Here is a 113,370-nt window from a genome sequence, read left to right on the forward strand (position 1 = left end):
CTCTCCTCCATATCGCTTCGTTCCTGCGAGCTACAGGTCGCGCTCAAATTGAAGTAGCTCTTCACGAGGATGATCGTGATGACCCGAATAAGGCTCGAACTCATCCATGAAGGCCGTTATGCAGCCGAAGTCGCTGTCGCGCGCGGCGAGGAAGGCGCGTGGGCGCCTTACCTTTCGCCGGACGACGTGCGCAAGCTCGAGGCGGTGCGGTCGGCACTGCGACGCGGCGACCTCGCCGAGGCGGCAAAGTATGGCCGCATTTTCAAACTCAAGCCGATCTCGACCTGATCAGCGACGAGCCGACACCTCGATCACCGCTTCTTCCCGTGCGATCGCGGCGAGGATCGCCGGCAGCGCGCCAGTAATCAAGTCAAGCAGCTCGCGATTGCTTGCATTCCCCGATCTAATCCAGACCACCGTGGGCCCACTGTCGGTAGCAGCACGTAGCATCAGAAAGTCCCGGTCTTTGGTCACCAGGGCCGCCGACTTGGCAATTGCCGCTCGCCAAATCTGATGATCGGTCGCGGAAAGTAAGCCGATATCTGCCACGTGAACGGCGTCGAAACCGGCACGCCTGAACGCCTCCGCCAGCGCCGGCGGAAGTTGCGCATCGATCATGAAGCGCGGGCTCATTCCGCCGCGATGATAGGGTGATCCGCCTGCTTTGCTGCGAAGGCCAGCACCGCGTCGATATCCGCGTCTTCCAGATACGGATAGTCGTGCAGGATGTCGTCGCGCGACGCTCCCGACGAGAGCTGCGCCAATACGTCGGAGACGCTGATCCGCATGCCGCGAATGCAGGGGCGGCCGTGGAGCACATTCGGATCGATCGTGATGCGTGCGAGCAGGTCTGACATCGGTGATCTCCTCGTAAATTCTAGCATTTACGATGCCCATTGTCAGCCAGCGGAGCCCGGTTGCGCGAGGCGCAAGCCGGGGCGGGCTGATCATGGAGCCCCGCATTCCGCTTCGCTTCATGCGGGCTACGGCGCATCGCCCCCCCACCCGAATGTGTCTCGCCCTCCCGCCCCCGCCCGTCTAAACTCGACGCATGTCCCGCCTCACCGCCCTCACCCTCGCCGCCGCCCTCGCTTTGCTCCCCGCCGCCGCCTCGGCCGCTTCGACCAAGAAGCATGCCAAGCGCTCCCACGGCTACGGCTTCCTGCCCGGCTATGTGCAGCCGCCGAACAACGCCGTGCCGCTGTTCAAGCAGAAACTCACGCGCGAGCAGCGGGCGATGCTGCGGCCGAAGCGGCCGTGGTACATCGATCCGACGCCGGATTATTATCGCTGGAACGGCCCCTGGAGCGGCGAGTGGCGTTATCCCGGCCGCGCCGGCTTCTATCGCGGCCGTTACAACGGCGGCAGCTTCGGGCCGTGCTGGACGCAGACGCCGATCGGGCCGATCTGGAATTGCGGGAAGTAGGGTCAGCTCACCGCCGAACGGCGGATGACGCGCGTCGGGCTGGTCCGCTCTACAAATGTCCCAACAGCCTGCCCCCTCACTCGTTCAGCACCGTATCGACAAACTGCGCCGGGTCGGCGCAGAATTCCCGAAGCACCCGGAAGTGGTCGGTCAGTTCGAGCGCCACCGGCTCAAGGCCGTATTTCGACAGACGCAGCAGCCGCGCGTGTGGATAGGCCATCAGCATCGGCGAATGCGTCGCCATGATCACCTGGCAATTGCCCGCCTGATCCATCCGCCGTAGCAGCTTGAGGAACTCGATCTGCCGCGACGGCGACAGCGCGGATTCCGGCTCGTCGAAGATGAAGATACCCTGGCGCTGACAGCGTTCCTCGAAGAACCTCAGGAAGCCCTCGCCGTGCGAATGCGACAGGAAGTCCGGCGGAATCCCATCGCTTTCGTAGGCGGCGAGATCGAGATAGCGCGCGACCGAAAAGAAGCTCTCGGCGCGGAAGAACCAGCCGGTGGTGATTTTCGGCAGCCAGCTCGCACGCAGCGCTTTCGCGAGCTGTCCACCCATCTTCTCCAGCGCCTGCGAGTGGTCGACCGGCCTGTAGCCCTTGCCGCCGCCGGCTTCGTCGTAGCCGGCCAGCGCCGCGATGCCTTCGAGCAAAGTCGATTTGCCGGTGCCGTTCTCGCCGACGATGATGGTAATCGCGGCGTCGAAGCCGAGCTCGAAGCCGTCCCGCAGGAACGGCAAGCAGAACGGATAGGCCTCGGGATCGGAGACGCGGGCGTCGTCGAGCCAGACTCGCCGGAGATAAGGCGCGGGCAGGTTGATCGGGCGAAACCGTTTCGCCATGGCGGGCTCCTCGATTGCGGCCATGCAGCTCGGCGCTTCGATGTCGGAGACTAGGCGAATCCGTGGAAGGAGTCCTATCTCCGAAGTAGTGAACGCCACGCTCGCAAGATCGACGACGGCGCATCTGTCCCTTACCCATTGCATCCCCCGCCCGTCCCGGGCCAATAATCGGCCATGACGCTGCACGACTTTCGACTCGCCGTTCGGCGGCTCTACGACGGCGCGACGCCGCGCGGGGTGGCGTTTCGCTACGGCCTGTTGGCGTTCGACGTCGTCACCCTCCTGTTCATCGTCGGCACTTCGTTCCTGCCGCGAACGCAAATCGTCGAGAGCTTCGACCTGGCGTTCGGCGTCTTGATCATGATCGACTTTGCCGCGCGGCTCTACGCCAGCCGGCGGCCGATGCGGGAGTTCGGTCGGCTGGCGACCTGGACCGACCTGGTGGCGATCGTCTCGTTCCTGGCGCCGCTGCCCGGCGAGGGCGCGGGCTTCCTGCGCATCCTGCGCACGCTGCGCGCATTCCAGGATTACCAGATGCTGACCCGGCTGCGCAGCGACAGCAGCTTCTTCCGGCGCCACGAGGAAGTCGTCATCGCCGTGGCGCGACTGGCGGTGTTCATCTTCGTGATGACGGCAATCGTCTACGAGACCCAGCGCTTCCGCAATCCGCAGATCGCCAACTATGCCGACGCGCTGTACTTCACCGTCACCGCTCTGACCACCACCGGATTCGGCGACATCACGTTGCCCGGCACGCTCGGGCGGATGATCAGCGTCGTGATCATGATCTTCGGCGTCACGCTGTTCTTCAATCTGGCGCGGGCGCTGATCAACCCGAGCAAGGTGCGCTTTCCCTGCCCGGTCTGCGGGCTGCAGCGCCACGATGCCGATGCGGTGCATTGCAAGGCGTGCGGGACCGTGCTGAATATCCCGGACGAGGGGCACCACTGAGCCCGCTGCCGCGCCGCTCGCTGCCGACAGGATCCGCCATGCTCACCCGCCGCCTTACCCTCGCCCTCCTCGCCGCCGCTCCCGCTCTGCCCGGAGCCGCGCTCGCGCAGGCGCCGGCCAAGCCGAACGCGGCCGACCCCGCCGCGCTGCTGACCCGGCTGTACAAGGCGGCCGCCAAGGACAATGCCGGCAGCGCCTTCGTCAACAATGCCAAAGAGCGCGCGAAGTATCTGTCGACGTCGTTCGCGGCATTATGGAGCAAAGCCGAGGCCAAGGTGCCGGACGGCGAGATCGGGCCGATCGATTTCGATCCGGTCAGCAATTCGCAGGATCCGGATATCAAGTCGTTCGTGATCAAGACCGAGAGCCAGGACGATGCCCGCGCTACGCTGGCGGTCGCGCTGATCGGCAGCCAGCGGCGCAAGGTCGCAGCCGACAGCGTGATCCGCTACAATCTGGTGCGCGACGGCACCTCGTGGCGGATCGACGACATCCGCGGCAGCGCTGAAGGCCAGCCGTGGTCGGTGCGGCAGATGCTCGAGACGTCACTTCAGAACTAATCAACGCTGCCGCAACAATGATCGTGGTGCGGAGACGCACCGCCTGCTCCCGCGCGCCTCCGGGATTCACCGGGTTGCGCGCAGCGCTCCGGTGTGGCCTTACCCTCGGCACGATCCATCGCCGACGGCAGCAGCCGCGACAAAGCTGCGCTGCCATGCCACGCACCCTTGACTTCCCCGGGCGCGGCATCACTTGACAGCCAACGGCGCGTCCGGCTTCGGCCGGTGCGCCGAACATTGAGATGAGGAGACGTCATGAGCGAGACCACGACCGAAGCCGATGTGCGCGACAACAAGGCGCTGAACCGCTTCGAACTCGACGCCCATGGCGAGATCGCGTTCGCCAATTATCGCCGCGCCGGCGGCCGCATCGTCATCACTCACACCGACACCCCGCCGCCGCTGCGCGGGCGCGGCATCGCCTCGCGCCTGGTTCGCGGTGCGCTGGATCTGATCCGCGCCGAGGGTGCGAAGGTCAGCGCCGGCTGCGGCTTCGTCGCCGATTATCTCGACGCTCACCCGGAATACGCCGACCTCACCGCCTGAGGTCTCGGCCGGGCCGCGCGCGGTCCGGCGATTGCCCGCCGCAGCTCGCTGTGGCATCGGTTCCCTTGCGCGCGGCACGCGGGTCCATCCTGTGATCTCCTGCGGCCGCGCTCCGCAGGAGCCGTGCCAATGACCGTTTCGCCGCCGCCGGGGTTTCAACCGTTCGCCGTTCAGGACGGCTATATCGGCACCAATGGGCCGTATTACTGGCGTCAGAACGCCGACGGTCAGCCGGAATTTGGCTTCCTCAGCGACGAGCGCCACGGCAATCCCAACGGCGTGCTGCACGGCGGCGCGCTGCTCGGCTTCCTCGATACCATTCTGGGATTTTCGGTGGTGCTGGCGGGCCAGCGGCGCTGCGCCACGGTGTCGCTCGACAGCCGCTTCATCGCCACCATCGAGCCCGGCGGCTGGATCACCGGCCGCACCACGATGAAAAAGCTGTCGCGCAGCCTCGCCTTCATCGACGCCGAAGCCCTCGCCGGCGACAAGCTGCTGGTCACCACCAGCGCGGTGTTCAGGATCTTTGAATCCTAACGCATCCCGATGCGGCCCTGCCGGGCCGCAAAGAAGCGGCACGGCAGACCCTCCAAGATGCGGCGCGGGATCAGTGCGTGATATCGGCCGGCAGCTTGCCGCCGTTGGCGACCAGCTTCGCCATCACCTGCTTGTGCAGCCAGATGTTCATCGACGCGGAGTCGTTCATGTCGCCGCTGTAGCCGAGCTCCTTGGCGAGCTCCTTGCGGGCCGACAGGCTGGAGTCGATATCGAGCGCCTTCATCAGATCGACGATCGAGGTGCGCCACTCCAGCTTCTCGCCTTTGGCCTTCACCGCCTTGTCGAGGATCGGCGCGACGTCGACCGAGGGCGCTGCCGTCGGCTGCGGTGCGGTCGGTGCCGGCGTGGTGCCCGCCGCAGCGGTCGTCGCCGGTGGCGGTGCCCCGGCGCTGCCGGATGACGCAGCCGCGCTGTCACCGAAAATCGCGCTCATGATCTTGCCGAAAATGCTCATGGTGATCTCCCCCTGGTTGCGATGCCGTGCATCGTCCGCGTCAACAGCCTGAAGGCCGATTGGGTTCCAGCAGCGGATCACCAGCGTCGGCCGGCCGATCAGCCCGCAACGCAACATCGGAATCTCACCAAAGCTTGAGCAACGCCTGACGGCTAGCAGCGTTAGGATACCACTACAGGTCGCGGCAAGTACGGGTCACAAGACCAGTTCGTTCGTTGCTCTCGCGTCTGGCTCCTTCTGATCGTTCGTGTCCGCGCAAGAAGCGCCCGGCCCGCCGTTTCGGCGCAACGGCCGGTGATGATCAACGTCGAACACGGGAGGACGATACGCATGGCCACGACCTATTCATCCGCTCCGTCCGCGATCGCTGCGGACGACGCAGTCCCCGCCGTCCATCACATCGGCCTCGCCGATCTCGGCACCGCGCTCAGGCAAGGCTGGGACGATTTCAAAGCGGTGCCGAGCCACGCCGTGATGCTGGTGCTGATCTATCCGGTGCTCGGTCTGGTGCTGGCGCGTGTGGTGCAAGGCTACGCGGTGCTGCCGTTGCTGTTTCCGCTCGCCGCGGGCTTCGCTCTGCTCGGCCCATTTGCGGCGCTGGGGCTGTATGAGCTGAGCCGGCGCCGCGAGCTTGGCGAAACAGCCTCCGCCTCAGATGCCCTAGAGGTGCTACGGTCGCCGTCGCTCGGGGCGATGCTCGGCTTCGGCGCCATCCTGCTGGCGCTGTTTCTGGTCTGGCTCGCGGCCGCGCAGGCGATCTACGTTTCGCTGTTCGGCTATGCCCCGGCCGCCGCGATCCCGGACTTCGTCCACCGGGTGCTGACCACGCCGGAGGGCTGGGGACTGATCCTGATCGGCTGCGGCGTCGGCTTCCTGTTCGCGCTGGCGGCGCTGTGTCTCAGCGTGGTGGCATTCCCGATGATGCTGGACCGGCACGCCGGCATCGGCGACGCGATGGCAACCTCACTGCGGGTGGCTGCGGCTAATCCCTTGCCGGTCGCCGCGTGGGGCATGATCGTGGCGGTGCTGCTGGTGGCCGGCTCAGTTCCGGCCTTCCTCGGGCTTGCGGTGGTGATTCCGCTGCTCGGGCACGCCACCTGGCATCTGTACCGAAAGGTGGTCGAGCCCAATCCGAATCCGCCGTACGTGCCGCCGACTCGCCCGCTGAAACGATCGGCCGCGGATTTTCCCGCCAACCTGCTGCAGTGGAAGCGCAACCGAAGCTGAATCGGCCTTCGGCAAGCGCTCAACCTTGGCCGCCGGTCACTCGCAGAGGCCGGCGGCCAATTGTGCATTGCGGCAGATCAAATTCCTCAATTCGCCATGAATGGTTGTTCACGTCCTCCGTATATATGCGTAGAATGCATGGGAACGGGCCGAATTGTTCGAACGTCTTAACCCGGAGGGAGGAGCCTTTCGGAATTACAATTCCTCTGTGGCCGAAGAACCTAAGAAGTGACGCCTCATATCAGGCTGATAATGCACTATATTTCAGCTCGTAGCGCCCCGAACCCGCTCTGATTCGGTGTTACGCATTAAGCTGCGAGCAGATCGCAGGACCTCGACCTGCCCGGAAGGGTTAATCATTCCTTCCCGATGGTATGCATCCACTGCTTAGCTGCGGTGCAACATTTTCGCTGCTGGATTCCCGACTCCTCGCCTATATTGCTTTCAACGCTTCGGTTCTTCCGAAGAACTGAATCGTCGACAAGGAGACCATCCCATGCTGCTTTCGCTCATTCGCGCGATCCGCGCGTTCCGGGACTACCAGCGCAATGTCGCTGAGCTGTCCCAGCTCAGCGATCGCGAACTGGCCGACATCGGACTTGACCGTTCGGACATCCCGCGCGTCGCTTCGGGTCACTACAACGGCTGACCCACTTCTGTTTCTGCCCCTACGGCCAACGCCCGCCTTCTGGCGGGCGTTGTCGTTTGGGGAAGCACTCTTGGCGGTGTCGCCGCGCCTGAAACGATTTGATCCGCGGCTGAAACACGCTAGCTGTAGCCGATGACCAGCAGCCCCGACTCGTCCTCCCCCGTCGTTCATGTCATCGGCGCCGGCCTCGCCGGCTCGGAAGCGGCCTGGCAGATCGCCCGCGCCGGTGTGCGCGTCGTGCTGCATGAAATGCGGCCGAACCGCACCACCGAAGCCCACAAGACCGATGGTCTTGCCGAGCTGGTGTGCTCCAATTCGTTCCGCTCCGACGACGCCGCCAACAACGCGGTCGGGCTGCTGCACGCTGAGATGCGCAAGCTCGGCTCGCTGATCATGCAGGCGGCCGACGCCAACCAGGTGCCGGCGGGCGGCGCGCTCGCGGTGGACCGCGACGGCTTCTCGGCAGCGGTCAGCAGAGCGCTGGCCGAGCATCCACTGATCGAGATCCGCCGCGAAGAGATCGACGGCCTGCCGCCGCAGGACTGGGCCAACGTCATCGTCGCGACCGGCCCGCTCACCTCCGCGCCGCTCGCCGAGGCGATCCGCGGCCTCACCGACGAGAGTGCGCTGGCGTTCTTCGACGCCATCGCCCCGATCGTGCACCGCGACTCGATCGATATGTCGGTCGCCTGGTTCCAGTCGCGCTACGATAAGGTCGGCCCCGGCGGCACCGGCGCCGACTATCTGAATTGCCCGATGACCCGCGAGCAGTACGACGCCTTCGTCGACGCGCTGATCGAGGGCGAGAAGGTCGACTTCAAGGATTGGGAAAAGGACACGCCGTATTTCGACGGCTGCCTGCCGATCGAGGTGATGGCCGAGCGCGGCCGCGAGACGCTGCGGCATGGTCCGATGAAGCCGGTCGGCCTCACCAATCCGCACAACCCGACGGTGAAGTCCTACGCCATCGTCCAGCTCCGCCAGGATAACAAGCTGGGCACGCTGTACAACATGGTCGGCTTCCAGACCAAGTTGAAGCACGGCGCGCAACTGCGTGTTTTCCGCACTATTCCTGGGCTGGAAAACGCTGAGTTCGCAAGGCTTGGCGGGCTACATCGCAACACGTTTCTGAACTCGCCGAAGCTGCTTGATGAAAGCCTCAGGCTACGGGCGGCGCCGCGGCTGCGGTTCGCCGGGCAGATGACCGGCTGCGAGGGGTATGTCGAATCCGCCAGCGTCGGTCTGTTCGCCGGACTGGCCGCCGCGGCCGATGTGCTCGGCACGCCGCTGTCGCCTCCGCCGCCGACCACGGCGCTCGGCTCCCTGCTCGGCCACATCACCGGCGGTCATATCGAAACCATCGATGCCGGACCGCGCTCGTTCCAGCCGATGAACATCAATTTCGGCCTGTTCCCGCCACTCGCCCCCCCCCCAACCAAGGGCCCCGACGGCAAGCGGCTACGTGGTCCGGAAAAGTCGGTCGCGCGCAAGCAGGCGCTGTCCGCCCGCGCGCTCGCCGATATGGATAGCTGGATCTCCGCGCATCTGAAGCTGGCGACGGCGGCGTAGCCGTTCGTCGCGCGTCGCTGTCTGAAGGCGCAGAAGCCTACTTCCGTCATTGCGAGCGAAGCGAAGCAATCCACAAAGCTGCGCACCCGCCGCTTGATTGCTTCGCCGCTTCGCTGCTCGCAAGGACGCGGCAGAGCTGCGTTACGTACGAAACGCTTTGCTCCGGCTCGCCCGCCACAGCGTCCACAATGTCGCGAGTCGCGAGCGTTCGAACGGTGTGAACGGATCACGCCCGCTCGCCGCGAGCCCGTCGAGATCGCGCCGCGCGAGCGCGAGCGGTAGGAATGCCGGGCGGACCATTGCCGGCAGTTCCGTCATTTCCTGCCGCGCCTGATCGAGATGCTTACGCGCTTCGGCGATCACCTCCGCGACGGCCGCCAGCAGCGACTCGGTCGACTGGCCGCTGAACACCTGCTCCAGTTCGCAGCCGTGCCGCTGCAGCACGTCGTGCGGCAGGTACAGCTGACGACGCGCCGAATCGTAAGGCAGCCGGGCCAGAATGCGCGCCACTCCGACCGCGACACCGGCGTGCCGCGCCACGTGATCGATCGCATCCGACGCCTGACCGATACCCTGCCCGAGCACCTGCGCGCCGAGCGATATCAGCGCGCCCTCGGTTTCGGCCAGATGCGGCTCGAGCACCGTCCAGTCCGGCATCGGGTCGTTGTAGAGGTCGAAGATGTGCGCCTCGATCAGCCGGGGCAACGGCGCGACCGGCAGCGCGTGCCGCTCGATGCAGCGCAGCAGTTCGGCGGCCACCGGATTGCCGCCGGCATCGCCGTGCGAACTGCCTGCAAGCAGATCGCTCCACCATTGCAGCCGGATCTCGCCGGGCAGCGGCTGGCTGACCTGACCGCGGACCCGGACAATTTCGGCATTGAACGCAGCGAGCGCCAACAGCGGCCGGCGTTTCTCCGGCGCGACGAACAAGGCCGCTGCATAGCGGTCGAAATCGGCCTCGCGCACCAATGCCGCGCAGAACGCCGCATCGCTGTCGCCAGAACCGCTCATGGTACAGCGATCAACGCCGCCGCCACCCGACGCCGCTCGCCGATCATGATGTTATAGGTGCGGATCGCAGGCCCCGTCTGCATGGTGTCGAGTACGACGTTGACGCTGCGCAGCGCCTCGCGCAACTGCCGCGGTGCGATCCAGACATCGGGGCCGGTGCCGACGATCAACGTGTCGATCGCATTGGCGTTGTCGAACACGCGCTGCAGGCTGTAGCGGTCGATCTGCTCCGGCCTGGTGACGTCCCAGCCCCACACCGCGTCGGGCAGGAACAGCAGCGATCCCTGGTGCGACATGTCGGCAAAGTAGAACCCGCCATTGCCATAGGCGTCGATCGCGGCGGTGCGCGGAAAGTGCGGAATGTCGGAGCGTTGCGCCAATATAGCGTCCCGGGTCGAGAGTTCGCGAGAAATCACGGCATCAGGTCGGACTGCGCGGTCGGCCGACGACCGCGCAACGCACATGGTCCCGCTTCCGCGGGCTTTAACGCTTCTTCGGCTTGCCGGCCTTGGCCGGCTTTGCCGCGGGCGCCGGAGCGGCCGGCGCAGCGTCGACGAACTGAGCTGGGACTTCGTCGGCCGCGGGCGCCACGACCGGCTCGGGCTTGGCCGGCTTTTCGGACGGATCGTCGAGCCGGTGGGTACCGACGCCGAGATAGATCAGGATCGGCGCCGCGATGAAGATCGAGGTGTAGGTGCCGACCAGCACCACGCCGAACATCATCACCGCGGTGAACGAGTGGATCGCGTGGCCGCCGAACAACAGCAGCGCGAGCAGCGCCAGCGTCACGGTGACGTGGGTGATGATCGAGCGCGACAGCGTCGAGTTGATCGACTCGTTGAGCAGCTGCGGCATCGGCATCTTCTTGTAGCGCCGCAGCATCTCGCGGATACGGTCGTAGATCACGACGGTGTCGTTGAGCGAGTAGCCGAGAATGGTCAGCAGCGCCGCGATCGAGGTCAGGTCGAAATCGACCTGCGTGATCGACATGAAGCCGATCGTCAGCACGATGTCGTGGACGTTGGCGATCATCGCGCCGAGCGCGAACTGCCATTCGAATCGGAACCAGAGATAGACCAGGATGCCGAGGATCGCGAGCATCAGGCCGAGCATGCCGAACGCCAGCAGCTCGCTGGAGACACGCGGTCCGACCACTTCGACGCGGCGGTAGTCGACCGAGTCGCCCAGCGCGGCGCGCACCTTCTGCACCGCCGCTTGCTGCGCCTGATCGCCGCCGGGCTGTTCGGCGACGCGGATCAGCACCTCGGCCGGACCGCCAAACTGCTGGAGCTGCACATCGCCAAGACCGAGCTTGCTCAACGTCGAGCGCATCTCGGCGATGTCGGCGTTGCCGGAATGGGCGCGGACTTCGAGCAGCGTGCCGCCCTTGAAGTCGATGCCGAAATTCAGGCCGTGGGTGAAGAACAGCGTGATCGCGGCGATCGACAGGATCGCCGAGATCGGGAAGCTGATCCGGCGGAACCGGGTGAAGTCGAAATGGGTGTTGTCGGGGACGATCCGCAGCGACGGCAGCCATCCGAAGATGCTGACGACCGTCAGCACCACGATCAGAACGCCCAGCCCGATCAATATCCAGTGTGTCACGTGAGGCTCTCTCGGGTTCGGGACGTCAGATCGGAACGTGGTGCGGCCGCTTCCAGCGCACCCAGGAGGCGACGATCAACCGGGTCAGGGTGAAGGCGGTGAACACCGTGGTGAGAATGCCAATGCCGAGCGTCACCGCAAAACCGCGCACCGGACCGGTGCCGATGTAGAACAGCACCGCGGCGGCGATGAAGGTGGTGATGTTACTGTCGAGAATCGTCGACAGCGCGCGCTTGAATCCGGCGTCGATCGCCGAGATCGCATTGCGTCCGGAGCGCAGCTCCTCGCGGATGCGTTCGTAGATCAGCACGTTGGAGTCGACCGCGATGCCTACGGTGAGCACGATGCCGGCGATACCGGGCAGCGTCAGCGTGGCGTTGAGCAGCGACAGGATGCCGAAGATCATCGCGACGTTGACCGCCACCGCGATGTTGGCGAACACGCCGAACAGCCGGTAGGTCAGCAACATGAACACGATCACCAGGATCGAGCCGACATAAGCTGCAAGCTCGCCCTTCTCGATCGAGTCCTGACCGAGGCCGGGACCGACGGTGCGTTCTTCGATGATGGTCAGCGGCGCCGGCAGCGCGCCGGCGCGCAGCAGAATCGCCAGATCGTTGGCGCCCTGCACCGTGAAGCTGCCGGAGATCTGCCCCGAACCGCCGGTGATCGGCTCGCGGATCACCGGAGCCGAGATCACCTCGTTGTCGAGCACGATCGCGAACGGTAGGCCGACGTTCTCGGTGGTGGCACGGGCGAACTTGCGGGCGCCGTTGGTATTGAAGCGGAACGAGACGATCGGCTCGCCGCTGCGCTGGTCGAAACCGGGCTGCGCGTCGGTGAGGTCGGCGCCGGACACCAGGACCTGCTTCTTGATCACGTAAGGCTGCTTCGGCGACGACGCGCTCATCAGCAGTTCGGAATCCGCCGGCACGTTGCCCGCCATCGCCTGATCGCCGGACACCGAAGTGTCGACCATGCGGAAGTCGAGCTTGGCGGTCTTGCCGAGCAGTTCCTTCAACCGGGTCGGATCCTGCAGCCCCGGCACCTGCACCAGGATGCGATCGGAGCCTTGACGCTGAATCAGCGGCTCGACGGTGCCGAGTTCGTTGACGCGTCGCTCGACGATCTGAATCGACTGATCGACCGACTGGCGAATGCGTTCAGCGATCGCCGCCTGCGGCACCGTCAGCCGGATCAACCCGCCGCCAGCATCGGAGACCTCGAGGCTGCGCTGGCCGTTGGAGCCGAGCAGACCACCAAGCGGCTGGGACAGCTCGCGCAGCTTGGTGAGCGCGGCCGGCACGTCGCTCTCTTTGCTGATCCGGACCTCGACCGCGTCACCCTTGGTCGACAGTCCGGTATAGGCGATGCGGGCTTCGCGCAGCACCCGGCGCGCATCGTCGCGCACCGAATCCAGCTTGTCCTTCTTCACCGAATTGGCGTCGACCTCGAGCAGGATGTGCGAGCCGCCCTGCAGGTCGAGGCCGAGCACAAGGTGACGCTGCGCCCATTTCGGCCAGGTCTTGACGGTGTGTTCGGGGAAGAAATTGGGGACGGCGCAAAGGCACACCGCCAGCGCTGTCAGGATGATCGCCAGCGCCTTCCACCGTGAGATATAAAGCATCGAGTTGTCCCGTCAGAAACCGAAACAGGCGGCGCGCCGAAGCGTCAGCTCGCCGCGCCGTCGTCCTTGGTCGGTTCGGTCTTGTCGCCTTCGGCCTTCGCCGCGGCGTCCTTGTCCTTCTTTCCCTTGGCCTTGCCGTTGGCTTCGGGGGCGTCCTTGACCGGTTCGCCCTTGGCACGGACGCCGGTGATCATCTGGCGCATCTGGCGCGCGCGAATCCCATCGGCGAGCTCGAACTCGACGGTATCGTCGTCGATCACCTTGGTGACCTTGCCGACCAGACCGCCCGAGGTGATGATGGTGTCGCCGCGGCGAATGTTCTTCACCATCTCGGCGTGCTCTTTGACCTTCTTCTGCTGCGGGCGCAGGATCAGGAAATACATGATCACGAAAATCAGCGCGAACGGCAGCAGCGACATGATCATGCTGTTGGCGTCGCCGCCGGCGGCAGCGGCCTGGGCGTAGGCGGGCGTAACGAACATTCGGATTCCCCGTGAAAGCAAACGAGCCGGCCCGGCGCGGGAAGCGACGGCCGGGGGCGTAAATTCGCGCGGACTATAACCGCCGCGGTCCCAATTGCAACGCTGCCAACCCTCTCATTTTCCCGTGTTTCCGCCGCTTGCGAGGCGCCGCCGGGAGGGTTAAGGCTGCCGCTCCAGGAAGGCCGAGAATGACCAAAAAAGCCCGCAGCCAAGCCCCCCGCGCCAAGCGCGCCGCCCCCGCCGCCAAAACCTCCCGCCCCGCCCGCGCGGCAAAACGCCCCGCCCCGCCCGCAGCCGCGCCCGCCGACGCCGCCGTGCTGGCGCGGATCGCCGTGGCGCTGGAGGCGATCGCCGGCCGGATGGCCGCCCCCGCCGCGGAGCCCGCGACTGACATCCTCGACCGCGCCGAGGCCTTCATCTGGCAGCCCGAAGGCCGGCTGGCGCCGGTCGCCAAGGTCAGCCGGGTCGAGATGGAGCTACTGCAGGGCGTCGACCGGATGCGCGACACCCTGATGCAAAACACCGAGCGCTTCGCCACCGGCCTACCCGCCAACAACGCCCTGCTCTGGGGCGCGCGCGGCATGGGCAAGTCGTCGCTGGTCAAGGCCGCGCACGCCACCGTCAACGCCCGGCCCGACGTCGGCGGGCGGCTCAAGCTGATCGAGATCCACCGTGAGGACATCGAAAGCCTGCCGGCGCTGATGACGCTGCTGCGCGCCTCGGAATACCGCTTCATCGTGTTCTGCGACGACCTGTCGTTCGACGGCAACGACGCCTCGTACAAGTCGCTCAAGGCGGTGCTCGAAGGCGGTATCGAAGGCCGGCCCGACAATGTGATTCTCTATGCCACCTCGAACCGCCGCCATCTGCTGGCGCGCGAGATGGTCGAGAACGAGCGCTCGACCGCGATCAATCCCGGCGAAGCGGTCGAAGAGAAGGTGTCTCTATCGGATCGGTTCGGGCTGTGGCTCGGGTTCCACAAATGCAGCCAGGACGAATTCCTGGCGATGGTCCGCAGCTACTGCGCGCACTATGGGATCGCGATCGATGACGACCAGCTCGAGCGCGAAGCGCTCGAATGGTCGACGACACGCGGCTCGCGCTCCGGCCGTGTCGCCTGGCAGTTCGTCCAGGATCTCGCCGGCCGGCTCGAAGTCCGGCTCGGAACCAAGTAACAGCCTTCTCTCTCCCCGTTGGACCGGACTAACTGGGAGAATTCCTGGTTCGCAACGAACATTTTTCGCCCCTAGACTGAACTTTCGATTCGGGGGCGACGACCATGCGTCAATCATTCATCGGTGCTTCCGCCTTGCTGGCGGTGTGTTGCGGCGCGGCGCAGGCTGCGGACCTGCCACGGCGCCCGACCGCGAAGCTGGCCGCATGGAACTGGACCGGCTTCTATCTCGGCGCGCATGTCGGCGCCGGGTTCGGCACCGCCAAAGTCGACAACCCGTTCGGACAATCGATCTACGGCGACGCCGTGCGCGCGCCGAAGGCGCTTGCGGGACTGCAGGCCGGCTACAACTGGCAACTGCCGGGCTCGGCTTGGGTGCTCGGCGTCGAGGCCGACGCTTCCGCGCTCGACGCCGACGGGACCGATACCTGTCTGGCCTATTCCGGCCAGTTCGTCTCGGCCAATTGCCGGATCCGCGAACACATCCTCGGCACCCTGACCGGACGGCTCGGCCACGCCTTCGGCCCGCAGGGCCGATCGCTGATGTACATCAAGGGCGGCGGCGCATTCCTGATCGGCAATCTGACCATGACGACCAATGCGTCGGACTATCTGGCTCAGCCCGGTGCCGAGCTGAACGCGACGCGCTGGGGCTGGACCGCCGGAGCCGGCATCGAGCACGCGCTGACGCCGCGCTGGTCGGTGCGCGCCGAATACGACTACGCGAATTTCGGGCGCCACGGCATGGACACGCCCGGCGGTGGATTTCTACTGACACCGTTCGACCCGACGACGCTGATCAACACGCCCGGCGCGCCGACCCAGGTGCGTCAGGACATGCACCTGATCAAGCTCGGGCTTAACTATCAATTCGGCCGCGGTGACGGCGCGTTCGATCAGGCATCGCTGCTACCAGTAAAAGCGCCGGCCGCAAATCCGTGGTCGGCGTGGCAGTTCGATGTCGGCGCACGCTACTGGTACAGCCACGGCCGCTATCAAAACGATCTGACGCTCAGCACGGTCAACGTCCTCCAGGAGCATCTGGTCTCCCGCCTCACTTACGAGAGCGAGGGACATTCCGGCGAAGTGTTCTGGCGGATCGAAAGCCCGCAGAAGCTGTTCGTCAAGGGCTTCGCCGGCGGCGGCGCCCTTGTGGCGGGCACGATGAACGACGAGGACTGGTTCCCCACCGATAAGCAAAACGCCACGGCGTATTCGAACACGGACCACAACAAGGTCACCGGCACGATCGCCTATGCGACGCTGGACGCGGGCATCGATCTGTTCGGCGACGCTTCCGGCAAGTTCGGCGTGTTAGCCGGCTACAATTTCTATCGCGACCGCAAGGATGCGTTCAACTGCCACCAGATCGCGCTTGCCGACCCCACCTCGTTCTGCGGATCGTCACAAGGCATCTCGATCAGCCAGTACGAAGACTGGCACTCGCTGCGGATCGGCGCCAACGGCACGCTGACCGTGGCGCCGAACACCAAGCTGTTGGTCGACGCCGCCTACCTGCCCTACACGCATATTGCAGCGCTCGATATCCACCACGCCCGCACCGGTGAACTCAGCAAGGACTCTCCCGCCTGGGGCACCGGCCGCGGCGTTCAGCTCGAGGCGATCCTGACTTACGACGTGACGCCGACGTTCAATATCGGCGTCGGCGGCCGCTACTGGGCGATGTGGGCGACAGACGTCGAGACCGCAGGCTTCGGCAGCCCGGTAACGACCCAGCTGCTGCCGATCCGGGTCGAGCGCTACGGCAGCTTCGTGCAGGCGTCCTACAAGTTCGGCGTTCACTGACCGGAGCTTGGCTCGGCCCGAACAGCGCAGCCGATCCGCCAGCAGCACTTGTCAAAATGCCCGGCCTTTCGGACCGGGCATTTCGTCTTCTCAGGTATCGCTTAACCCGCGTTGCTCAGGCGCCGTTGAGGAACTTCAGCGGGTCGACCGGGGTCGATCCCTTGCGGATCTCGAAGTGCAGTTGCGGTGACGACACCTCGCCGCTCTGGCCGGACTTGGCGATCACTTGGCCGCGCTTGATCGTCTCGCCGCGCTTGACCAGCAGTTCGCTGGCATGGGCATAGGCCGAGACGTAGCCGTTGGCATGACGGATCAGCACGAGGTTGCCGTAGCCCTTCAGCTCGTTGCCGGCATAGGCGACCACGCCGTCTTCGGCGGCCTTCACCGGGGTGCCTTCCGGCACTGCCAGATTGATACCATCGTTCGACTTGCCGTTGGTCTTGGCACCGTAGGCGGCAATCACGCGGCCACGGGCCGGCCAGCGGAAGCTCGGCAGCGCACCGGTCGCCTCGGCGGCCTTCACCGGCGTGGCTTCCGCCGGAGCGGCGGCAGCGGGCGTCTCGGTCGGTGCAACCATCCGCGCCTTCTGCGGCGGCTCGGCCAGCGCTGGCGCGGCGTTGGCCATCCGCACCGGCGCCGCGGCGGGAGCCGGGGCCGGGGCCGGGGCCGAAGTCTGGGTCTGCACCGGAGCGGCGGCCGCGACCTGGGCCCCCGGCACGTTGATCTTCATGCCCGGCTTCAGCTTGGTCGTGGTGGTGAGACCGTTGTAGCGCGCCAGCTCGCCGAGCGGGATGTTGTTACGGCGGGCGATGTTGATCAGCGTGTCGCCGTTGTTGACGTAGTGCACCCGCGCCGGTGCCGGCGCAGCGGTCGCGACCGGACGCGGAGCCGGCGGAGGAGAAGCCGGCGCGGCGATCGGCGCGGCCTGCGCGGTAGCGGTGTTACGGCTCGGGATCACGAGCTGCTGGCCCGGCTGCAGCCGGCGCGGCCCCTTGTAGCCGTTGGCGCGGAGGATCTCGGCGGTCGAGACGTGGTAGCGCTGCGCCAGGATCTCCAGCGTATCGCTGGTACCGACGATGATCTTGGTGCCGGCATTATGGGCCGGAGCCGGCGCCGGAGCGACAGCCGGCATTGGCCGCGCGGCGGCTACCGACCGCGGCGCCGGCACGGTGCCGGTCGGCTCAATCGGCGCACGCGGCGGCGGCTCGTAGGATGCGATCCCGCGCCCTCCGCCGGAGATGCCCCCGCCTCCGTTCGCGACCGGATAGGACGAAGGCGACGAGATCGGCGGCAGCGCCTGGGATTGATATTGCGGTTGATAGGGCTGCTGATACTGCGGCCGCGCATATTGCGGCAGTTCGCGGCGCGGCGGCTGAGCCACCGATCCGGTGGTCTCGACAGGCCCGAACGGAGCCTGTTGAAAGCGTGTCTGCATGTCGGCGCTGCACGCACTGAAACCGACGGACATCAACGCCAGCACCGCAACTTGCGGAGCGCGGCGCGAGCAAAGCAACGCGGCGACGCGGGACATGGTTACTCACTCTTACGCAATACGATTGGTAAATTGAGTAAACACTGCGCCAGTAAACAACCGTTTAACCTTGCGCAGAAACCGCTTGTTGACGCTGAGAAATCCAAAACCTCAGTGCGTTCAGAGCTCGCGCGCGATGCCGCGCAGCGCCGGCACGAACCGGACCTCGCCGAGCACCTTGCGCTCGTCTCCATTCGCGCCGCGTCGCACTCGCACGAGACTCTGCCGCGCATTTGGCGGACCGACCGGCGCGATCAGCACTCCGCCCGGATCGAGCCGCTCGAGCAGCCGTTCGGGCAGCTCCGGCACTGCGGCGGTGACCAGGATGCGATCGAAGGTGCCGGCGGTTTCCGGCAGATCGAACCCGTCGCCGAACACCACCTCGACATTCCGGCAGCCGAGGTCGGCGAGCCGGTGCCGTGCGCGATCCGCCAGCGTCTTGAACCGCTCGTAACTGAGCACGTCGGCGGCGAGCCGCGACAGCACCGCGGCGTGGTAGCCGGAGCCGGTGCCGATCTCGAGCACGCGATCGCGCGGTCGCAGTTCGAGCTGCTCGGTCATGAACGCTACCACGAACGGCTGGCTGATGGTCTGGCCGCAAGCGATCGGCAGCGCGGTGTCACGCCAGGCGCCGTCGCGATAGCTCGGATCTACGAAGCGGTCGCGCGGCACCGCCTCCATGGTCCGCAGCACCGCCTGATCGCTGATACCGCGCCGCCGCAGGCTGAGCTGGAACATCATCTTTTCGGGCGGCGGCGCCGCGGGGCTCGGCATGTCGGGTCTCGCGATCGGTCGTGCGCCGCCACTCTGGTTCGGGTTGGCGCGATTCTCAGCAGAGTGTTGGCGTGCTGACCGGAACCTTGCAAGTGCGGAGCGCCACGCAATGCGGTCCGCGGCGCTTGCATTTGCCATCGCGCCGCATATTTGCGACGGTGTTCAGCGAAGCGCCCTGAGTGCGGACCGGCGCCCGCAACAGCACCTTTTCAAGGACCCTATCCGATGACGACACCGAGTCCGACCGGCGGCTCCGTTTTCCTGGTCGAGGACGAAGCGATGATCCGCATGATGGTGGTCGACATGCTCGAAGAGCTGGGCTTCTCGGTTGCCGCCGAGACCGGTGAAATCAACGAAGCGCTGCAGCTCGCCGAAGCGACCGATTTCGACATCGCGATCCTCGACGTCAACGTCAACGGCAAGGTGATCTCGCCGGTCGCCGATTTGTTGAAGGCGCGCAATCGCCCGTTCATCTTCGCGACCGGCTACGGCACGCAAGGCGTGCCGGAAGATTATCGCGACCGTCCGGCGCTGCAGAAGCCGTTCCAGATCGAATCGCTGAAGCAGCTGCTCGACGCCACGCTCCGCCGGCCCGCGTAGTCCCGTCGGATCATCTCGAAAAGCCGTAGGATGGGTTGAGCGCCAGCGAAACCCATCGAACCCCTACGCGCCGACATGATTGATGGGTTTCGCTGGCGCTCAACCCATCCTACGCGCTCGTTTCGCGCTTATCCCAGCGTCTTGGTCAGCGCCACTGAAAACACTTCGTCGGTGCGGTCGAGCCTGAGCGGCGTGACCGAGACGAAGTTGGCGGCGAGCGCGGCCAGATCAGTGCCTTCGGCCGGCATATCTTCGATTTTGATCCGCTCGAAGCCGATCCAGTAATACGGGTTGCCGCGGCCGTCGTGGCGTTCGTCGATACGCAGGAAGCCGGGATTGCGCTTGCCCTGCCGCGTCACCACCACGCCCTTGACCTCGTCCGGCGTGCAGGCCGGGAAGTTGATGTTGACCACGGTGTTCTTCGGCACGCCCGCGGCCATCACCTTGCGGATGATCTCGGGCGCGTGCGTCCGCGCCGTCTCCCACAGCGGCGCGTTGCGGGTCTCGATGGTGAACTCCTGCGACAGCGCGAACGACGGCAGGCCAAGGATGGTGCCTTCGAGCGCGCCGGCAATGGTGCCGGAATAGACCACGTCCTCGGCGACGTTGCGACCGCGGTTGACGCCGGACAGCACCAGATCCGGCGCCTTATCCTTGAGGATGAAGCGCGAACCCATGATCACGCAGTCGGTCGGCGTGCCGCGCACCGCGAAATGCCGCGGCCCGACTTCGCGCAACCGCAACGGATCATTCAGCGACAGCGAATGCGACACCCCAGACTGGTCGAGCTCGGGCGCCACCACCCAGACGTCGTCGGAGAGCGCGCGGGCGATCTGTTCGACCGTCTTGAGGCCGGGCGCGTGAATGCCGTCGTCGTTGGTGCACAGAATCCGCATGGTTGCCGGAGCGCCTTTCGTGATCAGGAGGGCTTAGGCCGCCGTCTTATCCGCCCGCGCCGCCAGAGGCAAATACACCCGGCCGGCAGAGCAGCGCCCTCACATGCACAGGCCGAGCAGCCGCACGGTGCAATCCCGCGCGGCGGGAGGTTTCGGCAGCACCCTGCTCCAGGTGGCCGGCGGCTGCGCCGCGGTCTTGGACGTCGCGGCCAATTTCGCGGACGGCTTGCCTGGCTGCTTGGATTTCGATTTGGACTTCGGCGCTGACTTGGGCCCAGGCTTGGGCCTCTCGTCGCCGCCGGCGATCACCATCGCCCAATAGGTCCGGCCGCTGGCGCTCGATCTGACGCTGGCGACGCCGATCTTGGACGCGCCCTTCAGCAGCAGGTTGGCACGATGGCCCGGCGAGTTGATCCACTGCTTCAGCGTGTTCGGAAAATCCGGATAGCCGTAAGCGATGTTCTCGGCGGCGCGCGACGCTTTGGCCGGCGCAACCCGCGAGGTGAACGAGCCGCCGGCCTCGTGACTGAGGACGTCCTTCGACGCCATCGCCGCCGCCTGCCGCTGCGCGATCGCATTCAGCGTCGCGTCCATCACCACCTTGCCCTGGCCGTTGCTGGCGCGGAACTGCGAGATCAGGTCGGCCGGGCCGGCGGCCAAGGCTGGCATCGCAGAAACGGAAACGAAGAACGTCGCCGCAAGTATCAGCGTCATTGCGAGCGAAGCGAAGCAATCCAGCACCCGGAGCACAGGGCTGGATTGCTTCGTCGCGGAGCCTGTGCTCGGACGGCGCGGAGCGCCGATCCGGGTGCTCCTCGCAATGACGGAGAGGGTCATCAGCCTTACGCCTTCGCGATCACCTTCAGCCCGCCCATATAGGGCTGCAGCACGTCGGGGACGGCGATCGAGCCGTCTTCCTGCTGATAGTTCTCGATCACCGCGATCAGCGCGCGGCCGACGGCGGTGCCGGAGCCGTTGAGCGTGTGAACGAAACGCGGCTTGCCGTCCGGACCGCGCGAGCGCGCGTCCATGCGGCGGGCCTGGAAGTCGCCGCACACCGAGCACGAGGAGATCTCGCGATACGCACCGCCCTCGCCCTGCCCCGGCATCCAGACTTCGATGTCGTAGGTCTTCTGCGATGCAAAGCCCATGTCGCCGGTGCACAGCGTCATCACGCGGTAGTGCAGACCCAAGCGGCGCAGCACTTCCTCGGCGCAGCTCAGCATCCCCTCGTGCTCGTCCTTGGACTGCTCCGGCGTGGTGATCGACACCAGCTCGACCTTGGTGAACTGATGCTGCCGGATCATCCCCCGCGTATCGCGGCCAGCGGCGCCAGCTTCCGCGCGGAAGCACGGCGTCAGCGCAGTGAGCCGCATCGGCAGCTCTTTCTCGTCGAGAATGGATTCGCGGACGAGATTGGTGAGGGAGACTTCGGCGGTGGGGATGAGCCAGTAGCCCTCGCCTCCGCTACCAATTGCACCGGCCGCGAACTGATCATCGCGAAACTTCGGCAATTGCGCCGTACCGAACATCGCATCGTCCTTCACCAGCAACGGCGGATTCACCTCGGTGTAGCCATGGTCGCCGGTGTGGACGTCGAGGAAAAATTGCCCGATCGCGCGCTCCAGCCGGGCGAGGCCATTCTTCAGCACGGTGAAGCGCGCGCCGCTCATTCTCGCGGCGGCTTCAAAATCCATCATGCCGAGGGCTTCGCCAAGATCGTAATGCGGCTTCGGCGTGAACGTGTAGCTCGGCTTCTCACCGAAGCGATGATGTTCGACATTGCCGTGTTCGTCGGCGCCTTCCGGCACCTCAGGCAGCGGCAGGTTCGGGATTTCCGACAGCGCTGTCTTCAGCGCCTCGTCGGCCTCCTTCACGGCGGCGTCGAGCGCCGGCATCGTGGTCTTCAGCTCGGTGACTTCGGCCATCAGCGCTTCGGCGCGGGCGTTGTCCTTGGCCTTCTTGGCGTCGCCGATCTCCTTCGACGCCGCATTGCGCCGCGCCTGCGCCTGCTCGGCGGCCTGCACCGCGGCGCGGCGGGCCTCGTCGAGCGCCAGCAGACGATCCGCAATCGGATCGAGCCCCCGCCTCGTGAACGCCGCGTCGAACGCTTGCGGATTGTCGCGGATCGTTTTGATGTCGTGCATGGGAATTCGTCCTGAGGGCGGGTCGGGCTGAGCCGCTGACGTACCCTGAATGAGCGGGATTTGAAAGGCATTCGCCGCGCGCGCTCCCGAGCGGGGGATTGAAGGAGCCCGCCCCGCCCACGGCGTCATCGCCCGCGAAGGCGGGCGACCCAGTATTCCAGAGCGCCGGATTTTAACAGCACCGGTTCGCGGTACTGGATGCCCCCCAATCGCGGGGCATGACGACCGGAAACATCACGAGGCGACGAGTGCCACAACGACAAGCTCAAGCAGGATCAAACCGACACCGATGGCGACCATCACGCCAAAACTCAGCGTCAGCCGCCGAGCCTGACCGTCAAATTCCGCCTGCAAATCCGTATTGGTACGAGTTCGCTCATACCAGCTACTCCGCCGGCTTCGACGACTCTGCCTCGGCAGCCCCCGCCGCAGCCTCCGCGGCACGCTTCTTTTCGACGATCGACACAGCGATGATCGATCCCTCGTACAGCAGCAGCAGCGGGATCGCGAGCGAGGCCTGGCTGATCACGTCGGGCGGGGTCAGGACCGCGGCGATCACGAACGCGCCGACGATGAAGTAGCGGCGCTTCTCCTTGAGCTGCTTGGCGGTGAGCACGCCGATCCGCCCGAGCAGGGTCAGGATCACCGGCAATTGGAACGCCAGGCCGAACGCGAACACCAGCGACATCATCAGCGACAGATACTCGCCGACCTTGGGCAGCAACTGGATCTGCGCGGTCTCCTCGCCGCCCATCTGCTGCATGCCGAGCGAGAACCGCACCAGCATCGGCAGCACCACGAAATACACCACCAGCGAGCCGAGCACGAAGAAGCCCGGCGTGGCGATCAGATACGGCAGGAAGGCGTTCTTCTCGTGCTTATACAGGCCCGGCGCGACGAATTTGTAGATCTGGGTGGCGATGATCGGGAACGAGATGAAGCCGGCGCCGAACATCGCCAGCTTGAGCTGGGTGAGGAAATATTCGAGCAGCGCGGTGTAGATGAACTTTGAATTTTCCGGCCCGGCGACCCAGACGAACGGCCAGACCAGCACATTGTAGATCTGCTTGGCGAAGAAGAAGCAGAAGATGAACGCGATGCCGAAACCGAGCAGCGCCTTGATCAGCCGCGAGCGCAGCTCGATCAGGTGGTCCATCAACGGCGCCTTTGAGGCCTCGATATCTTCGGCACTCATGACGCTTTGGCGTCCTTGGCGAGTTCGGAATTGGCGAGTTCAGGATGAGCGAGATCCGGCGGGGCGGCGTCCGGTGTGGCGAGCGCGTGGCTCTCGGCCGCGACCGGCAGGTTCGCCGTCTCGGACACCTGGACCTCTCGAACGATCGCGAGCGGCTCCGAAATGGCCGAGTCGTGCTGGGTGGCTTCGATCAACGTCTCGGCCGTCGGCTGCACCGGGGTTGTCGCCTCGGTCGGCAGGATATCTGTCGGCGGTGCGCCGGTAGTCGGAGAGTCAGTGGTCGGAGTGTCGGTTTTTGCGGCGTCGGGGGCGGCGGGCTTGTCGAGCGCGATCGCGTCGTTGACCTCGCCCGACAGCTTGGTCAGCATGTTGTTGGTCGACAGCCCGCTGGCCGCTTCCTTGACCTCGTCGAACGACTTCTTGAGGTCGGCCATTTCGGCCTCGCGCATCGCTTCCTGGAACTGGCCCTGGAATTCGCTGGCGAGCCGTCTGGCCTTGCCCATCCACTGCCCCACCGTGCGCAGCACGCCCGGCAGTTCCTTGGGGCCGATCGCGATCAGCGCGACCACCCCGATCACCATCAGTTCACTCCACCCGATGTCGAACATGAAACGGCCGACTATGCCTTAATGCGTCCCGCGAGCTTACGATCCGCGTGCGGGCTCGCTCGCCGCCCGCGCGTTGCGCCGTACCCGGGAACGATCGGCGGCGCAACCGGCCGCCGGATCAGTCCAGCGGCGCGGTAACGCCGCGCCGGTCGAACGGCAGCGCGTTGCGCGCTCAGACCGCCTTGCTGCCGACGTCGGTGCGGTTGGTCGCGCCGGGCGTGGAGGTATGGTCGATCGACTTCACCGGCTCGGAGCTTTCGGCTGTCTTTTCATCGTCCTGCAAGCCCTTCTTGAAGGACTTGATGCCCTGGGCGACGTCGCCCATCAGGTCGGAAATCTTGCCACGACCAAACAGCAGCAGGACGACCGCGATAACGACGATCCAGTGCCAGATACTGAGTGAACCCATCCTGCATTCTCCCGAAACTCGACCGGCGCACCAGCCCTACTCACTTTGGAAGCTAGGTGAAAGAGCCGCCCGAAACAAGGATTTAAGCTGTCGCAACGGTGAGTTGATCGCCGCCGCGTCGGTTCCTTGCCAAGCTCAGCGCCGGCTCACTGATGACGATCATCCTCATCCGGCGCGTCACGACCGGACTCGTCCTCGGCGTCGTCCGATTCGGCGGTATCGATTTCCGCAGCATCGGCGTCGAGATCAGTCTCGGCCTCGCCCATCGCAGCCTCTTCGCTCTCGGCCACCGTCTCCGCGGCTAGATCCGCCTCGACCAGTTCCGCTTCCGCGGTTTCGATCTCGATGGCGACATCATCCTCCGCGGCGATCTCGTCGACCTCGGCGTCCTCCGCCTCCAGCTCGACATCACCGACCTGTCCGGCCTCGTCGTCTGCGCTGGCATCAGCCTGTTCGGTGTCGGCGAAGCCGGTCTCGGCCTCGGCCATCTCATCCGCCGTTTCGACGATGCCCGCCTCGAGGGCTGCGGTCTCGAGTTCGGCCGTCTCCGCGGTTTCAAGCTCCGCGTCACCCGTCTCGGCAACCACTCTGGCCCCGGCGGTCTCAGACGAGGAGGCCTCCTCGGCATTGCCTTCCAGATCCTCGGGGTCGGCTTGCGGCGCCAGCGCCAGATCGAGATCGCCGGGCTCCAGCGGATCTTCGTCCTCGCGCAGCTCCGGATCGTCCGACGGGGTCGGCACGCTGAAGCCGGTCGGCAGACGGGTGTCGAGCAGGCCGGTGCCCTTGAGCTCTTCGAGCCCCGGCAGGTCGGTCAGAGACTCCAGGCTGAACTGCGACAGGAACGCTTCGGTGGTGCCGAAGGTCAGCGGCCGGCCCGGCGTCTTGCGACGGCCGCGCGGCTTGATCCAGCCGGTTTCCAGCAGCACGTCGAGCGTGCCCTTCGAGGTCGCCACGCCGCGGATCTCTTCGATCTCAACGCGGGTGATCGGCTGGTGATAGGCGATGATCGCCAGCATCTCGATCGCGGCGCGCGACAGCTTACGGGTCTCGGTCGACTCGCGGGTCATCAGCCAGGCAAGATCGCCGGCGGTGCGGAACGACCATTTGTTGGCGACTCGGACAAGATTCACGCCACGACCAGCATAGTCCTCCTGCAGCTGCTTCAGCGCGACCTTGACGTCGACGCCTTCGGGCATCCGCTTGGCGAGCGCCGCCTGGTCGAGCGGTTCAGGGGACGCGAACAGCAGGGCTTCGAGCAGGCGCAGCTCCTCGGGCCGGGACTGCGGCTGCTGTTCGGCGCTGTCATCAGCGAGATGTTCGACCGGCTGTTCGAACTCCACGATGCGCTTCTCCGCCAGACTTGCCATGGCTCGGTCTCCTTCTTCCACTACCCGACCGGAGCATCCGGTAAGGCTGCCGCTTCCATCGCTGGAGACGGCGGACGCTTACGAAAATACAAAGGTGCCAGCGGCGCGGACTGGTGCAGCTCGACTTCGCCTTCGCGCACCAGTTCGAGCGCGGCGGCGAAGCTCGACGCCAGCACCGTGGCGCGCTGGGTCGGATCTGGCATGTAGCGCAGCAGGTATTCGTCGAGCCGGCTCCAGTCCTCGGCGAGCCCGACCAGCCGCTCCAGCGACGCGCGCGCCTCGCTCAGCGACCACACCGTGCGCTTGGCAAGATGCACCGTGGTGAGCACGCGCGACTGCCGCTGCGACGCGTAGGCACTGAGCAGGTCGTACAGCGTCGCTGTGAATTTTGGATGCTTGATCTCGGCGATCTCTTCGACCTGACCGCGCGGGAAGATGTCGCGATTGAGCTGGGGCCGCGTCATCAGCCGGTTCGCCGCCTCGCGGATCGCCTCGAGCTTGCGCAGCCGGTTGGCCAGCGCATTGGCCATGTCTTCGGCGCTCGGTCCTTCCTGGGCCGGCGGCTCCGGCAGCAGCAGGCGCGATTTCAGAAAGGCGAGCCACGCCGCCATCACCAGATAGTCGGCGGCGAGTTCGAGCCGGATCTTCCGCGCTTCGTCGATGAACAGCAGATACTGATCGGCGAGCGCCAGAATCGAGATCTTGTGCAGATCGACCTTCTGCTGCCGCGCCAGCGTGAGCAACAGATCGAGCGGGCCTTCATAGCCCTCGACGTCGATCACGAGCGCCTCGTCCTGCTCGACCTGTTCGACGGGCCGGCCGGTTTCGAATTGCAGAATTTCAGCGGTCATGCGCCCACCCTTGCGCGGCCGATCAAGGTTTCGAGTTCGGCCCACGCCGCGGCGCGGTCGAACGGCTGCGGGGCGCGGCGGGCGGCCAGCGCCGCCTCGGCGCGTGTCAGCGCCCTGCCCTGAAGCTCCGGCGTCTCCGCCGCCACCTGCCGCATCTCGTCCAGCTTGCCGTTGCAATGCAGGACGACGTCGCAGCCCGCCGCAACGATCGCACGGGTGCGTTCGGTGATGTTACCGGCCAGCGCGTTCATCGAAACGTCGTCGCTCATCAGCAATCCTTGGAACCCGATCGATTCGCGAATCACCCGGTCGATGATTGTCGCAGAAGTGGTCGCGGGTTGGGCGGCGTCGAGCGCGCTAAACACAACATGTGCAGTCATCGCCATCGGCAGGTCGGCCAGCGGCCGGAACGCGGCGAAGTCGGTGCGGTCCAGTTCCTCCGGCGCGGTATCGACGGTCGGCAGCCGATGATGGCTGTCGGCGGTGGCGCGGCCGTGACCGGGAATATGCTTGAGCACCGGCAGCACGCCGCCCTGCGCCAGGCCCTCGGTGACGGCGCGGGCGATCGCCGCGACCTTGTCCGGTGAGGTGCCGTAGGCCCGGTCGCCAATGACCGCATCGGCGCCGGCAACCGGCACGTCGGCGAGCGGCAAGCAGTCGACCGTAATCCCCAGCGCAGCAAGATCATCGGCGATCAGCCGGGCGCTGAGCCGCGCCGCGGTCAGCCCGGCCTCCGTATCGATATCGTAGAGCGATGAGAACACCGCGCCGGGCGGATAGGCCGGCCAATGCGGCGGCCCCAGCCGCTGCACCCGCCCGCCTTCCTGATCGATCAGTACCGGGGCGTCTGGAGAATCGACGGACGCGCGCAATTCCTCAACCAGCGCCTTGACTTGCGCCGGATTGTCGACATTGCGCTTGAATAAAATAAAGCCCCAAGGGCGAGATTCGTGGAAAAATCCGCGTTCGTCGTCGCTGAGGCTGAGCCCGGCCAGGCCGGAAATGAAGGCGCGCGGTGACATACAGCGCGCTTAGCCCGCGCGCGCCTCCAGGGTCAAGGAAACCGCCGTTAATTCCTCTGGACGAAGCACTGTCCGCCGGCACTTTTTAGGTTCCCGCAGACCTGCTGCGCCTGTTCGGCCGAAGCGAACGGGCCGACCATGGCGCGGTAGTAGACGCCCTTGCTGCCGAGATCGACCTTCTTGATCATGTGTGGTTGCGAGCCGAGCACCGAAGAGAACTTGCCCTGCAGCATCCGGTACGACGACTTGGCGTCGGCCTCGCTGCGCTGCGAGGACACCTGCACGACGTAACCGCCCGAGGTCACTGGTTCGGCGGCCGGCAGTGAAGCGACGCGCTGGGCGCGTGGCGCCGGACTCTCTCCCGCTCCGGGCGAAAGCGACAAGGGTGCGGCACCGGCCGAGGCATTGGCATCCTCGACATTGCGTGCCGGCGTCCGCGCCGGCGGCGGTGCGGTGCGGCTGGCCTGCCGCGCAGCAGCCGTGCCGCCAGCCGTCTGAGCGGACTGATCGGCCTGATCCGGCCGGATGCTGAAGGTCTTGATCCTGCGCGGCTCGTCGCCAGCCAGAGTGCCGTTGTTCGGCGGCGGTGTCAGGTTCGGCTTGGTGCCGGGCGCGACGCTGGCGACGGTCGGCGGGTTTGGATTTTGATTGAGCTGGGGCAACACCACCCGCGGACCTGAGCCCGGCATCCGCGACGGATCGGCGGCCGGCTGCTCTTCGCGCGACACCAGCGCCTCGACGCCGTTTCCGGACGCGAGACGATCCTGGATCGGCTTGCCGGCATTGTCGCTCGACGGTCCCGGAATCTTGGTCGGGGTGGTGTCGGCCTTGATCACGGGCGGCTCGCCGCTGCGCGTCGCGCCGGCGAAGGTGCGATAGGCCAGCGCCCCGCCGGTGCCGACCACGGCCAACGCCAGAATCGCCGCCACGGTGGTCATGGTATGGCGGCGCGGCTTCAGCGGCTGGCTATCGGCCATCTCGTCATAGCCGTCGCCATAACCGTACCCCGGATCCTGATAGCCGCCGATCGGCGCCGGATCTGCCGGAAGCTCACCATAGAGCGTCTCGTCGTAGCGCCCGGGTTCGAGCGACGTCTGGCCACTGGTAGCCGGAAGAGGATCGTATTGCGGCTCGTAAGCGACGCGGTCCGGCTGCACCAGATCGAGCTGACGCTGTTGTTCGACCGGAATCGGATCGAATCGCGGCTCGGGAGCCCGCGGCGCGATCGGCTCAGGATCGAACGAACGCATGTCGAGCGAGCGCGGCTCCACCGGCGACTGCATCGCCGGAGCCCGCTCGTAGCTGGTGAGATCGGCACGCCGCGGCGGAGTCGCAGCGCTGATGAAGGACGGTGGCCGGCTGAAGTCGGGCTCCGGCGGCAGGACCGGTTCGGGAGCCCGCGGCGGCTCTGGCGCGCGCGACGGCTGGCGATGCTGCATCCAGGACGGCATCGGCGGCGCCGACAACTCGTCGTCGGCGGGCGGCACAGCGCGGCTGGCACGGAAATCACCACCCCGGAAATCGGTAGCGCGGGTCTGCGGTGCGATCGGCGGCGCCGACTCGGTGCGTGCAGCAGACTGACCGAACGGGTCGGTCTGACCGATCAGACGAGCGAGCTCGGCGAGCGGATCGTTCTCCGGCTTCTGCGGATAGCGGGAGGTCGGAAGGCTGTCATCGTCTTCCGTCGGAAAAGGTCGACTCTGATATCGATCCGTCATTGTGATGTCGCGTCCCATTCGGGAAAGCAGCCAAAGGCGCCCTCGCAGACGTCACGGCCGCTTTCACAAGCCGCTCCAGATCCCCATCTGACGGCCGATCCCCTATCGCATCTCGTCCGGCGCAGTGACGCCGAGAATGGCGAGCCCCGAGGCCAAAACCGAGACGACGGCTTGGACCATCGCCAAGCGCGCTCGGGTAATCTCTGCATCATTATTGATAATGAAGCGTAAATGAGGCAAATCGCGGCCATGCGTCCAAAGCGCATGAAATTCGCTCGCGAGCTCATTGAGATAAAACGCAATTCGGTGCGGCTCGTGGGCCTGCGCAGCGGCCTCGACGATGCGCGGGTACAGCGCCAGAAGCTTCAATAGTTCGAGCTCGGCCGGATCGTTCAGTCGCTCCAGCGGCGCCTGCCGCAGCATCGCCGCCCGCTCCTGAGAATCCTCCGGCAGATCCGGAACGACCTCGCGCGCGTTGCGGAAGATCGAATGGCCGCGCGCGTGCCCGTACTGCACGTAGAACACCGGATTGTCTTTCGACTGCTCGATGACCTTGGCGAGGTCGAAATCGAGCACGGCGTCGTTCTTGCGGAACAGCATCATGAAACGGACGGCGTCGGAACCGACCTCGTCGACCACTTCACGCAACGTGACGAAGTCGCCGGCCCGCTTCGACATCTTCACCGGCTCGCCATTGCGCAGCAGCCGGACGAGCTGAACGATCTTGACGTCGAGCGCGCCCTTGCCAGCCGTCACCGCCTGGATCGCGGCCTGCATCCGCTTGATATAGCCGCCGTGATCGGCGCCCCAGACGTCGACCATGTTGGCGAAGCCGGCGTCGAACTTGACCTTGTGGTAGGCAATGTCGGATGCGAAGTAGGTGTAGGAGCCGTCCGACTTCAGCAGGGGCCGGTCGACGTCGTCGCCATAGGCGGTGGCACGGAACAGGGTCTGCTCGCGGTCCTCGTAGTCCTCGACCGGTGCGCCCTTCGGCGGCGGCAGTCGTCCCTGATACACGTCACCCTTGGCGCGCAGGAAATCGATGGTGTCGGCGACGCGGTTGCGGCCGCCCTCGATCAATGAACGCTCGGAGAAGAACACCTCATGGGTGATGGCGAGCGCAGCGAGGTCGCCCTTGATCGCCTCCATCATCATCGCAATCGCCTTGGCGCGGACGATTGGCAGCCAATCGCTCTCGGGCTTCTGGTTCAGCGCGTGGCCGTGCTCGGCGGCGAGCGCCTCCCCGACCGGGACAAGGTAGTCGCCGGGATAAAGCCCCTCCGGGATCGCGCCGATGTCTTCGCCAAGCGCCTCGCGGTAGCGCAGGAACGCCGAGCGGGCGAGCACGTCGACCTGAGCACCGGCGTCGTTGATGTAGTACTCGCGGGTGACGGCGTAGCCGGCGGTGTCGAGCAGATTGGCCAGTGCATCGCCGAACACCGCACCGCGGCAGTGGCCGACATGCATCGGCCCGGTCGGATTGGCCGAAACGTACTCGACATTGATCTTTTCGCCGCCGCCGATGGTGCTGCGGCCGTATTTCGGTCCGGCGTCGAGCACGGCGCGCAGCGCCTCCGCCCACACCGCCGGCTTCAGCGTCAGATTGATGAAACCGGGGCCAGCGATCGCCACCTGATCGATCAGCTCCTCGGCACGCAGCTTGTCGGCGATCTTCCCGGCCAGATCGCGCGGCTTGGCCTTGGCGTCCTTGGCCAGCACCATCGCGGCGTTGGTCGCCATGTCGCCGTGGGAGGCGTCCTTCGGCGGCTCGACCACGATGCGCGACAGGTCGATCCCGGCGGGCAGCGCGCCCTCTTCGATCAGCGCCGCGCACACCGCGTGCACGCGCGACAGGAGACGGGCGAAAAGATGCGTGGACATCGGGAGCTCGGCCATATCTGACAAGGGAAAATGGGAGCGACCGTTTCGGGCCGGTCCGGGCGCCGCCTAACGCAAATCTGGGGTCGAGTCAAAAAGCCGCTGATGTTCGGCGAGCGCGTAGCGGTCGGTCATCCCGGCGATGAAATTGCGAATCCGCAGCAGCCTGTCGGCTTCGCATTCGGCGACCGGCCCATTGGCGGGCAGCCAATCCGGCGGCAGGTCCTCCGGATGATCGCAATAGCGCTGAAACAGCTCGGCGACGATCGCCTCGGCGTCGCGCATCACCTTCATCACCCGCTCGGCGCGGTACATCCGGGTCCACAGGAAGGCCTTGATCTCGGCTTCGGCTTTGGCGGTGTCGACCGGAAATGTCACCAGCGCCCGCTCAGCGCGGCGGACATCGTCGGCCGATCCCGGCCTCGCCTCGCCGATCCGGCGTTCTGCCTCGGCCGCGACTGCGCCGATGAAATGCGAGATCAGCTCGCGCACCAGTTCGGCACCGCGCCGCCCGTCGTCGAGGCTCGGAAAGCGCTTATCGATCGCGGCGATGATCCGGGCCACCAGCGGCACCTCGACAAGATCGTCGATCCCGAACAGCCCGGCGCGCAGGCCATCGTCAATGTCGTGGGCATTGTAGGCGATGTCGTCGGCGATCGCCGCCACCTGGGCCTCGAGCGACGCGAAGCTCCACAGCTGCAGGTCGAACCGCTGGTTGAACTCGGTGATGCCGCGCGGCACGCCGTGCTCGGCATAGCGCTTTAGCGGCGCGCCGGCACGGTCGGTCAGCGGGCCGTTGTGCTTGACCACGCCTTCCAGCGTCTCCCAGGTCAGGTTGAGGCCGTCGAACTCGGGATAGCGGTGTTCCAGTGCAGTCAGCACCCGCAGCGTCTGGGCATTGTGATCGAAGCCGCCAGCTTCTTTCAGGCAGGCGTCGAGCGCCCGCTCGCCGGCATGCCCGAACGGCGGGTGGCCGAGATCGTGCGCCAACGCCAGCGTCTCGGTGAGATCTTCGTCGAGCCCGAGCTGGCGGGCCAGCGCGCGGGCGATCTGCGCCACTTCCAGGCTGTGGGTCAGTCGGGTGCGGTAATGGTCGCCCTCGTGGAAGACGAAAACCTGGGTCTTGTGCTTCAGCCGGCGGAACGCGTTGGAATGGATGACGCGGTCGCAATCGCGGCGAAACGCGCTGCGCGTCCGGCTCGGCGGCTCATGGAATTGCCGGCCGCGGCTGTGGTCCGGATCGCAGCCAAAGGCTGCACGGGGAGCTGCCATTCCGACCGACACGCGTGCGACTCGTCCTTCAGCGTTTGATTCTGCGGTGCGGCGCACTTAACTATTGTTGGCAAAGAAATCCAATGACGGGCCATGCCCGTCGACACGGAGCGGCGAGATGACGGAATCGAGCGTCACCATCAGCGAACGCGCGGCGCGCCGGATCGGCGAAATCCTCAAGGGCGAAGGCCAAGGCGCGATGCTGCGGATCAGCGTCGAAGGCGGCGGCTGCTCGGGCTTCCAGTACAAATTCGATGTCGACCGCACCAAGACCGACGACGATCTGGTGATCGCCAGAGAGGGCGCGGTGGTGCTGGTCGATTCCGCTTCGGTGCCGTTCCTGGCCGGATCGGAAGTCGACTTCGTCGACGACCTGATCGGCGCCTCGTTCCGGGTCAACAACCCGAACGCCACCGCATCCTGCGGCTGCGGCACTAGCTTCTCGATCTGATCAGCCGTATAGCGGCGCCTTTGGCGCCGGCGCGGTGGTGAATTCGGAAACGACGATCAGCTTCACCTCGCCAGTGCTGGTCTTGGTGCTGACCATGCTCTTGATCGTCCAGGTCCCGTCGATGTTGTAACTGACATTGAAGGCAGTGAAGCCCTGGGTCGCGTCGCAGAGCGCGGCGGTGGTCGACATCGTGAGAAAATCGATTGCGGTACCCGCGATATAGCTCCCGATCTGCACGTAAAACTTGAGCGACGGCGTGCAGTCCAACGCAACGTTCGGCGGCGCCGTCACAAAATTCGACAGCAAAATCCCGCCAGCGAGCGTCTGCATCGCGACACCGGCATTATAGGCGACCAGAGTCGGGTTGAACGACGCCGTGGCGATCCGGAATGCGCCGGTCTTCAACCCGGCCGTGACCGTCGTCGGTGACAGGCCGAGCGCCGGTGTCACCGTCATCGTCGTGGTGTTACCTATCGGCGTGCCTCCCGCCGGCGTCGGCTCGATCGCGCGGATCGCCCCCGCCTGCCCGACCGGTTGTCCCGGTTGCGGCGGAGCAATCTGCTGCTGCACTCCCGCGTAGGTCTGCAGCGTGATCATGAAGCTCAAGATCGCGCCGGAGGCCGCATAGGGCAGCAGCGGCTGCCCCAACAGGCTGCTGGCATACACCTGACCGCCGCTCGAATACTGCGCCGGCTGCTGGAAGAAGCAGAAATTCTGCAGCGAGTTGCTGTTGTTCTGCAGATTGATGGTGACGGTGGTCATCGTGTCAGCGCCATTGCTCCGTCCGCCACGCCAAGTAACGCCAACGGCCGGAAGCCGTCGAGGCCTCCGGCCGCAGTCGCTGCTCCGCCGTCGAAGCAAACTTTCATTGCGTCGGCGGCGCGGCAGTTACTAATCGAACACCGCGGTGGTGCCGGCAAGGTTGGTGCACATCACGCCCTGGTACGGCCCGCCGGTGGGGCCGACCTGATACTCGCGCGTCACTGCGATATTGCCCGGCGCGCTGAGATTGGTCACGGTGATCGGCTTCAGGAAGTTGGCCGCGTTACCGGTGGAGACGACGGCGGTGCCGGCCTCGTTGAGGATTTCGGCTCGTGACGCCGCCGAGCCGATCAGCCCGGTCGTGTACACCGACTTCTCGACCAGACCACGGCTGCCGTCCGCCAGCATCGTCGAGACCATGTTCTTCACCGTCCAGGTGCCGTCGACATTGTAGGTGACGTTGAAGGTGGTGTAGCCGGGGGTCGCGTCGCAGATCGCAGATCCCTGCGACGACGAGGTGAAGTTCATCACTGTTCCGGCGGTGTAGGTACCAGTCTGGACGTAGAACTTGATGATCGGCTGACAGTCGAGATTGGAGTTCGGCTGAGCGGAGACGAAGTTCGACAGCGTGACGCCGCCGGCCAGCGTCTGCACCGCCGAACCGGCGTTGTAGGCCGTCAGGACCGGATTGAACACCGGTGTGATGATCCGGAACGAGCCGGACTGCGGTCCCGACGTCGAGACCGGCACCGACAGGCCCAGCGACGGCGAGACCGTCATGGTGGTGGTGTTGTTGGTCGGCTGACCGCCGGCGGCCGGGGTCAGATCGATCGGCTGGCTCGCGGCGAGCTGCCCGGACGGCTGACCGACTTGCGGCGGCGCCACCTGCTGCTGGACGCCCGCATAGTACTGAAGCACCATCGAGAAGCTCAGCACCGCACCGGACTGGTCGTAGGGCAGCAGCGCCTGACTGTAGAGGCTGTTGGTGTAGACCTGGGCGCCGCCGGAATACTGCGCCGGCTGCTGGAAGAAGAAGAAGTTCTGGAGCGTGGTGCTCTTGTTGGTGACGTTGATCGTGATCGTCGTGGCCATGATGGTCTCCTGCGGGATTGCGGGCTCTGGTTGCACCTCCGGAATCAAATACAACCGAAGGTTGTGCAACTGTAGCCTCACCCACGAGTTTAAATACAACTTATAGTTGCATAACAGGCAAGCTTCGCTCGGTCCGCTTGCGCGCCTGGCAATCGAACAAACCTCAGAGGCTGGAGACCTCGGGGTTTAACGAGGCAATGAAGGCGACCAGCAGCGTTTTGGAACGCTCGGACATCCGCGTTTCCGCCTGACGGACGCAGTTCAGCAGCGACGAATCGACCGAATCGGCCGGCGCCGTCAGCTTATGGCCGTCGATCCGGCCGCGACCTGCCAGAAACCAGTCGAGCGAGACATCGAGCGTATTGCAGAGCAGCACGGCGTGCTCGACCGAGATCGGCCCGTTGTTTTTCCAGCGGGTGATCGTGCTCTCGTTGACGCCCATCGCATGCGCCAAGGCATGCTGCTTGGTCATGCCCCGGAGCTGCATCGCCTCGATCATCCGGGATCCGCGACTCGACATGCCGACGCTCCGCCTTCAGACGCTCGCGCTGCGGCGGACGCCGCCCGTGGGCCGGCCGAACCTGACGCCCCCCGGCTTTGCGTCCGACAGTGATTGCTTTATCACAGCGCGGCTCGGCACGATCTGCCGCAGCGCAAATCACCCGGGCAACGGACGGTGCGATGCGGATTGCCACCTGGAACGTCAACTCGGTCCGGCAGCGGCTGGATCATCTCCTGACCTGGCTGCAGGACTGCCAGCCCGACGTGGTCTGCCTTCAGGAGATTAAATGCGTCGACGAGGCGTTTCCGCGCGAGCCGATCGAGGCGCTCGGCTACAACGTCGTCACCCACGGCCAAAAGACCTTCAACGGCGTGGCGCTGCTGTCGAAACATCCGCTCGAAGAAGCCAATCCGGGTCTCGCCGGTGACGAGAGCGACGTGCACGCCCGGTTTCTCGAAGGCGTGGTGTCGCTGAAACACGGCGTGGTCCGCGTCGCCTGCCTGTATCTGCCGAACGGCAATCCGGTCGGCACCGAGAAGTACCCGTACAAGCTGAGCTGGATGGCGCGGCTGCGCGACTATGCCCAGCAACGGCTGAAGACTGAGGAGCCGCTGATTCTGGCCGGCGATTTCAACGTCATCCCGCAGCCGGTCGACGTCCACAATCCGGCGGCCTGGACCGAGGATGCGCTGTTCCGTCCCGAAACCCGCGAGAGCTTCCAGACCCTGCTCGGCCTCGGCCTTACCGACGCGCTGCGCGCCACCACCGACGCGCCCGGCCAATACACTTTCTGGGACTATCAGGCCGGCGCCTGGCAGAAGAATTGGGGCATTCGCATCGATCACCTGCTGCTGTCGCCGCAGGCCGCCGACCGGCTCCGCCACGTCGGCATCGACAGTTATGTGCGAAATTGGGAGAAGCCGTCCGACCACGTCCCGGTGTGGGCGGATCTCGATCTGGAAACGGCGTAAGCCCAATTTGAACAACTGAGTGCCGTCACCTGAGGTGGCACGCAGCGCCCTCGAAAGGCGACGACGACCGCGCAAGCGGTGATGACCTCAGTCTCGCCGGCCCTGGACCCAGTGCTCGAGCATCTGCAGCGCCATCACCCGGTCGTCGTCGGAGGCCTTGGCGACCGCCCGGTTGTAGCTGTCCTTGATCCAAGCCTCTTCCGGCGTCGCGGCGTCGCGCGCCAGCGTCAGCCACATCAGGCCGCGGGCGGCCTGGCGGGGCAGCTTGTCGCCGTTGAACAGCAGCTGGCCGAGCATCGCCTGGGCCTGATGCTGGCCCTTCTGGGCGGCGAGGCCGAGCCAGCGCGCGCCATAGCGGAAGTCACGCGGCACGCCGATGCCGTCGATATACAGTCGCGCCAGATCGTACTGCGCATCGGCATTGCCGAAATACGAGGCGGCGTAGGACAGCATCTCGCGGGCCCGCTCCGGATCGCGCTTGATTTTCGAGTTCGGGATGCCGTCGAGATAGTAGCGGCCGAGCGCCACAAAGGCGTTGGCGACAATCGCGGCCTGCGGCGCCGACGGGCTGTCCTCGGCGTGGGCGTTGGCGATCTTGCTGAAATAGTCGAACGCGCGCAGATCGTCCTGAACGACACCGTTGCCGTCGGCATACATCCGGCCGAGCCGCCATTGCGCGATCGGATGGCCACCCTCGGCGGCGTATTGCAGCGCGGTGAGCGAGGTAGTCGACGGCGCCGCCGGCAGCGCCTTCTTCAGTGCCGGCGCGGTTGCCGGCTGGTTGCTGGCGACCGGGATCGCGGTGTCCTCCGGGCGAACCGGGGTACCTTCGAACGCAGCCGCCGGGACGGCGCTCGCTCCGGCGCCGATCAGCAACGCGGCAAAAACGCTACGCTTAAAATTCCGCATCGCACATCTCGCGGGTCACCCCCGGTCCGGTCGTAACGACCCGCCGGCTGTCCATCCAACACACTCCCGCCCTCTCCTCTGTCGCGGCCACACCCGTTTCGGACGGGTCAGTGGCCGACGCTGCGGCGGTCAAATTTCCGTCACGGCCGCGACCGGCCGTCGGCTGTTCGACGGTCAGGTGATCGCACCTTGGTTGGCCATGATTGCGCAAGATCGTCGCCGGGAGCTGGGCAACCTCACCATCGCGCCGCTGTTTGGCGAGATGACGGCCGACCCGGTGTGAATCCGCGGCAGACAGTGACTTTTTGAAGACGCGAGCTTGGGAGCCGAGGCCGAGCAGGCCCGCACTAACCGCCCCCGACAGGTTCGCGAAGCCGCCAGTGATCTGGCGGCTCGTCGGCATCGACCTGATCGGCGTCGTGGCGAACATCGCGAACTCGTCTTTCCGGCCGCCTCGCTGTCGGGCTTTCCGGACCTTCCGGTAAGACCATCGACCTGCGCTCGGCTTAGGTCTGATGATCTCATTGACCGGTGTGGCCAAAAAGCGGCGTGTGCAAGAGCGACCGTCAAAGACGGTTAAATGATGCGGAACTGTTGCGGCATAGCAACAAGAGTGTCCCAGCGGACACCCTTGGAGGTTCGCTTAGTTGCCGGGAGGGTCAGGCGTTGAGCACCTTGCCGTAAGCGTCGAGCACGGCTTCCTTCATCATTTCCGACAGCGTCGGGTGCGGGAAGACGGTGTGTATCAGCTCTTCCTCGGTGGTCTCGAGGTTCATCGCCACGACGTAACCTTGGATCAGCTCGGTGACTTCGGCGCCGATCATATGGGCGCCCAAGAGCTGCCCGGTGGTCTTGTCGAAGATCACCTTGACCAAGCCCTGGTCCTCGCCGAGCGCAATCGCCTTGCCGTTGGCGGTGAACGGGAAGCGGCCGACCCGGATCTCCCGGCCCTGCTCCTTCGCCTTGGCCTCTGTGAGGCCCACGGAGGCGATTTGAGGCTGGCAGTAGGTGCAGCCCGGGATCATGCTCTTGTCGAGCGGATGCGGATGCAGGCCCTTGATCGCCTCGACACAGATCACCCCCTCATGCTCGGCCTTGTGCGCCAGCATCGGCGGCCCGGCGACGTCGCCGATTGCATAGATGCCGGGGACATTGGTCTTGCCGAGGCCGTCGGTGACGATGGTGCCGCGATCGAGCTTCACCCCGAGCTTGTCCAGCCCGAGATTCTCGACATTGCCGACCACGCCGACCGCCGAAATCACCCGGTCGAATTCCTGGGTTTCCGGCTTGCCATTGCCGGGATCGATGGTGGCAACGACGTTATCGGCCTTCTTGTCGAGCCTGGTAACCTTGCCACCGGTGAGGATCTTGATGCCCTGCTTCTCGAACCGCTTGCGGGCGAGCGCGGCGATCTCGGCGTCTTCGACCGGAAGGATCTGCGGCAACACCTCGACCACGGTCACCTTGGCGCCCATGGTGTGGAAGAACGAGGCGAACTCGATGCCGATCGCGCCCGAGCCGACCACCAGCAGCGACTTCGGCATCACCTCCGGCACCATGGCCTCGAAATAGGTCCAGACCAGCTTCTTGTCCGGCTCAAGCCCCGGCAGCACTCGCGGCCGCGCCCCGGTGGCGACGATGATGTGCTTGGCCTGATAGCTGCCCGGCGGCAGCGTGCCCTTCGGCGCCTCGGTCTTGGAGGCGGCGACCGTCAGCTTGCCGGGCGCGTCGATCGTCGCTTGGCCCCAGATGATCGAGATCTTGTTCTTCTTCATCAGGAAGCCGACGCCGTCATTCAGCCGCTTCGACACCCCGCGCGAGCGCTGCACGATCGCTTTCGGATCGAACGAGATGTTGTCCGCCGACAGCCCGTAATCCTTGGCGTGCTGCATGTAGTGATAGATCTCGGCCGAGCGCAGCAGCGCCTTGGTCGGGATGCAGCCCCAGTTGAGACAAATGCCGCCGAGATACGACTTCTCGACGATTGCCGTCTTGAACCCGAGCTGCGCCGCCCGGATCGCCGCGACATAGCCGCCGGGTCCGGAGCCGACAATGATGACGTCGAAGGAGGTGTCGGACATAACTACTCGCTCTTCTTTCCCTCACCCGCCCTCGCTTCGCTCGGGCACCCTCTCCCACAAGGGAGAGGGGAAGAAAGTCACACCATCATCATCACGGGATTTTCGATCAGCGTCTTGAAGGCGCCGATCAGTTCGGCGCCGAGGGCGCCGTCGACCGCGCGGTGGTCGCAGGACAGCGTCACGCTCATCATGGTGGCGATTTCGATCTTGCCGTCCTTGACGATGGCGCGCTGCTCGCCGGTGCCGACCGCCAGGATGGTGGCATGCGGCGGATTGATCACCGCGGTGAAGTCCTTGATGCCGTACATGCCGAGGTTGGACACCGCGGTGGTACCGCCCTGGTACTCTTCGGGCTTCAGCTTTCGGGCCCGCGCGCGCGCGGCAAAATCCTTCATCTGCGCCGAGATCAACGACAGCGACGCCGTCTCCGCGCTGCGGATGATCGGGGTGATCAACCCGCCCGGCATCGCCACCGCGACGCCGATGTCAGAATGCTTGTGCTTGAGCATCCCCGCCTCGGTCCACGACACGTTGGCGTCGGGGATGCGCTGCAGCGCGATCGCCATCGCTTTGATGATGAAGTCGTTGACCGACAGCTTGTAGGCCGGCTTGCCGTCCTTGTCCTTCGGCGCGGCCGCGTTGATGTCCTCGCGCGCGGCGAGCAGCCGGTCGAGGTTGCAGTCGATCGTCAGATAGAAATGCGGAATGGTCTGGGTCGACTGCGTCAGCCGCTGCGCAATGGTCCGGCGCATGCCGTCGTGCGGCACGACGTCGTAGGAGCCTTCCGGATACAGCGCCCGGATCTGCTGATCCGACATCGCCGGCGCGATCGCCGGACCGGCCGCAGGCGCCGCAGCCGGCGCCTTCAGGCCGCCGCCGGCCTTGGCCTCCGCCACGTCGCGGGCGATGACGCGACCATGCGGGCCGGTGCCGGTGATGCGGGCGATGTCGATGCCGGCGTCCTTGGCCAGCCGCCGCGCGAGTGGCGAGGAGAAAACCCGCTCGCCGTTGCTTGTGGCAGCGTCCTTCGAGACGGGCGCTTTCGCGCCCTCCTCAGGACGAGGAGCCGAAGGTGGAGCGGCCTTAGTTCCTGCGCTGCCCTCATCCTGAGGAGCCCGCGCAGCGGGCGTCTCGAAGGATGATGCGGGTTTCGCATCAGCAGGCTTGGCGTCGGCCTTCGGCGCCTCGGTCTTGCCGGCCCCTGCCCCCGCCGCCTTCACGTCCTCGCCGTCCTCGGCGAGCACCGCAATCACGTCGTTGACCGGAACGTCCTGGGTGCCTTCGGGCACGAGGATCTTGGCCAGCGTGCCTTCATCGGCGGCTTCGACCTCCATCGTCGCCTTGTCGGTCTCGATCTCGGCGATGACGTCGCCGCTTTTGACCTTGTCGCCCTCCTTCTTCAGCCACTTCGCAAGGTTGCCCTTCTCCATGGTCGGCGACAGCGCGGGCATCAGAATGTTGATCGGCATGAGGACAGAACCTTACTGCGGCCGTTCGATGGTGGCGCCGGTATCGGTCGGGCGCGACAGCTCGGCCTCGAACATCTCGACAATGCGCTCGAGCGCGTCGTCTTCGGTGTAGTCGCTGTCGCGCGCATAGGCTCGCGCGGCGTGGCGGGCGATGTCGACCAGCAGAAGCCCCCACATTTCCGGTTCTTCGAACGCGCGCATGAACGCGATCGACAGGCCGCCGTCGAGCACGAAGGCGCGCAGCACTTCGATCGCGTCCTCGCGGCCTTCGACGTCGGGCGGCAGCGGTTGTTGCTTGGGTCCGGTCATGGGCTCACCGATAGCAGACGGCCTTGGCGGCCTCGACCACCTCGGCGACGCTGGGCAGAGCCAGCTTTTCCAGATTGGCGGCATACGGCATCGGCACGTCCTTGCCCGATACGCGCGTCACCGGCGCGTCCAGATAATCGAACGCATGCTCCATGATCCGGGCGGAGAGTTCGGCACCGACGCCGTTCTGCTGCCAGCCCTCTTCGATCGTCACCGCGCGGCCGGTCTTCTTCACCGAGGCGATGATCGTCTCGGTGTCGAGCGGACGCAGCGTGCGCAGGTCGATCACCTCGGCCGAGATACCGTCCTTCGCCAGTTCGTCGGCGGCCTTCAGCGTGTAGGTCATGCCGTGCGACCACGAGATCAGCGTGACGTCCTTGCCCTCGCGGACAATGCGCGCCTTGCCGATCGGGATCACATAGTCGTCGAGCTTCGGCACTTCGCCATGTTGCCCGTACAACATCTCGTGCTCGAGGAAGATCACCGGGTTGGGATCGCGGATCGCCGCCTTGAGCAGGCCCTTGGCGTCGGCGGCCGAATACGGCGCCACCACTTTGAGGCCGGGGATCTGCGAATACCAAGCCGAGTAGTCCTGGCTGTGCTGCGCGGCGACGCGCGCGGCGGCGCCGTTCGGGCCGCGGAACACGATCGAGCAGCCGAGCTGGCCGCCGGACATGTACAGCGTCTTCGCCGCCGAGTTGATGATCTGGTCGATCGCCTGCATGGCGAAGTTGAAGGTCATGAACTCGACGATCGGCTTCAGCCCGGCCATCGCGGCACCGACGCCGACGCCGGCGAAGCCGTGCTCGGTGATCGGCGTGTCGATCACCCGGCGGTCGCCGAATTCCTGCAGCAGGCCCTGGGTGACCTTGTAGGCGCCCTGATACTCGGCGACTTCCTCACCCATCACGAACACGTCGGGATCGCGGCGCATCTCTTCGGCCATCGCGTCGCGCAGCGCTTCGCGGATCGTCACGGTCGCCATCTCGGTGCCAGGCGGAATATCCGGATCGGCAGCGGCCGACACGGTCGGCGCCTCGGGCGCGTGCTGCGCGGGCGCCGCCGCGGACTTCGCCTGCGCGGCTTCAGGCTCCGCTGATGGCGGTGCCGATTGCGAAGCCTTGTTCTGCGCCGCCGGATCGGACGCCTTGTCGGCGTCGGCGGCGCTCTCGCCGTCGCCGAGGATGGTGGCGATCGGCGTGTTGACCGCGACGTCGTTGGTGCCTTCTGGAATCAGGATCTTGCCGAGCGTGCCTTCATCGGCGGCTTCGACTTCCATCGTCGCCTTGTCGGTTTCGATCTCGGCGATGACATCACCGCTTTTGACCTGGTCGCCTTCCTTCTTCAGCCATTTCGACAGGTTGCCCTTCTCCATGGTCGGCGACAGCGCGGGCATCAGAACTTGGATTGGCATTGGGGCTCCGCAGTCATTCAGTCAGGCGGTCAGCGGCCGCGACACGGCAAGGCGAGGATCAGCGATACACATCGGTGTACAATTCCGACGGATCGGGTTCGGGATCATGCTGTGCGAAGTCAGCAGACTCGTTGACGATCTTGCGAACTTCACCGTCGATCGCCTTGAGATCGTCCTCGGTCATGTCGAGCGACAGCAGACGCTTGCGCACCTGCTCGATCGGATCCTGATCGTTGCGGATCTTGTCGACCTCTTCGCGCGACCGATACTTCGCCGGATCCGACATCGAATGGCCGCGATAGCGATAGGTCTGCATTTCGAGAATGAACGGGCCGTTGCCGGCGCGGCAATGTGCAACCGCCTTGTCACCGGCGGCCTTCACCGCCCGCACATCCATGCCGTCGACCTGCTCACCCGGAATATTGAACGACACGCCGCGCTTGGAGAAATCGGTCTGGGCCGAGGAGCGCGTCACCGACGTGCCCATCGCGTAGCGGTTGTTCTCGATCACGTACACCACGGGAAGCTTCCACAGCTCCGCCATGTTGAAGCTCTCGTACACCTGCCCCTGGTTGGAAGCGCCGTCGCCGAAATAAGCGAGACAGACTCGGCCGTCGCCGCGGTAGCGGTTGGCGAAGGCGATGCCGGTGCCGAGCGAAACTTGCGCGCCGACGATGCCGTGTCCGCCGAAGAAGCTCTTCTCCAGGCTGAACATGTGCATCGAGCCGCCCTTGCCCTTGGAGTAGCCGCCGCGACGTCCAGTGAGCTCGGCCATCACACCGTTGGCCTCCATGCCGCAGGCGAGCATGTGGCCGTGATCGCGATAGCCGGTGATCACCTGATCACCTTCGCGCAGCGCCATCTGCATGCCGACGACGACGGCTTCCTGGCCGATATAAAGATGACAGAATCCGCCGATCGCACCCATGCCGTAGAGCTGGCCCGCTTTCTCTTCGAAGCGGCGGATCAGCAGCATCTCACGAAAAGCGCCGAGCTCCTGTTCTTTGGTGAAAGGCGGCACGTTCGACGGCGACGCTCCTCCGGCCTTGTCCTGTGCTGTTTCTTTCGTGGCGCTCTTCTTGGGTGCAGCCATGGCGATTCCGATAAGAGATGAGATGAGCCTCTCTATCGTAACTTATAGCGGCTTGAAAGGATCGCTATGTCGCTGCGCGCAAATCAATATGCCGCAGTGCAGCGACACGAAACTTTCGCGATTGTTCGTCCAGATTTTTGGAATTTGCGCACTCAGCGCGTCGGCAGCATCCGCACCAGATCCGCCGGATTGGCGAAATCGAGCTGATAGCGCACGCGCTCGTCGAGCATATCGGGATCGATCCGGTCGGAGCGCAGCAGCGAGACTCGCTGCTCGGCCTCGGCGCGCTGCTGGCGCAGTTGCACCAGCTCGGCGGTGAGCGCGGTGATTTCCTGGTCGAGCTCTTGCTGCGCCGTCAGGCCGTAGCGGCCGGTGTAGGCGTTGACGCCGAAATAGCCGATCACGGCAGCGGCGATCGCATACAGCGCGATGCCGGCGAGGATCGATTTGAGACGACTGCGGGTGACCATGCCGCACCATCGGACAGCGCGGTTAACGCGCGGCTAACGCCGCGTTCGTCCCGCCGGCTTTGCAACCGGCGGGGCGCGGTGCGGCAGCCGCTACTTGTGCTGCTGGGCGACGAAGCCGGCGAAGGCGTCGATGTACTTCTGCAGGAACTCGCGCAACGAATCCTTCACCAGCGCGCCGTCCTCGGCGAACGCGTCCGCGATGCCTCCGACATAGGCTTCCGGCTGCTGGAGCGTCGGCATGTTGAGAAACACCAGGCACTGCCGCAGATGGTGGTTGGCGCCGAAGCCGCCGATCGCACCCGGCGAATTCGACAGCACCCCGGCCGGCTTCTTGTCGAAGCAGCTCTTGCCGTACGGGCGCGAACCGACATCGACCGCGTTCTTCAGCACACCGGGGATTGAACGGTTGTATTCGGGCGTGACGAACAGCACAGCGTCGGAGGCGTTGATACTGTCGCGGAACGCCGTCCAGTCGGCCGGCGGCGCGTCGGTCTCAAGGTCCTGGTTGTACATCGACAGGCCATGCAGCGTGACGATGTCGAGCTTCAGCGAGTCCGGCGCCAGCTTGGCGAGCGCCTGCGCGGTGCGCAGCGAATACGCTTGTTTGCGCAGACTGCCGACGACGACGGCGACGCGATGGGGTGGAGCCATTGGGAATTCCTCCGGTGCAGCAATGGAAACACGCTCGCGGCGAGCCTAGCCCGCCGCGATGACGGAGAAAGCGCAACTCGCGACATCGTCGCCGCGATGACGCGGTTTTGATGGGGGAAAGCGTCTGCGTCCGACCGGCCGGCGGCCGCGCCCTCCCGCCTCGCCCGCCCTATTCGGCCGCAGCGCGGTTGCCCAGCACCTCATGGTTGTGCGCGCCGAGCTTCGGCGTGGCGAGCTCGGGATGCGGCCGCTCGCCATCGAACACGATCGGCAGGCCTGCGACCGTGAGGCCGGTGTCCGGCATCGTGCGCAGCAGATCGACCGCGGCGAGCTGTTCGGTCGCGGCGAGCTCGGGGATGTCGTTGACCGGGCTGACCGGCACCCCGGCGCCCTTGAGCGCCGCGAGCCAGTCAGCGGCGTTGCGGGTCTTCAGCACCTCCTGCATCAAAGGGATCAGAACGGGGCGATGGGCCTGCCGGTCGCGCACCCGCGCAAAGCGCTGATCGGCGCTCCACTCCGGATGGCCGAGCACATCGGCACAGCGCGCGAACAGGCGGTCGTTGCCGGCCGCGATCACGATCGGACGGTCGGCGGTCTCGAACACCTGGTACGGCGCCAGCGTGCCGCTCGCCGTGCCATGGCGGACCGGCGCCTCGCCGTCGAGCAGGTAGCCGCTGAGCGACATGTCGACCCAGCCGACCGCGGTGTCGAACAGCGAGGTGTCGATCACGCAGCCTTTGCCGGTGACGTGGCGCTGCTGCAGCGCTGCCAGCGCGCCGATCACGCACCACTGCGCTGTGGCGCGATCGTTGATCGGCGGGGCACAGAAGGTCGGCGGATGCTCGGGGCCGCCGGTCAGCGACATCACCGCGCCATAGGCCTGCAGCAGCGGATCGAAGCCCGGCTCCTTGCTCAGCGGACCGGACTTGCCGAACGCCCACACCGAGCAATAGATCAGCCGCGGATTGACCGCGCACATCACGTCGGGCCCGATGCCGCACGATGCGACCACACCGGAGCGTAGGTTCTGGATCAGGATGTCCGCATCCTGGACAAGCTCTTTGAGCCGCGCGACATCGGCCGGGTTCTTGATGTCCAGCGTCACCGACCGCTTGTTGCGGTTGTAGGTGTGGAACAGCAGCGAGTCGCCGTCGACGAAGGGCGGGCCCCAATGCCGGGCGTCATCGCCGCCGTCGTGCTTCTCGATCTTGATCACCTCGGCGCCCATGTCACCGAGGATCATCCCGGCCATCGGCCCGGCGATCGCCTGCGCGATCTCGATCACTTTGATTCCGGCGAGCGGTCCACCCATTGCGGTCTCCGTTTTCGTGTTATGTCTGTCGCGCGCACTGTTTCAGCTGCGCGAGGCAAATTGCAAGTGTCTGGCAGGAGCGGAGCGCGCAATGGTGACTGCCGAATTTCTCATCACCTCGCTGATCATCGTCGCCTCGCCCGGAACCGGCGTGCTCTACACCGTGGCCGCCGGGCTGTCGCGAGGGCCTCGCGCCAGCACGGTCGCAGCGTTCGGCTCGACCATCGGGATCGTGCCACACATGGCCGCCGCGATCCTCGGCCTTGCCGCCCTGCTCCACACCAGCGCGGTGGCGTTTCAGACCTTCAAATATCTCGGCGTCGCCTATCTGCTGTACATGGCGTGGAAGACGCTGGGTGAGCGCGGGCCGCTCAGTGTCGAGACCGACGTCGGCGCCCCCTCGGCGCTGCAGATGACGGTGACGGGCGTGCTGATCAACATCCTCAATCCAAAACTGTCGATCTTCTTCCTCGCCTTCCTGCCGCAATTCGTCTCCGCCGACGACGCCCATCCGCTCGGCCGGATGATCGAGCTCAGCGGCATCTTCATGCTGATGACGTTCGTAGTGTTCGTGATCTACGGCCTGTTCGCCGCGTGGCTGCGCGACCACGTCATCACCCGGCTGCAAGTGATGACCTGGCTGCGCCGCAGCTTCGCCGCCGCCTTCGTGGCGCTCGGCGCCAAGCTGGCGACCGCGGAGCGGTGACGCCTGTTATTGAGCTGATCGTCTCACAGCCGTCATGCCCGGGCTTGTCCCGGGCATCCACGCCTTACGGCGGCTCAACAAGGAAAGACGTAGTGGCCGGGACGAGCCCCCGGCCATGACGCAGGATAGCACCTTCGCTATTAAGGGCGTCAGTCAGGTCCGCGCGCGGACCTCGTTGAGCAGGAAGTTGCCGAGCCGCTTGCCTCGGTTGCGCAGCACCTTGAGGACGCCCTGATCGACGAAGTAGGTCAGCAGGATGCTGTCGCGGGTCTCGACGCGATCGTGGACCGGATCGGCGGAATGCCAAGTGTGCTTGTCGACCGCGAAGGCGTAGCCGGAATTTGGCGCGAACTTCATCTGCCGCGCCTTCGGCATCGAGCCGTCCGGCAGGACGTCGTGGAAGATCGTGCCAATGTCAGTGTTGGCCTCGTCGCGCGGCAGATACAGCTGCACGGTGATGCCCTTCCAGTGGGTGTCGGTGTGCGGCGTGATCCGATAGCCGGGAATGTCGCGCGTCAGGATCGGGATCGGGAACATCCCGACCGATGCGAAATCCGGCCCGAACCGCTGCTCAAGCGCCGGCCCGAGCTTGCGGCGGAACGCGTTCTTCACCGGCTCCGAACACAGCGCGTCGCCGACCATCCGCCACACCGAACGCTGCGCCGGTGACAGATGGCGGATGTACTCGGGAAACAAGTCGATCTTCACCCGGGTATGGGTGCCGTCGGCGAGGTCGTTCCCCTTGCTACGGCCGTGCATCGGCCGGTAGTCGCCGGCACGTGGCAGCGCCTCGAGCATCGCCGCATAGACGTCGGTAGGAAAGATCCCGCTGAATTCGAGGTGATAGAACGGCTCCTGCACCACCGCGGCGGCGTCGATCGCCCGGACGATGTGCTCGGTGAGCGCCTCGGTCGACATCCGCAACTCCGACGGACGACGTTCGGCCAGTTGGTCCATGATTCAGTCCTGCTTTGCCCAGCTGCATGAGACTAACTCTCATCTGCAGCATGGGCCAGCAGCATTTGCGATCAATCGCGGCGTTTATTTGGTCGGATCGATCAGGAATTTCTCGCCGGTGGCGCGCTTGTTGTAGACCGCGATGGCGTCGAGGCTGAGCACCTCCTTCAGCGACACCGTCCGGGTGTAATGGCTGGCGAAGGTTGTCTTGATCTCTGCGGCGACCCGAGCGCGGAGCTTGGCGGCATCCGCGGCACCGATCTTCTGCAGGAACGGGAACAGCAGCCAGCCGCCGACCGCCCAGGCGAAGCCGAAATTGCGCACGATTTCGGTCGGCTTGGTGTCGAGGCTGCCGTAGATGTAGACCTGCTTCATCACGTTCGAGCCATAGCGGCTGTAGGGCCCGGTGGCGGTCTTGCCGATTGCCGCTTCCATGCAGCTCAGGATCTGCCCGGCGAGCCGGCCACCGCCGATCGCGTCGAACGCGATGGTCGCACCGGTCTTGACGAGCGCCTCGGTGAGATCGTCGAGGAAGGTCGGCGCGGTGGAGTCGACCACGTATTTGGCGCCGATGTCGCGCAGCAGCTTGGCCTGCGCCTCGCTGCGGACGATGTTGACCAGATCGATGCCGTCCTTGAGGCAAATCCGGTTCAGCATCTGGCCGAGGTTCGACGCCGCGGCGGTGTGCACCAGCGCCTTGTGGCCTTCGCGCTTCATCGTCTCGGTCATGCCGAGCGCGGTCAGCGGATTGACGAAGCACGAGGCGCCTTCGGCCGCGGTGGTACCGTCCTGAAGCTTCAGGCAGTCGGCCGCCTTGATCAGGCGGTATTGCGCATACATCGCACCGCCGATCATCGCCACGGTCTTGCCGAGCAGCGCCTGCGCCGCGTCTGAAGTCCCGGCCTTGATCACCGTGCCGGCGCCCTCGTTGCCGACCGGCATCGATTCGTCGAGCCGGCCTGCCATTGCCTTCAGCGCGGCTTCGGGCACCTTGGCGGTGATCACCGGCGCGGCCGGCGTACCGGAGGCCTTGGCGGTCGACATGTCGGCGGCGCCGAACAGCAGGCCGAGATCGGACGGATTGATCGGGGTGGCTTCGACCCGGACCACCACCTCGTCGGGACCGGGCTCGGGAATGCTCACCGGCACCAGCGAGACTTCGAGGTCGCCGCTCGCCTTGATCAGCGAGCGCAGTTGCAGTCCGGTGATGGCCTCGGTCACGTCTCTCTCCCTCTTGTCTGTTGCGGCCGCACCTTGGGGCAGCCGCGCGCAGGGTTCAAGACGAGGCGATGGCCGCGACGATCACATCATCGCGGCCAAGGGATGCGCTCAGCGGAACGCCTTCAGCGCAGCCTTGCCCGGGAAGTATGCGCTGGAGCCGAGCTCCTGTTCGATGCGCAGCAGCTGGTTGTACTTCGAGGTGCGGTCGGCGCGCGCCAGCGAGCCGGTCTTGATCTGTCCGCAATTGGTGGCGACCGCGAGGTCGGCGATGGTCGAGTCCTCGGTCTCGCCGGAGCGATGCGACATCACCGCGGTGTAGCCGGCCTTGTGCGCCATCTCGACGGCGGCCAACGTCTCGGTCAGCGTGCCGATCTGATTGACCTTGATCAGGATCGAGTTGGCGCGGCCGGCCTTGATGCCCTCTGCCAGACGGGTCACGTTGGTGACGAACAAATCGTCGCCGACCAGCTGGCACTTGCCGCCGATCAGATCGGTGATCGCCTTCCAGCCTTCCATATCGTCTTCGGCCATGCCGTCTTCGATCGACACGATCGGATAGCGCGATACCAGATCGGCGAGGTACTTGGCCTGCTCCTGCGGCCCGAGGCTGCGGCCTTCGGCTTCATAGACATACTTGCCGTCCTTGAAGAACTCGGTCGACGCCGGATCGAGCGCGATCATGACGTCTTCGCCAGCCTTGAAGCCGGCCTTGCCGATCGCCGACAGCACGAAGTCGAGCGCAGCGTCAGCCGACGGCAGGTTCGGCGCGAAGCCGCCCTCGTCGCCGACATTGGTGTTGTGGCCGGCCTTCTTCAGTTCGCCCTTCAAGGTGTGGAAGATTTCCGATCCATAGCGCAGCGCTTCCGCGAAGCTCGGCGCGCCGACCGGCATGATCATGAATTCCTGGAAGTCGATCGGGTTGTCGGCATGCGCCCCGCCATTGATGATGTTCATCATCGGCACCGGCAGCGTCCGCGCCGAGGTACCGCCGACATAGCGATACAGCGGCAGGTCGTAAGACGACGCCGCAGCCTTGGCAACCGCGAGCGACACGCCCAGGATCGCATTGGCGCCGATCCGGCCCTTGTTCGGAGTGCCGTCCAGCTCAATCATGGTCTGGTCGATCTGCACCTGCTGCTCGGCGTCCATGCCGCCGAGCGCGTCGAACAGCTCGCCGTTGACGGCCTCGACCGCCTTCTGCACGCCCTTGCCGAGATAGCGGGACTTGTCGCCGTCGCGCAGCTCGACCGCCTCGTGGGCGCCGGTGGATGCACCCGACGGAACCGCGGCGCGGCCGACTGAGCCGTCCTCCAGCACCACGTCGACTTCGACGGTCGGATTGCCGCGGCTGTCGAGAATTTCGCGGCCGATGATGTCGACGATGGCGGTCATGAATGCCTCTTGATCGGATGGAGGGAATGGAGTTGCGCCGCTTCTACAGCATGGCTCTGGGCACGAAAAGGCCGCCGGAGCGCTCGATGAGCCCCGACGAACGGCGAACGCACCGGTTTTGCAACGGATTCCCCTGCTCCGGAAAATGCTCTAGGACGGCGGTAACGGAGACCCCGAGTTCAAGCATGTCGAAAACACCGCGCAAATCCGCCCCCTCCTCATCCCTCCAGCTCGGCCAGGCCGTCGAATGGCCCGACCGGCCGGAAGCCGCCAAGCTCGACCGGGTGCCCAACCCGCAGAAGGACACCAATTTCCTGGCACGCTTCACGGCGCCGGAATTCACCTCGCTGTGCCCAGTCACCGGCCAGCCGGATTTCGCCCATCTGGTGATTGATTACGTTCCGGGCCCGTGGCTTTTGGAGTCGAAGTCGCTGAAGCTATACCTCGCCTCGTTCCGCAACCACGGCGCCTTCCACGAAGACTGCACTGTGGCGATCGGCAAGCGGATCGCGGCCGAGATCAAACCGAAATGGCTGCGGATCGGCGGCTACTGGTATCCGCGCGGCGGCATCCCGATCGACGTGTTCTGGCAGACCGGCAAATTGCCGAAAGACGTCTGGGTGCCGGACCAGGGCGTGCAGCCGTATCGCGGGCGGGGTTAGATCCGCACCGCCTCGTCCACCAGCAGCGGCGGTTCGTGCAGATAGCGGGTGGCGCGACGCTTGGCTTCGATGTCTTTCCAGACGCGCAGGATCTGGTCGGGCGTCAGCTCGGCCGCGGGCGCTGCGATCTCCGCCGGGATACCGGCGTTGAGAGCGTACAGGCACAGGTCCATGCGCTGATACGGCAGCGAGAAGTAGAACTCCTCCTGGGTCTGCGGCAGCGACCAGGTGTCGGTGGTCGGCGGCCGCTGTCGGATCTCCTGCGGCACGCCGAGGTGGTCGGCGAGCTGATAGACCTGCGACTTGTAGAGGTGCGCGATTGGCTTGAAGTCCGCGGCGCCGTCACCGTTCTTGACGAAGAATCCCTGGTCGTACTCCAGCCGGTTCGGCGTGCCGGCGACCGCGTAGTTCAGCCGGTCGGCGTGGTAGTACTCGATCTGCTTGCGGGTACGCTGCTTCATATTGGTCGCGGCGATGATACCGAGATAGGTGCCGAGCGGCAGCCGCAGCTTGCGCTGCTCGCCGTCCGGCGACTGCACCACCAGCGAGGTGATGCTGTAGGCCGAACCGAGCGCATTGGCGATCACCACCTTGCAGCCCCAGCCGTCGCCGAATTCCGGCACCAGTGTGCGGATGAAGGCGTCGCGCCGCGCATAGCAGCCCGCGCCGGCGAGCATCGGCGCGACGTCCTCGGTGACGCTGGCGATGCCGAGGGTCTCCGCCATCAGCCGGCCGAGCCGCAGGCTGTCGGGGTCGGAATCCTGTTCCGGCATCAGCAGCGCCAGCACCTTGCCGGGCCCGAAGGCTCGCACGCACAACGCCGCGGTGACCGACGAGTCGATACCGCCGGACAGCCCGATGATTGCGCCGCGGCGGCGCAGGCGGCGCTGCACCTGGGCGCGGATCGCCTCGACGATCCGGTCGGTTTCCGCCGCGGCGTCGATCCGCAGCACATCGCTGCTGAAGCCAAGCGGCTCGGCGGCGGCGGTGGCCGCGCCCGGGACAATGCTGTTCATTCAGCAGCCTCCAACACCGCCGCAGCGAGCGCGCGACGGTCGATTTTGCCATTGTCGGATTTCGGCAAAGCGTCGCGAAATTCGACGTGCTTGGGCACCATGAAGTCTTCCAGATACCGCGCGCAATGGCGGATCACGTCCTGCGCGGTGAGGCCGCCGTCGTCGGCGACCACCAGCGCCTTGATGGCGGCGCCGAGCACCGGATCCTCGACGCCGATTACCGCCGCCTCCTTCACACCTCGAAGCGCGTGCAGCACGTTCTCGACTTCCTTCGGGCTGACCTTTTCGCCGCGGGTCTTGATGATGTCGTCCTTGCGGCCGACGAAGTACAGAAAGCCTGCATCGTCGCTACGGAACAGGTCGCCGGTGTAAAGCACGTTCTCCCAGGCGAATGGTCCCGGCCGCAGCGACCGTGCGGTGGCTTCCGGATTCTCCCAATAGCCCTTCATCACATGCGGGCCGCGGATCACCAGTTCGCCGACTTCGCCGGGCGGCAACCGCGCACCGGAATCGTCGACCACATAGGCTTCGGTCCCTGGAATGGCGATGCCGACCGAACCCGGCCGCTGCGCGAGCTGTTCCGGCGGCAGGTAGGTGCAGCGCTTGCATTCGGTCAGGCCGTACATCGAGTACAATCGCGCCTGCGGGAATAATTTGGTCAGCCGCAGCACATACGCGACCGGCAGCGCCGCGGCAGTGTTGGTGATGTAGCGCAGGCTCGGCAGGCTGCCCGGCGCCAGATTCTTCATCTGCAGCAGCATCGCCGCCATGGTCGGCACGATCGGAAAGCCGGTGACGCGCTCGGCGTCGATCTTCTGCAGAATGGTCTGCGGGAACGCGAACGACTTCTCCAGCACCAGCGTGGCGCCGACCTTCGCGGCCATCAGCGCCTGATACAGGCCGTAGTCGAACGACAGCGGCAGCACGCTGAGCACGACGTCGTCATCACGGCTCTGCAGATAAGTGGTGATCGATGTCGCGGCGGCGACGACGTTCTGATGCGTCATCATCACGCCCTTGGGATGGCCGGTCGATCCCGATGTGTAGATCAGCATCGCCAGATCGAGTTCGATGCCGGCGAACGGCAGACCATCGCAGGGCTGCGCCAGCGCATCCGCAAAGCTGATCCAGCCGGACGGAGACGTCGCCCCGTCGGTGACTACGACAGTATTAACCGACGGCGCTTCGGCAATCGCCTTCTGTGCCACGGTCCCGAGACGGCCGCTGGTCACCAGCGCGGCCGCGCGACAGTTGTTGAGGATGTAGCCGAGCTTGTCCGACTTGGTCGACGGATTGATCGGCGACAGCACCGCACCGGCCTTCAGTGTCGCAAAGATCGCGATCACAGCTTCCGCGCAGTTGTCGAGGAACACCACGACGCGATCGCCGCGGGCGACGCCGGCGCCGAGCAGCGCCGCTGCCAGACGAGTCGAGGCTTCGTCCAGCTCGCGATACGACAGTCGCCGGTCGCCCGCCACCAGCGCCGTCTTGTCGGGCCAGGCCGCCGCGCTATGCGTCAGGAATTGCTCGACGCGCATCATCGATCTCCGAGTTCAAGCGGCGGATGGTCCGCGGACGAATTCTCAGGCTGCGAGCGAGCTACCCTGACGACGAGCAACATAACCGTCGATCGCGGCGATCGAGTCGAGATTGTCCGGGACGATGTCCTCATCCGCGATGCTGATCGCAAATTCGGATTCCAGGAACGCCACCAGTTCGAGAATGCCGGTGGAGTCGATCAGGCCGGCTTCGAGCAGTGACTCGCCGTCGGCGATCGCGTCGGTGTCCTCGCGAAACAGGAAGTTCTCTTCGATGAAAGCGCGGATCTTCGCGCGGCGGTCGGTCGACATAACTCGTCCTTTCTAAGCGGCTTGAATCGATGAGGCGGCGGCGGTGCCGGCAGTCTGCCGGACCAGCAATTGGGTGGAGAGAATGCCGACGAAGGCGGCGTTGTCGCGCGCGCCGACGGCGCGGCCGGCGGCACACTTGCGCAGCAGCTTCTGCACCGCGCCGGCCTCGAACAATCCAGACGCGGCCAGCGCGTCGGGCGCCAGCGCAGCCTCGACATAGTCGCGAGCGCTGGCGCCGAAGAACGAGCGGCTGTCGGGCGCTCGATATGGCTGCTTCGGCCGGTCGGCGATGTTCGCCGGCAGCAGATCGCGCGTCGCCTCGCGCAAGATGTGCTTCTCGCGCAGCACCCGCAGCTTCTGCCGCGGCGACAGTTTCGCAGCGAAATCGATCACGCGGGGATCGAGGAACGGAAATCGGCCCTCGACCGCATGCGCCATGGCGACGCGGTCGCCCTGTGACGACAGGATGTATCCGGGCAGCAGGAACGCGGTCTCAAGGTACTGCGCCTGTGACAGCGGGTGCCAACGCGCAAACCGCTCCGGCAGCCGCTCGCGCAGATCGGCCAGCGCATCATAGCCACTGAGCGCGCCACGCAGCTCGCGCGAATAGAACGCCTTGGCGCCCTGCGTCGTCCGTACCCGCGGCAGATGCGAAAACAACGGATCGCCGAGATCGTCGCCGCTACCCAGAAAGAAAGCCTCGCGATAGCTCTGCGACTGGGTCTTGAGCTGAGAGAGATAGGGATACAGCCGCTGCAGCAGCAGCGTGCGGCGCTTCGAGGCGGGCTGTGCCGCGCAGAACCGGCGGAGCTTTGCTTCCTTGAAGATGTCGTAACCTGCGAAGACCTCGTCAGCGCCCTCGCCGGTCAGCACCACCTTGAGCCCCTGCCCGCGCACCAGCTCCGAGAGCATATGCAGAGGGGTGGGACCGGTGCGCACCAGCGGTCGCTCGGCATGAGCGACCACCTCCGGGAAACGGCGGCCGATCTCGTCTTCGGTGCACAGCACCACGTGATGGTCGGTGTCGAGCGCACGCGCCATCACGTCCTGAAAGCCGCGCTCGTCGAATTCGGCATCCTCGAATGCGACCGAATAGGTGCGGAGCTGATCCGGGACCAGCCGCTTCATGATCGCGGTGACAATCGAGGAATCCAGCCCGCCGCTGAGATAGGCACCGACCGGAACGTCGGCGCGCAGCCGGATCCGAGTCGCATCGATCAGCAGCGCCTGCAGCTCGTCGGCAAGCTCGCGCGGATCACGCTGATCATGCCCGGCGACGTCGTCGGCATCCGGGAATGCAAGCTGCCAATACGGCTCGACGCGGACGTCGTCACCTTCCGCCAGCAGCAGATGCCCCGGCGGCAGCTCGGCGATGTCCTTGAAGATCGTACGCGGTGCGAGCGGGAACCAGAACGTGAAGGTCTGATCAAGCGCGATCGGATCGATCTCGGCAGCGACGCCCGGCACCTGAAGCAGCGCGCGGATCGCCGAGGCGAAATACAGACAGCCCTGCCGCCGGGTGTAGAACAGCGGCCGCACGCCCATCCGGTCGCGCGCCAGCATCAGCCGCCGCTTGCGCGCATCCCATAGGGCAAAAGCGAAGTCACCATTGAAGTGCTTGACGCAGTCAGGGCCGTACGCGCGATACGCCTCCAGGATCACTTCGCTGTCGGAGGCGGTTCGAAAGCGGTGGCCGCGCGCGATCAAATCCTGGCGCAGTTCGACGTAATTGAAGATCTCGCCGTTGAACGAGAGCCACAGCTCGCCATCAATGTCCGTCATCGGCTGCGCGCCGCCGGCGAGATCGATGATGCTGAGCCGAGTGTGTGCGAGCCCGAAGCCGTCGCCGACATGAACGCCGCTCGCGTCGGGCCCCCGATGCGCCACGGCGGCGGCCATCTCGGCGAGCAATCGATCACGCGCGATGCCCCCGACCGATCCGTGGTAGCCAGCGATGCCGCACATGGGCTTTCTCTTGTTGCAGGCCGCCAACTTAGCCGGAACCATTAAAACTTGCAGCGACAGCCTCGGGTTAACGTAAACGAAGCAGGTGAAAGTTGTTGGAGTCGTATGGGCACACCGACGACGTGTAGTGAACGGGTGCCCCACAACCAGCAATCAAGGCGAAGATGTGTCAGTCGCCGCCGAATGTTTCTAGCCAGAAACAAATCCGGCTCTCGCTCCCTAGCATCGCGCCGGCCCCCTTCTCGAGAGTCACGACCTCGCCACGGCTATGACCCGCTCCCGTGCCGTCTGATGTCGATGTAAGCCGTGATCCTGGTGGTCGACTTAACCGATGTGCAAACAAATCATGTAATCGAAGGGACCGTTTCAGGACGTTCTCAATGGCCCTCATCCGCCGCTTTGCTGCCCACGACGCCACCGCCGTCGCCAATCTATTTCAGGCGGTGTTTCGGAGGTCGAAGGTGCCGGCGCCCGCCTCGCTCGCCGATTACTTCATCGACATCTATCTGAACCATCCATGGTTCGACTCCGAGATCGGGGCGCTGGTCTATGTCGACGGCGACCAGCAGGTTCGCGGGTTCATCGGCATCAACGTCGTCCCGATGGTCTGGCTGGGCCGCCCGATCCGCGCCGCCTATGCCGGCTCGCTGATGGTGGATGCGCCGGAAAGCGATCCACTCGCCGGCGCCCGGCTGCTGCGTGCTTATCTGAACGGCGCGCAGGACATCTCGATCAGCGAGACCGCTAACGTCGCCTCGTTCGGGATGTGGCGCAAGCTCGGCGGCGAGATGGTGGTCGGCCGGAGTTACGAATGGGTGCGGGTTCTTCGCCCGCTGAGCCTCGCGGCCACGGCGGCAGCGCGGCGCCTGCCGCTTCTGACGCACGTTCGCGGCGCAACTTCGCTGCTGGACGTACTGACCGCGAAGGCCCTGCCCGCGCTCCCGCAACTGTCGCCCGACGCCGGCCGAGACGTCGCTCCAAGCGAACTCGCGGACGTCATCCTGCAAGCCACCGCCGGCTACGCCCTGCGTCCGGCCTTCGATGCGTCGGTGCTGGCTTATCTGCTGGCGCACGCGGCGCGGAAGGAAGATCGTGGCTCCCCGGTGGCCCGCGTCGTATACGACCGTCGCGGCGATCCGATCGGCGGCTATCTGGCGCACGCCGACCGCCACGGCGTGCTGCGCGTGATGCAGAGCTTCACACCGCCGGCGAAGGCGGACCTGGTGGTCGACGATATGCTGGCCACCGCGCAGCGGATTGGCGCTTCCGGTGTCGCCGGCAACACTCAGCCGGAGATGATGCCCCGCCTGCAAGCGCTCGGCTGCCTCTACGTGCTGCGCTATGTCACCGTGGTCCATGCTCGCGATCCAGCACTGCGCGCCGCCGCACACACCGCCGACACGTTTCTCAACGGCCTCGGGGGCGAAAGCTGGATGCGGCTGCTGGGCGGGCGGTTCGACTAGCTCGATCAAAAGCGCTTCAACGTCGCCCATCGCGCAGCCGCGGGGAACTCTTCATGCTCCCGAACGTTTGAACGGAACTGCAACATTGAGGCGGAGAAGCGAGATTGAACCGGCGGCAAGTTCTGACCGGGCTGGCGGCATTGCCGCTGTTGCAGGCGAAGCCCGATCCAGCCGCGGCTGCCCCCTTTTCCTCGATCGACTTTGATCCTTGGATGGTGCGCAAGCTGGCGCGCGAGTTGGCAAGCAAACCTTATCAGGCGCCGGACGGTTCGTTGCCGGCCTCACTGAACGATTTGAGTTACGACGCCTACCGCTCGCTGCGCTTTCGACCCGAGAGCGCTCTCTGGCGCGCCGAGAACCTGCCGTTTCAGGTCCAGTTCTTCCACCGCGGCTTCCTCTACAAGAACCGCGTGACGATCTTCGAAGTCGCCGATGGCAAGGCGCGCCCTGTGCCGTATCGCGCCGAGGATTTCTCGTTCGGCACCATCGCGCCGCCGCCGGTGGATTCAGATCTCGGCTTTGCCGGATTTCGGATCCACGCGCCGATCCAGCGTGCGGATTACTATGACGAGGTCAGCGCCTTCCTCGGCGCCGCCTACTTCCGCGCCGTCGCCAAAGGCGAGCGGTACGGCCTGTCGGCGCGTGGCCTGTCGATCGACACCGGCCAGTCCGGCGGGGAGGAATTCCCGCTGTTCAAGACGTTCTGGCTCGAGCGGCCTGCTCCGGGCGCGTCCTCGATGGTGGTGCACGCGCTGCTCGACAGCAAGAGCGTCGCCGGCGCCTATCGCTTCACCATCCGCCCCGGCGACACCACCGTGTTCGACGTCGAAATGGCGCTGTATCCGCGCGTCGATCTGGAGCATGCCGGACTGGCGCCGATGACCAGCATGTTTCTGTTCGGCCCCAACGATCCAGCCGACACACCGGACTTCCGCACCGCAGTCCACGATTCCGACGGGCTGGCGATCTTCAACGGCAGCGGCGAGGAGTTGTGGCGGCCGCTCTGCAATCCGAAGGATCTGCAGATCAGCTCGTTCGGCGACCGCAATCCGCGCGGGTTCGGCCTGATGCAGCGCGAGCGCAGCTTCGCCAATTATCAGGATCTGGAATCCCGGTTCGAGCTGCGGCCGAGCCTGTGGGCCGAACCGATCGGCGACTGGACCGACGGCGCCGTCAAGCTGATCGAGATCCCGACCCGCGAAGAGGTGCACGACAATATCGCGGCGTTCTGGGAGCCGAAGCAGCCGCTGCGCGCCAAGGGCGAACACATCTACACTTATCGGCTGCACTGGGGCCCGGACACGCCGAAGCCCCAGGCTCTCGCGCGGTTCGTGCGGACCGGCATCAGCGCGCGCGGCGACAACGAACGACTATTCGTGCTCGACCTCGCCGGCGACCGGCTGAAGACCGTGGATGCCGCCGCGATCCGCGGCGTCGTCGCCGCCGACAAGGGCGAGATCCGCAATATCGTGACCCAGCCCAATCCTGCCATGGGCGGCTGGCGGCTCAGTTTCGATCTGGCGCAGGCGCAGGCCCCGGTGGAGCTGCGCGCCACTGTGTTCGAGGGCGACGCGGCGGTCTCCGAAGTCTGGCTGTACCGATGGACGCCGTAGTCGGACCGCGCATCCAGGGTCACCATGACCAGGAACGCCGCGCCGAACCGCTGCCGGCAGACGCGCCGCTGCCGATGCCGGTGCAGTCGTTCGGAAAGCGGCCTCGGCCTGCCGCCGTTCGGTCGCCGGCCGTATGGCGCCGTGTCCTGATCATGGTCGCGACCACGGTGCTGTCCGCGGCGGGCATCTACGAGATGTATCAGGTGCTGCAGGTCGGCGGCATCACGATTCTCGAGGCCGTGGTGCTGGCGCTGTTCGCCGCGTTGTTCGCGTGGGTGGCGCTGTCGTTCGTCTCCGCGCTCGCCGGCTTCGCCGTGCTGTGCGGCGGCTGGCGCGACGATGTCGGCATCGCGACGGGTGGCTCGATGCCGGAGGTCTCCTCCAGGATCGCGATGCTGCTGCCGACCTACAACGAAGACGCCCCAGTGGTGTTCGCGAGGCTGCAGGCCACGCGGCAATCGGTCGACGAGACCGGCCGCGGCGCGCAATTCGACTGGTTCGTGCTCAGCGACACCACCGACCCCTCGGTCTGGATCGACGAAGAGCGCTGCTACGCCGAACTCGCCTCCACACAGGACCGCTTGTACTATCGGCACCGGCCCCAAAACACGGCGCGCAAATCCGGCAACATCGCCGACTGGGTCGAGCGCTTCGGCGGCGCCTACGACTTCATGGTCATTCTCGATGCCGACAGCGTGATGACCGGTGACGTGCTGGTGCGGATCGCCGCCGCGATGGAAACAAACAGCGGCGTCGGCCTGATCCAGACTCTCCCGGTCGTGGTTCAGGCGCGCACCCTGTTCGCGCGGGTTCAGCAATTTGCCGGCAGCCTCTATGGGCCGATGATCGCCGCCGGCACCGCATGGTGGCACGGCTCTGAGAGCAATTATTGGGGCCACAATGCGATCATCCGCGTCGCAGCCTTCGCCGGCAGCGCCGGGCTGCCGACGCTGCCGGGCCGCAAGCCGTTCGGCGGCGAAATCCTCAGCCACGACTTCGTCGAGGCGGCGCTGATGCGTCGCGCGGGCTGGCGCATCCACCTCGCCCCGACGCTGCGCGGCAGCTACGAGGAGTGCCCGCCGTCACTGCTCGATTTCGCCGCGCGCGACCGTCGCTGGTGTCAGGGCAATCTGCAGCACGGCAAGATTCTCACCGCACGCGGACTGCATTGGGTGTCGCGGCTGCATTTCCTCACCGGCATCGGCGCTTACCTGACCGCGCCGATGTGGCTGGCATTCCTGGTCGCGGGCATCCTGATTTCGCTGCAGGCGCAGTTCGTCCGGCCCGAATATTTCCCGACAGGCTTCTCGCTGTTTCCGAACTGGCCGGCACAGGATCCGGTGCGAGCGGCCTGGGTGTTCGCCGGCACGATGGGCCTGTTGATCCTGCCGAAGCTGTTGGCGCTGCTGTTGGTGCTGATGCGGAGTGGAACCCGCAGGCAGTTCGGCGGCGGCCTGCGCGCCGTCGGCGGTATGCTGCTGGAAACGCTGATCTCGGCTTTGACTGCGCCGGTGATGATGGTGTTTCAATCCACCGCGGTGTTCGAGATCCTGCTCGGCCGCGACGCCGGCTGGCAGGTGCAGCATCGCGGCGACGGCGCAATTCCATTGCGGGAGGTCACCTGCCGCTACGCGCTGCCGACGGCGCTGGGCGCGACCATGGCGGTCGGAGCGTGGCTGGTGTCATGGCCGCTGCTGTTGTGGATGACGCCGGTGATCGTCGGCTTGGGGCTCGCGATCCCGGTAGCGCTGCTGACGACGCGTGCCGCCCGCTCGCGTCCGTCACTGATGACGACGCCGGAGCAGATCGATCCGCCAGCGATCCTGGCGCAGGTGCATGCGCTCGCCGATCGTCTTCGCCCGGCGGGCCAGACAATCGATCCGCTGAGCGCGCTTCGTAGCGACCGCCGGCTTCGGGAGCTCCATTTCGCCGCCCTCGCCTGCCATCCGCCGCGTCGGCGCGGCCGCATCGATCCGCATCTGGCGACCGCCGGCGTGCTGATCGACGACGCCAACAGCTTCGAGGAGGCTGTCGGCTGGCTTCACTCCCGCGAAGTCCGCGCCGCGCTTGGCGATCGTGAGACGCTGCAAAGGCTATTGCACTTGTCCAGCCGAGACGCACTGTCCGAATCTGGCGCATAGCACAGGAGTTAGAGCAGCGCTTCGCGAGTCACCGCATCCGCCGGCGGCCGCGGCTTGAGGATGCGCGCCAGCACCAGGCCGAGCATCGCCATCGTCAGCGCCGTCAGAGCCAGCGTCGCGGTCTTGCCGAGCTGCGACAGGCCGAAGCCGTAGGCGATCGGGCCGGTGGTCTGGCCGATGAAAAAGAAGAACGAGTGCAGCGACATCGCGGTGCCGCGCGCGGTCTCGGTGAGTTCCGAGGCAAACACCTGGATACAGCCGTGCAGCATGTAGAAGCCCATCCCCATCAGGATGAAAGCAAACATCTGCGCCTGCCAGTGCGGGCCGAGCATGATCGCGGCGAGCTGCAGCGCGACCAGCAGACCGCCGCCGATCATCATGCCGGTGGTGCCTAGCCGCGGCAGCAATTGCGACACCGTCAGCGTGTAGATCAGCCCGCCGATCGCGAAGCCGGCGATCACCAGGCCGGCGATCGCGAGACTCTGCTCGCCCTGCTCGTGCAGGAACGCCGCGACATAGGGAAACACCCCCATCACGCAGGTGCCCTCGATGAACACAGCCGTGAAACATATCGCCGCGTTGGGATTACTGAAGATGGTGCGATAGCCGCGGCGCAGCGCCGGCAGATCCATCTCGGCACTGCGCGTAGGCATCTTGGCGCCGCGAGCGCCGAACGCCACTGCAATCGCGGCGACGATTACCAGCAGGCCGAGGATCGCCAGGACGCCGCGCCAGCCGAGGAAATCGCCGATCACGCCCGACGCCGAGGCGCCGAGCAGATTGCCGGCCATCGAACCGCCGAGCACGCGGCCAATCGCCACCTGCCGCCGCTCGACCGTGACCAGATCGGCCGCGAGGCCGAGCGCCACCGGGAACACGCCGCCGGCACCAATGCCGGCGAGGATGCGGCAGACGAACAGCACCGCGAACGACGACGACAGCGCACCGAGCAGATTGGCGAATCCGAGCAGCGCCAGACAGACGATCATCAGCCGCGCTTTGCCGAACAGATCGCCGAGCGCGCCGATCGCCGGCTGCACGACCGCAAAGGTGAAGGCGGTGACCGCGGCGAGCCCGGCCGCGGTGGTGATCGTCACGGCGAAATCGTCAGCGATCCGCGGTAGCACCGGATCGAGCGCGCGGGTCGACAGCGACGCCGCGAAGCTCGACAACGCAATGATATTGAGCGCCGGCGGCAGCTGCGACGATGAAGCGGCGCTGCCGGCTGGCGGCATCAAACAGCCCCAACCGACGACCGCTTCTTGGCGAGCGCGTCGAATTCCATCAGCGTCTTGATCAGCCCCTCGAACTCGCGCAGCGGCACCATGTTGGGGCCGTCGGACGGCGCGTGATCCGGATCGGGATGGGTTTCGATGAACACGCCGGCGACGCCCACCGCGACCGCGGCACGCGCCAGCACCGGCACGTATTCACGCTCGCCACCCGACGAGGTGCCCTTGCCGCCGGGCTGCTGCACCGAATGGGTGGCGTCGAAGATCACCGGCGCGCCGGTGGTCTTGGCCATGATCGGCAGCGCTCGCATGTCCGACACCAGCGTGTTGTAGCCGAACGACACGCCGCGCTCGGTCACCAGCACCTTCGCGTTGCCGGCGTGGGTGATCTTGGACACGACGTTGCCCATGTCCCACGGCGCCAGGAACTGGCCCTTCTTGACGTTGACGACCTTGCCGGTCACAGCGGCAGCGAGCAGCAGATCGGTCTGGCGACACAGGAACGCGGGGATCTGCAGAATGTCGACGGCTTCGGCAGCGCGGGCGCATTGCTCGTTTTCGTGCACGTCGGTCAGCACCGGCAGGCCGAGGCTTTCACGGATCTCGGCGAAAATCGGCAGCGCGGCATCGAGGCCGAGGCCGCGCGCGCTGGCGGCGCTGGTGCGGTTGGCCTTGTCGAACGAGGTCTTGTAGACGAGCCCGATGCCGAGGCGCGTGGCGATCTCCTTCAGCGCCGAGGCGACTTCCAGCGCATGCGCGCGGCTTTCGAGCTGGCACGGGCCGGCGATCACCGACAGCGGCAACGCGTTGCCGAATTTGACGTTGCCCGCCGCCACGCTGGGCGCGGGCGCAATGCTGCTGTTCACTACACTGTTCCTTGTTCGAAGATCAGGGTCGCGCCGCAGACATCCGGCACCACCAAGCGGCCGACATGGCGCGCCGCCGAGACCTCATGGTCTCGCAGCAGCCGTTCAACCACGTCGAGATCGTCCGCTGCAATCCGTAATCCGACGAAGCGCGCGCCCTCGCCTTCGGGCGCAACCGTGATGCCGTATTGGTCGCGCAGCGACACCGGCTCGACGATCTCGATGTCGCCGCGGCCGGCCTGCGCGGTGACGCCGATCGACGACGACCGCAGATCGCGGGTGCCGATGAAGGCTTCGAGGAAGACGTGGTGATCGGTCGGATTGTCGGCGACCATCACCACCGCGGTCGCGGCGCGCGCACCGTTGGCGTGCACCTGAAACGCCGGATTCCAGAAATTCTCGGGGTAGTGATGCTGGCAGCTCGCGAACCCCGCCTGCGGCGACAGCGGATCGCGCGCAAACGCCAGCGAGAATTGGAGCTTCACCACGCTGCCATCGGGACGCCGTCCCTCCCGGCCGAAGCTGAACAGGTCACCGCCCGCGATGCCGGCGGCGGCGAACCGGCGCAGGTCGGCCGCCGCATCGTCGCTCGCCAGCAGCAGCATCGACAGACCCTCGCGGGCCGCCAAGTAATCGCGCTGCAGCGCCCCGAACGACAAAGCGCCGTCGCCATGCGACGGAATTTTCTCGGGCTCGCCGACCGTCAGCAGCTCGATGAAGAAGCGATCGAACTGGACGATCCGGTTGTGCGTCCCCCAGGGATGAACGTTGCGCGCCCCGACCGAAAAGCCGAGCCGCCGATACAGATCCGCGGCCGCGTCGAGGTCGCGCACCGCATGGACGATATGGTCGAGGCCGTGGGACATGAACGAGGCCGTCATCGCGAGGAGCGCAGCGACGAAGCCATCCAGTCCCGTGCTCGGCGCTGGATGGCTTCGCTGCGCTCGCAATGACGATCGAAACTGATGCTCATCCGAATTACTTCAACGCCGAAAACGAGGTCGGCACCAATAGCTGATTGGTGATGGTGTCGACGATCTGGCCGTCCTTCTCGGTCTCGGCCTTGGCAGCGAGCCATTCCGGATCGCCGGCGAAGGCGGTCCATTTCTGCTCGCGCTCGGCCAGACTTTCCCAGGCCAGCAGATAGGTCAACTCCTGGTTGGAGGCGCCGACCAGCGTGGTGAAAAATCCGGCCTGACGGATACCGTGCTTGTCGAACAGCTTCAGCGTGATCGTCTCGAACCGCTTCAGCACTGCCGGCAGCTTGCCCGGTACGCAGCGATAGACTCGGGTCTCGTAGATCATCAGCTCTCCCCACGTTTGGCGAGCTTATAGCGGTAAGCCACGGGGGTTGTCTTGCGTCACGCGCAGGGAGCAGAGTTGCGCGTGGCTGCAGCAGATTGTATATACAATGTCGGATTTCGACCCGGCCAAGGATGCGATCAACCGCGCCAAGCACGGCATTTCGCTCGCGCGGTGGGTGGAGATGCGGGTGCGAGCCATCGTTCGCGACGGGCGGTTCGAGTACGGCGAGGATCGATTCCGTGCCTATGGTTACATCGATGGCCTTGCCTATTGTCTGGTGTTCACCTTTCGCGACGGGCTTCGCCCGATCAGCCTGCGCCGCGCCCACGACAAGGAAATGAGGCGTCATGCCCCGTAAGCCCATCGAGCCAGTATTCGACGACGACAACCCGGAGTGGACCGCTGAGGATTTCGCCAACGCCACTCCTGTGAACATCATGGCCAAGGATCTAACCTCGGAGTTCCTCGCGAAGATCCCGAGTAGGCGCGGCCCCCAGAAGGCACTAACCAAGGTGCCGGTGTCGATCCGGCTCAGCGCTGACGTGGTAGCGCATTACAAGTCGACCGGGCCCGGCTGGCAATCGCGGATCGACGACACGCTGCGCAAGGCCGCGAAGCTCAAGGCTGGCTAGGCGGCTCGCGCGACGTCAAGCGCGGAGTGTGCCGCGTCAGCGCGGCTTCGGCGGCGGAATTTCGCCGGCCGCCGCCGCGATCTGTGGATCGACCAGGGTGACTTTGGCACCGGGCTCGGCGCCGAACAGCATTCGGAAGTGCTCCGGTCCGAGCAGCTTGGCGGCTTCGTCGATCAAATACTGATTGCGGGCGTTGAGCGCCTCGGCGCTGGGCTGGCCGGTGCCCGGCCAGGACTGCGCCGCGAACCGCTGCACTTCGCCGCGCAGCCGCAGCAGGCTGGCGAGCTTGGCCGGCTCGGTCGCCAGCAGTTCGGTTGCGCGTCGTTCGAATTCGTCCACCGCGATGCCCTCGCCGCCCGCCGCCACCACAAATCCTCCTGGCCGCGCTCGCGCCACCAGCTGACTGCCGCTGCACGCGGCGACCTTGGCGGCCCAGGCAGCATGCTGCAGCCCGTAGGTTCCATAGATGAAGCTCGACAGCGGATAGCCGCGCGCCTTGCTCACCGTCAAGGGCGGCATGCTGCCGTCCGATGTCGCATACAGCACTTGATTGGCCAATTGGTGGCACACGCCATCGACGCCATAGCTGTAGATCGTGCCACGCGCACCGGGCGTCGTGTTGGAATCGGCGTTGGCCTGCACAAGGCACTGCGCAAGCTTCAGATTGCCGGCCTGCTGGCCGAGCGCCCCGGTCGGATTGACCGGCGTTCCGCCTTGCGGATGAAACGCCCCCCAGCAATACCAGAACGACTGGCCGGCAACGACGACATCGGCAATGGCGTGATAGGGATGAACCTGATTGTCGTAGCTGGTCACCCAGGTGTGGTCGACTGGAGACTCCGAAGACCACGCGGGAACTGCCCAGGCATAAAGGTTGACCGACGGTGTCATTTCCAGTCCCCCCGAAGATGAGAAGTCACGCGACACGTTACGGTTGTGCCCGAAGCATCATCTACCGGAGCAGGAATGTCCACGCGCAAGTCGTTGCCATTCACCGAATTCGCTGATCCCCGAAAGGAGCCGAGGATGACCACCCCGTCATGGCCGACCGCCGCCGACCGTCCGCATGTCGCACGAGGTGGCCGCCACGCGCGATGCCTGCTGGCGGTCGTAGCGGCGCTCGGCACGGCGCCTGCGCTCGCTCAAGCGCCGGGCAGCGGTGCGCCCGGCGTCGTTACCGGCGGCAGCGGCGACGTCATAGTCGGCGGCAAGCCGGCGGCTCGCGCTGGCGACACCGCCAGTGACGGCACTATCGTCGAAGGCTCCAGCAACGTCTTCATCAACGGCAAACCGGCCGCGATCGGCGGCAGCCGCACCGGCTGTGGTGGCGTGGTGGTCGGCAGCGGCTCGGGCGTGTTCATCAACGGCAAACCGGTCGCACGCACCGGCGACTCCACCACGAACTGCAAGTAACAAGGTCACCCGATCCGACATGTCAGTCACGTCAACGCCGCGGCAAGCCGTCGGCGCCCATTTCGCCGCCCGCCTGCTGCTCGCGACGCTCGCAATCCCGCCCGTGCTGCCGACCTTCACTGCGGAAGCACAAGCTCAACAGCGCCGGGCACCGACCGAACGCGAATTGGTGGCGAAGATCAACGACGCATTCCGCTCGCTGCAGGCCGGCGATCGTGACGGCGGCCGCCAGCGCCTCGTCGCGGCGCTGCGCGCAGTCCGCGACAGCAACTACAACGCACTCACCATCCGCGCTTATCTCAACGCCGTCACTTTCTTCGAGCGCCGACGCGATACTCAGACGGCCTCGGAGCTGTTCGCCGAAGCCGCAAACACCCACGCCGCTCGCGAAAACAGCCCGGACGCCATCACGCTGTGGTTCGAATACGCCCGCTTCCTCGAACGCACCGTGCAATACGATCGCGGCATCCCGGTCGCGGTCGAAGCCAGCAAACGGATGCGCGCGATCTATGGGCCGAACAGCGCGCAGGACATCGCCGGCAGCGACATCCTCGCGACGCTGCTCACCAACAACGGCGCCGTGGCGGCCGGGCTCAACCTGTCCGAAGAGACCTATCTCGGCGCACGCAAGGCGCTCGGCGACAAGGAACCGCTGACCTGGCGCACCGAGAACAACTACGCCGAAGCGCTGCGCATGGTCGGTCATCCCGATCTCGCCGCCGAGATCGACGCGCCGCTTTTGAAGAAGCGGATCGCGCATTACGGCATCGGCAGCATTCAGGCGCTGGTCAGCGCGAGCAATCTCGCTCTGGATCATCTGGCGATCGGCAACGAGGCCGAGACCATGAAGGCCCTAGCGCTGCAGAAGCGCTGCGCCGCCGAGCTCGCCGATCCCACCTCCGAACACGTCGCCCAGGCCGACACCTGGATCGCTTATGCTAAAGCCTATTTCCATCCCGACCGTCCATTGAGCACGCCCGAATTGGAGGCGATGGCGCGGGTCAAGGACTGGAACGGCGCGCCGGATCTGCTGCGGATCAAATCCGCGCAACTTGCCGCCGATCACTACGAGCGCCGCGGCGATACGGAGCGAGCGCTTGCGCTGCGGATCGCTGCGTATCACCGCGCGCAGGAGACGATCGCGCGGCAACATCCGATCACCTTCGATGCGCTGCTCGGCGTGGCAGTGACCAGGATGAAGCGCGGCGACGCGGACGCGCTGGCGACTTTCAAGGACGTCGAGCAGCAATCGTTCCGCTGGATGCTGCGCGAGGTCGGCACCGCCGGCAATCGCTATGTCGCCGAGACAATGCGCAAGCTCGCCGACGACATCCTCTACGAATACGGCCGCTACGCGCTGATCGATCCGGCTGCGGCGGTCGCCTATGCGGATGCGGTGTCGCGCTGGAAGACGATGGAAGACGGCGAGCGCACAATGCTGCGGCTCACGCTCGATCGGCTGCCGGATGAGCCGACGCGCGAACTGGCGCGCACGGTGCTGCGGCTGTCCGGTCAGCGGCAGGAAATGCTGTCCTCCGGCAAGCTCGACGGCGATGCCCGCGACGTGCTGCAACGATTGCAGGACGCTCGGCGGCAGCTCGCCGCGCGCGCCGGGGCCAAGCCGCCCGCCGACGTGCAATTGCCGTCGATCGAGGACAAGCTCGCGGCGAGCGATGCGCTGGTCGATTTCTTCGTCAGCGCACGCGGCAGCCGGGTCAAGCCCACCGAGCCGAAACCAGCAGCACGGTTGCAGGCGGTGGTACGGCGCCATGGCAAGCCGCCGCAGGTGATCGATCTCGGCCCGCTCGATGGCTTCACCGCACCGAGCGTCACCGAAGCCGATCGCAGCCAGCCGTTCCGTCGGCTCTACGACACGCTGATCGGACCACTGAAGCCGCAGCTCGCGGGCGTCACGCGGCTGTTTCTGGTGCCGGATGCCGACCTCTACAGCCTGCCGTTCGCGATGCTGCAGGACGGCAGCGGCCGCTATCTCGACGAGATCTATGACACCCGCATTCTGACCCGCGCCGACGCCATCGTGTTCGCCGGCCAGGACGACAAACTGATCGCGGACCGCAAGGCGGTGCTGGTCGGCGGTCTCGACTATGCCGGCGCGGCCAGTCAGCTCCCCTCGACCAAGACCGAGATCGATCGCATCGCACCCGATCTGCAGCGCCGCGACATCGCCAGTGTGATGTTGACCGGCAACAGCGGCGAGACCACGATCCGCGACAAGGCCGAAGGCGCCGCGCTGCTCCATCTCGCCACCCACGGATTTTACAAGGCAGCCACGGACCGCACCGATGCAATGTGGCGCAGCGGCATCGTCGCGGCACATCCCCTGCTTGACCGCCCGCCGCGGCGCGACGGCGAGGACGGCGTGATCTACGCTCGTGAACTGATGGACTGGAATCTGTCGGCCGCCGACCTCGTCGTGCTGTCGGCCTGCCAGACCGCGCTCGGCGATCCGAGCCGGATCGGCAGCGTCCGCGGCCTGCCGACCGCGCTGGCCATCGCCGGTGCCCGGCGCTCGCTCCTGACGCTGTGGGAAGTCAGCGACGCCGGCACCGCCAATTTCATGGCTCGGCTGTACCAGGTGCTCGCCGACGACAATCTCGACTACGCCGCCGCTCTGCGCAAAGTCCGCATCGAGGCAATCCACGGCAAGATCAAGGCCGCCGAAGACCCGTCGGTCTGGGCGGCCTTCGTGCTGTTCGAAAACTGACTGGCGAGCCGGCTTACACCAGCCGGCTCTGCACTAGCGCCGCTTCGACGAACGAGGCGAACAGCGGGTGCGGGTCGAACGGACGCGACTTCAGTTCGGGGTGGAACTGGACGCCGATGAACCACGGGTGATCCTCGTACTCGACGATCTCCGGCAGCACGCCGTCCGGCGACATCCCCGAGAACTTCAGGCCGTGCTGTTCGAGCCGGTCCTTGTAGGCGGTGTTGACCTCATAGCGGTGGCGATGCCGCTCGGAGATCTCGGTGGCGCCGCCATAGACCTGACTGACGCGGCTGCCACGTTTCAGCGCCGCAGGATAGGCGCCGAGCCGCATCGTGCCGCCGAGATCGCCCGCCTGGTTGCGCTTCTCCAGCTCGTTGCCGCGCACCCACTCGGTCATCAGGCCGACCAGCGGCTCCGGGGTCGGTCCGAATTCGGTCGAGTTGGCCTGCTCGATGCCAGCCAGATTCCGCGCCGCCTCGATCACCGCCATCTGCATGCCGAAGCAGATGCCGAAATACGGCACGTTGCGCTCGCGGGCGAACCGCGCCGCTTCGATCTTGCCCTCGGCGCCGCGCTGGCCGAAGCCGCCGGGCACCAGGATGCCGTTGACGTGCTCGAGGAACGGCGCCGGGTCCTCGTTCTCGAACACTTCGCTCTCGATCCAGTCGAGCTTGACCTGGACCTTGTTGGCGATGCCGCCGTGGCTCAGCGCCTCGATCAGCGACTTATAGGCGTCCTTCATCCCGGTGTACTTGCCGACGATGGCGATCGTCACCGCGCCCTCGGGATTGCGGATGCGCTCGTTGATCTCGTGCCAGCGCGCCAGCTGCGGCGGCTCCTTGGCGGCAATCGCGAACGCCGCCAACACTTCGTCGTCGAGCCCGGCGGCGTGATACGCCTCCGGCACCGCATAGATGCTGTCGGCGTCGCGCGCCTCGATCACTGCGCTTTCGCGCACATTGCAGAACAGCCCGAGCTTGCGCCGCTCCTCCTTCGGAATCGGCCGGTCGGTCCGGCACAGCAGGATGTCGGGCTGGATGCCGATCGAGCGCAGTTCCTTGACCGAATGCTGGGTCGGCTTGGTCTTCAATTCGCCGGCGCTCGGGATGTAGGGCAGCAGCGTCAGGTGGATGTAGATCACATCGCCGCGCGGCAGGTCGTTCTTGATCTGGCGGATCGCCTCGAAGAACGGCAGGCCTTCGATGTCGCCGACGGTGCCGCCGATCTCGACCAGGACGAAATCGTAGCCGTCATTGTCGCTGACGATGAATTCCTTGATCGCGTTGGTGACGTGCGGGACCACCTGGATGGTGGCGCCGAGATAGTCGCCGCGGCGCTCCTTGGTCAGGATGTCCTGATAGATCCGCCCGGTCGTGATGTTGTCCTGCTTGGTGGCAGGACGACCGGTGAAGCGTTCATAATGGCCGAGATCGAGGTCGGTCTCGGCGCCGTCGTCGGTCACGAACACTTCGCCGTGCTGATACGGCGACATCGTTCCGGGATCGAGGTTGAGATAGGGATCGAGCTTTCGAAGCCGGACTTTGTAGCCACGCGCCTGCAGCAGCGCACCGAGTGCCGCCGATGCCAGACCCTTGCCGAGCGAGGAGACCACGCCGCCGGTGATGAAGATATACCGCGCCATGGGACTTTACCTTTAAGGCCCCAGGTCCGATTCGCAAAAGCGATTCGTACCCCGCGGGCAGTTTGACCAATGCCTGTGGGTGACGCTGAAAATTCAGCTATTTCAGACGATTGCCGAAGGGACCTCAGACTAGACGCAAGGTCCCGTCAGCGCATATCGGCAATGCTTATTGCGACTGCGGCGGGGTCGGCGCCGCAGGCGCGGCCGGTGCCGTCGGCTGCTGGTTCTGCTTCTGATCGGCCTGCTTCAGCGAATCGAGCAGACCACCGCCCTGCGACAGCGGCGGCGCCGGCTGACCCGGGGCCTGCTGCTGAACCGGCGCAGCGGTCGGCAGGATCGTCGTCGGCTTACGGTTGTAGCTCGCCAGCCAGGTGAGCAACAGGCTGGTGGCGAAGAACCCGACCGCCAGAATCGCGGTGGTGCGGGTCAACAGGTTGGCAGTGCCGCGACTAGACATGAAACCGCCACCACCACCGACGCCCAGGCCACCGCCCTCGGACTTCTGCAGAAGCACCACGCCGATCAGGCCCAGCACGAACATCAGGTGAATGACGATAATGACAGTCTGCATCGTACCCTTCCATCGCAAGCCAATGCCGCCAAACGGCCGATAGGCGCCGGCGGGCGGCTGCTCGACAGGCTTGCGGGATAAATGAAGTCGCGCGGTGTCTACACGATCGCGCGGGGATTTGTCACCCCCGCGCGGCGCCGGAAACGCCGCAGCAACGCCGCTCGGCGCGGTTTAGTTAGGGGCAGCCCGCGGCGATCGCAAGGAAATCGGACGCCTTCAGGCTGGCGCCGCCGATCAACGCGCCGTTGACGTGCGGCACCGCCAGCAATTCGCGTGCATTCGAGGGCTTCACCGAGCCGCCATACAGGATCCGCATCGTCTCGCCGGCCGCGCCGAACCGGTCGCGCAAAGTCTTGCGGATAAAGCCATGAACTTCCTCGACATCGGCCGCTGTCGGGGTGCGGCCGGTACCGATCGCCCAGACCGGCTCATAGGCCACCACCAGATTCGCCGCGGTAGCGCCGTCCGGCAGCGATCCGGCCAGCATCCCGGCGACCACGTCGAGGGTGTGGCCGGCGTCGCGCTCGCCCTGGGTCTCGCCGACGCAGACGATCGCCACCAGCCCCGAACGCCATACCGCCTGCGCCTTGGCGCGGACGATCGCATCGGTTTCGGCATGGTCGGCCCGGCGCTCGGAATGGCCGACGATGATCGCCGCGGCCCCGGCATCGGCCAGCATCTCGGCGGCGATGTCGCCGGTATGGGCGCCTGAGACATTGGCGTGACAATCCTGACCGCCGATCGCGAACGGCAGCGCCTTGCCGGCTGCAGCGTCCGAAAGCCGCGCCGCAAAGCTCGCCACCAGCGTCGCCGGCGGGCACACCAGAATATCGATGCCCTGCGACAACTTCCCGGCGCCCGCGATCATCGCGTCGAGCTCGGCGACCGAATCCTTCAGGCCGTTCATCTTCCAGTTTCCAGCAATCAGAGGACGAACGGCGGGGACCGGCATGAGCATTCTCGCAATAATGGGTTGAGGCGTTCCGCTAGCAGAGCCGATTGCGAGACTCAAGGAGACGTGAACACCAGTGCTGCGGCGATCCGCAGCACCACCGGCTTGCGACGGGATGGCATCTGCGCCAGCCGCGACGCCGCCTGCGGTTGCGACCCGACTGGCGGCACTTTAGGATGGATTTTCAAGCCGACGACGCTAATTTGCGCACCCGCGCCCAGCGAGCGCGGCCGGTTCCCTCCTGACAAAAAGTGACTCCATGCTCCGAGGAATGCGCAAAGCCTCATCCAACTGGATTGGCAAGACCATCATGACGATCGTGATGGGCGTCCTGATCGTCAGCTTCGGAGTCTGGGGCATCGCCGACGTCTTCCGCGGATTCGGCCGCTCGACACTCGCCAAGATCGGCCACACCGAAATCTCCACCGAGCAGTTCCGCCAGACCTACAACGACCGTCTGCAGCAGATCGGCCGCCAGTTCGGCCGGCCGCTGACGCCGGATCAGGCGCGCGCCATCGGCATCGATCGTCAGGTGCTGCAGCAGACGATCGCCGAAGCCGCACTGGACGAGGACGCACGCCGCCTCGGCCTCGGCCAGTCGGACGCCGACACCATGAAGTCGATCCTCGAGGATCCGAACTTCAAGGGCGCCAACGGCCAGTTCGACCCCAACCGCTTCCAGCAGTTGATCCGGCAGTTCGGCTTCACCGAACAGCGCTATCTCGCCGAGCAGCGCCGCGTCGCGCTGCGGCGGGAGATCGCCGGCAGCATCACCGCCGGCCTCGAGCCGTCGAAGACGATGTTGCAGGCGCTGAACCAGTTCCAGAACGAAACGCGCGCGATCGACTATCTGAAGCTGACGGCCGCCCAGGCCGGCACCATCGCGGCGCCCTCGCCCGCCGACCTCACCACGTTCTACGACTCCCACAAGGCGCAGTTCCGCGCTCCCGAATATCGCAAAGTCTCGTTCGTGGTGGTGACGCCGGAATCGATCGCGAAATGGACCGAGGTGTCCGACGCCGACGCCCAGAAGCTGTTCGAAGAGCGCAAGGAGAAGCTGTCGACGCCGGAGAAGCGGCAGATCCTACAGATCGTGTTCCCGAACCTGGAAGAGGCCCAGGCGGGCCGCGCCAAGATCGCGAGCGGTACCAGCTTTGCCGACCTCGCCAAGGAGCGCGGGGTCAAGCCGTCCGATCTCGACCTCGGCCTCAACAGCCGCGCCGACATGCTCGATCCGAAGGTGGCCGCGGCTGCGTTCGCGCTGCCGCTGAACGAAGTCAGCCAGCCGGTGCAGGGACAATTCGGCACCGTTCTGCTCGAAGTCACCAAGATCGAGCCGGGCAAGCAGCCGGAGTATGCCAGCGTCGCCGAGTCGCTGAAGCGTGACATCGCTCAGGAGCGCGCCCGCAAGCAGGTGCAGGAGCTGCACGACAAGATGGAAGACGCCCGCGGCGGCGGTGCCAGCGTGATCGAGGCGGCCAAGCAGCTCGGCCTCACCGCCGTCACGGTGGATGCGATCGACCGCTCCGGCCGCGGACCTGACGGCGCGCCGGTGGCGTCGGTCCCGCAAGGACTCGAACTCGCCAACGCCGCCTTCAACAGCGATCCCGGCGTCGACAACGACGCGATCAATTACCAGAACGGCTACGTCTGGTACGACGTGCTCGGTGTGACGCCGTCGCGCGAGCGGCCGCTGGACGAGGTCAAGGACAAGGTGGAAGCCGGCTGGCGCGCCGAACAGGTCGGCGAAAAGCTGAGCAAGCTCGCGACCGAGCTGGTGCAGAAGCTGCAGGGCGGCGCCAAGCTGGCCGAGGTGGCGCCGGCCGGCGTCACCGTGCAGACCGCGACCGGCATCAAGCGCGAAGGCGCCGACGCCGGATTGCCGAACACGGTGGTGGATGCGGTGTTCCGCACCGCCAAGGACGGCGCCGGCCAGGTTCGCGGTGGCAGCGACACCGAGTGGTACGTGTATCGCGTCACCGGCGACACCGTGCCGCCGTCCGACTTCAACGCGCCGCAGATGCAGCAGTTGAAGGACAATCTGGTGCAGCGGCTGCGCGACGAGCAGGTCGGCGAGTACATCGCCTGGCTGGAGAAGGACATCGGCACCAAGGTCAATCAGGAAGCGGTGGCGCAGGCAACGGGGGCGGCGACGAACTGACGGCGGATGCCGCCGGTTCATCACCGAAGGGGACAATGGTTGATTTCAAATCGATTATCGCAAAGGTCGCGACCGGCGCGACGCTGACGCGCGAAGAAGCCACCGATGCTTTCGACGCGATGATGTCCGGCGACGCGACGCCGTCGCAGATGGGCGCGCTGCTGATGGGTCTCAGGGTCCGCGGCGAAACCGTCGACGAGATCACCGGCGCGGTGACCACGATGCGCGCCAAGATGCTGCCCGTCACCGCTCCGGCGGATGCGGTCGACATCGTCGGCACCGGCGGTGACGGCTCTGGCTCAGTCAATGTTTCGACCTGCGCCTCGTTCGTGGTCGCCGGCTGCGGCGTCACTGTCGCCAAGCACGGCAACCGTGCGCTGTCGTCGAAGTCCGGTGCCGCCGACGTGCTGGCTGCGCTCGGCGTCAAGATCGACATCACGCCCGAGCAGGTCGGCCGCTGTGTCAATGAAGCCGGGATCGGCTTCATGTTCGCCCCGACGCATCATCCGGCGATGAAGAACGTCGGCCCGACCCGGGTCGAACTCGCCACCCGCACCATCTTCAACCTGCTCGGACCGCTGTCCAATCCGGCCGGCGTCAAGCGCCAGATGATCGGCGTGTTCTCGCGTCAATGGGTGCAGCCGCTGGCGCAGGTGCTGAAGAACCTCGGCTCCGAAGCGGTCTGGGTGGTGCACGGCTCCGACGGGCTCGACGAGATCACACTGTCCGGCACCACCGCGGTGGCCGAGCTCAAGAACGGCGAGATCACCAGCTTCGAGATCAGCCCCGAAGACGCCGGCCTGCCCCGCGCCCCAGCCGAAGCGCTGAAGGGCGGCGACGCCCAGGCCAATGCGGTGGCGCTGCGCGCGGTGCTGGAAGGCATGCCCGGACCGTACCGCGACGTCGCCCTGCTCAACGCCGCCGCGACGCTGGTGGTCGCCGGCCGCGCCAAGGACCTCAAGGAAGGCGTCGCGCTCGGCACCCAGGCGATCGATAGCGGCGCCGCCGAAGCGCGGCTGAAGAAGCTGATCGCGGTGTCGGAGGCGGCATGAATGCGCCGATGATTCAGATTCGTCATTGCGAGCGAAGCGAAGCAATCCAGAGCCTCCCTGCATCGAGCTCCTGGATTGCTTCGTCGCTTCGCTCCTCGCAATGACGACCCTCGTTTGCTGATGCGGGAGCCACCATCGTGTCCGACATCCTGACCAAGATCGAAGCCTATAAGCGCGAGGAGATCGCGGCCGCGAAGCGCGAGCGTCCGCTCGCGGCGATCGAGGCGGTCGCACGTGAAGCCTCGCCGCCGCGCGGCTTCGTCAAGGCACTGCGCGCCAAACAGGCCGTTGGCGATTACGGCCTGATCGCCGAGATCAAGAAGGCCTCGCCGTCGAAGGGCCTGATCCGCGCCGACTTCGATCCGCCGGCGCTCGCCAAAGCCTATGAAGCCGGCGGCGCGGCCTGCCTGTCGGTGCTGACCGATAAGCCGTCGTTCCAGGGCAGTCTCGATTATCTCGTCGCCGCGCGCGCCGCGGTGTCGCTGCCGGCGCTGCGCAAGGATTTCATGTACGACACCTATCAGGTGGTCGAGGCGCGCGCCCACGGCGCCGACTGCATCCTGATCATCATGGCGGCGCTCGACGACGCCGAGGCCAAGGACATCGAAGACGCCGCGTTCGAGTTCGGCATGGACGTGCTGCTCGAAGTCCACGATGCGCCCGAACTCGAGCGCGCACTGAAGCTGCGGTCGCCGATGGTCGGCGTCAACAATCGCAACCTGCGCACCTTCGAAGTCACGCTGGCGACCAGCGAAGCGCTGGCGCCGCTGATCCCGAACGATCGCCTGATGGTCGGCGAAAGCGGCATCTTCACGCCCGAGGATCTCGCCCGCCTCGCCCGGGTCGGGATGTCGACCTTCCTGGTCGGCGAAAGCCTGATGCGGCAGCAGGACGTCACCGCCGCCACCCGCGCGCTGCTGGCGCGCGCGGCCTGAGACCGAGCGGAACTGAACGATGGCGAAGGCTGCGCCGCGGAACGCCCCTTACCCTCCCCTGGAGGGGGAGGGTCGGCACGGGACGCGCAGCGCGCGGCCCGTGACGGGGTGGGGTGACAGCCTCTCGATCCTGATCAGCTTGACCGCGAACGCTTCGCCCGCGGCCTCACCCCACCCCGGACGGCTGCGCCGTCCGGCCCTCCCCCTCCAGGGGAGGGTGAGCAATCGCTGCGACCTCTCCCTTGCAAGCCTCGTGAGTGCTGCCTGTGGCTAAGAAAACGACCAAGTCCGCTGCGCCCTCGCCCGCCCTCACCCATATCGGTGCCAGCGGCGAAGCGCGGATGGTGGATGTGTCGGAAAAGCCGGCCACCGAACGCGTCGCGGTCGCTGAAGGCCGCGTGGTGATGAAAAAGGCGACGCTGGAGCTGATCCTCAGCGGCGACGCCAAGAAGGGCGACGTGCTCGGCACCGCGCGCGTCGCCGGGATCATGGCGGCCAAGCGCACCGCCGAATTGATCCCGCTGTGCCATCCGCTGGCGCTATCCAAGGTCACGCTCGACATCACGCCGGATGCCAAGCTGCCCGGCTGCATCGTCCGCGCCACCGTCAAGGTCACCGGCCCGACCGGCGTGGAGATGGAGGCACTGACCGCGGTGTCGGTGGCGTGCCTGACGATCTACGACATGATCAAAGCAGCCGAACGCGGCGTCCGGATCGAAGGCATCCATCTGATCGCCAAGACCGGCGGCAAGTCGGGCGACTACGTCGCCAGCGCGAGCCGAAAGTAGGCTAGCATCGGCGGGCCCTCGAACGTCAGGTTGCCCGATGCCCGCCGACCTCCCTTCTGCCTCCGACAGCATCTCCGGCCTCAGCGAGCGCGAGGCTGCGGAACGGCTCGCCAGCGAAGGCTACAACGAGCTGCCGAGTGCTGATCGGCGGACGCTGCTCGGCATCGTGCTGGAGGTGGTGCGCGAGCCGATGCTGGCGCTGCTGCTCGGCGGCGGCGTGGTCTACATGGCGCTTGGCGATCTCAAGGAAGCAATCATCCTGCTGATCTTCGCCACGTTGTCGGTGGTGATCACGGTGGTGCAGGAAGCCCGCACCGAGCGCGTGCTGGAGACGCTGCGCGACCTCACCAGCCCACGCGCGCTGGTGATCCGCGACGGGGAGCGCAAACGCATTGCGGGACGCGAGGTGGCGCGCGGCGACGTCATCGTGCTGTCCGAAGGCGATCGCATTGCCGCCGATGCGGTGCTGCTGCAAGCCGTCGATCTTTTGGTCGATGAGTCGCTGCTGACCGGCGAGTCGGTGCCGGTGCGCAAGCTCGGCCGCGACGAGGCCGATGCCACCACGTCGCACCGCCCCGGCGGCGACGACCAGCCCAACGTGTATTCCGGCGCGCTGGTGGTGCGCGGCGGTGGCCTCGCCGAAGTAATCGCCACCGGCCCGCGCAGCGAGATCGGCAAGATCGGTCAGGCGCTCGGCTCAATGCAGACCGCAGCGCCGCGGCTGCAGCAGCAGACCCGCAAGCTGGTGCGGACCTTCGGCATCATCGCCGGCGCGTTCACCGCGCTGGTCGTGATCCTCTACGGCACCTTGCGCGACGGCTGGCTCGACGCCGTGCTGGCCGGCATCACCGTCGGGATGTCGATGCTGCCGGAGGAATTCCCGGTAGTGCTGACGGTGTTCATGGCAATGGGCGCGTGGCGGATTTCGCAGGCCCGGGTGCTGACGCGGCGCGCCGCAGCGATCGAGGCGCTCGGCTCCGCCACCGTGCTGTGTACCGACAAGACCGGGACGCTGACCGAAAACCGGATGTCGGTCGCCGAACTGCGGCTTCCTTCCGGCGAGGTGTTCCGGCCGCGCGCGGACGGCGCGCTGCCGCAAGGCTTCGCGCCGCTGCTGGAGACCGGTCTGCTCGCCGCCGCACCCGATCCGTTCGACCCGATGGACCTCGCGCTGCACCGGCTCGCCGGCGACCATCTGCCCAACGGCAATGGCGCGCGCAGCCTCGTCCACGCTTACGGGCTGCGCCGCGACCTGCTGGCGATCACCCAGGTCTGGCGCGACCCGGAAGATGCCGGCAACTACGTGGTGGCGGCGAAAGGTGCGCCGGAGGCGATTGCGCGGATGTGCGGCCTTGATGCCGCCGCGCTCGGCAACGTCTCACGCACCATCGACGCCATGGCCGCCGAGGGCCTGCGGGTGCTCGGCGTCGCCCGCGCGTCGCATCCGGGCGAGGATTGGCCGGAGACCCAACTCGGCTTCCGTTTCGACTTCCTCGGCCTCGTCGGCCTCGCCGACCCGCTGCGCGCGTCGGTGCCGGCCGCCGTCGCCGACTGCCGCGCCGCCGGCATCCGTGTGGTGATGATCACCGGCGACTATCCGGCAACCGCGCAGGCGATCGCCCGTCAGGCCGGGATCGGGGCCGACGCTTGCGTCACCGGCGAAGAAATCGCGGCGCTCGACGATGAAGGGCTCGCGGAGCGGCTACGCGGCGCCACCGTGTTCGCCCGGATCATGCCCGAGCAGAAGCTACGGATCGTCGAGGCGCTGAAGAAAGGCGGCGAGGTCGTGGCCATGACCGGCGACGGCGTCAACGACGCGCCGTCGCTGAAGGCGGCGCATATCGGCATCGCGATGGGCGGCCGCGGCACCGACGTTGCCCGCGAAGCCTCGGCGATCGTGCTGCTCGACGACGACTTCGCCTCGATCGTCAAGGCGATCCGGCTCGGCCGGCGGATCTACGACAACCTCGTCAAGGCGATGGGCTTCATCTTCGCCGTGCACGTGCCGATCGCCGGGCTGGCGCTGCTGCCGCTGCTGTTCGGGCTGCCGATCCTGCTCGGGCCGATCCACATCGCGTTCCTGGAGATGATCATCGATCCGGTGTGCTCGATCGTGTTCGAAGCCGAGACCGCCGAGGACGACGCGATGCGCCGCCCGCCCCGCGATCCCGAGCAGCCGCTGTTCAGCCGCGCGCTCATCGTATGGGGCCTGCTGCAGGGCCTGTTGGTATTCGTGCTGGTCGCCGGCGTCTTCGTGATCGGCCAGATGCGTGCGATGCCCGACACCGAGCTGCGCGCCCTCACCTTCTTTGCGCTGGTGCTGAGTTTCGTCGGCCTGATCTTCGTCAACCGTTCGTTCAGCGCTTCGCTGCTGACGGCGCTGCGACGGCCGAACGCGATGCTGGCGGCGATGCTCGGCGTCGTCGCGGTGGTGCTGGTCGCCAGCCTGGCCTGGCCGTGGCTGCGCGATCTGTTCCGGTTCGGCCCACTGCATCCCGACGACCTCGGCCTCATCGCAGCCGCGGCGTTGATGGTGCTGATCGTGCTGGAACTGGTCAAGCCGCTATGGCGGAGGATGATGCGGCAACCGTGGTAACGCCGGTCGCCGCATCGCGGGACGCGGATGGGGTCGCTACGCGAACGCGTAGTCCGCGGCCTGGCGGTCGATCACGAACCGGCTGGTATTGGCGCAGTCTTCACAGCGATAGATGTGCCGCTCGAACTCGACGCTGCGGCCGACCGGCCGTGGTTCGACCCGCGCGAGCCGCATGGTCGCGCCGCACTCCGGGCAGCGGTAAGGGTCGAAACTGGTCGATGCGTTGCGCCAGACCATGATGTCTCCTCCATGATGGCCGGTCGTCGTCGGACGGATCATGCTGAGCGGCGCGGTCGCCGCTCAGCCGGATTGAGGCCCCGCCTTTCGGCGGCGGCTCGTCGTCGTCGAGCCACTTCAAGGCATCGAGGATCGCCCGCAGCGGCACCGGATTGCGGTGCCCCGGCGCGAGACGCAGCCAAGGCTGCTGCTCGACGGCGTTGGCGTCGGACGCCCATGAGGAGAGGATGGCACGCTTGTCAGCGATGCTGAGCGCATCGTCGCGCAGCACCTGGTCGGGGTGATCGTAGACCGTCGCCGACGGTCTCGAGGCCGTGACGCTCGCGGCGCCAGGCGCGTAGCTGTGTTCGAAATTGGTGGATCGCATCTGTGGTCCTCCCGAATTCCTCCTTCCAAAACGGGACGGCCGATGACTTGGACACGGCGTTACCACTTTCAAGACCCCCGACGGAAAAATTTTCACGCCCCTCGCACGGGGCTACCACCCTGGCCCTTGACGGCGGCGCAGCAACGCCCAAATCGAATGTGCACCCGCAATGCGCGGGGGCTTTCCGATCACAACTAACGACATCGAGGACATTCAAGAGACTGAGGTTGAGGAGGCATCCATGAACATGCGCGACATCATTCCGTGGGCCCGGACTAATCAACCCGCGCCTCGCTCGTTTGAAGGCGACCCGTTCCTGTCGCTGCACCGCGAGATGAATCGGCTGTTCGACGACGTATTTCGCGGTTTCGATCTGCCGGCCCGTGTCGGCACTCTGACGCCGTTCAGCACCGGCTGGCCGAAACTCGAAATCACCGATGGCGACAAGGAGCTGACCATCGCCGCCGAAGTCCCTGGCCTGGAAGAAAAAGACATCGAGGTCCTGCTCGATGACGGCGTCCTGACGATCCGCGGCGAGAAGACCGCGTCGTCCGAGGCCAAGGACAAGCAGTTCAGCGAGCACTTCTACGGCAAATTCGAACGCCGGATTCCGCTGGACGTCGCGGTCGCGGCCGATCAGGTCAGTGCCAGCTTCAAGAACGGCGTGCTGACCGTCACGCTGCCGAAGGTCGATACCCCGCCGTCGACGGCGAAGCGGATCGAAATTCAGAAAGCGAACTAACAACACATCGTTAAGCATTTGAAGCATTTGCGCCCCGGCTCCGTGACGCAGTTCGGGGCGCAGCTCAATTGCGAGCAGGTAGCGACTATTATCAATCGACAACAACTCGAATTTAACAAGTCTCGGCTGCAATCGGGTTGATCATCAACCCAACCAGCCCCGGGAGCCATTTGCATGACTCAGCCGCGACGGTTTGCGCGCGTCCGCCCAAGCGGGCTCGTCTCTGGGAATGCCAGCCTGATCGTCGGCCCGAAACTGCCGGTGGTCCCCTGCCGCGTGATCGATTACTCGGCGGGCGGCGCCTGCGTCGAACTCAATGCCGACGCCAATCTGCCGCAGCGGTTCGAGATGCTGCACGGCGCCACCAGGAAGAAATGCCGGATGGTATGGAAGCGCGGCCGCCGCGTCGGGCTGTGCTTCTAGGTCAGCCCCATCAATCGACATCTGCCGGGTGAGGCCGTTGTCAGCGCTGCAGATCCGGCGGCAGCGGCGGATTTTCCCGCATCAAGGTGATGGTGACGCGGCGGTTGGCCGCCAGCGTCGGGGCATCCGGGAATAGCGGCTCGGCGTCGCCCTTGCCGACCAGCGACAGCACCTGGCTCGTCGGCAGGCCCTCCTGCTTCAGGATCTGGCGCACCGCATTGGCGCGGTTGACCGACAGGCCGAGCGGATCGTCGTCGCCGGGCCGGATCACGGTCGCGGCGGTATGGCCCACGATGGTCACCCGCAGCGAGGTGGCGCGCAGCGGCGCCGCGAGCCGGGCGACGAGTTGGCGGGTGCGTTCGTAAGGCATCGCCGAGCCGTCCGGAAACATCGGCCGGCCGTCCTGATCGGTCAGTTCGAGATTGAGCCCGACCGGGGTCTCTTCGAACACCACGTTCTTGGTCATTTCGGCGAGCTCAGGCACGTCCTGCAGCGCCTGACGTAGCGACGCGGAGGCCAGCGCGAATTCGCGCTCCGCCTTGGCGTGCGACGCGGCGCTGCCGGAGCCTCCGGCCTCCTCAAGATGCGGCGTGTTGCTGGCCTGATCGGGCGCGACGTTGCGCTTGCTCTTGACCTGGCCCTGCACCGGGACGCCGTCTGTCTCAAGGACGCCGGCAAACCGCGAGTTCTGCTGGACGCCGAACGCATCGCGCATCGAGCCGGCGACGATCTGCAGCTTGCGGAGATCCTGCGTCGAGAACGACACCAGCATGACGAAGAAGCTGACCAGAAGCCCCATCAAGTCCGCGAAAGTGACGAACCAGCCGTGGGTGGCGTGAGCTTCCTCGACCTTCTTCTTGTTGTTACCCGAGGACAGACGCCCACCACCGCCCTTCATCAGGATCGCCCCGACGCGGTCGTAAGGTGCAACATGGCGGGAAGTTCGGAACGCATATGCGGATCGCCGCTGATCAAACTCGGCGCCGCGATACCGCACGTGATGGAAGATCGATGCAGAAAATGCGCTTCGCAGCACCGATGACCATAGCGGCTGCGGATTACCAAACGGTTTCGTCAGCCTATAACATTCTTTAACCAAAATGCGCCTGTGTCTGCGCGTTGCAGTCCGCCTCTTCTCACCGACAGGTTCCGACCATGACGACCGCTCTCGCCCCCGGCGCCGCCGATGCGCTGCTGTTTGATCTCGGCCGCGTGGTGATCGACTACGACCTGCGCCGCACCTTGAAGGCATGGGCCGTCGAGCTCGGCAGCGATCCGCATGCGCTGATGGCAAAGCTGTCGCAGGACGACACTTTTCACCGCTACGAAACCGGCCACGTCACCAACGCGCAGTTTTTCGCCGCGGTGCGGAGCGCGCTCGGCCTGACGCTGACCGACGAACAGTTGCGCGAAGGCTGGAACGCGATCTTCATCGGTGAAATGCCGGGCATCGCGCCGCTGCTCGACCGCGCCGCCAAGCAGCTTCCGCTGTACGCGCTGTCCAACACCAACGACGCACACATCGCGCATTTCTCCGAGCACTATGCCGAGTTGCTGGTGCACTTCCGCGAAATGTTTTTGTCGTCGCGGATCGGGATGCGAAAGCCGCACGGCGAGACCTACGATTACGTCGTCAAGGCGATCGGAGTGGTGCCGCAGCGCATTGTGTTCTTCGACGATCTGGCCGAAAACATCGAGGCGGCGCGCGAGCGCGGGCTGCACGCCGTCCAGGTGCATTCCAGCGACGACGTCGCCCGCGCGCTCGATCAGCTCGGCCTGTAAGCGCGCGCGAACGAAGCACCGACGAGACGTGATGATGACCGACGCTGCTGCCGATCTCGCCTGGGATCATCCCGCCCCGTTCACGCTGCCGATGACGCCGGCGCCGGCCGATATCGACGGGCTGAATCACACCAACAACTCGGTGTATGTGCGCTGGTGTGACAGCGTCGGCTGGGCGCATTCCGAAGCGCTCGGCCTGTCGCTCGCCGACTGGCAACGGATCGACCGGGCGATGGCGATCCGACGCGGCGAATACGACTACCTGCTGCCGAGCCATCTCGGCGATGAGATGCTGCTCGGCACCTGGATCTACGGCAGCGACGGCAAACTGGTGATGGAGCGCCGCTTCCAACTGATCCGCCTGCGCGACGGCGCCACCATCATGCGCGGACGCTGGCAGCTGGTGTGCATCGAGCTGAGCAGCGGCCGCCCGCGGCGTCTGCCGCCGGAATTCGCCAGCGTGTATCTGCCGGTGATGATCAAGGCGGACGACGCCTCGTCGTCCGCCTGACGACCACGCACCGCGCTACTGCGGCGGGTTGCGGCAATCCATCGAATACACCAGCTCGCCCTTCGCGGTGCGGCCGATAGGCTGGCACGGCACATAGGCGCGGCCGGTTGGCGCGCTCGGCGCAACAGTGGCCGGTGCGGCGTCGCTCGCAGCCGGCGCGGCCGGCGGCGTCGCTGCGGCGGGCGGCGGCACGGGTGCTGCAGCTCCAGGCGCAGACGCGCCCGGCGGGCCGTAGTCGTCGGCGTTGAAGGACGGCGCCCAGCCCTTGCTCCAGTCGTGGCGCATCCAATACACCGAGCCGAACGCGATGATGCCGACCACGACCATGATCCGCAGGAACCATTTCGGAAAGTCTTCCATCTGCCCGCTCCGTCCGCTCGATGCCTGGACCGTGGTACAGGCCGACGCAACGGTTCCACAATAATGATTTCGAACGACGCGGCGGCGGGTCGCGGGTCGCGGCGATGGCGCTACGGCCTTGCACGGCCGCTGCGCGCCACCTAAAGCCGGATCGTAACGGTTCGATTCACGTCCGACTGCCAGGGAGGAGCCCGATGGCCTTGATGCCGGTTGACGAAGCGCTTGCCGCGGTGCTCGCCGGCGTAGATGGCCTCGACACCGAGATGGTCGCGATCGAGGACGCCCACCGCCGGGTGCTGGGGCGCGATCTCGTCGCGCTACGGACCCAGCCGCCGCAGCCGATGTCGGCGATGGACGGCTACGCGGTGCGCGCCGCCGATGTCGCAGCTCCGCCGGCGACGCTGCGGGTGATCGGCGAGGTCGCTGCCGGACGGCCGGTGACGATCGGAATCGGCCCGGGTGAGGCGCTGCGGATCTTCACCGGCGGCGTGGTGCCCGACGGCGCCGACGCGGTGGTGATTCAGGAAGACACGCTGCGCGACGGCGACCGCGTCACGGTCAACGAATCCGTCCGGCCCGGCCGGCACATCCGCCCCGCAGGCGTCGACTTCCGCGAAGGCCAAATCCTGCTGCGCCAGGGGCACCGCCTGAGCGACCGCGACCTCGCGCTCGCCGCCGGCATGAACCACGCCGCGCTGCCGGTGCATCGCCGCCCCCGGCTGGCGATGCTCGCCACCGGCGACGAGCTGGTGATGCCGGGAACGGCGCCCGCCCCCGGCCAGATCGTCTATTCCAACGGCTACGCGCTGCGCGCTCTGGCGCAGGCCGAAGGCGCCGAGGTGATCGACCTCGGCATCGCCGCCGATACGCTGGAGGCGACCCGGGCCGCGATCCGGCAGGCCCGCGATCTCGGCGTCGATATTCTAGTCACCACCGGCGGCGCGTCCGCCGGCGACCACGATCTGGTCAAGGGTGCGCTGGAAGCCGAAGGCACGACGATCTCGTTCTGGAAGATCGCGATGCGCCCGGGCAAGCCGATGATGCATGGCCGTCTCGGCCCGATGCGAGTGATCGGCCTGCCCGGCAATCCGGTGTCGTCCTACGTCTGTGCGGTGCTGTTCATGGTGCCGCTGATCCGGGCTCTGTGCGGCATGAGCGAGCCCGGGCACGTCCGCGAGCCGGCGCTGCTCGGCGCGAATCTTTCCGCCAACGACCGGCGCCAGGACTATCTGCGCGCCACGCTGTCGCGCGACGAAACCGGACGACAGGTCGCGACCCCGGTCGACAGTCAGGACTCGTCGCTGCTGGCGCGGCTCGCCGCGGCCGAAGCGCTGATCGTTCGCCCGGCGTTCGAGCCAGCCGCCCAGGCCGGTTCACCCTGCGTCATCCTTAAGCTCCCACTATAGCGACCCGTGAAATTCCTGGTGTTCGATTAAGAGGTTGCGGAACACACCCCGAACAGATAGTGTACATTCATGATTTGTTTTCGAGATTCGGGGACGATGAAGCTCTCGCAAGGGTTCGCCGCCGGGTTCGGAACGCACCTCGAACCGGCCGATCGTCGCCGAATGGGGAATCGCCGATGCTGACGCGCAAGCAGTTTGAGCTGTTGAAATTCATCAACGAGCGGTTGAAGGAAGCGGGCGTCCCGCCCTCCTTCGACGAGATGAAGGATGCGCTCGACCTGCGCTCGAAGTCGGGCATCCATCGCCTGATCACGGCCCTGGAGGAGCGAGGCTTCATCCGCCGGCTACCGAACCGCGCCCGCGCCATCGAGGTCATCAAGCTGCCGGATACCAGCGGCATGCCCAACGGAGGCCGCCGCGGCTTCACCCCGAGCGTGATCGAGGGCAATCTCGGCAAGGTCCGCCCACCGAGCCCGGAGCCGGCCGAGGACGATCATGATCGCGGCAGCGTCGCAGTGCCGGTGATGGGGCGGATCGCCGCCGGTACCCCGATCGAAGCGTTGCAGAGCCGCAGCCACACCATCAGCGTACCGGCCGACATGCTGGGCAGCGGCGAACACTACGCACTCGAAGTGCGCGGCGACTCGATGGTCGAAGCCGGCATTCTCGACGGCGATATGGCGCTGATCCAGAAGAACGAGGTCGCCAGCACCGGCGATATCGTGGTGGCACTGATCGACGAAGAGGAAGCGACGCTGAAGCGCTTCCGCCGTCGTGGCGCATCGATCGCGCTGGAGCCGGCCAACGCCGCCTATGAGGTCCGGATCCTGCCGCCCAACCGCGTCCGCATCCAAGGCAAGCTGATCGGGCTGTACCGCAAGTACTGAGGCGCGCTTTTTAGTTTTGGCGAGCGTCGCGCTCAGTCCTCGTCTGTTCGGTCCTGCGGAGCTGGGGTCGCATCGTCGGAGGTGGCCGGTGCCGGGCGCCTGATCGAGGCCGGCCTGCCCTGCGTCTCCGCGGTCGCTTCGGCCCATGGCCGGCTGCGGCCCCTTGGTCGGGCCGCTTCGGTGACAAACACAGCGGATGCATCCTTGCTTCGCCGCAGCGCCAGCGTCCCGCTGGCTTGCAGATTATCGTGGCCGATCACCCGCGCCGCACAGTCCGGCGGCGGCTGGCCTGCGGTGACGATCAGCACCGCACGGGCGCAATCATCGGCCAGGCCGTCCGGCCGGAGCGACAGCGCAACCAACCGTCCATCCGCGAGCGGCGTGACGCAGCCGTCGGCGTCGCAAGATACGCCGGCACGCAGCGAAGCGTCGTCCGGCGTGCGGGAATCGGCGTCGGCCGCGAGCCATTGCTTCAGCCGGAACGCGTCGGCGCCGCTCTGCATCAGCCGTAGCCGTCCGTCGGCGCCGCGCACCGCGACCTGCTTCGCATCGCCGGAGACAAGCACCTCCGGCTGCGGCGTCAGCGCCGCCCAGCCGATCGCCACGATCAGCCCGATCGCTCCCGACCAGCGAAGCCACGTGCGCAGCAATCCGACCGTCACCAGACCAAGCGAGGCCAGCAGCAGCGGGCCGGTGCCGAACGCGGTGACGCGGCCGACCGCGCCGGGCAGCGCCGCCACCCATTGCGCCACCAGGACCATCCAGTCGATGCCGAACTCCATGATCCGCCAGAACGGCGCATCGAAGCCGAACGGCATCGCGGCGAGGCCCAGCAACCCCGCCGGCATCACGATCGCCGAGACCACCGGCATCGCCGCAAGGTTGCTGAGCACGCCGTAGGGCGTGATGCGGTGGAAGTGATAGGCGGCGTAAGGCATGGTCGCGAGCCCTGCGACCAGCGAGGCGAGCGTCAGCAGCGCGATCTCGCGGCCACCCCACAGCGCGGCGCGCGCCGCCACCGAACTGTCGGCGGCTGCGAACAATGCCGGCATCCCGATCTGTACCAATGCGACCAGACCTAGCGTGGCGGCGAACGACATCTGGAAGCTGGGATGCACCAGCGCCTCGGGTGCAATCGTCAGCACGATCAGCGCCGCCAGCGCCAGGGTGCGGAAGGTGATGGCGCGGCGATCGACCATCACCGCGATCAGCACCACCGCGGTCATCAGAAAGCTGCGCTGGGTCGCCACTTCGGCGCCCGACAGCAGCAGATAGAACGCCGCGGCGGCGAGCGCCGCGGCAGCCGCGACCTTCTTGATCGGAAACGTCACCGTGAGAGCTGGGATCAGCGCCAATAGCGCGCGCAGCGCAAAGAACACCACGCCCGCGACCACCGCCATGTGGTAACCGGAGATCGACAGCACATGGCCCAATCCGGAAACGAACATCGCGTCATTGACCGGCGTCGAGATCGCATCGCGCTTGCCGGTGAGCAACGCGGTGGCGATGGCGCGGGCGTCGCCATCGAGCGCGGCCCTGATCCGCGCGTCGATGCCGTCGCGCAATCCCTGCATCGCCGCCGCATAGCGCAACCGCCAACCGCCGTCTTGCACCGGCGCCGCGGCGGCAATTCCGCCGAGCACGAAGCCGGACGCGCCGATGCCCTGGAAATACAGGTCGCGAGCGAAGTCGTAGCCACCCGGCCGCAGCGGCTGTAACGGCGGCTGCAGCCGGGCCTTCAGTGTCACGAAGCTGCCGACGGCAGGCGCTTTGCCCTTCTTCACCGACAGTCGTACCCGTTCGAGCCGTGGCGGCGTCCGCGCCGCATGCAGATCGGTGATGCGCAGCACGAAACGGTCAGTGCGCTCGCGCTCTTCGCGGACTTCGACGAAGCCGCTCAGCCGGGCGGCGAACATCGGCTTGCTCAGCACCGGATGCGCAATGCGGGCGGCCTTCAGCGAGGCGGTGGCAAAGCCCGACACCGCCGCCGCGATCAGTAACAGCGGCGCGAACGCCCGGGTGCGGCGGAGCAGAAAAGTTGCGATCGCGAATCCGGCAGCAGTGACAGCGGCGACCCAGGCGACCGGCTCGTGGTCGGCCGCGAAATACAGCGCGATGCCGGAGCCGAATGCGACGGGCGTCCACGGCAACAGCCGTCCCGGCCCTGCTTCGGCGCGCGCCCATTCGCGCAGCCGATCGATCAGCACAGGCCACCATTTCAGCCCGAACGCCAACAACGCGGCGGCCCCCGCCGAGGCGCCGACCGGCCATGTCCGTGCCCTGGTTCGATCGCGCCCCTGCAAGGCCGCGCCCCACCTTCGCTGCCCAGCGAACAGTGGAGCAGATCAGCGGCGCCGGCAATCGCCGGCACCGCATCGTCCATTATCCCATCAGTCGGGCATCAGCCCTTCGCCACTTCCTTGGCGAAGGTATCACGCAGCCCGATGGTACGATTGAACACCGGCTTGTCCGCGGTCGAGTCGCGATCGCGGACGAAGTACCCCTGACGCTCGAACTGCAGCGGCTCGGTCGAAGCGCTCGCCGCCGTCTCCGGCTCGATCCGCGCGTCGGTCAGAACTTCGAGCGACTGAGGATTGAGATCGTCGGCGAAGGTCGCGGCGCTCGGCGCCGGATTGGCGAACAGCTGGTTGTAGATCCGGATCTCAGCCTTGACCGACTGCGCCGCCGGTAGCCAGTGCATCGTCGCCTTGACCTTGCGGCCGTCGGGCGCGTTGCCGCCGCGGGTCTCCGGATCGTAAGTGCAGCGCAGCTCGACGACCTCGCCGGCGTCGTTCTTGATCACTTCGCGGCACTTGATGAAATAGGCGTAGCGCAGCCGCACTTCATTGCCGGGAAACAGCCGGAAGAACTTCTTCGGCGGCGTTTCCATGAAGTCGTCCTGCTCGATGTAGATCTCGCGGCCGAAGGTGATCTTGCGGGTGCCGGCGGCAGGATCGTCGGGATGGTTGATCGCCTCCAGCTCTTCGGTCTGGCCTTCCGGGTAGTTCTCGATCACCACCTTCAGCGGCTTCAGCACCGCCATCCGCCGCTGCGCGGTGCGGTTCAATTCCTCGCGGATGCAGAATTCCAGCATGCCGAGATCGACCACGCTGTTGGCCTTCGCCACGCCGATCCGCTTGACGAAATCGCGCAGCGCCGCCGGCGGCACGCCGCGCCGGCGCATGCCGGCCATCGTCGGCATCCGCGGATCATCCCACCCCGACACATGGCCGCCGCGCACCAGCTCGGTCAGCACACGCTTCGACAGCAGCGTGTAGGTGATGTTGAGCCGGGCGAATTCGTACTGATGCGGCTGCGACGGCACCGGCAGCTTCGACAGCAGCCATTCATACAGCGGCCGATGGTCCTCGAACTCCAGCGTGCAGATCGAATGGGTGACGCCCTCGATCGCGTCCGACTGGCCGTGGGCGTAGTCGTAGCTCGGATAGATCGACCATTTGTCGCCGGTGCGCGGATGGTGCGCGTGCAGAATGCGGTACAGCACCGGATCCCGCAGGTTGATGTTGCCCGACGCCATGTCGATCTTGGCGCGCAGCACTCGCGCGCCATTCGGAAACTCGCCGGCCTTCATCCGCCGGAACAGGTCGAGATTTTCCGCGACCGAACGATCGCGGAACGGGCTGTTCTGGCCCGGCTCGGTCAGCGTGCCGCGGCTGGCGCGGATCTCGTCCTGCGACTGGTCGTCGACATAGGCGTCGCCGTTCTGGATCATCAGCTCCGCCCAGGCGTAGAGCTGCTCGAAATAGTCCGAGGCGTAGAACATGTGCTCGCCCCAGTCGAAGCCGAGCCAGCGGACATCGGCCTGGATCGAGTCGATGTACTCCTGCTCTTCCTTGGTCGGATTGGTGTCGTCGAACCGCAGATGGCAGCGGCCGCCGAACTCCTGCGCAATGCCGAAATTCAGCGCGATCGACTTGGCATGGCCGATGTGCAGATAGCCGTTGGGCTCCGGCGGGAACCGGGTCACGATGGTCCGGTGCCTGCCGCTGTCGAGATCGGCCTGGACGATGTCGCGAATGAAGTCGCGCCCTGCTTCGCCCGCCGCTGTATCTGCCGTGGTCATTCGTCAATCGTCCTACTGGTCGGAACCGAAAGGGGTATCTGCCAAATCCGCCGCCCCGCGCCAACCCCTTCAGGCTGCGCGGAGCACTTTAGTTATGCGCCGATCCTGCTATACACCCTGCGCGCCGCTCCGGCCCGTTCCCTTCCCTGAATTTGGTTCGAATGACCCGTCCCGTCGTCACCCGCTTCGCGCCCTCGCCCACTGGTTTCCTGCACATCGGCGGAGGCCGCACCGCGCTGTTCAATTGGCTGTATGCGCGCAAGCACGGCGGCACCATGCTGCTGCGAATCGAGGACACCGACCGCCAGCGCTCGACCCAAGAGGCGATCGACGCCATCCTGGACGGGCTGAAATGGCTCGGAATCGATTGGGACGGCGACACCGTCTACCAGTTCGCGCGCGCCGCCCGGCACCGCGAGGTCGCCGAGCAATTGCTCGCGGCCGGCAAGGCCTACCGCTGTTATGCCACCGCCGAGGAGCTGACAGCGATGCGCGACAAGGCGCGCGCCGAGGGCCGCGCCAAGCTGTACGACGGCACCTGGCGCGACCGGGACCCGGTCGAGGCGCCCGAGGGCGTCAAGCCGACTATCCGACTGAAGGCACCGCTCACCGGCGAGACCGTGATCGAGGATCAGGTTCAGGGACGCGTCGCTTGGCAGAACGAGAATCTCGACGATCTGGTGCTGCTGCGCGGCGACGGCACCCCGACCTACATGCTGGCGGTGGTGGTCGACGATCACGACATGGGCGTGACCCACGTGATCCGTGGCGACGATCATCTCATCAATGCCGCGCGGCAGAAGCAGATCTACGATGCGATGGAGTGGGAGCTGCCGGTGATGGCGCACATCCCGCTGATCCACGGCCCGGACGGTTCGAAGTTGTCGAAGCGCCATGGCGCCCTCGGCGTCGATGCTTACCGTGCGATGGGGTACCTGCCCGCCGCGCTGCGTAACTATCTGGTCCGCCTTGGCTGGAGCCACGGTGATCAGGAAATTTTTACCACGCAGGAAATGATCGACGCGTTCGACCTGCCGGCGATCGGCCGCTCCGCGGCACGATTCGATTTCGCCAAGCTGGAGAGCCTCAACGGTCACTACATCCGTCAGAGCGAAGATCACTGTCTCGTGACTCAGCTGGAAGACCTGCTGAAATACATCCCGCAGGGCCCGGCGCTGGCCGCCAAATTCGACGACAGCATTCGCGCCAAGCTGACCCAGGCGATGCCTGGACTGAAGGAGCGTGCCAAGACACTGCTCGAGCTGCTCGACAATGCCGGCTTCATTTTCGCCGACCGGCCGCTGGCGCTCGATCCGAAAGCGCAAGCGGTGCTGACGCCCGAAACCCGGCAGTTGATCGGCCGGCTGCGCGCCGCGCTCGAGGACGTTTCGCCGTGGACGGCAGCCACCACCGAGGCGGCGATGCGAGCATTCGCCGAACAGGCCGGGCTCAAACTCGGTGCGGTGGCGCAACCGCTCCGAGTGGCGCTCACCGGGAGGACCACATCTCCGGGAATCTTCGATGTTTTGGCGGTGCTGGGGCGCGACGAATGCCTGTCGCGGCTGGCTGATCAAGCTGGATAAAGTCCCCCGGAAACGGCTGGTGTCCGGCCGCCTTGCAGTGCACAGTGCAATGAGCTACGCATTTCCGCCAGCGCTTCAAGACAACCAGTCTCGCTCGCAAGAGCACTGCGCATATGGCTGGTTTCGCCAACGAACATCGGGGACCACACGATGGACGCAACGACCAACAACAAGACGGCAACGCTCACGGTTGGAAACAAGAACTACGATCTTCCGGTTCTGACCGGAACGGTCGGCCCCGACGTCATCGACATCGGCAAGCTCTACGCCCAGACCGGGATGTTCACTTACGATCCGGGATTCACCTCGACGGGCAGCTGCCAATCCAAGATTACTTACATCGACGGCGACGCCGGCATTCTCGAGTACCGCGGGTACCCGATCGAACAGCTCGCCGAAAAAGGCGACTTCCTCGAGACCTGCTATCTCTTGCTGTACGGCGAACTGCCGACCAAGGCGGAGAAGGAAGATTTCGACTACCGCGTCACCCGCCACAACATGGTTCACGAGCAGATGGCCCGGTTCTTCCAGGGCTTCCGTCGTGACGCGCATCCGATGGCGGTGATGGTGGCTTCGGTCGGCGCGCTCGCTGCGTTCTACCACGACTCCACCGACATTAACGATCCGCAGCAGCGGATGGTCGCCTCGATCCGGATGATCGCCAAGGTTCCGACGCTGGCGGCGATGGCCTACAAGTACTCGGTCGGCCAGCCCTTCATCTACCCGAAGAACACGCTCAGCTACGCCGCGAACTTCCTGCGGATGTGCTTCGCGACTCCGTGCGAAGAGTACGTCGTCAATCCGGTGCTGGCGAACGCGCTCGACAAGATCTTCACGCTGCACGCCGATCACGAGCAGAACGCCTCGACCTCGACCGTGCGCATCGCCGGCTCGTCGGGCGCCAATCCGTTCGCCTGCATCGCGGCCGGTATCGCCTGCCTGTGGGGCCCGGCGCACGGCGGCGCGAACGAAGCTGCGCTGCAAATGCTGAAGGAGATCGGTTCGGTCGAGAACATCCCGGACTTCATCGCCAAGGTGAAGGACAAGAGTTCGTCGGTGCGGCTGATGGGCTTCGGCCACCGCGTCTACAAGAACTACGATCCGCGCGCCAAGATCATGCAGCAGGTCTGCCACGAAGTGCTGGCCGAGACCGGTCACCACGGCGACCCGCTGCTCAAGGTGGCGATGGAGCTGGAGAAGATCGCGCTCAGCGATCAGTACTTCATCGACCGCAAGCTGTACCCGAACGTCGATTTCTATTCGGGCATCACGCTGAAGGCGATGGGCTTCCCGACCGACATGTTCACCGTGCTGTTCGCGGTCGCCCGCACCGTCGGCTGGATCAGCCAGTGGAGCGAGATGATCGAGGATCCGCAACAGAAGATCGGTCGCCCGCGCCAGCTCTACACCGGTGCAACCACCCGCGACTACGTCGACATCGACCAGCGCGGCTGATCTCCACACGCACGAACGTCGTTGAAGGACCGGCCTCGCGCCGGTCCTTTTCGTTTCCGGGATCGCGTCGGTAGAGCAGTCCCTCAATCCGCCGGTGAAGCGCTGTGGTGATCACCACCCTTGTGCCGCATCACGTCCAGCACGATGTCGGCCGCGCGGGCACTCGGCGTTTGCGCGCCGGTCGACAGGATGCCGTCGATCTTGGCGAATCCGGCGAGCTGGCGCCGCCGAGCCGGCGTGTCACCGAGCAGGTCGCGCACCGCCGGCGCCAGCTTGGCGGTCACGCAATCTTCCTGGATGAATTCCGGCACCACCTCCTCGCCGATCACCAGATTGGCGAGGATCACCGTGCCCGGCCGTACCACCCGGCGCGCGATCCAGACCTCGAGGCTGCCGGCCCGATAGGCGGTCACCATCGGAACCCCGGCGATCGCCAGTTCCAGCGTCACGGTGCCGGATTTGGCCAGCGCCGCATGGGCGATCCGGAATGCGGCGCGCTTGTCCTGTTCGCCGACGACGATGCGCGGCTGCACCTCCCAGGACGCGACCGCGGCGCGGACCAGAGCTTCCAGATGCGGCGTGGTCGGCAGCACCGCCTCGAACGCCACGCCGTCACGCCGGAGCTGCGCCAGCGTCTCGCCGAACGCGGCAGCGTGGTGGCGGACTTCGCTGCGCCGGCTGCCCGGCAGCACCAATAGAACCGGCGGCGATGCGGCGCGGCGCGCCTGCTCGGCCTCATCATTCGGCCGCAGCGAGCCGAATTGCTCGGTGAGCGGATGACCGACATAACTGCACCGTGGGCCCTGCAGCCGGCGATATTCCGCCGGTTCAAACGGCAGCAGCGCCAGCACGTGATCGACATAGCCGAGCATCGCCCGCGCCCGGCCCGGCCGCCACGCCCATACCGTCGGCGACACATAGTCGACGATCGGGATCGCCGGATCGCGCCGCCGCACCCGCCGCGCCACGCGATGAGTGAAGTCCGGACTGTCGATGATCACCAGGATGTCGGGCTTGGCGGCGAGCACGTCGTCTGCCGCGCGGCGGATCAGCTTCAGGATCATCGGCAGCCGCTGCAGCACCGCGGCAAAGCCGATGATCGACAATTCCTCGATCGGAAACAGCGATACCAGCCCCTCGCCGGCCATGCTCTGGCCGCCGATTCCGGCAAATCGCACAGTCGCGCCCAGGCGCGACCGCAGTTCGCGCATCAGGGCGCTGCCGAGCCGATCGCCGGACTCCTCCGTCGCGATCAGATAGACCGTCCGCACGCGCTCCTCGGCCTTCACGGTCGTGTTCATGCGGGCATCCCGATCACGAACAACCCGGCCCGGTCGGCGGCGGCGACCATCTCCTGGGGCTCCGCGACGACGGTATAGCCGGCCACGACGGCGACGCCGCCGAGCTGCGCGGCGACCAGCCCTTCGATGGTTTTCGGTCCGAGCGCCGGCAGATCGAAGCGCAGATCCTGGCCGGTCTTGGGCGCCTTCACCAGCACGCCGTGGCCGGGCTTGGCACGGATCCGACCGCCGTCGCGAAGTTGCGCCACCCGCCGCAGCAGTTCGTCGGTACCGCCGGTGTCCTCGACCGCGACGACGTGGCCGTCGATCACCACGCAGCCCTGGCCGATATCGAACGGGCTGAGCGCCGCCAGCACCGCACGGCCCTTGGCGATATCAGCCTCGACACGCGCATCCGGCGCGGCGCGGGTCAGGCAGCCTTCTGGGATCAGCAGATCGCTGGCGACGTCTTTCAGGCCAAGCAGCCGGAAGCCATGGCGCTCGAACAGCCGGCCGACGCCGGTCAACAGATGGTCGTCGCCGCCGCGATAGGCCGCCAGCACCGCCGGCAGCACTTTGAGCGCGCCCCAGTCGAGCCGCAAGTCCGACAGCGCCGGCCGCACCAGGGAGCCGATGAACACCAGATCGCGGCAGCCCTCGGCGCGCAGCAGCCGCAGCAGCCGCCCCAACGCTCCCATCCGCAGCCAATGATGGCGGTAAGCGGTGACGCGCTCGGGGTCGCAGCTTCCCTTCAGCGCGAACAGCACCGGCGTCAGACCACGGTCGGCGAGCTGGTCGGCCACTGCGAATGGCAGTGTGCCGCCGCCGGCGATGATGCCGACGGGGCTAGCTGTCTGCAGCGCGGGATCGGTCATGGCCGCGCCGGCCGGTCAGGCGTCGTCGCCGTCGTTGACGGCCGCACCGCCTTCGCGCGCCATGCACAGCGCGACGCGCGCACCGCGGCCGCCGCGGCCCTTGATGTCGTCGATGAACGCGACGATCTCGGCGATCGCCGGATCTTCCGCGGTGCGCGGACGCACCCGTTCGAGCCGTTCGGCGAGCGGACCGCTGCTGTGGAACAGATCGTTGAAGAACGAGCGCACAATTGCGAGCCGCTCCTTGGTGAACTTCCGCCGGCGCATGCCGACGATATTCAACCCGGCCAGTTTCGCATAGATGCCGTTGGCGAGCGCGTAGGGAATGACGTGGGTGCGCAGGCCGCTCATGCCGCCGATCATCACCTGGGGACCGACCCGGGTGAACTGCTGCAGCACTGTCATGCCGCCGATGAAGGTGAAGTCGCCGATCTCGCAATGGCCGCCGAGGGTGGCGGCGTTGGCGAAGATCACGTCGTTGCCGACGATACAATCGTGGCCGACATGGCTCGCCGCCATGAAGAACCCGCGATCGCCGACGCGGGTCACGCCGCCGCCGCCGACCGTTCCGGTGTTCATCGTCACGTTTTCGCGGATGGTGCAGGCGTTGCCGACGATCAGCGTGGTCGGCTCGCCCTTGTAGCCGGTCGATTGCGGCGCGCCGCCCAGCGAGGCGAACGGATGGATGGTGCAGCCTTCGCCGATCGTGGTGTGGCCAGTGAGGTTGACGTGGCCGATCAGCCGGGTGCCGTTGCCGATGCTGACGTGGGGACCGACGGTGCAGAACGGCCCGATGGTGACGTCGTCGCCAATGACGGCGCCGTCTTCGATGCGCGCAGTCGGATCAATTGTGCTCATTCAACCTGTCAATCTGCCAGCATCGCGCCGACATCGGCTTCCGCCACGATCTGGCCGTCGACCTTGGCCTCGCCGTGAAACCACCACATCGTCTTACGACGGCCGGTGCGTGTCAGGTGATACTCGACGGTATCTCCTGGAATCACTGGCTTGCGGAACTTGCACTTGTCGATGGTCAGGAAATACACCGCGCGCGGCTTCTCGGTCCCGGTCACCGACATGATGCCGATCACGCCAGCGGTCTGCGCCATGCCTTCGATCATCAGCACGCCCGGATACACCGGCCGCTCCGGGAAGTGCCCCTGGAACGCCGGCTCGTTGACGGTGACGTTCTTGATGCCAATGCCGCTGTAGTCCTCGCGAATATTGATGACGCGATCGATCAGCAGAAACGGAAAGCGGTGCGGCAGAGTCTGGAGGATGGTGTTGATGTCGACTTTCTCAAAGCGAATTGGCGATTCCATCACGCCCGTCCTTCATCCCTGTCTTCGTCGGGTCGTGCCCCGGTCTCGGCTCCGCCACTCTCGGCGAGCCGCCGTACCGCCAGCATCTCCCGGAACCATGTTCGGGTCGGCCGCGCGAACATTCCGCCCCAGCGCTCACCGGCGGGGATACTGTCCTTGACCCCGGACATCGCCGCCACCTGGGCGCCGTCGCCGATCACCACATGGTTGTTGATGCCGACCATGGCGCCGAGCGCGACGTTGTCGCCCAGCGTCAGGCTGCCGGCAAGACCGCATTTGGCGGCGATCACGCAATGTCGACCAATTGTTACGTTGTGGCCGATCTGAACCTGATTGTCGATCTTGGTGCCCTCGCCGATCACCGTATCGCGGAGTGATCCGCGATCGATCGTGGTCCCGGCGCCGAGCTCGACGTCGTTTTGAATGATCACCCGGCCGGTCTGCGGCACCTTGGTGTGCTGGCCGGCGAAGATGAAGCCGAAGCCGTCCTGGCCGATATGGCAGCCGGGATGCATCAGCACGTTGTTGCCGATCAGCGCGTGCTGCAGGTGGCTGCCGGCACCGATGTCGCAATCCCGGCCGATCTTGACGCCAGCGGCGATGACGGCGCCTGCGCCGATCACCGTGCCGGAGCCGATCTCGACGTCCGGGCCGATCACTGCCAGCGGTTCGACCGTGACTTCGTCCTCGAGTCTGGCGGTCTCGTGGATCACCGCCGTCGGCGCGATACCCGGCGCTGCAACGCCGGTCTGCGGCCGCAGCGCATCGGCATAAAGATACCGGGCATAGGCCACGAAGGCGTGGAACGGCCGCCGGGCGCGCAGCACGGCGACGTGCGGCGGCACCCTGCCCTCGAACCGCTCGCTGACCAGACAGGCGCCGGCCCGCGTGCCCGCGAGTTCGTCGGAGTACCGGAGGTTCTCGAAGAAGCTCAGGTGCATGGGCCCGGCCTCGTCGAGCGAGGCCAGTCCGGTGATGCGATGCTCCGCGCGCGAAGCATCAACCAGCGTTGCTTTCGTCAGGCTGGCGATCTCGGCCAGAGTCGACGAAGGACGCGGCGGGAAAAACGAGGTGGATGCCATTCCTTCGGTCGTGGTCCGGGGTGCGGGACTTAGAACGAGGTCCCGCCGCCGAACTTGAACTCCTGCACGCGGTCGTACTTACCCTTGGTGATCGGGATCGCGTAATCGAAGCGCAGCGGACCGAACGGCGACGCCCAGATCAGGCCGACACCGACCGAGGTGCGGACCAGGTTGGTATCGTCGTAGTTCAAACCGGAACAGGTGCCGATCGTGGTCTGGCTCGCCGGGGTGCAGCCGGGCGTGTTGACTTCGCCCGTCAGCGACCACGACGTCGGCCCCTTGTAGTCGAACAGCGAGCCGGCGTCGGCGTAGACGGCGCCCTTCAGCCCGACTTCCTTGGGCAGGAACCAGAACGGCATCTGCAATTCGACCGACGCACCCCAGTAATTGGTGCCGCCCAGTGCGTCGCCGCCGTAGCCGTAGAGGGCATACTGGCCGATGTCGCGCGGACCGATACCGTTCGGAGCGAAGCCGCGAACCAGGTTCGAACCCATCTGGAAGTGGTCGAGCATCCGCAGCTGGTTATCGCCGTAGGTGCTCAGATTGCCGGCCTGCAGGTGGATCAAGCCGACCAGATCCGACACCAGCGGGGTGTAGTACTTGGCATCGAACGCGGTCTTGATGAACTTCACGTCGCCGCCGACGCCAGCGAAGTCCTGGCGCAGGTCGACGAGCAGACCGTCGGTCGGGTTCTTGATGTTGTCGAGGGTGTTGTAGGTCAGCGTGTAGCCGATCGACGAGGTCCAGTAGGCGCCGCCAGCCAGACCGATGCGGACCGGCAGAGAGGCTTCGCCGTCGCCGTAGCAACCCAGCACGCCGTAGGTGCCCTGCAGATTGTTGGCAGCGATGTACTGCGGCGTCGGGAAGAAGCCCGCACCCGGGATGTTGTTACAGTTGTTCAGGTACGACGGCAGCGTGATCTCCTGCCGATACAGCGAGTAGCGCAGCTGCAACGACAGGTCTTCCCGTAGCGCGAAGCCGAGGCGCGGGCTGAAGCCGAGCGTCTTGGTCGAGTACGAGATGTAGCGGTTGGCGAGCTGCTCACGCTGATACAGGTCGAGGCCGAGCGCGACCCGATAGTCGAGCAGATAGGGCTCGACGAACGACAGCGAGTAGCCGCGCGCGTACTGACCGTACTGCACCGACGCCTTGGCGAAGATGCCGCGGCCGAGGAAGTTGCGCTCCGACACCGAGACTTCGCCGAGCGCGCCGTCGCTGGTCGAATAGCCGCCCGACACCGAGAAGTCGCCGGTCGATTTCTCTTCGAGGTTGACCACCAGGATGACGCGGTCGCTCGACGAACCCGGCTCGGTGGAGATCTTCACCGACTTGAAGAAGTCGAGGTTCTTCAGGCGGCGCTCGGCGCGGTCGACCAGCGCACGGTTGTAGGCGTCGCCTTCGGAGATGTCGAACTCACGCCGGATCACGTAGTCGCGGGTCCGGGTATTGCCGACGATGTTGATGCGCTCGATGTAGACCCGCGGCCCCTCTTCGATCGAGAACACGATCGAAACGGTGTGCTGGTCGAAATTACGATCGCCGCGCGGACGCACGGTCGCGAACGCATAGCCACGCCGCGACAGCTCGATCTGCATCTCTTCGACCGACTTCTCCAGCGCCTCGGCGTTGTACAGAGAGCCGACGCCGACGCGTGAGAAGCTGCGCAGCGAGTTCGCATCGAGAGTCGGAATGGTCGATTCGAACGTCACCGAGCCGACGCGGTACTGCTGGCCTTCTTCGATCTTGAAGGTGACCATGAAGCCCTTGCGCTCCGGATCGTATTCGGTGAGCGCGGCGACGACCTGCACATCCGCGAAGCCGTGCTTCAGATAGAAGCGGCGGATCAGGTCGCGATCGGCCTCGACCCGGTCCGGATCGTACACGTCACCATTGCCGAGGAAGCTCAGCAGGTTGGATTCGCGGGTCTTGATCACGTCCTTGAGGCGATAGGCCGAATAGGTCTTGTTGCCGACGAACTCGATCGACTTCACGCCGGTCTTCGGACCTTCGTTGATCACGAACACCAGATCGACGCGGTTGTTGGGCTGCTCGATGATCTGCGGGTCGACGCGAACGTCGTAACGGCCGGAGCGGCGATAGATCTCGGCGATCCGCAGCGCATCGCCCTGCACCATCGGGCGGGACAGCGTGCCACGCGGCTTCGACTGGATTTCAGCCGACAGCTGCTCGTCCTTGATCTTCTTGTTGCCCTCAAAAGCGAGCCGACCGATCACCGGGTTCTCGACCACGCTGACCACCAGCCGGCCGCCGACGTGATTGATGCGCACGTCCTGGAACAGGCCGGTCTCGATCAGCGCCTTGAGGCCGTCGTCAATCGATCCCTGGTCGAGCCGCCCACCGGGACCTGGCTTGAAATAGGAGCGAATGGTCTCAGCCTCGACCCGCCGATTGCCCTCGACCCCGATCGAGGAAGCGGACTGGGCGGCGGCAGGAGACGCCATCGCCACGCCGAGCGCCGTCGTGGCGGCCGGTACGGCGAAAAACACCAGGGCGGCACCGATTACCCCCCGCAACACTCGCATTCCAACTTTCATGCGCTACGCGCCCTTGTCATTCCGATGCCGGCACAAGGCCCCCGCACCGACAGAATCCCCATGTTGCCTCGCTTGTAGACAATTTTGCCCCGCCGGCAAACGTCCTTTCGCGATGCGATTTCAATTTCATTCCAACACGTTGCCTATCCGCCACGTTTGACGGATCGAATACATCATGACGACGCCAGATGCAGAATGTCGTTGTAGGTCGCGAACATCATCAGCATCAGCACCAGCGCCAGACCGATTCGGAACCCGACCTCCTGCGCCCGCTCCGAGAGCGGCCGGCCGCGGACGGCTTCGATTCCATAGAACAGCAGATGCCCGCCATCGAGCAGCGGCACCGGAAACAGGTTCAACAGGCCGATCGAGATCGACAGCACCGCCGCCAGATGCAGCAGCGGGGTGAAACCGATCGTCGCCACCTGCCCGGACACCTGCGCGATCCGCAGCGGGCCCCCAAGCTGATCCGCCGCCTCGCGCCCGGTAAAAATACCGCCGATGTACGAGAATGTCCGGTCGACCACGAACCAGGTCTCCTTGATTCCCATCCAGAACGCGACCGCCGGATTGACCCGCTGGGTCGTCACCTCGCCGGCGGCAGTCGAGCGGCTGATTCCCAGGATGCCGAGCCGCTGGACGTTGCCAAACCGGTCCTTGATCTCCTTGAGCTCGGGCGTCGCCTGCAGCTCGACGGTCGAATCGCCGCGCTTGACGGTAAATTTGAGCTGTTTGCCGGCGTCTGCGCTGACGATCCGCTGCATCTCGAGGAAATTGGCGATCGCGCTGCCGTCGATCGCGGTCACCACGTCGCCCGGCTTGAACCCGGCCGATTCGGCCGCACTGCCCGGCTGCACGCCGTCGACCCGCGCAGACGTGTTCGGCGCCCCGAACACGGCGAACAGGAAGGTGAACAGCACGATCGCGAGAATGAAGTTCGCCACCGGTCCAGCCACCACGACCGCGGCCCGCGGGCCGACCGGCTTGTGATGGAAGCTGACGGCGCGGTCCGCTGCCGACATTTGCGCCAGTGCCTCACCAGAGGGCGTGCTGGCCTCGCTGTCGTCGCCGAAAAACTTGACGTAGCCGCCGAGCGGCACAGCCGAGAGCTTCCAGCGGGTGCCGTGGCGGTCGTTGAAGCCGACGATCTCCGGACCGAAACCGACCGAGAAGGTCAGCACCTTCACGCCGTTCCAGCGCGCGACCAGAAAATGGCCGAGTTCGTGGAAGAACACCACGATCGTCAGGACGAACAGAAACGGAATGACGTAGCCGACGAAACCGTGGCTCAACGTATTGAAGCTATGGAGAAAAAGATCGGCCATCCCATTCCTTTCGAGCAGAACCGACGGCCCTGTTCCCTGTTCCTCTATGATGCCTTTGCGGCAATTTGAGGCAACAGGGTGGCAGCGAGGTTTCGCGCCTGATGGTCAAGAGCGATGGCGTCATCGGCGGAACCGAGCGGCGCCAGATTGCCGGCGCGAACCCAGCTATTGAGCGTATCCTCGACCAGCCGGGAGATCGCCCCGAACCTGATCTTCTGCGCCATAAAGGCGGCGACCGCGACCTCGTTGGCGGCGTTATACACGGTCGTTGCGCCGTTACCGGTGCGAAGCGCGTCATACGCCAGTCGCAGACCGGGAAAACGCGTGAAATCAGGCGCTTCGAAGGTCAATTGACCAATCTTGGCGAGGTCGAGCTTGGCAGCGCGGCCGGTAATTCGATCCGGCCAACCGAGACAATGCGCGATTGGGATCCGCATGTCGGGGGCGCCGAGCTGCGCCACCACGGACCGGTCGGCGAACTCGACCAGGCCGTGCACGATCGACTGCGGATGCACCAGCACGTCGATCTCGTCCGGCGTCAGCGCGAACAGATACGAGGCCTCGATCACCTCGAGCCCCTTGTTCATCATCGAGGCCGAATCGATCGTGATCTTCTGGCCCATGCTCCAATTCGGATGCTTGAGCGCCTGCGCCAGGGTCGCCTGCTCGATGTCGGCTGCGGCCCAGGTGCGGAACGGCCCGCCCGAGGCGGTGATGATGACACGGGTCAGTTCGTGGCGGTTGCCGGAGGCCAGCGCCTGAAACAACGCGTTGTGCTCCGAATCGGCCGGCAGGATCTGGGCCCCGGCGGCTGCGGCCCGAGTGATGAAGAAGTCGCCGGCGCACACCAGGCACTCCTTGTTGGCGAGCGCGACGGTGGTGCCGCGATCAACCGCGGCCAGCGCCGGCTTCAGACCGGCAGCGCCGGAGATCGCCGCCATCACCCAGTCGGCCGGCCGGGCGCCGGCCTCGATCACCGCGCTCTCGCCGGCCCCGCATTCGACGGCGGTTCCGGCGAGCGCAGCCCGTAGCTCGCCGAGCCGCGCCGGGTCGGCGACGGCGACGAAGCGCGCGTTGAACTCCTTGGCCAGCTTGGCGAGGCCGGCCACGTTAGCGTTGCCGGTGAGTGCTTCGACCCGGTAGCGCTCCGGTTCGGCGCGGATCAGGTCCAGCGTGCTGTCGCCGATCGACCCGGTGGCGCCGAGCACACTGACGGTGCGGACGCCGCTATGGGCGGGATCGGCATTCTTCAAAGGAACAGGGTTCATTGCGTCACCACACCATCAATCCGCGGCCAATACCATCCAGTGGCGCCCGCATCAGTCCAATCAATACCGCCACCACAACCGCCGCGACATAGCCATCGAGCCGGTCCATCAGCCCGCCATGGCCGGGAATGATGTGGCTCGAATCCTTGACGCCGAACTGGCGCTTGACCGCCGATTCGAGCAGATCCCCAAGCTGGGAAGCGGTTGAAAGAACCGCCGCAAGGATCAGAAGCGGCGCGACTTTCCCGAATCCAGCGAGCCCGAAGCCGAGCCCGACCAAGAGGCTCAACGAGAGCCCGCCGATCGCCCCCGCCCAGGTCTTTTTTGGGCTGACGCGCGGCCACAGCTTGGGACCGCCGATAGTGCGGCCGGCGAAATAGCCGCCGATATCGGCGCCCCAGACGACCAGCAGTATCAGTACCAGCGCCGCGAACCCGTGGTCCGGGTCGAGCCGGGCCAGAATCGAAGCGATCAGCGCGGCGGCGGCATAGCCGAGCCCGGTCGCGGTCCAGCGCCGAGGCTGGTCGCCGAGCAGCGCCAGTCCGCCGACGCCGAGCACCGCCGCAACCAGCGCCGGCACCGGCTTGTCGAACGCCAATCCCAGTCCGCAGACGATCAGGCACAAACAGCCGAGCACCAGCACGCGGAAGTCGCGCGCCGCGCCGACGATCCCGAGCCATTCGACGAACAGACCGATCGCCACCAGCGTGGCCAGCACGGCCCAGGGCCAACCGCCGAGCCAAGCAATCGCGATCGCGCCGGGAGCCAGCACGAGCGCGGCGGCGATTCGCTGGATCAGATTCCGGGACCCCTGCTCGGCCGCCGGCGCCGGCGGCGCGTTGTCCTGGCTCACGCGTGTCACGATCCTGTTTTGGCGGCCAATCCGCCGAACCGGCGCTCACGCCGGGCATATTCGGCAATCGCGCCTTCCAGCGCGGCCTTGTCGAAGTCCGGCCAGTGGATGGGCACGAACACCAATTCACTGTACGCGGCCTGCCACATCAGGAAATTCGACAATCGTTGTTCTCCGCTGGTGCGGATGATCAGGTCGGGATCGGGGATGTCGGGAGCGTCGAGATAGCGGCCCAGCGTTTCGATATCGATCGTGGCCGGGTCGCGCTTGCCCTCTGCGACCTCGCGCGCCAGCCGCTGCGCGGCGTTGGCGATCTCCTGGCGGGAACCGTAGTTGAACGCCACCACCAGATTGAGCTTGGTGTTGCCCCGGGTCAGTTCCTGCGCCTCGTCCAGCATCGCGCACAGGTCGCGGTCGAGCCGGTTGCGCTCGCCGATCACCCGGATGCGGACCCCGTCGCGGTGCAGCGAGGCCAGATCGTTGCGGATGAAGCGGCGCAGCAGCCCGAACAGGTCGCCGATCTCGGTCGCCGGCCGCGCCCAGTTCTCCGAGCTGAACGAGAAAATGGTCAGATAGCGGATCCCGAGCTCGCTGGACGCCCGGACGACACGGCGCAGCGCCTCGACGCCGCGGCGATGGCCTTCGGCGCGCGGCAGCCCTCTGGCCGCCGCCCAACGCCCGTTCCCGTCCATAATGATGGCGACGTGCGCCGGAGCACTCGGCGGCTCGGACGGATCAGGCAGCGGCGCGGCAGCTTTCGACATTGCTCATTCCCGAAGCGTCATCCCGCCAGAAGATCCCCGGCTCGCTGCCAGAAAGTATTCGAGATCCGTAAGTTATAGTCGGCGCGTCGACAAGGCCTGAACTCTCTCGCCGCCCGTGGCGGGCGCCGCATTCCGGCTCCCCGTACAATCCCGCACCCGACCGCGGGGACGCGGCAATGGCGCCGCATCCCTCGCTCCAAAACGGCAGATTAGACCGTCAGGATTTCCTTTTCCTTGTTCGCGAGCAACTGATCGATCTCGGCAATCGACGCATCCGTCGCCTTCTGGACTTCCTGATCGAGCCGCTTCTGATCGTCCTCGGAGATCTCGTGCGCCTTCTCCAGCTTCTTGATGGTGTCGAGACCATCGCGGCGGACGTGGCGGACCGCGACACGGGCGGCCTCGGCGTATTTATGCGCGACCTTGACCAGATCCTTGCGGCGCTCTTCGTTCAGTTCGGGGATCCGCAGCCGGATCACCTGACCTTCAGTCGCGGGCGACAGGCCGAGATTGGAATCGACGATTCCCTTCTCCACCGCCTTGACCATCGACTTGTCCCAGACCTGCACCGAAATCAGCCGCGGTTCCGGCACCGAGACGGTGGCGACCTGGTTGAGCGGCATGTGGCTGCCATAGGCGTCGACCTGAACCGGCTCCAGCATCGAGGCCGACGCGCGCCCCGTGCGCAGACCGCCGAGCTCGTGCTTCAGGGACTGCGCGGCACCCTGCATCCGCCGCTTCAATTCGTTGATGTCGAACTTGTCGGACATTGCCGCCTCTCTTTCTCAATCGCTAATCATGTTCGCCGCGCGCCGCGCGGCCGTCGTCAGCCTGCTACGACAGTGCCCCGTCCCGCGCCGCTCAGCACCGCGCCGATCGAACCGGGCTCGGCGATCGAGAACACGATGATAGGCAGCGAGGTTTCACGGGCAAGCGCGAAGGCCGTAGCGTCCATCACCTTGTAGCCGCCGGCGAGCGCTTCCGAATGAGTCAGTTTCTCGAACCGCTTCGCATTCGGATCGAGCTTCGGATCGGCGGTGTAGACGCCGTCGACATTGGTGGCCTTCAGCACCGCGCCGGCGCCGATTTCGGCAGCACGCAGCACGGCGGCAGTATCAGTGGTGAAATACGGATTGCCGGTGCCGCCGGCGAGCAGCACGATGCCGCCTTCGGCGAGCGTCTGCTCGGCGGCCGCGCGGGTGTAGAGCTCGCAGACTTCCGGCATCATCAGCGCAGCCAGCGTGCGCGCTTTTTGGCCCTGTCGCTGCAGCGCTTCGGTAAGCGCCAGGCAGTTCATCACGGTGGCCAGCATGCCCATGGTATCGCCGGTGGTGCGCGACACGCCGCGGGCGGAGACTTCGACGCCGCGAAAAATGTTGCCGCCGCCGATCACCACGGCGACTTCGACGCCGAGGGCGCGGGCGGCGATCAGCTCGCCGGCGACGCGATCGATGGTGGCCTGATCGATACCGTAATCCTGGGGACCGGCGAAATACTCGCCCGACAGCTTGACCAGCACACGACGATAGATCGGCTCAGCCATGACGCGGTCGTTGCCCCCTTGTTGATATGACAACTCCCGGCCCGAGGGCCGGAAGTCGCAGAGCGCGAAACGCTTACTTCTGGCCCGAAGCGGCCGCGACTTCGGCGGCGAAGTCGGAGGTCTGCTTCTCGATACCCTCGCCGAGGGCGTAGCGGACGAAGCCGGTGATCTTGATCGGCGCGCCGACCTTGCCTTCGGCTTCCTTGACCGCCTGCGCGACCGACTTGCCCTTCTCGTCGTGGATGTAGGCCTGCTCCAGCAGGCAGACTTCCTTGTAGTAGGTCTTCAGGCCGTTCTCGACGATCTTCTCGATCATGTTCTCCGGCTTGCCCTGCTGACGATACTTGTCGGCCATCACCTCGCGCTCGCGCTGCACCACGGCCGGATCGAGGCTGGACGGGTCGAGCGCCTGCGGGTTGGCGGCGGCGACGTGCATGGCGAGCTGGCGGCCGAGCACGGCGAGTTCGTCGGCCTTGCCGGCGGATTCGAGCGCGACGATCACGCCCATCTTGCCGGCGCCGTCGATCACCGCATTGTGGATGTAGCTGGCGACCACGCCCTGCGACACTTCAAGCGCGGCAGCGCGGCGCAGCGTCATGTTCTCGCCGATGGTGGCGATCGCGTCGGCGATCGCGCCCGCGACCGTGGTCGAACCGACCGGCGCGGCGTTGATCGCGTCGATGTCGGCGCCGACCTTGAGCGCGACCTGGGCGATCATCTTGACCAGGCCCTGGAACTGCTCGTTGCGCGCGACGAAGTCGGTCTCGGAGTTGACCTCGATGACAACGCCCTTGGTGCCGTCGGTGAGCGCACCGATCAGACCTTCGGCGGCGACGCGGCCGGCCTTCTTGGCGGCCTTCGACAGGCCCTTCTTGCGCAGCCAGTCGATCGCGGCTTCGATGTTGCCGTCGGTCTCGGCAAGCGCCTGCTTGCAATCCATCATGCCGACGCCGGTGGTCTCGCGCAGCTCCTTGACCATTGCTGCAGTAATCGTTGCCATCGCTAATAAGCCCTCTGCCTGTGAGTGCGACCGCGCAGCCGAAGCCCGCGGTTCGCAATCAGGAACACATCTCAGATTTTGACGACGGAACGATGCGGCCGGATGCCGGCCGCATCGCCCGGAGTTATTCCGCCTCGGCGGTCAGCGACTTGGCCTGCGCCACCCAGGCATCGGCCCGGCTCGGCAGACCGAGCTCTTCGCCGATCTGATGCGCAGTGGCCTGGTCGAGCTCGGCGAGCTGCCAATAGTGGAAGATGCCGAGGTCGTTGAACTTCTTCTCGATCGCGCCGGACACGCCCTGCAGCTTCTTGAGGTCGTCCGGGGTACCGCGCGGACCCGGCAGGCCCTGGAAGGCCGCCGCCTGCGCCGCCGGCAGGTCTTCACGCAGCGGCTGCGACGCCGCACCGATGTCGATGCCGACATCGCCCTGCGCGCGCGAGATGCCGTCGATCACCGCACGAGCGACCAGATCGCAGTACAGCGCGATGGCGCGGCCGGCGTCGTCGTTGCCCGGCACCAGATAGGTGATGCCCTTCGGATCGCAGTTGGTATCGACGATCGCGGCGACCGGGATGCCGAGACGCTGGGCTTCCTGGATCGCGATGTCTTCCTTGTTGGTATCGATCACGAAGATCAGATCCGGAAGACCGCCCATGTCCTTGATGCCGCCGAGCGAGCGGTTGAGCTTGTCGCGCTCGCGCTGCAGCTCGAGGCGCTCTTTCTTGGTGTAGGCATTGGCGTCGGCCGAGCTCAGCACGTCCTCGAGGTGACGCAGCCGGCGGATCGAGCCCGAGATCGTCTTCCAGTTGGTCAGCGTGCCGCCGAGCCAACGCGAGTTGACGAAATACTGCGCCGAGCGCTTGGCGGCATCGGCCACGGCGTCCTGCGCCTGGCGCTTGGTGCCGACGAACAGCACGCGGCCGCCCTTGGCGACGGTGTCGCTGATCGCCTGCAGGGCGCGATGCAGCAGCGGCACGGTCTGGGTCAGGTCGACGATGTGGATGTTGTTGCGGACGCCGAAAATGTAGTCCGCCATCTTCGGATTCCAGCGATGCGACTGGTGACCGAAATGCACGCCAGCTTCGAGCAGCTGACGCATCGAGAATTCAGGAAGCGACATAGGTAGTTCTCCGGTTGGTTCCTCCGGAAACGTGTGGGCAACCGTGCCTGAGATGGGGACGAATCCCCTCGCAGCCCGGCGCCACCGGACGGCCTTGTGAGCCATGTTTCCGTGTGAGATGGCGCGCGTTATAGCGGGATTCCCCAATAACGCAAGGCGTTCCGGCCGGGATTGGCCGAACGGAGCCCCCCGTCCCGGCCGCCCTGGCCGCGGGCCAGCCGGCGGTTCAGTCCGCCGGCGCCCGGTTCAGCACTGCTTCACTCCCGGCGGGCAGCGTTTGGCAGGCCCCTGAGGAGGCCGCGGCGGCGGAGCGGCCCGCGGCGGTGCCGGAGGACGCGGCGGCGCGACACGGGGTGGCGGCGGCGCCATCCGCGGTGGAGCCGGCGGCGGGGCCATCCGCGGCACGACGCGGGACGGCGGCGGCGGAGCGACCACCCGGGGCGCCACATGCATCGGCGGCGGCACCGGGCGGGCAACCGTTGGCGGTGCCGGCCGCTGAATCCGAGGCGCTTGGGGCGGCGGCGGACGCCGCTCCACCCTCGCGGTAGCCGGCGGACCCGGCGGCCTGACCGGACGCGAGACCGGGCGCAACGCCGGCGGCGTCGGTCGCAGCGCTGCGGCGGCCGGTGGCCGCACCGTCTCCGGCCGCACCGCCGGGCCAGGCGCCGGCTTGCCGGCCTGTCGATCCGGCCGCGGCGAAACCGCCGCCGGCGCGAGCCTGGCATTGCCCATGGCCGGGCCGGGTCCGGCGCCAGGCCGGGCGGTCGCCGGTCCCGGCGCCGGCGGTAATCCTTTGGTTCCAGGCACCGGCAGCGCCTGCACCGCCGGCGCGGCACCGGCGGGCGCGCCGGGTCCGGGACGCCCCTGCTCCGGACGCGGCGCCACGGCAGGCCCATTGGCCCGCGCCGGCGGCGAACCCGGAGCGGCTCCAGGCATGGGACGCGGCGCGGTCGTGGCCTGCGCCGGCGCGAGCGTCGCCGCGGGCTGGGCCAGTCGCGGGCCCTGGAGTTGCACGCCGGGGCGCGGCGCAAAGCCGCCTGGCGGCCTAGTGGCGATCGACGCGCTCGGCGGCACCGCCGCTTTGCCCTGCTGGATCAGCGCGGCCCGATGCAGCGCCGCGGCCGGCAGCGCCGCGCCGATCACCGCACCGGAGGCGACGGCGGCCGCGGCTACGGCCGGTGCGGGCGTGCCGGGCGCAGCGACGGTAGGCCCTAGCGGCGGGCTCACCAGCGGCGCAGCCGGATTGGCCGCCACCGGCGGCGGCTGGTTGATCACCTGATTGATCACCGTGGTGTTGTGGATGTTGGCGAAGATGATGTTGTTCGGCGGCGGTCGCACATACACCGGCGGGCGAACATAGGCCGGGATCGGCACGAACAGCGGCCGCGGCAGATAGAACAGACCGATCGGCGGCGGCGGCGGTGGCAGCACCACGAAATCCGGCGGCGGTGGCGGCAGCAGGTACACTGGCGGCGGCGGTGGCGGCGCGAAGTCGAACTCCGGATCGCTGAACATCAGCACCGGCCGGTCGACATAGACGATTTCGTCGGGCGGCGGCGGCGGCACGTCGTAGTCGATCATGGTGAAGCTCGGCGGCGGCTCCAGCGCGGCGGCGAGGAAATCGAGGCGGCGCCGTGCATCTGCGGCGTGCGGCCCGCGCGGATAGCGCCGCAGATACGACCAATACGCGTCGGGCGTATCGACCCGGTAGGTGCGGCGCCAAGTGATCGCCTCGCGCCGCGCGGCGACGATCGCCCTCACCCGCTTGGCCAGAGGATCGTTCGGGTAGGCGGCGAGGAAATCCTCATAGGCCTGCAGCGTGTCGCGATCGAGCGCCGCTGCATAGGCCTCTTGGGCGCCGAAATCGCGGATCGGCTTGGAGCGCAGCGTCTGGTCGACCGCGGCCATCGGCGGCGCGTCGGGCGCGCGATCGAAGAACATGAAATTGGAATCGACCGTCCGCGTATCCCACGGCAATTGCGCGCCCTTGGTATTCTCGTTGACGCGCAGCCGGACCCGGTCGAACAATTGCGGCAGCGTCAGCCCGCCGGTGCGGATCATCTCGGCCAGCGCCTGGGCGTAGACCCCATAGGCTCCGCGCTCCTCCGGCGCCACCGTGCCGGGCGCGGCATTGAAGGCGATCAGCATCTTCGGGTTGGGCTCGACCATGGCCAGTCCCGAGGCGACCGATCCGCCCGGCACGAACGGCTGCTCGCGCGCCAGATCGAGCACGACGACGCTAGTCTTCAGCGGCAGCGCCGCGAGCTGGCGCAGATAGTCGCTGATACGCAGGCCTTCGGTCGGAATCTCGGTGTCGCGCGACAGCTGCGTGTCGACCGGGATGAAGTAGTTCTCGCCGGCGTATTGCACGCCGTAACCGGCGAGATAGATCGCCGCGACGGTGTCGGGGCCGGACTCCTCGGCCTTCTTCAGAAAGTCGCGGAAGGTGCCGCGCAGCGTGTCGCCGTCGAGATCACGCGCACCGGTGACATCGAAGCCGGCGGCCTGCAGCGTCTGAGCGATCAGGCCGCCGTCATTGGCGGCAGTGGACAGCGGCGCTTTGGCATAGGCGCCGTTGCCGATCACCAGCGCGATGCGCTTTTCCTGCGCTTGCGCGCGGGCATGGTCGATCGGGACGACGAGGATGACAGCGACAACGACGGAGGCGAGAGACAGGACGAAGCTGAAACGCATGGCCGGGGACCCGCTGCATGGGCGCCGCCGGGACCGACCGAGCGCCGCCGCATGCATTTCAGCGCGCCGCAATCTGAACGGCGATTGAATAGATCACGCCCTGATTAAGGCTGGGCCGCTGGCGAGGCGGCGCGGCCGACGGACCGACCTGTGGCTGTGCGCGAGCCTTCCCCCGGCTCACAGCGTCTCGACGTGCTCGACGCCGCCGACCGCTTTGATCGCACCGGCGATCTGCGGCGAGACCTGGAAGCGACCCGGGATCTCGAACTCGACCTCGGTCTGCGGATCGAGCCGCAGCACCAGCGCAACGTTGCCGCCGGCCGTTCTCGATTCCGACGGCTGCAGGCGCTTGGTCAGCGACTCCAGCGGCTTGGTATCGCGCAGGAAGATCCGCAGCCCCTTCTGGGTCTTGGCCGCGGCAGCGTCGAGCAGTTCGGCGTGCAGCACCCGGGCGCGGACATCTTCGCCCTGCAGCTCGGCACCGAGCTGCAGCAGCACTGCAGCCCCTGGCTCCAGCACCTCGCGATATTGCGCCAGACCTTCGGAGAACAGCACGGCTTCAAAATGCCCGGTCGGGTCGGACAGGCCCATGATGCCCATCTTGTTGCCGGTCTTGGTGCGCCGTTCCATCCGCGACACCACCGTGGCGGCGACCTTGCCGGCAGTGGCGCCGGACTTCACCGCCTTGCAGAACTCGGCCCAGGACTGCACCCGCAGCCGCTTCAGCGCGGTGACGTAGTCGTCGAGCGGATGGCCGGACAGGAAGAAGCCGATCGCATCGTATTCGCGGCGCAGCCGTTCCGCCGGCAGCCAGGCGTCGATCTGCGGCAGAATGATCGAGGGGGCGTCCGACAGCCCGCCGAACATGTCGTTCTGGCCGCTGGTCGCCGCTTCATGATTGCGCTGGCAGGCGGCGACGATGGCATCCGCAGCAGCGGACACCACCGCGCGGTTGGAGTTGAGGCAGTCGAACGCGCCGGCCGCGGCGAGACATTCCACGACGCGCCGATTGATGGCGCGCGGATTGACCCGCGCGGCGAAGTCGGCGAGCGAGGCGAACGGCTTGTCGCCCCTCGCCTCGACGATCTGCTGCACCGCCTGCAGGCCGACGCCCTTGAGACCGCCGAGCGCGTAGTAGATCGTGTTCGGACCGACCTCGAAGGTGGCGCCGGAATGATTGACCGACGGCGGCTCGACCTTGATGCCGAGCCGCTGCGCCTCGGCGCGGAATTCGCTGAGCTTGTCGGTGTTGTGGATTTCCAGCGTCATCGACGCGGCCAGGAATTCGACCGGATAATGCGCCTTCATGAAGGCGGTCTGGTACGATACCAGCGCATAGGCTGCCGCGTGGCTCTTGTTGAAGCCGTAGTCGGCGAACTTGGCGAGCAGGTCGAAGATGGTGTCGGCGGCGTCCTTGGCGACGCCGTTTTTCACCGCGCCTTCGACGAAGATCGCGCGCTGCTTGTCCATCTCGGCGCGGATCTTCTTACCCATCGCGCGGCGCAGCAGGTCGGCGTCGCCGAGCGAGTAGCCGGCCATCACCTGGGCGATCTGCATCACCTGTTCCTGGTAGATGATGACGCCGAACGTCTCCTTGAGGATCGGCTCCAGCATCGGATGCAGATATTCCGGCTCCTCGTCGCCGTGCTTGCGGGCGCAATAGGTCGGGATGTTCGCCATCGGGCCCGGGCGATACAGCGCCACCAGCGCGATGATGTCCTCGAACCGGTCGGGGCGCATGTCGATCAGCGCC

Annotated in this window: 107 protein-coding genes (1 of these 107 cut by a window edge); 36 read left to right on the top strand and 71 right to left on the bottom strand. The window is 66.1% G+C overall.

Going from position 1 to position 113,370, the window contains the following annotated elements; genetic code table 11:
- Positions 1 to 78: 78 nt before the first annotated feature.
- On the top strand, positions 79 to 288 hold the full coding sequence (locus tag DNX69_RS08150) for a hypothetical protein (RefSeq protein WP_110786023.1): 210 nt from the start codon (positions 79 to 81) through the stop codon (positions 286 to 288).
- Here the strand turns inward: DNX69_RS08150 and DNX69_RS08155 are convergent, their stop codons facing one another.
- A complete protein-coding gene (locus tag DNX69_RS08155; protein WP_041807294.1) occupies positions 289 to 633 on the bottom strand; it encodes a DUF5615 family PIN-like protein in 345 nt (114 codons plus the stop codon). It lies immediately after the preceding gene.
- Entirely contained in the window at positions 630 to 857 is a 228-nt protein-coding gene (locus DNX69_RS08160; RefSeq protein ID WP_110785517.1) for a DUF433 domain-containing protein, read from the bottom strand. Before DNX69_RS08160 ends, DNX69_RS08155 begins: the two co-directional genes overlap by 4 nt.
- A 194-nt stretch (positions 858 to 1,051) precedes the next feature.
- Between DNX69_RS08160 and DNX69_RS08165 the strand changes: the two genes are divergently transcribed.
- Positions 1,052 to 1,426, top strand: coding sequence for a hypothetical protein (locus DNX69_RS08165; protein WP_110785518.1), 375 nt, complete (start codon positions 1,052 to 1,054; stop codon positions 1,424 to 1,426).
- Positions 1,427 to 1,502: 76 nt separating this feature from the next.
- Here DNX69_RS08165 and DNX69_RS08170 read toward each other — a convergent pair whose 3' ends face one another.
- Complete coding sequence (locus DNX69_RS08170; protein ID WP_110786024.1) at positions 1,503 to 2,267, bottom strand: AAA family ATPase; 765 nt, start codon at positions 2,265 to 2,267, stop codon at positions 1,503 to 1,505.
- A 174-nt stretch (positions 2,268 to 2,441) separates the two neighbouring features.
- Between DNX69_RS08170 and DNX69_RS08175 the strand changes: the two genes are divergently transcribed.
- The 4 genes from DNX69_RS08175 to DNX69_RS08190 all read left to right on the top strand — a co-directional run bounded on the left by DNX69_RS08175 (position 2,442) and on the right by DNX69_RS08190 (position 4,861).
- The gene (locus tag DNX69_RS08175) at positions 2,442 to 3,218 is read left to right on the top strand and encodes a potassium channel family protein (protein ID WP_110785519.1); all 777 of its coding nucleotides are present in this window, start codon (positions 2,442 to 2,444) and stop codon (positions 3,216 to 3,218) included.
- Between the two features lie 38 nt (positions 3,219 to 3,256).
- Entirely contained in the window at positions 3,257 to 3,778 is a 522-nt protein-coding gene (locus DNX69_RS08180; protein ID WP_110785520.1) for a DUF3828 domain-containing protein, read from the top strand.
- A gap of 255 nt (positions 3,779 to 4,033) precedes the next feature.
- Positions 4,034 to 4,324 (top strand): GNAT family N-acetyltransferase, encoded by a 291-nt coding sequence (locus DNX69_RS08185; RefSeq protein WP_110785521.1) that lies wholly within the window; start codon positions 4,034 to 4,036, stop codon positions 4,322 to 4,324.
- 129 nt (positions 4,325 to 4,453) lie between these two features.
- Entirely contained in the window at positions 4,454 to 4,861 is a 408-nt protein-coding gene (locus tag DNX69_RS08190) for a PaaI family thioesterase (RefSeq protein WP_110785522.1), read from the top strand.
- 70 nt (positions 4,862 to 4,931) lie between these two features.
- Here the strand turns inward: DNX69_RS08190 and DNX69_RS08195 are convergent, their stop codons facing one another.
- The gene (locus DNX69_RS08195) at positions 4,932 to 5,336 is read right to left on the bottom strand and encodes a DUF3597 domain-containing protein (RefSeq protein ID WP_110786025.1); all 405 of its coding nucleotides are present in this window, start codon (positions 5,334 to 5,336) and stop codon (positions 4,932 to 4,934) included.
- A gap of 330 nt (positions 5,337 to 5,666) precedes the next feature.
- On the opposite strand from DNX69_RS08195, the gene DNX69_RS08200 reads away from it, so the two are divergent.
- From DNX69_RS08200 to trmFO, 3 genes are all read left to right on the top strand, one after another.
- Positions 5,667 to 6,563 (top strand): DUF2189 domain-containing protein, encoded by an 897-nt coding sequence (locus DNX69_RS08200; protein ID WP_110785523.1) that lies wholly within the window; start codon positions 5,667 to 5,669, stop codon positions 6,561 to 6,563.
- Between the two features lie 496 nt (positions 6,564 to 7,059).
- Positions 7,060 to 7,212: a DUF1127 domain-containing protein gene (locus tag DNX69_RS08205; RefSeq protein WP_012496279.1), complete on the top strand. Its 153-nt coding sequence runs from the start codon at positions 7,060 to 7,062 to the stop codon at positions 7,210 to 7,212.
- A gap of 132 nt (positions 7,213 to 7,344) precedes the next feature.
- Positions 7,345 to 8,781: a methylenetetrahydrofolate--tRNA-(uracil(54)-C(5))-methyltransferase (FADH(2)-oxidizing) TrmFO gene (gene trmFO / locus DNX69_RS08210; RefSeq protein ID WP_110785524.1), complete on the top strand. Its 1,437-nt coding sequence runs from the start codon at positions 7,345 to 7,347 to the stop codon at positions 8,779 to 8,781.
- A gap of 141 nt (positions 8,782 to 8,922) precedes the next feature.
- Here the strand turns inward: trmFO and DNX69_RS08215 are convergent, their stop codons facing one another.
- From DNX69_RS08215 to yajC, 5 genes are all read right to left on the bottom strand, one after another.
- Positions 8,923 to 9,792, bottom strand: coding sequence for a phytoene/squalene synthase family protein (locus DNX69_RS08215; protein ID WP_110785525.1), 870 nt, complete (start codon positions 9,790 to 9,792; stop codon positions 8,923 to 8,925).
- The gene (locus DNX69_RS08220; RefSeq protein WP_110785526.1) at positions 9,789 to 10,172 is read right to left on the bottom strand and encodes an Mth938-like domain-containing protein; all 384 of its coding nucleotides are present in this window, start codon (positions 10,170 to 10,172) and stop codon (positions 9,789 to 9,791) included. Before DNX69_RS08220 ends, DNX69_RS08215 begins: the two co-directional genes overlap by 4 nt.
- A gap of 103 nt (positions 10,173 to 10,275) precedes the next feature.
- Complete coding sequence (gene secF / locus DNX69_RS08225; protein WP_110785527.1) at positions 10,276 to 11,397, bottom strand: protein translocase subunit SecF; 1,122 nt, start codon at positions 11,395 to 11,397, stop codon at positions 10,276 to 10,278.
- A 25-nt stretch (positions 11,398 to 11,422) separates the two neighbouring features.
- A complete protein-coding gene (secD, locus tag DNX69_RS08230; RefSeq protein ID WP_110785528.1) occupies positions 11,423 to 13,024 on the bottom strand; it encodes a protein translocase subunit SecD in 1,602 nt (533 codons plus the stop codon).
- A gap of 44 nt (positions 13,025 to 13,068) precedes the next feature.
- On the bottom strand, positions 13,069 to 13,506 hold the full coding sequence (gene yajC, locus DNX69_RS08235) for a preprotein translocase subunit YajC (protein ID WP_110785529.1): 438 nt from the start codon (positions 13,504 to 13,506) through the stop codon (positions 13,069 to 13,071).
- A gap of 188 nt (positions 13,507 to 13,694) precedes the next feature.
- Between yajC and DNX69_RS08240 the strand changes: the two genes are divergently transcribed.
- Together DNX69_RS08240 and DNX69_RS08245 are read left to right on the top strand one after the other, a co-directional pair.
- Positions 13,695 to 14,681, top strand: a complete 987-nt coding sequence (locus DNX69_RS08240; RefSeq protein ID WP_110785530.1) for an ATP-binding protein — start codon at positions 13,695 to 13,697, stop codon at positions 14,679 to 14,681.
- A gap of 104 nt (positions 14,682 to 14,785) precedes the next feature.
- A complete protein-coding gene (locus tag DNX69_RS08245; protein ID WP_110785531.1) occupies positions 14,786 to 16,486 on the top strand; it encodes an outer membrane protein in 1,701 nt (566 codons plus the stop codon).
- A gap of 115 nt (positions 16,487 to 16,601) precedes the next feature.
- Here the strand turns inward: DNX69_RS08245 and DNX69_RS08250 are convergent, their stop codons facing one another.
- Together DNX69_RS08250 and DNX69_RS08255 are read right to left on the bottom strand one after the other, a co-directional pair.
- Positions 16,602 to 18,017, bottom strand: coding sequence for a peptidoglycan DD-metalloendopeptidase family protein (locus tag DNX69_RS08250; protein WP_110785532.1), 1,416 nt, complete (start codon positions 18,015 to 18,017; stop codon positions 16,602 to 16,604).
- A 120-nt stretch (positions 18,018 to 18,137) separates the two neighbouring features.
- A complete protein-coding gene (locus tag DNX69_RS08255; RefSeq protein ID WP_110785533.1) occupies positions 18,138 to 18,791 on the bottom strand; it encodes a protein-L-isoaspartate(D-aspartate) O-methyltransferase in 654 nt (217 codons plus the stop codon).
- A 225-nt stretch (positions 18,792 to 19,016) separates the two neighbouring features.
- Here DNX69_RS08255 and DNX69_RS08260 point away from each other — a divergent pair, with 225 nt between their 5' ends.
- On the top strand, positions 19,017 to 19,391 hold the full coding sequence (locus tag DNX69_RS08260; protein WP_110785534.1) for a response regulator: 375 nt from the start codon (positions 19,017 to 19,019) through the stop codon (positions 19,389 to 19,391).
- Between the two features lie 128 nt (positions 19,392 to 19,519).
- Here DNX69_RS08260 and surE read toward each other — a convergent pair whose 3' ends face one another.
- The 12 genes from surE to DNX69_RS08320 all read right to left on the bottom strand — a co-directional run bounded on the left by surE (position 19,520) and on the right by DNX69_RS08320 (position 32,766).
- Positions 19,520 to 20,287, bottom strand: coding sequence for a 5'/3'-nucleotidase SurE (surE, locus tag DNX69_RS08265; protein WP_110785535.1), 768 nt, complete (start codon positions 20,285 to 20,287; stop codon positions 19,520 to 19,522).
- A gap of 99 nt (positions 20,288 to 20,386) precedes the next feature.
- Positions 20,387 to 20,956 (bottom strand): CAP domain-containing protein, encoded by a 570-nt coding sequence (locus DNX69_RS08270; RefSeq protein WP_349626963.1) that lies wholly within the window; start codon positions 20,954 to 20,956, stop codon positions 20,387 to 20,389.
- 173 nt (positions 20,957 to 21,129) lie between these two features.
- Positions 21,130 to 22,434: a serine--tRNA ligase gene (gene serS / locus DNX69_RS08275; RefSeq protein WP_110785537.1), complete on the bottom strand. Its 1,305-nt coding sequence runs from the start codon at positions 22,432 to 22,434 to the stop codon at positions 21,130 to 21,132.
- Between the two features lie 385 nt (positions 22,435 to 22,819).
- Positions 22,820 to 23,629: a twin-arginine translocase subunit TatC gene (tatC, locus tag DNX69_RS08280; RefSeq protein WP_110785538.1), complete on the bottom strand. Its 810-nt coding sequence runs from the start codon at positions 23,627 to 23,629 to the stop codon at positions 22,820 to 22,822.
- Positions 23,626 to 24,237 carry a Sec-independent protein translocase protein TatB gene (gene tatB, locus DNX69_RS08285; protein WP_110785539.1) on the bottom strand — a complete coding sequence of 204 codons (612 nt, stop codon included), beginning with the start codon at positions 24,235 to 24,237 and terminating at the stop codon, positions 23,626 to 23,628. Before tatB ends, tatC begins: the two co-directional genes overlap by 4 nt.
- Positions 24,238 to 24,409: 172 nt before the next feature.
- Positions 24,410 to 24,646 carry a twin-arginine translocase TatA/TatE family subunit gene (locus DNX69_RS08290; RefSeq protein ID WP_110785540.1) on the bottom strand — a complete coding sequence of 79 codons (237 nt, stop codon included), beginning with the start codon at positions 24,644 to 24,646 and terminating at the stop codon, positions 24,410 to 24,412.
- A 146-nt stretch (positions 24,647 to 24,792) separates the two neighbouring features.
- Entirely contained in the window at positions 24,793 to 26,013 is a 1,221-nt protein-coding gene (gene scpB / locus DNX69_RS08295; RefSeq protein ID WP_110785541.1) for an SMC-Scp complex subunit ScpB, read from the bottom strand.
- A gap of 20 nt (positions 26,014 to 26,033) precedes the next feature.
- Positions 26,034 to 26,864, bottom strand: coding sequence for a segregation and condensation protein A (locus DNX69_RS08300; protein ID WP_110785542.1), 831 nt, complete (start codon positions 26,862 to 26,864; stop codon positions 26,034 to 26,036).
- Positions 26,861 to 27,886, bottom strand: a complete 1,026-nt coding sequence (gene nagZ, locus DNX69_RS08305; protein WP_110785543.1) for a beta-N-acetylhexosaminidase — start codon at positions 27,884 to 27,886, stop codon at positions 26,861 to 26,863. The genes DNX69_RS08300 and nagZ overlap by 4 nt, the downstream gene beginning before the upstream one ends.
- Before the next feature lie 47 nt (positions 27,887 to 27,933).
- Positions 27,934 to 29,604: an SPOR domain-containing protein gene (locus tag DNX69_RS08310; protein ID WP_110785544.1), complete on the bottom strand. Its 1,671-nt coding sequence runs from the start codon at positions 29,602 to 29,604 to the stop codon at positions 27,934 to 27,936.
- 102 nt (positions 29,605 to 29,706) lie between these two features.
- The gene (gene argS, locus DNX69_RS08315) at positions 29,707 to 31,500 is read right to left on the bottom strand and encodes an arginine--tRNA ligase (RefSeq protein ID WP_110785545.1); all 1,794 of its coding nucleotides are present in this window, start codon (positions 31,498 to 31,500) and stop codon (positions 29,707 to 29,709) included.
- A gap of 51 nt (positions 31,501 to 31,551) precedes the next feature.
- Positions 31,552 to 32,766, bottom strand: coding sequence for a deoxyguanosinetriphosphate triphosphohydrolase (locus DNX69_RS08320; protein WP_110785546.1), 1,215 nt, complete (start codon positions 32,764 to 32,766; stop codon positions 31,552 to 31,554).
- 106 nt (positions 32,767 to 32,872) lie between these two features.
- Between DNX69_RS08320 and erpA the strand changes: the two genes are divergently transcribed.
- Positions 32,873 to 33,205 (top strand): iron-sulfur cluster insertion protein ErpA, encoded by a 333-nt coding sequence (gene erpA, locus DNX69_RS08325; protein ID WP_110785547.1) that lies wholly within the window; start codon positions 32,873 to 32,875, stop codon positions 33,203 to 33,205.
- Here erpA and DNX69_RS08330 read toward each other — a convergent pair whose 3' ends face one another.
- The 3 genes from DNX69_RS08330 to DNX69_RS08340 form a co-directional block, all read right to left on the bottom strand.
- Positions 33,206 to 33,967, bottom strand: coding sequence for a hypothetical protein (locus DNX69_RS08330; RefSeq protein ID WP_110785548.1), 762 nt, complete (start codon positions 33,965 to 33,967; stop codon positions 33,206 to 33,208).
- Positions 33,968 to 34,096: 129 nt separating this feature from the next.
- A complete protein-coding gene (locus DNX69_RS08335; RefSeq protein ID WP_110785549.1) occupies positions 34,097 to 35,059 on the bottom strand; it encodes a hypothetical protein in 963 nt (320 codons plus the stop codon).
- Between the two features lie 163 nt (positions 35,060 to 35,222).
- Positions 35,223 to 35,558, bottom strand: a complete 336-nt coding sequence (locus DNX69_RS08340; RefSeq protein WP_234826898.1) for a helix-turn-helix domain-containing protein — start codon at positions 35,556 to 35,558, stop codon at positions 35,223 to 35,225.
- A gap of 182 nt (positions 35,559 to 35,740) precedes the next feature.
- Here DNX69_RS08340 and xth point away from each other — a divergent pair, with 182 nt between their 5' ends.
- On the top strand, positions 35,741 to 36,532 hold the full coding sequence (xth, locus tag DNX69_RS08345) for an exodeoxyribonuclease III (protein ID WP_110785551.1): 792 nt from the start codon (positions 35,741 to 35,743) through the stop codon (positions 36,530 to 36,532).
- Positions 36,533 to 36,619: 87 nt separating this feature from the next.
- Here the strand turns inward: xth and DNX69_RS08350 are convergent, their stop codons facing one another.
- The 9 genes from DNX69_RS08350 to DNX69_RS08390 all read right to left on the bottom strand — a co-directional run bounded on the left by DNX69_RS08350 (position 36,620) and on the right by DNX69_RS08390 (position 46,240).
- Positions 36,620 to 37,441 carry a tetratricopeptide repeat protein gene (locus DNX69_RS08350; RefSeq protein WP_110785552.1) on the bottom strand — a complete coding sequence of 274 codons (822 nt, stop codon included), beginning with the start codon at positions 37,439 to 37,441 and terminating at the stop codon, positions 36,620 to 36,622.
- A gap of 659 nt (positions 37,442 to 38,100) precedes the next feature.
- Entirely contained in the window at positions 38,101 to 39,522 is a 1,422-nt protein-coding gene (lpdA, locus tag DNX69_RS08355; protein WP_110785553.1) for a dihydrolipoyl dehydrogenase, read from the bottom strand.
- A 77-nt stretch (positions 39,523 to 39,599) separates the two neighbouring features.
- The gene (locus DNX69_RS08360; RefSeq protein ID WP_110785554.1) at positions 39,600 to 40,991 is read right to left on the bottom strand and encodes a pyruvate dehydrogenase complex dihydrolipoamide acetyltransferase; all 1,392 of its coding nucleotides are present in this window, start codon (positions 40,989 to 40,991) and stop codon (positions 39,600 to 39,602) included.
- 12 nt (positions 40,992 to 41,003) lie between these two features.
- Positions 41,004 to 41,300, bottom strand: a complete 297-nt coding sequence (locus tag DNX69_RS08365) for a DUF5076 domain-containing protein (RefSeq protein WP_110785555.1) — start codon at positions 41,298 to 41,300, stop codon at positions 41,004 to 41,006.
- 4 nt (positions 41,301 to 41,304) lie between these two features.
- Positions 41,305 to 42,714, bottom strand: coding sequence for a pyruvate dehydrogenase complex E1 component subunit beta (locus DNX69_RS08370; RefSeq protein WP_110785556.1), 1,410 nt, complete (start codon positions 42,712 to 42,714; stop codon positions 41,305 to 41,307).
- 58 nt (positions 42,715 to 42,772) lie between these two features.
- Positions 42,773 to 43,807 carry a pyruvate dehydrogenase (acetyl-transferring) E1 component subunit alpha gene (pdhA, locus tag DNX69_RS08375; RefSeq protein ID WP_110785557.1) on the bottom strand — a complete coding sequence of 345 codons (1,035 nt, stop codon included), beginning with the start codon at positions 43,805 to 43,807 and terminating at the stop codon, positions 42,773 to 42,775.
- Between the two features lie 152 nt (positions 43,808 to 43,959).
- Positions 43,960 to 44,277 carry an FtsB family cell division protein gene (locus DNX69_RS08380; protein ID WP_110785558.1) on the bottom strand — a complete coding sequence of 106 codons (318 nt, stop codon included), beginning with the start codon at positions 44,275 to 44,277 and terminating at the stop codon, positions 43,960 to 43,962.
- A 90-nt stretch (positions 44,278 to 44,367) separates the two neighbouring features.
- Positions 44,368 to 44,928 (bottom strand): NADPH-dependent FMN reductase, encoded by a 561-nt coding sequence (locus tag DNX69_RS08385; protein ID WP_110785559.1) that lies wholly within the window; start codon positions 44,926 to 44,928, stop codon positions 44,368 to 44,370.
- A gap of 169 nt (positions 44,929 to 45,097) precedes the next feature.
- Positions 45,098 to 46,240 carry a CaiB/BaiF CoA transferase family protein gene (locus DNX69_RS08390; protein WP_110785560.1) on the bottom strand — a complete coding sequence of 381 codons (1,143 nt, stop codon included), beginning with the start codon at positions 46,238 to 46,240 and terminating at the stop codon, positions 45,098 to 45,100.
- A 91-nt stretch (positions 46,241 to 46,331) separates the two neighbouring features.
- Here DNX69_RS08390 and DNX69_RS08395 point away from each other — a divergent pair, with 91 nt between their 5' ends.
- Positions 46,332 to 46,946, top strand: coding sequence for a LysE family translocator (locus DNX69_RS08395; RefSeq protein ID WP_110785561.1), 615 nt, complete (start codon positions 46,332 to 46,334; stop codon positions 46,944 to 46,946).
- A gap of 153 nt (positions 46,947 to 47,099) precedes the next feature.
- On the opposite strand, the gene DNX69_RS08400 is transcribed toward DNX69_RS08395, so the two are convergent.
- From DNX69_RS08400 to eno, 3 genes are all read right to left on the bottom strand, one after another.
- On the bottom strand, positions 47,100 to 47,903 hold the full coding sequence (locus tag DNX69_RS08400) for a hypothetical protein (protein WP_110785562.1): 804 nt from the start codon (positions 47,901 to 47,903) through the stop codon (positions 47,100 to 47,102).
- A gap of 84 nt (positions 47,904 to 47,987) precedes the next feature.
- Positions 47,988 to 49,124, bottom strand: a complete 1,137-nt coding sequence (locus DNX69_RS08405; RefSeq protein WP_110785563.1) for a zinc-binding dehydrogenase — start codon at positions 49,122 to 49,124, stop codon at positions 47,988 to 47,990.
- 108 nt (positions 49,125 to 49,232) lie between these two features.
- A complete protein-coding gene (gene eno / locus DNX69_RS08410; RefSeq protein WP_110785564.1) occupies positions 49,233 to 50,516 on the bottom strand; it encodes a phosphopyruvate hydratase in 1,284 nt (427 codons plus the stop codon).
- Positions 50,517 to 50,701: 185 nt separating this feature from the next.
- Here eno and queF point away from each other — a divergent pair, with 185 nt between their 5' ends.
- On the top strand, positions 50,702 to 51,178 hold the full coding sequence (gene queF, locus DNX69_RS08415) for a preQ(1) synthase (protein ID WP_110785565.1): 477 nt from the start codon (positions 50,702 to 50,704) through the stop codon (positions 51,176 to 51,178).
- Here queF and nadE read toward each other — a convergent pair.
- From nadE to asnB, 4 genes are read right to left on the bottom strand one after another with little or no spacing between them, the layout of a single operon-like run.
- On the bottom strand, positions 51,175 to 52,194 hold the full coding sequence (gene nadE / locus DNX69_RS08420; protein WP_110785566.1) for an NAD(+) synthase: 1,020 nt from the start codon (positions 52,192 to 52,194) through the stop codon (positions 51,175 to 51,177). The two genes, queF and nadE, sit on opposite strands and share 4 nt — an antisense overlap.
- Positions 52,191 to 53,732, bottom strand: coding sequence for a class I adenylate-forming enzyme family protein (locus DNX69_RS08425; RefSeq protein ID WP_110785567.1), 1,542 nt, complete (start codon positions 53,730 to 53,732; stop codon positions 52,191 to 52,193). The genes nadE and DNX69_RS08425 overlap by 4 nt, the downstream gene beginning before the upstream one ends.
- Before the next feature lie 45 nt (positions 53,733 to 53,777).
- Entirely contained in the window at positions 53,778 to 54,044 is a 267-nt protein-coding gene (locus DNX69_RS08430) for an acyl carrier protein (RefSeq protein WP_107355872.1), read from the bottom strand.
- 12 nt (positions 54,045 to 54,056) lie between these two features.
- Entirely contained in the window at positions 54,057 to 56,009 is a 1,953-nt protein-coding gene (asnB, locus tag DNX69_RS08435; protein WP_110785568.1) for an asparagine synthase (glutamine-hydrolyzing), read from the bottom strand.
- A 281-nt stretch (positions 56,010 to 56,290) separates the two neighbouring features.
- Between asnB and DNX69_RS08440 the strand changes: the two genes are divergently transcribed.
- From DNX69_RS08440 to mdoH, 3 genes are all read left to right on the top strand, one after another.
- Positions 56,291 to 57,472, top strand: a complete 1,182-nt coding sequence (locus DNX69_RS08440; RefSeq protein ID WP_133255990.1) for a hypothetical protein — start codon at positions 56,291 to 56,293, stop codon at positions 57,470 to 57,472.
- Positions 57,473 to 57,576: 104 nt separating this feature from the next.
- Positions 57,577 to 59,085, top strand: coding sequence for a glucan biosynthesis protein G (locus tag DNX69_RS08445; RefSeq protein ID WP_110785570.1), 1,509 nt, complete (start codon positions 57,577 to 57,579; stop codon positions 59,083 to 59,085).
- Entirely contained in the window at positions 59,073 to 61,226 is a 2,154-nt protein-coding gene (gene mdoH, locus DNX69_RS08450) for a glucans biosynthesis glucosyltransferase MdoH (protein WP_110785571.1), read from the top strand. The genes DNX69_RS08445 and mdoH overlap by 13 nt, the downstream gene beginning before the upstream one ends.
- Before the next feature lie 8 nt (positions 61,227 to 61,234).
- Here mdoH and DNX69_RS08455 read toward each other — a convergent pair whose 3' ends face one another.
- From DNX69_RS08455 to DNX69_RS08470, 4 genes are all read right to left on the bottom strand, one after another.
- Positions 61,235 to 62,461 (bottom strand): MFS transporter, encoded by a 1,227-nt coding sequence (locus DNX69_RS08455; RefSeq protein ID WP_110785572.1) that lies wholly within the window; start codon positions 62,459 to 62,461, stop codon positions 61,235 to 61,237.
- Positions 62,461 to 63,324 carry a 3-deoxy-8-phosphooctulonate synthase gene (gene kdsA, locus DNX69_RS08460; protein ID WP_110785573.1) on the bottom strand — a complete coding sequence of 288 codons (864 nt, stop codon included), beginning with the start codon at positions 63,322 to 63,324 and terminating at the stop codon, positions 62,461 to 62,463. Before kdsA ends, DNX69_RS08455 begins: the two co-directional genes overlap by 1 nt.
- On the bottom strand, positions 63,324 to 64,190 hold the full coding sequence (locus DNX69_RS08465) for a VOC family protein (protein ID WP_110786026.1): 867 nt from the start codon (positions 64,188 to 64,190) through the stop codon (positions 63,324 to 63,326). The genes kdsA and DNX69_RS08465 overlap by 1 nt, the downstream gene beginning before the upstream one ends.
- A gap of 112 nt (positions 64,191 to 64,302) precedes the next feature.
- Positions 64,303 to 64,629: an NIPSNAP family protein gene (locus tag DNX69_RS08470; RefSeq protein WP_110785574.1), complete on the bottom strand. Its 327-nt coding sequence runs from the start codon at positions 64,627 to 64,629 to the stop codon at positions 64,303 to 64,305.
- A 106-nt stretch (positions 64,630 to 64,735) separates the two neighbouring features.
- Here DNX69_RS08470 and DNX69_RS08475 point away from each other — a divergent pair, with 106 nt between their 5' ends.
- Complete coding sequence (locus DNX69_RS08475; RefSeq protein WP_110785575.1) at positions 64,736 to 64,987, top strand: BrnT family toxin; 252 nt, start codon at positions 64,736 to 64,738, stop codon at positions 64,985 to 64,987.
- Entirely contained in the window at positions 64,977 to 65,261 is a 285-nt protein-coding gene (locus tag DNX69_RS08480) for a BrnA antitoxin family protein (RefSeq protein ID WP_110785576.1), read from the top strand. Before DNX69_RS08475 ends, DNX69_RS08480 begins: the two co-directional genes overlap by 11 nt.
- A 36-nt stretch (positions 65,262 to 65,297) precedes the next feature.
- On the opposite strand, the gene DNX69_RS08485 is transcribed toward DNX69_RS08480, so the two are convergent.
- A complete protein-coding gene (locus DNX69_RS08485) occupies positions 65,298 to 66,077 on the bottom strand; it encodes a hypothetical protein (protein ID WP_234826899.1) in 780 nt (259 codons plus the stop codon).
- Positions 66,078 to 66,287: 210 nt separating this feature from the next.
- Between DNX69_RS08485 and DNX69_RS08490 the strand changes: the two genes are divergently transcribed.
- Together DNX69_RS08490 and DNX69_RS08495 are read left to right on the top strand one after the other, a co-directional pair.
- The gene (locus DNX69_RS08490) at positions 66,288 to 66,674 is read left to right on the top strand and encodes a PAAR domain-containing protein (RefSeq protein ID WP_110786027.1); all 387 of its coding nucleotides are present in this window, start codon (positions 66,288 to 66,290) and stop codon (positions 66,672 to 66,674) included.
- 19 nt (positions 66,675 to 66,693) lie between these two features.
- A complete protein-coding gene (locus DNX69_RS08495; RefSeq protein ID WP_110785578.1) occupies positions 66,694 to 69,399 on the top strand; it encodes a CHAT domain-containing protein in 2,706 nt (901 codons plus the stop codon).
- A 13-nt stretch (positions 69,400 to 69,412) separates the two neighbouring features.
- On the opposite strand, the gene DNX69_RS08500 is transcribed toward DNX69_RS08495, so the two are convergent.
- The 3 genes from DNX69_RS08500 to tpiA form a co-directional block, all read right to left on the bottom strand.
- On the bottom strand, positions 69,413 to 71,044 hold the full coding sequence (locus DNX69_RS08500) for a CTP synthase (RefSeq protein WP_110785579.1): 1,632 nt from the start codon (positions 71,042 to 71,044) through the stop codon (positions 69,413 to 69,415).
- 166 nt (positions 71,045 to 71,210) lie between these two features.
- Complete coding sequence (gene secG, locus DNX69_RS08505) at positions 71,211 to 71,615, bottom strand: preprotein translocase subunit SecG (protein WP_110785580.1); 405 nt, start codon at positions 71,613 to 71,615, stop codon at positions 71,211 to 71,213.
- Between the two features lie 175 nt (positions 71,616 to 71,790).
- A complete protein-coding gene (gene tpiA / locus DNX69_RS08510) occupies positions 71,791 to 72,567 on the bottom strand; it encodes a triose-phosphate isomerase (RefSeq protein WP_110786028.1) in 777 nt (258 codons plus the stop codon).
- Positions 72,568 to 72,826: 259 nt separating this feature from the next.
- On the opposite strand from tpiA, the gene DNX69_RS08515 reads away from it, so the two are divergent.
- From DNX69_RS08515 to DNX69_RS08535, 5 genes are all read left to right on the top strand, one after another.
- Positions 72,827 to 74,728 (top strand): peptidylprolyl isomerase, encoded by a 1,902-nt coding sequence (locus DNX69_RS08515; protein ID WP_110785581.1) that lies wholly within the window; start codon positions 72,827 to 72,829, stop codon positions 74,726 to 74,728.
- Between the two features lie 35 nt (positions 74,729 to 74,763).
- Positions 74,764 to 75,780: an anthranilate phosphoribosyltransferase gene (gene trpD / locus DNX69_RS08520; protein ID WP_110785582.1), complete on the top strand. Its 1,017-nt coding sequence runs from the start codon at positions 74,764 to 74,766 to the stop codon at positions 75,778 to 75,780.
- Between the two features lie 137 nt (positions 75,781 to 75,917).
- Positions 75,918 to 76,715 carry an indole-3-glycerol phosphate synthase TrpC gene (trpC, locus tag DNX69_RS08525; RefSeq protein ID WP_110785583.1) on the top strand — a complete coding sequence of 266 codons (798 nt, stop codon included), beginning with the start codon at positions 75,918 to 75,920 and terminating at the stop codon, positions 76,713 to 76,715.
- A gap of 257 nt (positions 76,716 to 76,972) precedes the next feature.
- Positions 76,973 to 77,503 carry a cyclic pyranopterin monophosphate synthase MoaC gene (gene moaC, locus DNX69_RS08530; RefSeq protein WP_425327298.1) on the top strand — a complete coding sequence of 177 codons (531 nt, stop codon included), beginning with the start codon at positions 76,973 to 76,975 and terminating at the stop codon, positions 77,501 to 77,503.
- A gap of 37 nt (positions 77,504 to 77,540) precedes the next feature.
- A complete protein-coding gene (locus DNX69_RS08535; protein ID WP_110785584.1) occupies positions 77,541 to 80,099 on the top strand; it encodes a cation-translocating P-type ATPase in 2,559 nt (852 codons plus the stop codon).
- A 100-nt stretch (positions 80,100 to 80,199) separates the two neighbouring features.
- On the opposite strand, the gene DNX69_RS08540 is transcribed toward DNX69_RS08535, so the two are convergent.
- Positions 80,200 to 80,703 (bottom strand): hypothetical protein, encoded by a 504-nt coding sequence (locus tag DNX69_RS08540; RefSeq protein WP_110785585.1) that lies wholly within the window; start codon positions 80,701 to 80,703, stop codon positions 80,200 to 80,202.
- Between the two features lie 241 nt (positions 80,704 to 80,944).
- Here DNX69_RS08540 and DNX69_RS08545 point away from each other — a divergent pair, with 241 nt between their 5' ends.
- Positions 80,945 to 81,445, top strand: coding sequence for an Hsp20/alpha crystallin family protein (locus DNX69_RS08545; protein ID WP_110785586.1), 501 nt, complete (start codon positions 80,945 to 80,947; stop codon positions 81,443 to 81,445).
- Between the two features lie 174 nt (positions 81,446 to 81,619).
- Positions 81,620 to 81,868: a PilZ domain-containing protein gene (locus tag DNX69_RS08550; protein WP_110785587.1), complete on the top strand. Its 249-nt coding sequence runs from the start codon at positions 81,620 to 81,622 to the stop codon at positions 81,866 to 81,868.
- 40 nt (positions 81,869 to 81,908) lie between these two features.
- Here the strand turns inward: DNX69_RS08550 and DNX69_RS08555 are convergent, their stop codons facing one another.
- A complete protein-coding gene (locus DNX69_RS08555) occupies positions 81,909 to 82,766 on the bottom strand; it encodes an OmpA/MotB family protein (protein WP_110785588.1) in 858 nt (285 codons plus the stop codon).
- 257 nt (positions 82,767 to 83,023) lie between these two features.
- Between DNX69_RS08555 and DNX69_RS08560 the strand changes: the two genes are divergently transcribed.
- Both DNX69_RS08560 and DNX69_RS08565 read left to right on the top strand, forming a co-directional pair.
- A complete protein-coding gene (locus DNX69_RS08560) occupies positions 83,024 to 83,650 on the top strand; it encodes an HAD family hydrolase (RefSeq protein WP_110785589.1) in 627 nt (208 codons plus the stop codon).
- 34 nt (positions 83,651 to 83,684) lie between these two features.
- Positions 83,685 to 84,161: an acyl-CoA thioesterase gene (locus DNX69_RS08565; RefSeq protein WP_207803129.1), complete on the top strand. Its 477-nt coding sequence runs from the start codon at positions 83,685 to 83,687 to the stop codon at positions 84,159 to 84,161.
- 15 nt (positions 84,162 to 84,176) lie between these two features.
- On the opposite strand, the gene DNX69_RS08570 is transcribed toward DNX69_RS08565, so the two are convergent.
- The gene (locus DNX69_RS08570; RefSeq protein WP_110785591.1) at positions 84,177 to 84,521 is read right to left on the bottom strand and encodes a hypothetical protein; all 345 of its coding nucleotides are present in this window, start codon (positions 84,519 to 84,521) and stop codon (positions 84,177 to 84,179) included.
- 194 nt (positions 84,522 to 84,715) lie between these two features.
- Between DNX69_RS08570 and glp the strand changes: the two genes are divergently transcribed.
- Positions 84,716 to 85,927, top strand: a complete 1,212-nt coding sequence (gene glp / locus DNX69_RS08575) for a gephyrin-like molybdotransferase Glp (RefSeq protein WP_110785592.1) — start codon at positions 84,716 to 84,718, stop codon at positions 85,925 to 85,927.
- A gap of 176 nt (positions 85,928 to 86,103) precedes the next feature.
- Positions 86,104 to 86,814, top strand: a complete 711-nt coding sequence (gene lexA / locus DNX69_RS08580; protein ID WP_110785593.1) for a transcriptional repressor LexA — start codon at positions 86,104 to 86,106, stop codon at positions 86,812 to 86,814.
- 32 nt (positions 86,815 to 86,846) lie between these two features.
- On the opposite strand, the gene DNX69_RS08585 is transcribed toward lexA, so the two are convergent.
- Positions 86,847 to 89,117: a ComEC/Rec2 family competence protein gene (locus DNX69_RS08585; RefSeq protein WP_110785594.1), complete on the bottom strand. Its 2,271-nt coding sequence runs from the start codon at positions 89,115 to 89,117 to the stop codon at positions 86,847 to 86,849.
- Positions 89,118 to 89,215: 98 nt separating this feature from the next.
- The gene (locus DNX69_RS08590; RefSeq protein WP_110785595.1) at positions 89,216 to 90,898 is read right to left on the bottom strand and encodes a glutamine--tRNA ligase/YqeY domain fusion protein; all 1,683 of its coding nucleotides are present in this window, start codon (positions 90,896 to 90,898) and stop codon (positions 89,216 to 89,218) included.
- Between the two features lie 161 nt (positions 90,899 to 91,059).
- On the opposite strand from DNX69_RS08590, the gene gltX reads away from it, so the two are divergent.
- Together gltX and gltA are read left to right on the top strand one after the other, a co-directional pair.
- Positions 91,060 to 92,481: a glutamate--tRNA ligase gene (gene gltX, locus DNX69_RS08595; protein WP_110785596.1), complete on the top strand. Its 1,422-nt coding sequence runs from the start codon at positions 91,060 to 91,062 to the stop codon at positions 92,479 to 92,481.
- Positions 92,482 to 92,631: 150 nt separating this feature from the next.
- Complete coding sequence (gene gltA / locus DNX69_RS08600) at positions 92,632 to 93,936, top strand: citrate synthase (RefSeq protein WP_110785597.1); 1,305 nt, start codon at positions 92,632 to 92,634, stop codon at positions 93,934 to 93,936.
- A gap of 83 nt (positions 93,937 to 94,019) precedes the next feature.
- Here the strand turns inward: gltA and lpxB are convergent, their stop codons facing one another.
- From lpxB to dnaE, 16 genes are all read right to left on the bottom strand, one after another.
- On the bottom strand, positions 94,020 to 95,237 hold the full coding sequence (gene lpxB / locus DNX69_RS08605) for a lipid-A-disaccharide synthase (RefSeq protein WP_110785598.1): 1,218 nt from the start codon (positions 95,235 to 95,237) through the stop codon (positions 94,020 to 94,022).
- Positions 95,234 to 96,091 (bottom strand): LpxI family protein, encoded by an 858-nt coding sequence (locus DNX69_RS08610; RefSeq protein ID WP_110785599.1) that lies wholly within the window; start codon positions 96,089 to 96,091, stop codon positions 95,234 to 95,236. The genes lpxB and DNX69_RS08610 overlap by 4 nt, the downstream gene beginning before the upstream one ends.
- Before the next feature lie 15 nt (positions 96,092 to 96,106).
- Entirely contained in the window at positions 96,107 to 96,949 is an 843-nt protein-coding gene (lpxA, locus tag DNX69_RS08615; RefSeq protein ID WP_110785600.1) for an acyl-ACP--UDP-N-acetylglucosamine O-acyltransferase, read from the bottom strand.
- Between the two features lie 8 nt (positions 96,950 to 96,957).
- Entirely contained in the window at positions 96,958 to 97,413 is a 456-nt protein-coding gene (fabZ, locus tag DNX69_RS08620) for a 3-hydroxyacyl-ACP dehydratase FabZ (RefSeq protein ID WP_110785601.1), read from the bottom strand.
- The gene (gene lpxD / locus DNX69_RS08625; protein ID WP_110785602.1) at positions 97,413 to 98,495 is read right to left on the bottom strand and encodes a UDP-3-O-(3-hydroxymyristoyl)glucosamine N-acyltransferase; all 1,083 of its coding nucleotides are present in this window, start codon (positions 98,493 to 98,495) and stop codon (positions 97,413 to 97,415) included. The genes fabZ and lpxD overlap by 1 nt, the downstream gene beginning before the upstream one ends.
- A 29-nt stretch (positions 98,496 to 98,524) precedes the next feature.
- Positions 98,525 to 101,050, bottom strand: a complete 2,526-nt coding sequence (gene bamA, locus DNX69_RS08630; RefSeq protein WP_110785603.1) for an outer membrane protein assembly factor BamA — start codon at positions 101,048 to 101,050, stop codon at positions 98,525 to 98,527.
- A gap of 173 nt (positions 101,051 to 101,223) precedes the next feature.
- The gene (gene rseP, locus DNX69_RS08635; protein WP_110785604.1) at positions 101,224 to 102,375 is read right to left on the bottom strand and encodes an RIP metalloprotease RseP; all 1,152 of its coding nucleotides are present in this window, start codon (positions 102,373 to 102,375) and stop codon (positions 101,224 to 101,226) included.
- Between the two features lie 44 nt (positions 102,376 to 102,419).
- Positions 102,420 to 103,643 carry a 1-deoxy-D-xylulose-5-phosphate reductoisomerase gene (gene dxr, locus DNX69_RS08640; RefSeq protein WP_110785605.1) on the bottom strand — a complete coding sequence of 408 codons (1,224 nt, stop codon included), beginning with the start codon at positions 103,641 to 103,643 and terminating at the stop codon, positions 102,420 to 102,422.
- A 4-nt stretch (positions 103,644 to 103,647) separates the two neighbouring features.
- Positions 103,648 to 104,496, bottom strand: coding sequence for a phosphatidate cytidylyltransferase (locus DNX69_RS08645; RefSeq protein ID WP_110785606.1), 849 nt, complete (start codon positions 104,494 to 104,496; stop codon positions 103,648 to 103,650).
- A gap of 5 nt (positions 104,497 to 104,501) precedes the next feature.
- On the bottom strand, positions 104,502 to 105,260 hold the full coding sequence (locus DNX69_RS08650; RefSeq protein ID WP_110785607.1) for an isoprenyl transferase: 759 nt from the start codon (positions 105,258 to 105,260) through the stop codon (positions 104,502 to 104,504).
- Between the two features lie 209 nt (positions 105,261 to 105,469).
- A complete protein-coding gene (gene frr / locus DNX69_RS08655; RefSeq protein ID WP_110785608.1) occupies positions 105,470 to 106,030 on the bottom strand; it encodes a ribosome recycling factor in 561 nt (186 codons plus the stop codon).
- Positions 106,031 to 106,086: 56 nt separating this feature from the next.
- Positions 106,087 to 106,803, bottom strand: coding sequence for a UMP kinase (gene pyrH, locus DNX69_RS08660; protein ID WP_110785609.1), 717 nt, complete (start codon positions 106,801 to 106,803; stop codon positions 106,087 to 106,089).
- A gap of 73 nt (positions 106,804 to 106,876) precedes the next feature.
- The gene (gene tsf, locus DNX69_RS08665) at positions 106,877 to 107,803 is read right to left on the bottom strand and encodes a translation elongation factor Ts (protein ID WP_110785610.1); all 927 of its coding nucleotides are present in this window, start codon (positions 107,801 to 107,803) and stop codon (positions 106,877 to 106,879) included.
- Positions 107,804 to 107,927: 124 nt separating this feature from the next.
- Positions 107,928 to 108,923, bottom strand: coding sequence for a 30S ribosomal protein S2 (locus DNX69_RS08670; protein WP_110785611.1), 996 nt, complete (start codon positions 108,921 to 108,923; stop codon positions 107,928 to 107,930).
- 246 nt (positions 108,924 to 109,169) lie between these two features.
- Complete coding sequence (locus DNX69_RS08675; protein ID WP_110785612.1) at positions 109,170 to 111,617, bottom strand: caspase family protein; 2,448 nt, start codon at positions 111,615 to 111,617, stop codon at positions 109,170 to 109,172.
- A 177-nt stretch (positions 111,618 to 111,794) separates the two neighbouring features.
- Positions 111,795 to 113,370, bottom strand: partial view of a DNA polymerase III subunit alpha gene (dnaE, locus tag DNX69_RS08680; protein ID WP_110785613.1) — the end only. It continues 1,880 nt past the right edge of the window; only the last 1,576 of its 3,456 coding nucleotides appear in the window; its start codon lies off the right edge, out of view — the gene reads right to left on this strand; its stop codon occupies positions 111,795 to 111,797.

Source organism: Rhodopseudomonas palustris (assembly GCF_003226555.1).
Taxonomy (GTDB): domain Bacteria; phylum Pseudomonadota; class Alphaproteobacteria; order Rhizobiales; family Xanthobacteraceae; genus Rhodopseudomonas; species Rhodopseudomonas palustris_I.

Bases quoted from the DNA above. Each gene is read 5' to 3' on its own strand.
- DNX69_RS08150 (WP_110786023.1), top strand. From the start codon at position 79: ATGACCCGAATAAGGCTCGAACTCATCCATGAAGGCCGTTATGCAGCC.
- DNX69_RS08155 (WP_041807294.1), bottom strand. From the start codon at position 633: ATGAGCCCGCGCTTCATGATCGATGCGCAACTTCCGCCGGCGCTGGCG.
- DNX69_RS08160 (WP_110785517.1), bottom strand. From the start codon at position 857: ATGTCAGACCTGCTCGCACGCATCACGATCGATCCGAATGTGCTCCAC.
- DNX69_RS08165 (WP_110785518.1), top strand. From the start codon at position 1,052: ATGTCCCGCCTCACCGCCCTCACCCTCGCCGCCGCCCTCGCTTTGCTC.
- DNX69_RS08170 (WP_110786024.1), bottom strand. From the start codon at position 2,267: ATGGCGAAACGGTTTCGCCCGATCAACCTGCCCGCGCCTTATCTCCGG.
- DNX69_RS08175 (WP_110785519.1), top strand. From the start codon at position 2,442: ATGACGCTGCACGACTTTCGACTCGCCGTTCGGCGGCTCTACGACGGC.
- DNX69_RS08180 (WP_110785520.1), top strand. From the start codon at position 3,257: ATGCTCACCCGCCGCCTTACCCTCGCCCTCCTCGCCGCCGCTCCCGCT.
- DNX69_RS08185 (WP_110785521.1), top strand. From the start codon at position 4,034: ATGAGCGAGACCACGACCGAAGCCGATGTGCGCGACAACAAGGCGCTG.
- DNX69_RS08190 (WP_110785522.1), top strand. From the start codon at position 4,454: ATGACCGTTTCGCCGCCGCCGGGGTTTCAACCGTTCGCCGTTCAGGAC.
- DNX69_RS08195 (WP_110786025.1), bottom strand. From the start codon at position 5,336: ATGAGCATTTTCGGCAAGATCATGAGCGCGATTTTCGGTGACAGCGCG.
- DNX69_RS08200 (WP_110785523.1), top strand. From the start codon at position 5,667: ATGGCCACGACCTATTCATCCGCTCCGTCCGCGATCGCTGCGGACGAC.
- DNX69_RS08205 (WP_012496279.1), top strand. From the start codon at position 7,060: ATGCTGCTTTCGCTCATTCGCGCGATCCGCGCGTTCCGGGACTACCAG.
- trmFO (WP_110785524.1), top strand. From the start codon at position 7,345: ATGACCAGCAGCCCCGACTCGTCCTCCCCCGTCGTTCATGTCATCGGC.
- DNX69_RS08215 (WP_110785525.1), bottom strand. From the start codon at position 9,792: ATGAGCGGTTCTGGCGACAGCGATGCGGCGTTCTGCGCGGCATTGGTG.
- secD (WP_110785528.1), bottom strand. From the start codon at position 13,024: ATGCTTTATATCTCACGGTGGAAGGCGCTGGCGATCATCCTGACAGCG.
- yajC (WP_110785529.1), bottom strand. From the start codon at position 13,506: ATGTTCGTTACGCCCGCCTACGCCCAGGCCGCTGCCGCCGGCGGCGAC.
- DNX69_RS08240 (WP_110785530.1), top strand. From the start codon at position 13,695: ATGACCAAAAAAGCCCGCAGCCAAGCCCCCCGCGCCAAGCGCGCCGCC.
- DNX69_RS08245 (WP_110785531.1), top strand. From the start codon at position 14,786: ATGCGTCAATCATTCATCGGTGCTTCCGCCTTGCTGGCGGTGTGTTGC.
- DNX69_RS08250 (WP_110785532.1), bottom strand. From the start codon at position 18,017: ATGTCCCGCGTCGCCGCGTTGCTTTGCTCGCGCCGCGCTCCGCAAGTT.
- DNX69_RS08255 (WP_110785533.1), bottom strand. From the start codon at position 18,791: ATGCCGAGCCCCGCGGCGCCGCCGCCCGAAAAGATGATGTTCCAGCTC.
- DNX69_RS08260 (WP_110785534.1), top strand. From the start codon at position 19,017: ATGACGACACCGAGTCCGACCGGCGGCTCCGTTTTCCTGGTCGAGGAC.
- surE (WP_110785535.1), bottom strand. From the start codon at position 20,287: ATGCGGATTCTGTGCACCAACGACGACGGCATTCACGCGCCCGGCCTC.
- DNX69_RS08270 (WP_349626963.1), bottom strand. From the start codon at position 20,956: ATGCCAGCCTTGGCCGCCGGCCCGGCCGACCTGATCTCGCAGTTCCGC.
- serS (WP_110785537.1), bottom strand. From the start codon at position 22,434: ATGCACGACATCAAAACGATCCGCGACAATCCGCAAGCGTTCGACGCG.
- tatC (WP_110785538.1), bottom strand. From the start codon at position 23,629: ATGAGTGCCGAAGATATCGAGGCCTCAAAGGCGCCGTTGATGGACCAC.
- tatB (WP_110785539.1), bottom strand. From the start codon at position 24,237: ATGTTCGACATCGGGTGGAGTGAACTGATGGTGATCGGGGTGGTCGCG.
- DNX69_RS08290 (WP_110785540.1), bottom strand. From the start codon at position 24,646: ATGGGTTCACTCAGTATCTGGCACTGGATCGTCGTTATCGCGGTCGTC.
- scpB (WP_110785541.1), bottom strand. From the start codon at position 26,013: ATGGCAAGTCTGGCGGAGAAGCGCATCGTGGAGTTCGAACAGCCGGTC.
- DNX69_RS08300 (WP_110785542.1), bottom strand. From the start codon at position 26,864: ATGACCGCTGAAATTCTGCAATTCGAAACCGGCCGGCCCGTCGAACAG.
- nagZ (WP_110785543.1), bottom strand. From the start codon at position 27,886: ATGTCACCGCGCGCCTTCATTTCCGGCCTGGCCGGGCTCAGCCTCAGC.
- DNX69_RS08310 (WP_110785544.1), bottom strand. From the start codon at position 29,604: ATGACGGATCGATATCAGAGTCGACCTTTTCCGACGGAAGACGATGAC.
- argS (WP_110785545.1), bottom strand. From the start codon at position 31,500: ATGGCCGAGCTCCCGATGTCCACGCATCTTTTCGCCCGTCTCCTGTCG.
- erpA (WP_110785547.1), top strand. From the start codon at position 32,873: ATGACGGAATCGAGCGTCACCATCAGCGAACGCGCGGCGCGCCGGATC.
- DNX69_RS08330 (WP_110785548.1), bottom strand. From the start codon at position 33,967: ATGACCACCGTCACCATCAATCTGCAGAACAACAGCAACTCGCTGCAG.
- DNX69_RS08335 (WP_110785549.1), bottom strand. From the start codon at position 35,059: ATGGCCACGACGATCACGATCAACGTCACCAACAAGAGCACCACGCTC.
- DNX69_RS08340 (WP_234826898.1), bottom strand. From the start codon at position 35,558: ATGATCGAGGCGATGCAGCTCCGGGGCATGACCAAGCAGCATGCCTTG.
- xth (WP_110785551.1), top strand. From the start codon at position 35,741: ATGCGGATTGCCACCTGGAACGTCAACTCGGTCCGGCAGCGGCTGGAT.
- DNX69_RS08350 (WP_110785552.1), bottom strand. From the start codon at position 37,441: ATGCGGAATTTTAAGCGTAGCGTTTTTGCCGCGTTGCTGATCGGCGCC.
- lpdA (WP_110785553.1), bottom strand. From the start codon at position 39,522: ATGTCCGACACCTCCTTCGACGTCATCATTGTCGGCTCCGGACCCGGC.
- DNX69_RS08360 (WP_110785554.1), bottom strand. From the start codon at position 40,991: ATGCCGATCAACATTCTGATGCCCGCGCTGTCGCCGACCATGGAGAAG.
- DNX69_RS08365 (WP_110785555.1), bottom strand. From the start codon at position 41,300: ATGACCGGACCCAAGCAACAACCGCTGCCGCCCGACGTCGAAGGCCGC.
- DNX69_RS08370 (WP_110785556.1), bottom strand. From the start codon at position 42,714: ATGCCAATCCAAGTTCTGATGCCCGCGCTGTCGCCGACCATGGAGAAG.
- pdhA (WP_110785557.1), bottom strand. From the start codon at position 43,807: ATGGCTGCACCCAAGAAGAGCGCCACGAAAGAAACAGCACAGGACAAG.
- DNX69_RS08380 (WP_110785558.1), bottom strand. From the start codon at position 44,277: ATGGTCACCCGCAGTCGTCTCAAATCGATCCTCGCCGGCATCGCGCTG.
- DNX69_RS08385 (WP_110785559.1), bottom strand. From the start codon at position 44,928: ATGGCTCCACCCCATCGCGTCGCCGTCGTCGTCGGCAGTCTGCGCAAA.
- DNX69_RS08390 (WP_110785560.1), bottom strand. From the start codon at position 46,240: ATGGGTGGACCGCTCGCCGGAATCAAAGTGATCGAGATCGCGCAGGCG.
- DNX69_RS08395 (WP_110785561.1), top strand. From the start codon at position 46,332: ATGGTGACTGCCGAATTTCTCATCACCTCGCTGATCATCGTCGCCTCG.
- DNX69_RS08400 (WP_110785562.1), bottom strand. From the start codon at position 47,903: ATGGACCAACTGGCCGAACGTCGTCCGTCGGAGTTGCGGATGTCGACC.
- eno (WP_110785564.1), bottom strand. From the start codon at position 50,516: ATGACCGCCATCGTCGACATCATCGGCCGCGAAATTCTCGACAGCCGC.
- queF (WP_110785565.1), top strand. From the start codon at position 50,702: ATGTCGAAAACACCGCGCAAATCCGCCCCCTCCTCATCCCTCCAGCTC.
- nadE (WP_110785566.1), bottom strand. From the start codon at position 52,194: ATGAACAGCATTGTCCCGGGCGCGGCCACCGCCGCCGCCGAGCCGCTT.
- DNX69_RS08425 (WP_110785567.1), bottom strand. From the start codon at position 53,732: ATGCGCGTCGAGCAATTCCTGACGCATAGCGCGGCGGCCTGGCCCGAC.
- DNX69_RS08430 (WP_107355872.1), bottom strand. From the start codon at position 54,044: ATGTCGACCGACCGCCGCGCGAAGATCCGCGCTTTCATCGAAGAGAAC.
- asnB (WP_110785568.1), bottom strand. From the start codon at position 56,009: ATGTGCGGCATCGCTGGCTACCACGGATCGGTCGGGGGCATCGCGCGT.
- mdoH (WP_110785571.1), top strand. From the start codon at position 59,073: ATGGACGCCGTAGTCGGACCGCGCATCCAGGGTCACCATGACCAGGAA.
- DNX69_RS08455 (WP_110785572.1), bottom strand. From the start codon at position 62,461: ATGCCGCCAGCCGGCAGCGCCGCTTCATCGTCGCAGCTGCCGCCGGCG.
- DNX69_RS08465 (WP_110786026.1), bottom strand. From the start codon at position 64,190: ATGTCCCACGGCCTCGACCATATCGTCCATGCGGTGCGCGACCTCGAC.
- DNX69_RS08470 (WP_110785574.1), bottom strand. From the start codon at position 64,629: ATGATCTACGAGACCCGAGTCTATCGCTGCGTACCGGGCAAGCTGCCG.
- DNX69_RS08475 (WP_110785575.1), top strand. From the start codon at position 64,736: ATGTCGGATTTCGACCCGGCCAAGGATGCGATCAACCGCGCCAAGCAC.
- DNX69_RS08480 (WP_110785576.1), top strand. From the start codon at position 64,977: ATGCCCCGTAAGCCCATCGAGCCAGTATTCGACGACGACAACCCGGAG.
- DNX69_RS08490 (WP_110786027.1), top strand. From the start codon at position 66,288: ATGACCACCCCGTCATGGCCGACCGCCGCCGACCGTCCGCATGTCGCA.
- DNX69_RS08495 (WP_110785578.1), top strand. From the start codon at position 66,694: ATGTCAGTCACGTCAACGCCGCGGCAAGCCGTCGGCGCCCATTTCGCC.
- DNX69_RS08500 (WP_110785579.1), bottom strand. From the start codon at position 71,044: ATGGCGCGGTATATCTTCATCACCGGCGGCGTGGTCTCCTCGCTCGGC.
- secG (WP_110785580.1), bottom strand. From the start codon at position 71,615: ATGCAGACTGTCATTATCGTCATTCACCTGATGTTCGTGCTGGGCCTG.
- tpiA (WP_110786028.1), bottom strand. From the start codon at position 72,567: ATGCCGGTCCCCGCCGTTCGTCCTCTGATTGCTGGAAACTGGAAGATG.
- DNX69_RS08515 (WP_110785581.1), top strand. From the start codon at position 72,827: ATGCTCCGAGGAATGCGCAAAGCCTCATCCAACTGGATTGGCAAGACC.
- trpD (WP_110785582.1), top strand. From the start codon at position 74,764: ATGGTTGATTTCAAATCGATTATCGCAAAGGTCGCGACCGGCGCGACG.
- DNX69_RS08535 (WP_110785584.1), top strand. From the start codon at position 77,541: ATGCCCGCCGACCTCCCTTCTGCCTCCGACAGCATCTCCGGCCTCAGC.
- DNX69_RS08540 (WP_110785585.1), bottom strand. From the start codon at position 80,703: ATGCGATCCACCAATTTCGAACACAGCTACGCGCCTGGCGCCGCGAGC.
- DNX69_RS08545 (WP_110785586.1), top strand. From the start codon at position 80,945: ATGAACATGCGCGACATCATTCCGTGGGCCCGGACTAATCAACCCGCG.
- DNX69_RS08550 (WP_110785587.1), top strand. From the start codon at position 81,620: ATGACTCAGCCGCGACGGTTTGCGCGCGTCCGCCCAAGCGGGCTCGTC.
- DNX69_RS08555 (WP_110785588.1), bottom strand. From the start codon at position 82,766: ATGAAGGGCGGTGGTGGGCGTCTGTCCTCGGGTAACAACAAGAAGAAG.
- DNX69_RS08560 (WP_110785589.1), top strand. From the start codon at position 83,024: ATGACGACCGCTCTCGCCCCCGGCGCCGCCGATGCGCTGCTGTTTGAT.
- DNX69_RS08565 (WP_207803129.1), top strand. From the start codon at position 83,685: ATGACCGACGCTGCTGCCGATCTCGCCTGGGATCATCCCGCCCCGTTC.
- DNX69_RS08570 (WP_110785591.1), bottom strand. From the start codon at position 84,521: ATGGAAGACTTTCCGAAATGGTTCCTGCGGATCATGGTCGTGGTCGGC.
- glp (WP_110785592.1), top strand. From the start codon at position 84,716: ATGGCCTTGATGCCGGTTGACGAAGCGCTTGCCGCGGTGCTCGCCGGC.
- lexA (WP_110785593.1), top strand. From the start codon at position 86,104: ATGCTGACGCGCAAGCAGTTTGAGCTGTTGAAATTCATCAACGAGCGG.
- DNX69_RS08590 (WP_110785595.1), bottom strand. From the start codon at position 90,898: ATGACCACGGCAGATACAGCGGCGGGCGAAGCAGGGCGCGACTTCATT.
- gltX (WP_110785596.1), top strand. From the start codon at position 91,060: ATGACCCGTCCCGTCGTCACCCGCTTCGCGCCCTCGCCCACTGGTTTC.
- gltA (WP_110785597.1), top strand. From the start codon at position 92,632: ATGGACGCAACGACCAACAACAAGACGGCAACGCTCACGGTTGGAAAC.
- lpxB (WP_110785598.1), bottom strand. From the start codon at position 95,237: ATGAACACGACCGTGAAGGCCGAGGAGCGCGTGCGGACGGTCTATCTG.
- DNX69_RS08610 (WP_110785599.1), bottom strand. From the start codon at position 96,091: ATGACCGATCCCGCGCTGCAGACAGCTAGCCCCGTCGGCATCATCGCC.
- lpxA (WP_110785600.1), bottom strand. From the start codon at position 96,949: ATGAGCACAATTGATCCGACTGCGCGCATCGAAGACGGCGCCGTCATT.
- fabZ (WP_110785601.1), bottom strand. From the start codon at position 97,413: ATGGAATCGCCAATTCGCTTTGAGAAAGTCGACATCAACACCATCCTC.
- lpxD (WP_110785602.1), bottom strand. From the start codon at position 98,495: ATGGCATCCACCTCGTTTTTCCCGCCGCGTCCTTCGTCGACTCTGGCC.
- bamA (WP_110785603.1), bottom strand. From the start codon at position 101,050: ATGAAAGTTGGAATGCGAGTGTTGCGGGGGGTAATCGGTGCCGCCCTG.
- rseP (WP_110785604.1), bottom strand. From the start codon at position 102,375: ATGGCCGATCTTTTTCTCCATAGCTTCAATACGTTGAGCCACGGTTTC.
- dxr (WP_110785605.1), bottom strand. From the start codon at position 103,643: ATGAACCCTGTTCCTTTGAAGAATGCCGATCCCGCCCATAGCGGCGTC.
- DNX69_RS08650 (WP_110785607.1), bottom strand. From the start codon at position 105,260: ATGTCGAAAGCTGCCGCGCCGCTGCCTGATCCGTCCGAGCCGCCGAGT.
- frr (WP_110785608.1), bottom strand. From the start codon at position 106,030: ATGTCCGACAAGTTCGACATCAACGAATTGAAGCGGCGGATGCAGGGT.
- pyrH (WP_110785609.1), bottom strand. From the start codon at position 106,803: ATGGCTGAGCCGATCTATCGTCGTGTGCTGGTCAAGCTGTCGGGCGAG.
- tsf (WP_110785610.1), bottom strand. From the start codon at position 107,803: ATGGCAACGATTACTGCAGCAATGGTCAAGGAGCTGCGCGAGACCACC.
- DNX69_RS08670 (WP_110785611.1), bottom strand. From the start codon at position 108,923: ATGTCGCTTCCTGAATTCTCGATGCGTCAGCTGCTCGAAGCTGGCGTG.
- DNX69_RS08675 (WP_110785612.1), bottom strand. From the start codon at position 111,617: ATGCGTTTCAGCTTCGTCCTGTCTCTCGCCTCCGTCGTTGTCGCTGTC.